The sequence below is a fragment of the Aporhodopirellula aestuarii genome, assembly GCF_023701485.1.
Lineage (GTDB): Bacteria > Planctomycetota > Planctomycetia > Pirellulales > Pirellulaceae > Rhodopirellula > Rhodopirellula aestuarii.
Window position 1 is genome coordinate 1 of record NZ_JAMQBK010000013.1, and the last position, 109,284, is coordinate 109,284.

Sequence of the window (109,284 nt, forward strand, 5' to 3'; positions counted from 1 at the left end):
CCAGATGATTCCTGCATACCTGCTTAAAACAATCAATGTCTCCAGCGAAACAAAAGCGAATCGGCAGGAGGCGGAAAGCACGCTCCGTGATGCCGACTTTGCACAGGATTCCGCGAAACTGACGCGGGGGTAAATCGTCGTTCAGCCGGAGACCAATGTGTTGTCGTTCGCCAACCAGAACCCGCAAAATGTTCTGTCGCTGGTGAGATAGTCCACCGCTGGGCCGTCGTCCGATGTCGCGTTGTTTGCCACGGTGGCGCAAACCTAGAAATTGGTATCATTGCGGTCACGCCCCGCTGCGGGGCAGCCTCCCGATTGTGCCTTTGCTGGAACCCAAAATGAGTCAACCCGAACTGACACCTACCGAATCGTCTCACGAACTTCCAACCGGATTTCGGTTCGCCGGTGCGACGGGTGGGATCAAGGCGAGTGGAAAGCCAGACGTTTCGTTGATCGTGAGTGACGATGCGTGCGTTGCGGCTGCGGTGACGACGACGAATCAAGTTTTTGCGGCGCCTGTGCAGTTGTGTCGAGATCGTTCTCCCCGATCGACGTGTCGCGCGGTAATCACCAATAGCGGCAACGCGAACGCGTGTACCGGGCAAGAAGGTTTCGACGATGCGGTGGCGATGTGCGAAAGCGTTGCCAAAATGGTCGGTTGCGACGCTGAGGATGTGTTGGTCATGAGCACGGGCGTGATCGGGCACCGGTTGCCGATGGACAAAGTCGAACGCGGAATTTCCCTCGCCGGCGAGGCATTGGGTGACAGCGAACGGCATTTTCTCGCCGCGGCGGATGCGATTTGCACGACGGATCAGTATCGCAAGACCGCGTCGGCGAGTTTCGAGGTCAGCGGCAAGACTTACCGAATTGCTGCGATGTGCAAAGGCGCCGGAATGATCGCTCCCAACATGGCGACGATGCTCGGTGTGATCGTCACCGATTTTCCGCTCACCGAAGCTTCCGCTCAAACGTCGTTACGACGAATTGTCGAGCGAACATTCAACCGCGTCAGTGTCGACGGGCACATGAGCACCAACGACACGGTGATCTTGCTTAGTAGCGGCGCAGCCGGCGACGGATCGGATGCCGAGAATGCGACCTTTATCGAAGCGGCCACGGATGTCAGTTTGAAGCTGGCCAAGTTGTTGGTCGCCGATGGCGAGGGTGCGGTGCGGTTCTTCGAAGTCGCAGTCGAAGGCGCCGGAAGTGACAAAGACGCACTGGATATCGCCAAATGTGTTGCCGCGAGCCCGTTGGTCAAAACCGCGATTCAGGGTGGTGATCCCAATTGGGGACGCATCGTGTCCGCCGCCGGTTATGCGGGGCCAAAGATTGAAGTCGGAAAAACGGCGCTCTCAATCGAAGGACGCGACGTTTTTCGAGATGGTCGGCCATTGAAATTTGATGCTGCCGAACTCAGTGGGCTGATGAAACAGGCTTCGGAAGTCAAATTGCAGCTCGTCGTCGGTTCTGGATCCGGTTCAGCCAAATATTGGTCGAGCGATTTGACTGAGGACTATGTCCGGTTCAATTCGTTGTACACGACCTAGTTGGAGATCGTTGCTTCTCACGTAGTTCGGTCTCTCCGGGCGTCGATTTAAGTACTGCAGGATTTCGAAAGTAGCGGAACGGCGCGAGCCGTCCGGTGACTCGGGACCGAACGGCTTGCGCCGTTCCGTTATAAAAAGCACTAAAACAAACAACGTCCCTCGCAAACGAAGCTTACGGGAACGCTCGTTCGCGGAGCGAACGGCCACACTAATTCTTCACTGCCTTTCAGAGACCGAGAATTGCGGGCGTGAACCGCTTTCGGAGCCGTGAAGCGACTCATCCATGTGCGAGGCGAAAACTCTAATCCGTCTCCCTGAAAGTGCCGCCGGCCAGCTAGCCAGTCGTGAACAAACTCGACTTAAGGAGGGGCTGGAACCGGAGGATTCGCGGTTTGCCGGTCGAAAAAACTTAGCGGAACGGCGCGAGCCGTCCGGTGTCGTTCCACGTTTGGGTACGCGAAAACGCTCGTGTTCTTTCGTCGCGTTGGGAATCGCGGATGCTTGTCGCTTTGTGCGCATAAAAAAACGCGGCGAGGTTGCTCGCCGCGTTTCTTGTTTTCGCAGAGGTCAGACAATTATTCTTTGTCTTTCTCTTTTTCCATTTCGGTTTCAGCGCCCTTCGGTGTGTTGTCGTCGTACTTGGCTTCCGGGATCGACTCGAGATCGCGGGTTGGCACCACGTCGTGGTAGACGGCGAACTCTTCGTCGGCTCCTTCGGCTTCCTTGGTCACAGCTTCTTCGGTGACTTGTGCGGCACCGGAGATCATTTCGATAACCTTGCGTTCGACGATCTGGTTGCGAAGTGCATCCATTTGTCCCGACTTCTCATAGCGGGCACGGATCTTACGCGGCGACGAATCGCTTTGCTCGGCGATCAATTGGATCTCTGCTTCGTACTCTTCCGGGGTCGCGTCGATGTTTTCGTTCTCGGCGATTTGTTCCAGGATGAAGTGTTCACGCAGTGACGCTTCGGTGCCGGCTTGCATGTTTTGACGGTTCGCGTTGACGAATCGACGAATCATGTCTTCGTCGAAACCGCTGCGACGGAACTCGAGGACCTTGCGGTCGAGTTCTCGCTTCATTTGGCGACGAACCAAGCTCGGTGGCAATTCGAAATCGGACGATTCAAGCAATTGCGAGATGATCGCTGACCGCATCGCTTGTTCGGTGCGGAACGTTGCTTGTCGTTCGAGCGATGCACGAACGAAATCACGGAGTTCGCTTTCGGACTCAAACTCACCGAGTTCATCGAGGAACTCAGCGGTCAGTTGTGGGAGTTCAAGTTTGAGAACTTCGACGACCGTGAATACAGCATCGATTTCTTTGCCTTGCAGCGATTCGTCGGAGTGGCCGTCGCTCAATTTGACTTTGCCCGTGATGACATCGCCTTCTTTCGCTCCGGTCATCAACTCGCCGAACGAATCGCAGATCGCGTCCGAGAGGCTTAGGCGGTTAGCGACGGTGACTCGTTCTTCGTCCATTTCGGACAATTTCTTGTCGCCATCTTTGAAGACGGCGGTGAGCAAGAGTTTGTCGCCGAGTTCGGCCGGTTCGGCACTGGCTTCGAGCGATGCGTAGCGAGCCAAGACACGTTTGAGGGCTTGGTCGACGTCTTCGTCGGTGACTTCTTCGACAGGTTTGGTAAGGGAAAGACCCTTCCATTCTGGGGTTTCGAATTCAGGACGGACTTCGATCTTGAATTGGAACTTGAACGGACCTTCTTCGGGTAGAACGATCGACTCGTATTCGAAGTCGGGTTCACCGATGGCGGAAAACTCGGCTTGCTCGGTCACTTGGCTGAGGCTGTCCATCAGCAACGAGCCTTTGACGCGTTCTTCGATTTTTTCCCGGAATTGCTTTTCGACCAGCTTTCGCGGGGCACGGCCGGCGCGGAACCCGGGAACTTGGGCTTCGGGAACGAGTTCGTCGTAGGCCTCTTTGAGGTAACGCTCGACTTCGCCACGTGGGATGGAAACGACCACTTCACGCAAGCAAGCGTGGGGTTTTTCCACGGTGACTTCCAGTTGCAATGGAGCCTTGTCGGGCGACTCGTCGGTCGCGGTGGTGTCAGTGTCGACGGACGTGGACATCCTGAATTCTTACTTATGCCAGAGGAGGGCGTCCCAAAATCGGAGGGGCCGCCGCGGGACGGGGAATCTTTTTGGGGCGTTCGGGCGACGCCAGGTGTGACGTTGGCACCGAAACAATCCGGCAAGTGTAATGCCCGGTCAGCGAAGAAGGCAAGCCGACAGCCGAAAACTTCCTTCGCCAAAGCGGTCGAAAAACTGCACGGACGAAAAATTTCGGCCGATGAAAAAAAACATGGCTAGACGGTCTTGTCACCTCGAGAAGCGAACTTATACTCTAGCCCACACACGACGGGAGCGAGTCACCGAGGTGACCGGCACCCTCGTCTGTTCGATGCGGCTGTAGCTCAGTTGGCAGAGCATCACGTTGCCAACGTGATTGTCGTCGGTTCGAATCCGATCAGCCGCTCTTCGATTCTCTCTGAATCGAATGAAAAAAAGCCACCAATCAATTTTGATCGGTGGCTTTTTTTATGCGCCGGCGGGAATGCCGTTTAGGGATGGCCTAGTGGGGCTGGTCCAGCGGCGCCGGGGTGGCCCAACGCCGATCCGGCCGATTGACCTCCACCCGGTGGATCCGATCCGGTCCCGCTGTGTCTGGTTAGGACCAGTTCAGAAATCGCGTTATCAGCTCGATTCCCGGTTCGGTTAAAAAACTCTCCGGATGAAACTGCCATCCTTCCATCAAAAATTCGCGGTGGCGGACGCCCATGATTTGCCGCTGGCCCCCCGTGTCCGTCCAAGCGCTGACGACGAGTTCGTCGGGTAGCGTGGGCGGATCGATCACGAGCGAGTGATAGCGAGTCGCTGTGAAGGGATTCGTGAGTCCCGCAAACAGGCCCTGGTTGTCGTGTTGAATGCCATCGGTTTTCCCGTGCATCAGTTGAGGGGCACGAACAATCGTCCCTCCGTAAGCCTGCCCGATCGATTGGTGGCCGAGGCAAACGCCGAGGATCGGAATTTTTCCGGCGAAATGTTTGACGCACTCGACACTCACGCCGGCTTCGTTGGGCGTGCACGGGCCGGGGGAGATGAGCAGTCGTTCGGGATTGAGCTCTTCGATCTGGGCGATCGAAAGATCGTCGTTTCGGATGACTCGCACGTCAGCGTCATGATTGATCTCGCCGATGCGTTGCACCAGGTTGTAAGTGAATGAATCGTAGTTATCGATGACCAACAACATGGCGGGGTTCCGGCAAGCGGTTTTTTCAAATGTCAATATGAAATCGGGAAAGATTAGCGGAAAGGATATTCTTCCCGAGTCAATACGTAAACGCTCTTTAGACTTTAGTTGCAGTCAGCCTATAATTGGGGCAACCAGCGTGATTGATTCATTTGCTGTAAAACAATTGGCTTGTTCTCTCGGTATATATTAACTCACACGTACGTTTCGTCGCGGTGGGGTGGTGCGATTGTGCCATTCCGTTTATTCACCAGAAACGTTTTCCTCTGCACCATGGACTCTCCGACGTGATTTCGGTTCGCCCAAAAGTCGCTGAACTCGCCTTCCATTTGTTCAGTCGACCGATCCATCCTGAGTTAATCGTCGTGCACCAGTCGCGTCGGATTCAACGAGGGCGTTACGATGCCAAAGTTGACATCACCAATTGTGGCCACGTGGTTACGTTCAATGGTGGCAAGTCAACGCTTTGTGAAGTCGCCACCAGTGCCGGGCAACCGTTGCCGACGAGGCGATGTTTGATCCAACAATCACTCAAGGGCAGTCGCACGGAAGAAGCGACATGTCAAAGTGGATTGGAATACCGAACGCACTTCCAGCTCGAAACGGTGGGCGCGGAGATGTTTTGGATGGTGGGGCAGCAGCTCGGCAAAGGCCCGACGGAAGGTCTGCTGTACCGTTTCGATTCGAGCGGGCGGATGGCTCTCGGGGCGATCAGTTACGTCAATATCGAGACCAGACAGCACTCGATGTTGATCCAAGCGATTCACACTTTTCCCGATGACTATGCAATCGTGAAAGTGGAATCTCTCTTCAGCTTGCCCGAGTGAGCAGGGTTGAGCGAACGTCCCGATGTGGCGACGTTTCCAAGCCAATGGAAACCGCACGCCGCAAATCTGATCGGCGTCGTTGATCTCAAGGCGGGCGTTGCCGTTCACGCAATCGCGGGAAATCGCGAGCATTATCGAGCGGTCAGCCCGCTGTGGCGAAACGCGTTACCCGCCAACGGGAATCCGCTTGCTCTGGTCGACTGGTATCGGCGGTATTCGATTCGCCGTTTCTATCTAGCTGATATCGACGCGCTCACCGGCGGTGAGATTCAACGCGAAGTGATTGCCGCGTTGCTCGCCAATTGCCTTCCGGGCGAACGCTGGATGATCGATGTCGGGTTGAACGCGAATGGGATCGATAAGACGCTGCGTTGGATGAGTTCGTGTGCGACCTCCCCGCGAGCAGTCGATTGGATCATCGCCAGCGAATCGGCCGAGTCGACACGTATGATTGAACGTGTTTCTGAAACGCTCGATCCGGAAACGTTGATCTTGGGAGTCGACTTTCGCGACGGAAGATTTATCGGGCCGAATTCCGATCTTGATCAGTGGTTGCGGATCGCATCTCAATCCGGGCTTCGCCGCGCTGTCGTACTCGATGTCGCGACGGTGGGTACGGATCGCGGTCCGGCAGCGGCGGGTTTGTGTCGTACGTTGTCACAGCGTTACAGAGGCTGGCAATGGATCTCCGGGGGCGGATGTCGCTCACCGCAAGATGTCGCCGCGTTTTTGAATGCGGGATGCGATGGTTGTTTGATGGCGTCGGCTCTCTTGCCATCGGCTGCATCGGGCTGAATTCGACCGGCGATCACGCGGCGTCGCACTCTTGGGGAATCACTAGCAGTTTTTTCAGAAAATTGCCGCCTGCTGAACATTTCTGACCTAGGTTTCAGTACGCGAGGAGAACATTCGGACTCCAGCGGTTAAAGCTGCCTGTCCCCTTGCGCCAATGAGAGGGGACGCGGGCTGTTCGATGATTTGCTCTCTTGTGCCCCAAACCTTTGACTTAAAGATCTCACTATGAAACGTAACAAGAAGAACGGTTTTTCGCTTTTAGAAGTTATCGCCGCTGTGGTGATTCTTGCCGTTGTTGCAGCCGCCACCGTTGCCACGGTCGCTCCGATGCGTCAGAAGAGCGAAGATAAACTCGCTATCCAAGACGTTGCGTCACTCAACGCAATGTCTCAAACGTACTACTTGGAGAAGGGTTACTTCCCACCAAGCATCGCTTACCTGGTTCGCGAAAAATACATCAACAATACGACTCCTGAAGAAAAGACCCGTTACAAGAAGCTCGCCAAATACACCTACGACAAAGCGACCGGTACCTTCTCGGTTCCGACTCCGTAGTTGAACAACGTCACATTGACGTAGCTACGCCCACTAGAGCGTGAAGAACTCAAAGAGCTTCACCTTCTAAGTCTAAGAGAGGTAGCTACGTTTGAACGGCGATTCATGATGCTGCTTGTGCAGCAATGAGTCGTTTGGCTCGTCTCCGAGTTCAGGCTCGAAAATGGATCATAACCCGAGGCGTCAGCGAGGAGTCACGTACTGTTGCTCGCTGACGCGTCGGGTTGCTAAGTTTTTGATCCCTCTAACGCGTCGGGTTTCCAAGTTTCGATCCCTCGCTAACGCGTCGGGTTTCCAAGTTTTGATCCGTCGCTAACGCGACGGGTTGCCAAGTTTCGATCGCTCGCTGACGCATTGGGTTTGGAAATTGGTTTGTCGGGGTTTCACTGTCTCCGGCCCGCCCCTTTTGACGGGAGGCGAACATACGGATGCGTGAACGACTGTTTTGATAGGATCCTTTTTCCGTCTCTGGTTTGTTTTTGTCGCTGTGTTGCGACGCATCTTATCTCATCCATGCAGAACATCATCATGAAACGAAACGGTGTGACCCTGCTGGAAGTGTTGATGGTGATCGTGATCTCCACCGGGACACTTTCGATCGCAACCTTGTCTTGGACTTCGATCCATCGGACGTTCCTGTCGCGAACTGGCGTGATGGATGATGCAGACGAGGTGCTGCGTTGTTTGCGGATGGCGCGCGAGACCGCGGTGATGAGCCAGAGCGAAGTCAGTGTTCGGTATGTGAATTTGAAGCACCCGAGCACGAAGCTGCGGCGGACCGCGATCGAAATGACGATGAAGCCGAGTCCTTATCGTCCAGCAGTTGACGCCAATCAAGTCGGTCACTTCGGCGCCGCTACCAAATCGGGATCGAATTGGATGGTTGATCCCATTTGGTTGAGCGAACAGGCTGTCATGAGAAGTAACGCGTCCAAGCTCACCTTCCAACCCGACGGTACCGCGGACCGTGACGCGAAGTGGCAGATCACGCTCGGTGATGCGACCGCGACCGCTGTGGTTTACTCGCTCTCGGGTGACATTCATTTGGTGGTGTCGCCATGAACCGTTCCCCGGTCTGTCGCTGCGATGCGAATACGTTCAACACGAATTGCGAGCTCCGCATACGGCGCCGTTTGGGGGCGTCGCTGATCGATGTCGCGGTCGGCGCAGCCGTCTTGTCGCTGCTATTGATACCCGCCATGAAGATGATGGGAGCATCGGCCACGAGAATCGCGGATATCGGTCTGCATGATTCATTGCTGTTCGAAGCCGAGCGTGCCATCGAGATGACCAAGATCGATCTCTGTGATGTGAGCGTGTTCGACAGCGCGAAGTCGTTAGTCGACGCGAAAGTTGCTGACAACCACACGACGAACGTGCGGACCCAAGTGGAGCTGGCCAGCGATCCAGATGTTCCCGCTTTGTTGACGATTGTTGCCACCGCATACCAAGACATCAACGGAAATCGCCGACCGGACGCGGGTGAGCCACAAGAATCGTTGCGGACGCAGTGGAGTCGCCCATGAGATACGAGCTATCGAACAGACGCTCGCCAGTGAAAACTCGTCGTGGCGTGACTCTGGTAGAGACTGTTGCCTGCGTCATGATCGTGGTCGCGATGGCCAGTTCGATCATCGGTGTCATGCAAGGGTCGATACGGATTGCATCGGCATCACGCGGTGTGATCGGTGCGCCCGCGGAGTCACGCCAGGCACTGCGATTCCTGGCCGAGCGATTTCGCTCCTGGCATGAAAACGAAGGCATTCTAAAACTGAACAAGTCTTCGATTCAGTGCACGAACTTCAGGTATCAATTTAAAGAACGCAAAGCTTCGACGGGCGTCGGCGATGACCTGTTTTTGGTCGACGATTCCGGGAACGAGACGCTTTGTGTTAGCGGATCGTTGCGGTCGTTTGAGTTTGAGCCGATTCGTTCGGGAGCCGATTTGATTGGTGTCGAGTTGCGTCTGTCATTGAAGAAAACTGGTGAGGAATCCGAGACGCTGCGGCCGATCGACCGTGAAGCCACGATGACGACACAGGTTTGCTTTGCACCGCAGTTGAGGGTGAGTCCATGAACGTGACGAAGTCCAATCGGGCATCACGCCGCGGTTCGGCGATCTTGTTGTGCTATCTCGCGATGGCAGTCGTGTCGGTCGCGTCGATCGCAATCGCACGCTCTCATCGACGGCTCAACATGCGTCGTTCAGTGACGCTTAGCAGCGTGCAAGGTCGATTGGTTGCCGATGGTTTGGTTCACCGCCAGATCGCTTATCAGCGGATCAATCCGTCACTGGTGCTAGCACCTATCGACAAGACGCTGGCGGACATCACCGGATTTGAAGACGCGACGGCAAATATCGTCGCGGTCGATACGACGGCCGAGACGTTCGAAATGGAGATCGCACTCTACAAGGACGCTCCCGTGATCCGTCGCCTCGATGTCAGTTATGCGTCCGGTGGTACAGTGGGCACGCCGGTCGGCCCGCTGAAAGGTGCGCCCGTGACCGCCACGCCGACTGTCCTGATCGCGGTTCCGGCTATCTGACCGGCTGTGTTTTTCTGAGTTGGGTTGGGGCGGCGGCCGCGCCTTGCGTAGCCGCGAGAGCCTGATTGGCGTGTTGAGTTCAGCCGGTAGACAGAATTCTGTTAGCAATTTGCGCATTCATCGTCGCGATGGCTCCGGAAGTCAGTTCGGGGACGAGGTCACCGTTAGGGCCGGAACATCTTGCGGAGGGTTTCGTCGGCCGCGGCGCGGGGATCCGATGGTCCTTGTGGGCGAGCGTGATCCGGCAAACCGATCGGGGACCGTTTTGCTCGCGGGTCGATTGGCGGAAGTTTGCTTTTACTTGGAGCCGACGTTTTTGGTTGAGAGGCGGCGTCGAGGGTTTGGCGTGGTGGCACGCGGATGGCTGACTGTGTGTCGGTGAACTCGTCGGCTGAGATCTCCAACGCTTCGGCGATTGCGTCGAGTTCGTTGAGGACTCGCGTGGGGGTCGGAGCCACGTTCGTATTCGATTCGACAGGCGCCGAGTGGACGCTTTTGCCGGACAACGCGTCTTTGACGAGGAAGCGAAACTTCCAGCGGCCGATTGTCAGTTTGTCACCGTGACGCAGTTCGACGGCCGTCTTTGTCTCAACCAATTTGCGATTGATCCTCGTCCCGTTGCGGCTGCCGAGGTCGTAGACGTACATTCGCGATCCCGACCGGACAAGGACGCAGTGTTGTCGACTGACGTCGGGCGTGTCGAGCTGGATGTGGCAGTGGCTGCTCCTGCCCAAGAGGTTTTTGCCTTGCTCGATATGAATCGCTTCGCCCCGCATGTCTCCGTTGCGATACACCAGTTGGTAGTCGAATACATTGAGAAAACTCATGCGGAACCGCCCTCGTTGGGATGAGTGATTGACGCGGCCAATCTTACAAATGGAATGTATTTTTTTGGGCCTGTAACGGTTCAGGATGCGTTAGAGTTAGGTTAAGTAACCTAGTAGCCACTGGAGGGGTGCTGTCGAATCCGGGCGCAAAATTCAGCGAATTAGGTGATGCGGGAAAATGATTTCATCCGATAGAATCCCGCTCGCTGGAGAACCGCGATGGCGACTCTCCTTGGGCTGGACGTCTCGACGTGGCTGGTCCCGTCGGGGCGACTTGGTTTGCGGACGGACTGTTTTTTATCCAAATTTCTCTCAACCTCTACAACATCGTGCCCGAACTCACGGGCCAGGAATCTCGCCGTGATAGAGAAGGAATTGCCGATCAAGGTCAGCTTTGGCGGTAGCAAGAAACCCAAGCGGTACAATCAGCACATCAAGCGTGTCCGTGTCTACGGCCACGCGGACGATTTTCCCGAGCAGCTCGAACTCGACGCAGCGGATATTTTCAACGGCGGCGTGCTGACGATCGACGACCTGCCCTTGCCCGAAGACTTCGAGGTCGTTGATCGTCGGGATAGCGATCCGATCATCACCGTCGAAAAGCAAAAGAAAGACAAACGCGGCTCCCGCGACAGCTACGACGATTGATCGCGGCGCCGGTGGCGCTGTCACGTTCGTAGCGAAGGTCGAACCTTTGCGATCGCAATCTTCGTCGTGCTCAAACGCAACGAGCCACACGTCGTTTGCATCGCGATCGTGCAGTCGTAGGATCGCGGACGGTGGCGATACGTTTTGACGTTAGATGAGCCGATTCAACATCGCCGTGGCGAGTCCAAGGACGAGAAAGAAACCGCACATGTCCGTAACCGTGGTCAGCAACGGACCGCTGGCGACGGCCGGGTCGAAGCCAAATCGTTTGAGCAGCAGAGGCACGGTGCCGCCGATCGAGACTGCGACGAGTGTGTTGGCGTACAGGGCCACGCCCACGACCAATCCCAAGTACGGGTTACCGTCCCAAACGATCGCAACGATCGCCACCAACAGGCCGAGGGCGGCACCGTTGATCAAGCCCACGGACGCTTCTTTGAGCCAAACCCGTAGCATTTCGGTGGGGCGCACCAAACCGAGCGACAGCTCGCGCATGCTCACCGCGACGGCTTGGTTTCCGCTGCATCCGCTCATGTCGCTGATGATGGGGAGAAAAACAGCCAACGCGATTACTTTCTCAAGCGTGTCTTGATAGATGGCGATGACCGCAGCGGCACCGATATTAAGCACAATATTGATGCTCAACCAACTCAGTCGGCGACTTGCCCGCTGAAACAGCGGCATGGTTCGTAACTCTTCGCCGATAATCCCTTGGCTTTTGAGAAAATCGCTTTCGGCGGCACGGGTCGCTTCGTAATCGACAGCGTTGCGGTGAACCACGCCCAGCAGTCTGCCGTCCGCATCGACAACGGGCACGCCGAGGAAGTGGTGGGTGTCGAAGAAGTCAATCAGGTCATCGAGCGGAGTCGTGTCGAGCAGCGACAGGGGATCCGCGATCATGATGTCGGCCACGGGATCGTTGCGGCGTGCGAAGAGCAGGTTCCGCATCGGAAGGACGCCGACGAGCCGGTTGTGCTCATCGGTCAGGTAGGCGTACTGAACGTCGTAGTCTCGGAATTCGTCCGCGTTTTCCGACAGTGTGCTGATCACATCGGCGACTTTGGTCGAACGATCGAAACGCAAAATCTCGCGAACGAGCAAACCGCCGGCGACGTCATCGTTGTACGCCGCCAACTCACGCATCGCGTCGGCTTCGGAATCGGGCAAGACCTGCAGAATCGCGCTGGCCTGATCTTCGTCCAAGTCGCCGAGGAGGTCAGCCTGTTCGTCGCTCGGCATCTCTTGGAAAATGGCCGCCGCGTCCTCGGGGGTCAGCGAATCGATGATCTCCGCCGCCTGGCTTTCGCTGAGGTGGCGGAGCAATTCGGCGGCGTCTCCGATTGGCAGCGTCTTCAGCACGAGCTGATGGTGAGCCTCATCGGTGCGGCTCAGCGCGAGGGCTTGGTCGCCCGCTGACAGACTGTCCAAAAACGCGGCGAGCGGTTCCGGGTCGCCCGCTTCGGCGAGTTCCTCCAATCGCTCCCAGGGGCGATCGAGCGTCTCGACCAAGAGTTCGCCTTCGGGAAGAGATTCGGTGACGTTTGATGAGTCAGACATGCGATCTCGAGATAGCAAAAGGTTGGGCGTGAATCGGAATCGGCACCACGTGACTCGCTCGCAACCGTTTTGCAATCACGTCGTACTCCCCGGGTCGCGTAGAATATCGGGGAGAGACGCTTGAGCACTACAGCCGATTGTCTAACTTTTGAATATCGGAAAAAAAGAGTGCCGTGAAAACGGTCAAGGTCGAATGGAGAAGGCGATGGCGATTCAGAGAAAGGTATTCCGTTATCGAGGTGACGTGCAGGGGGTAGGGTTTCGCGTAAACGCGATTCAGCAAGCTCGTGGGCTGACGATCGCTGGATTCGTACGCAACGAACCCGATGGGGACGTGACGATGGACGTCCAAGGTGACGCTGCCGATTTGAGAGAATTGGCCAAGCGGGTGGAGTCGTCGATGAAATACAAGATCAACGAAACTCTCGTCGATACCCGTGATCCCCTGCCGGATCGCACCGGCTTTAAGATCAAATATTAGAGCATTCGTATTCTTGCTATAGCCACCGCCGCCAGACGGTGGACCTGCGGGATTTCAAAAGTAGCGGAACGGCGCGAGCCGTCCGGTAACGCAGGACCGGACGGCTTGCGGGCTGTTGATTTAGTGAGCCGTCGGCGCTTGCCGCGGGCCTTACGGCTACGATGCGCGCATTGGACGCCCGCAGCTAGCGCTGTCGGCTCACTCATGTTTGCGAAACGAGTAACTCAACAGCCTGCTTGCGCCGTTCCGCTAAAAAAGGCACTAAAACAATCAACGTCCCAAGAGACCGAGCTACGTGAGTAGTAATGCTAACCAGCTAGAAGGCCGTAAGCGAAAATCACGGTTGCAAAAGTGCTCGCTCTGCCCTTTCGAGTTCCCCCGAACGCCCTCCGCCGGGCACGCAGTTGCGGTGGCCGTGCGGATGAAACAGCGGTGGAACGCGAGACGTGCTGTTACGGATTGATCACCGAAATCGTGAAGTTCAGTTGGTGAGGCTTGTCTCCAGGCAATGTGTACTCTGGATGCGTGCGGGCACCCCAACTGTTGTCGCCACCAACGCCGTGGACTTTCCAATCGACAAAAACGGTCTTGGCGTCTCGTCGGGAAAGTTCGTGGGGATGCTTGGCCGCTTCCACGTCGCCGAGGGTGTAAGGCCACACACTCATGCTGAGCGGCTCGCCATCGGCGGAAATGCGTAAGCCGCGGCCCGAGTTGTCCGTCACCGTCATCCAACGAACGTCGCATCGGTTGCCGGTGTCCTGCGTTCGCGGGTACGGGTAGAACATTTCTTCGACGGTCGATTCATAGATTCCGATTTCGCCACCCGTTTTACGATCCCAATACGTTTCGTGTGGTCCACGTCCGTACCAGGAGACTTGTTCGAGATCTTTGGGGACGGAGAACTGGACTCCGAAACGCGGCATCAATGGAATGTTGCCCTTGCCGGGTTGGTAATCAGCTCGCACCGCGACCTGGCCACCCGCCGAGACGGTGTATCGCAATTCGCAGCGAGATCCGTTGACTGGAAGTTTTCCTTGGACGATCACTTCCACACCATTCGGAGTTTGAGCGACATTGAAGTCCGTGACTTGCATCTTAGCGGCCGCTTCACGCCAAACGCCGAGACGTTTGAGATAGCCGTTACCCCGTTGATTGTCGTTAGGGGTTTTCCAAAAGTTGAGCAGCAGTGGTTCTGCGAGCATTTCGGTGCCACCGACGGCGACCGAATTCAACGAGCCGTTCTGTGAGTCAAACGTCACGCGAAGATCACCGGTGGTGACGACTCGGAGTTGGCCATCCTCCGTGAGTGTCACCGGGTCGGATGAGGGAGTCATTGCTGCCGGCGGTGCGGAAGAGATCGCAAATTGATCCCACGCGACAAGGTGCCCGGCGGGAGCCCACGCGGTTTCGGTTGCGGTTTCGAACGAAAGGGTCAGCAGATATTCACCGTTCGAGCCGGTGTCCATCATCATCGGGATCACGATCCCTTTTTCTTCGCCCGGTTCGATGTCGAACGGTTTAAGCGTTGCCCGAGATTCGATTTTACCGTCGCGTCTCAGCGTCAGCTTGGGGATGAATGCGTTTGTGTTGGTGAACGCAAACTTGTTTTGGACCCGAAACCGTCCAGCCGCGAGATCGTCGGCGTACACCTTGATGTTTTGGTGTACCTTTTTGACTTCCCACAAGTGTGGATTCGGCTTGCGGTCCGGGGCAACCAACCCGTTCATGCAGAAATTGGCGTCGTTGGGTTGATCACCAAAATCGCCGCCATACGCGAAGAAAGTTTTCGGCTCGGTTGTTTGAGCCGTTTCTTCCTTTGCGGTGCGGAGATCGAGGTCCAGGACGAGGCCGCGTGTTTCGCGTTTGGCAACGTCTGCGACTTCGGCGTCCGAGAGGGCACGGTTGTAAATCCGGGCGGATTCGATCGGCAGCGGCGCCGTGCGTTTGGTCTCTTCCGAATTGCGGCCGATATTGACCGGGTAGACGCTGGTCGAGAGTTCGCCGGCGAGCAGGGTTTGTTTCACCTTCTTGCCGTTAACGTAAACTCGCATCTGCGAACCGTCGTAGGTCGCGGTGATCCGGTTGGCGCCGTCGACGAGACCGGCTTCGTCGTATTTGACGCGAAGGCTCTTCCAGTTGCCGGGGAATAGCGTGAAGTTCACTCCGACCCCATCGAGACGCAGCAGGTACTGGTGATCACCTTTGGTGATCAAAGGGCAGTAGCTATCGACGCGGTTGCCGTGAACGACCGCTTCAAGAGTCAGGTTGCCGGTGAGTTGCAACGACTCGGAATCGGGAACCACGACAGCCCCGGTGACGCCTTTCTTCTCATCGACGCTGCCAAGAACCTTGGCAACCGATTTCGGGTTTTGGCGATCGGTGACCGTCAATACCGAGGGAACCGGTTTGCGGAGTCCCTGGTCGACCCAGTCCCAGATGAAGCCACCCTGCAACGCTTTGTGAGACTCGATTGCGTCCCAATAATCTTGGAAGTTACCCACGCTGTTGCCCATCGCATGCGCGTACTCGCATTCCACCAAGGGGCGGTCCGGGTTGTTTTCAGCGTACTTGACGATGCGGTCGATTGTGGCGTACATCGGGCAGCGGATGTCGGTATTCCGATCGCTAAAGCCCGCTTGCTCGTACTGAACCGGACGCGACGGGTCACGGGATTTGACCCAGTCGTAGTTGGCAAAGAAGTTGACACCGTTGCCCGCTTCGTTGCCGAGCGACCAGATGATGATCGAAGGGTGGTTCTTGTCTCGTTCGACCATCCGTTGCAATCGATCCATGTGAGCCTTGCCCCATTTCGGATCCTTGGCGAGCGATTCTTTACCGTAGCCCATGCCGTGGGATTCGATGTTGGTTTCGTCGATAACGTACAAACCGTATTCATCGCAGAGGGCATACCACATCGGCACGTTGGGATAGTGGCATGTCCGAACCGCGTTGATGTTGAATTGCTTCATCAGTTTGATGTCGGCAATCATCGACTCGCGGGAAACGTTGTGCCCGGTATCGGGGTGATGTTCGTGGCGGTTCACTCCCTTGAAATAGATCGGTTTTCCGTTGACGTGAACCTTGAGATCTTTGATCTCGACTTCACGGAACCCGACGCGGGTCGTCGTGACTTCGACCGTCTTGCCGCTGGCGTCTTTCAACGTCAGCAGAAGGCGATAAAGGTTGGGCGTTTCGGCAGACCAGAGTTTGGGGGCAGAGACGTCTTGTTTGAGTCTTACCGAGGCGGAATCGCCCGCAGCGACCTTCGCGGTTTGTTCGTTGCCGCCGATGACCTTGCCAGCATCGTCGAGTAGTTCCGTCGTGAGGGTGAAGTCAGAACCGGCGTCGGTTTCGTTGGCGACGGTGACGTCGACGGAGAGGACCGCGTCTCGGTATTCGTCGTCGAGATCGGTGTGGACGAAGAAGTCATTGATTTGCAATTGATCGGCCGACCACAGATAGACATCACGAAAGATTCCGCTCAGACGCCAGAAATCTTGATCTTCGAGATAGCTGCCGTCGCTGTATCGATAAACTTCGGCGGCGATCGTGTTTGATCCCGGTTTGACGTGTTCGGTCAAGTCAAACATGGCGGGCGTGCGACTGCCTTGGCTGTATCCGATCTTCGTACCGTTGACCCACAGGTAGAACGCGGAGTCGACGCCATCGAATTGGACAAAAATCTTGCGACCGTCCCAGGATTCGGGGATCGAAAATTCGCGACGATACGAACCGACCGGGTTTCGCTGGGAGAAATTGGTGTAGTGAGCGGGCGGTTCACCCATCACTCGAGGCGGATCGATATGAAACGGATATTTCATGTTGGTGTAGACCGGCACGCCGTAGCCCTGTAGCTGCCAATTGCTGGGGACGGGGATGTCGTCCCAGCCGGTGACATCGAATTCGTTGCGATAAAAATCGACGGGGCGTTCGCTCGGATCTTTCGACCAATGAAACTTCCAGGGGCCGTTGAGACTTTGGTAATACGGCGTTGCTTCTGGCGTCGCTTTCAAGGCCGCGTCGCGATCGGGAAAGGGCAGTGCGGTCGCTCGCGGCGGCAGCTTATTGATTCCGATGACCTGTTCATTTTCCCAGTCGGGAGTTTGACTTTGGCCGACCTGAGCAGTGCCCAGGGCAAGAAACAAAGCGGCCAATACGGTGCGGGTTTCTAACCAGCGTGACGCGCCGGGAAGCGTTGCAGCAAGCGATTTCATGGTCGATGGGGAGATGCGAGGCGGGAGGGGTAAGGTCCCCTGACGCGGTCCCAGTTGATCCTGTGGCCGTCGCCGATTGAGGCCAGTCGCCGTCGGAGGTGGGACGGGTGGCATGGAGGCGGGACCGGGCTGGAGGGGCCGGCGGGGATACAGGGCAATGTACCGCTCTCGCAGATCGCCAACTACCGCCCTTCTATGGATTCGCCAGGACAGATTGTCACCGCGCGATAGCATCAATCCGCGACCGTTAGATTGATTGCCGCAATCAGGTTTCTAGCGGTCGACCGAGATCGCTTCGGCGTAGGCGAGTTCGCCGGTCCGTCCGTCAAAATATTGAAAGATGACCTGCGGATGGGGGTACGCAACGAGCCGTTTGCCACCGAGTTGTTTCGGCATGTTGAAGACGTTGTTGACCTGGACGACGCAGTAGTGAGGGTACAACCGTTCGAGTCGCGGCAGATCGGGTAACACATAGCTGGACCACCGGATGTCCATTTCGCGGGGCCCAAACTTCCATTTGCCCGTCGCGGGTCGGTCGCTCTCGTCGTTCTTGGGAACATGGTTGACGCTGTTGTGCGGGCCGCAGCAGAACTCCCAAACGTGGTCGGTGATCTTGATCGCAAAGCTGTTGTGAAGATCGCCCGTCATGACGAACACTTTCTTGCCCATTTCGTCCCACGCCTTGATAAGCGTTTCGCGTTCGTCAAAGAACCCGGTCCATGCCTCCTCTTTGTTTTCGGCGTCTGCTTCAAAGCCGCCTGCGCCGCTGTGTGGGATCATGAATGGCACCGAGGAGATCACGAAGAAGAAATCCGCGTCGCTGCCGCTCATCGATGCTAACAGCCAATCGAGTTGAGCTTTGCCGAGCATTGAAACGCCCGGTTTGTCGCGTTGCGAAACGTCGTGCATGTCTCGGTCGCCCCGCGTGTCGAGGATGTAGAACTCACAATTGGCGACTCGCATCATTCCGTAGCTGCGACGACCGATCGAATAACTGACCGCGTCGTCGTCCACTTTGGCGGGCATGTGCAACCGCAAATGGTGAGCGTCAACAACTTCCACTATGTCATAGACGTAAGAATTCTGATTGCCTTCGTCGTTGTCAAACCGCATGTCATTGACACCCGCCTCCGCGGTGCCCCAGTGAACGTGCAAGTTCAACATGTTTTCAATCGGCAGTTCGGTGAAGTCGGCGTCAGGATCGAACAACAGGTCGCTGCCCGCGGTCAACCTTGCTTTGCCGAAATGGATCGGATCGGAATGTTGCATCGGGTTCGCCCAGCCGAGATAGTCGTACCAGGCTTGCGTTCCGATATCACGAAAGACGGTGCGTCGATGTCGCTTACCCGACTCGCCCGAACCCCAGATGTCATTGACGAGTTCGTGGTCGTCGAACGTGAACATGCTCGGAACGTTTCGATGCCACTGTGCCAACGCGACGCCGCGTTCCAAGTAGAGCTTGTAGTTTTCCCATACGCCCACAATCGTCGGTGCAACGTCGACGACCAGAGGCAGCGTTTCGACGCCTTGGATCAATCGCCACGCTTCAACCGGATAGGTTCGTAGTTCCTCGTACAGCCAGTCTCCGTTCATAATGTGAAAGTGAACTTTGTCGGCCCAATCTTCGTTGAGGTGTTCGTACGTTGTGGATCGATGCCCGGCGCCGTGCAGCGGATCTTGGTTCGCACAAGATCCAATCTGAAACCGAAAATTGAACAGGCCTTCGGGATTGTGTTCGTCGTTGCGAGATTCCTGTGCGCTCGGCAGCGTTCGAAAACTGCCGGGCAGACCGTGGGGGCGACCGTTGACGTGAATCTGGTAGTGGTAACGCGTGTCGGCGGCGAGATTATCGAGCGTCAAGACACCGGTGTTGTCGTGCTCGATTTGCGTGTGACCCACGTTGCTGGTCATGGTCAAGGATGCCGCATCGACCCCGTATTGAACCGTAAATTCACCGGGATCAGATGTCCGTGCCCAGACACGTACCGAACTGGCGGTCGGCATGCCGAGCATCGGACCGTGGGTTAAACGAATCGGGTCACGTACGGCAATTTGCCCGTTCGTCGGGGGACAAAACACAGCGAGCGTTAGTGCAGCGAGAAGGCTAGCGAGAAGGATGCGATGCATGAGAATCGAGGGCGTGGGGAATGAACTCGGCAAACAAGACTCCGCGTAATGAGCGGTGCTACGTTCGCTGGTTAGGCGATCAGTAAATTCTCACTCGGGGCGAATACGCTTGGGTGCGAGTGCGCCGGATGCGATGAATTGCCTGACGCGTTCCATTCTACGCGGAACGAATCTTCGATTGGTGATCGAGCGGCACGGAATCAAGCGTACGCGACGCAGATGAGAGCGAACGCGTTCAGTTGCGGCTTTGGTTGAACAGTTCTCGTATCTCGAAGTCCGAAAACGTGCGGCTGAACATCGCGAACTCGTCGATGCGGCCGTTGAGGTTACGGACCGGCGAATTGTCGTAGGCGCGTTCGGGACGCCAGTTTCCGAGTTCGGTTTTTCCAAACCGGATTGTGGGAATGGGAGCGCCCGGAGGTTTCGGTTCGCTGCCGATGCGGAGGTCGAAGGTCGCCACGCGGCCACCGTCGAGGTAGTGGGTCAACGTTTGTGCAGTGATGTCGACGACCACCGCCAAATGGATCCAGCGTCCGAGGTCCTCGTATCCAAGCATGGGGGAGGTAACGTAAATCCGTCGCAAGGAATCTGCCGGTTTGATGCCGGCATCGATTTCGCCGGATGATTTCACTTGCCAGTGCAAATGCCCGTCTTCGTATCGGTCGGTGAGGAAGATCGAATTGAAGAGGCGATCAAACCCGTCCAGTCGCAACCATGCGGTCATGGTGACGTCTCCAAATTCACCAGGAATGTTGAGGCGAACGCGATCGCTCGGTTTTTTGAACTCGAGTGATGTTTTTGCCTCCCAGCGACCTGGGCTCAGTTCGCATCCGATGATGGATCCATCGATCGCGTTCTTGCTGAGGTCTTTTAAGACTTGCGGGTTGTCGGTTTGTGAGTCGAAGTCGTAATAGACGACGAGGCTCGGATCGGCTTTGATTTTCTCACGATACTCACGCCAAGCTTGGTAGCTTTTTTGGCCCTGGGTCGTCTTGCGACGGCTCAAGTCAACGGTGTTGGTGAACTGGTTAGGATCCGAAGTAATTTTTTCCCATTTTTGGTCGCTCTTCTGTTGCAGGCCTTCACCCGACAGGACGGTTTGCGGGGACTGGTTTCCAACCAACGAATCGACGCGGACCTCGCCATCGAAGACGTGCAACTCCTGTTTGCCGTCGGGTTTGATTTCGACGCCGAACTCGGTTCCCAGATCCAGATATTTTGTGTCGAGCGTTTCAACTGTGAAACCGACTGCTGCCGGTGGAACGTAACAACGAACTTTGCCGCGATGAAGAATCGCCTTGTCGACGGAGACAAGGTCGAGTTTGGCAGGCCCTTCGACGACCATCATTGCACCGGAAAGAAACACGATCTCAAGGATCCCGGACTCAAAGTGAACCGAGTGGCTTGGGACAACTTCGCCCACCCGTAGAGGTGTCGACGATGGGCCCCAGTTCACATCGACCGCACTCTTGATCAGCGCGATCGACCGGTTGCTGACTAGTCTCGTCGGTGGCAGCAGTGAATCCATGTGCCGGACGGCTTGGGTGCTGTTTTCGGCAACCTGCGCGGGCACGCTTGTGTCAGGCCCTGCGGCAGTCTTGTTCGCCTCATCGGAGTGGTAATGGACGAACAAGAATGAGATCACCAAGGAAGCGGCGCAGGCCACGGCCACGGCCAACCAAGTTGACCTATGACTGGACGAGGGCGTCCTTTGATCGGCAGGAAAGACGCCGGCGGTCGGCGAATCCTGCTGCATAACATTGGACAGCGAGACGCCGCTGAGGTCGCACGCCGTCTGGTCGATCTCGTACATGTCCGCGATCTCATTCAGCGCGGCATGGGTCGACATCGTTTCTCGGAACTGGCGTCGGCGTTCGCCACTGGATCGAAGTATCGATTCCAGTTTGTCAAACGACTCACGATCCAGCAGACCGGCGCAGTAGCGATCGACGAGGTCGTTAAATTCAGTGAGGGAAGCGGCGTCAGGTGGCATGGGCATTGTTTTGGCAGAACTGTTTCAACTGGGCATCAATTTCGTTTCGACGCATTCTTTAAGCTTGCGACGCAATCGGCCCAAAAGTTTGTAGAGCCGATTGACGGGCACGCTGTGTTTTTCGGCAACCCGGTTGATCGGTGTCCCGCTCGCATAAGCGGCGAGCAGCAGTTGCCGGTCATTGCCTTCGAGTCGCGTCAAACAGTCACTCAGGTATCGAATCCGCTCTTCAATGTCGAGGGCCTGTTCGTCCGCGGTGTATTCCTCTGCGAGTGTGGCGATCAAGTCTTCGTCGAGCACAATTCGATCCCGAGCCTGACGACGGCGATAGGCCAGCACCTCAAAGCGGGCGATCACATACGCCCATTTCAAAAATCCGGACTGATCGTCGAGTTCGTGATATTTTTTCCAGAGAACGGTACTCACGTTCTGCATGACTTCGTCGACCGAATCTCGATCACCGAGCAAGGTGAACAAGAACGCGCGGATGCGACGCTCGTTGGTGGTGTAAAGTTGGACAAAACTTGCGACTTCGGCATCACTGCCGGATCGGTCTGCTTGTTCATTCATTGCCGATCCTAAAAAAATCGCACTATAGAGTTACTGCCGGACATCTGAGATTCGGCCCAGAAATTTGAAATTTTATTCAGCTTTGTTTCGGAGCACGTCTGCGACTGGCGGTCTTGCGTCTAGCCCGGATATTGCACGCGATTGGTAGGCCGAATCACATAAACCATTGCCAAGCCGGAACTACGGTCGCAAATCGATTGATTTTGAAAATAGCAGAATGTATTTCGAGCAAATCAGGTTTATGCGGATACGGCAGGGTTTTTCGAGACCTCGGTCCGGCCTACGCAATATCCGGGCTAGGGGCCACAAGGTTAAGCCTCAGAGTACAACGCCGCTTTTGAGCAACAAGACCGTAACAAGTCTGGATTTGAGACGTGGCTCGTTTGGCACTGGATTGCGAGTTCGTTAGACGATAACGCGTTTCCTGACGCGACGCGATTCACACAACGTGACGCTGGAAAGCTAGTACCTCGTTTAACCTGACCTTGGGTTTGCCGGCACCGGAGGGTTCGCGCCTCACCGCGAAAAGACTCAGCGGGAAGACGCAATCCGTCCGGTTTCTCACCGAGTTTGAATGCTGACAAAGCACCAACCCGAAACCGCTGTATCCCTTCACCGAATGATCGCGTCTCCAGCACGATCACACCGCGATCGCAAAAATAAGATCGAAAAGTGGGAAAAAGGGAGGGGCAAAGCCCGGCAATGGCGCAGTAATCAATTGCGGCAGATAGACGCCCCATGCTGAAGCGTTGGGGCTTTCACTTGCCTGTTCCGACTCTTTTAGGCGTTTTGCCGTCCGATCTTTCGAACTACTTTACAAATCTGGAGACTCTCAATGCGAAGGTCATCGTCTCGTGGTTTCACCTTGGTGGAGCTGCTCGTCGTCATCGCGATTATTGGTGTACTCGTCGGGCTACTGTTGCCTGCCGTTCAGGCGGCCCGTGAAGCTGCACGGCGAATGAGTTGCAGTAACAACTTCAAGCAGCTTGGGCTCGCGGTGCACAACTACCACTCGGCATTCAAGCAGATGCCAATACACGGTGTTGGGCCTTATGGAGATGTCGCCAAGAACTGTAACAACACAGGCAACGAGGGTGCTGAAACGCGGCGGTCAACCAAAAGCCAAGGTAGCGCGTTGATTGGGATGTTGCCATTCTGCGAATTAACGAGCTTGTGGGAGTCAATGTCGAATCGGCAAACGAGCGACGATGGAGCGATTGACTACTACCCGTTTGGTCCAAATCACACGTACGGCGGTTCGGACGTGACACGCTACAATCCTGCTGTCACCGAAGTGCCGACATTTCGTTGCCCGAGTGATCCGGGACGGGGGTTCCCGGCGCTAGCCAGAACGAACTATGCCATGTGTCTTGGGGATACCGTTTGGAATATTCACCGAGGTATCTACCATCGAAACAACAACAGTGTTGTGTCTGGCAAGTCGAATGTTGCGAATTGTCGTGGCGCATTTGTTGCGCATGCGAGCATGCAATTTGGTGACATTTTGGACGGATTGAGCAACACGATCATCATGGGTGAGATTGCGACCGACCTTGGCGACAACTTTGCCGCGACCACATTCGGGACGAACAATGCAGACAACAACTTAATCCTCTCCAATCCGTCGGCGTGTGACGCTGCCTTGGATCCAGCTCGGCCCACCTTTTACGATACCACCAGTTCGAACTACAAGGCGCAGTCGGGAGCCCCGAACATCATGCGTGGTTACCGTTGGACGGCAGCCGGGGCGTGTTTCACGGGGATGACGACAACTCGTCCTCCCAATAAACCATTGTGCGGTCGCTACTCGTCAACTACCAATGCGATCGAGCATGTCGGTTCATTTCCCGCCAGTAGTCGTCACCAAGGCGGTTGTCATGTGCTAATGGCTGATGGCGCCGTTAAATTCGTGACTGATTCGATCGAGGCTGGAGACCAGACGACTGGGCCTGTGGATCCAGGTCGTTCCGGCTGCAAGGACGCCGGTCTCAAGAGCCCCTACGGGCTGTGGGGGGCTCTCGGTACGAGAGCTTCGAAAGAGACTGACGGTATCGGCGATCTATAGTCGCCGCCAACTGCTTGGATGGACGTTTGACAATCTCTCGAAATAGAAAGCTAGAAGTATGGATCTGCGTTTACTGGTCTCGTGTGCTCTGGTCACGTTATCGATTTGTTTCGCTGGTTGCGGTTCTGATGAGCCTCAGAAAATTGAATACTCTCCAAGCCAATTGCAGCAAATGGATGCGGCAATGGGGATCGCTGCCGATGGCGAACCTGTTGGCGGTGCCGCCAAGTTTGAAGACTAGTGTCTCCTCCGATCGTCAGTGTTCACTCGCACCGAATTCCAGCCAAGTGTGATCGTGACTGCAGAGTGGATTAGGGCGGGATTCGTTCGCGGAATGATTGGTAGCTACGTAGAGTCTTTAAGTTCTTAGAGAGCGGCGATGCCTCTCAGGTCGTCGCATTGCCGCTCTCGAGGGCGAATCATCTATCAGGTGTGATGGTTTCCGTTCTTGCGCGAGCGTGTATCGGTGGCATCGCTGTTGGACTCGTCGTCACGTTCGGCGTCGCACGTCGCCAAGGCATGGATTGGTTGCCGGTGTTTGGAGCAAGCTGTCCCCGAGGTACTTGCGTTGTGAAGGCCAGTGTTTGCGTGGCTGTTCTTTCCGCTCGGATTTACCATTGCGATTGATTTCCCGTGATCTGGTGCAAGTCCGAGGCTTTCACGCGACGATGCTGCATCTACTTGGGATCGATTCGGATCGGATGAGCTATTCCTTCCGAGGGCTCAATCAAAAACTGACAGGCGTTAAACCCGCACGCGTGATCCATGACGTGATCGCTTAACGCGGTGCGGCAATTTCTTGTCTCCGCGTGAGGCCGGTATTACTTCAATCGCGTTGTGATGCGGTTTTGTCGCTCTCAGGAAATCAATCGGGGAACCCACGACCGGATTCGCTGGTTTCCCAGTTGGCGTTTTCGCAATTGTGCAGACGCGATCGGGCGACAGGTGCGTGTCTTTTAGCGACCGTCGTCGAACGTCACTACGCCGGTATGCATGTCGTAGATCGCACCGACGATTTTGACTCCGTTCTGTTCGATGGCTCGTTCGAGGTCTGCGACCTCTTTGAGCCGCGATACGCTGAGTTCCACGTTCTTGTGAACGGCTCGGTGGATGGTTTCGCCACGATCTTCACCGTCCACGAACGAAACGGCGGGTTGGATGCGACGGACCAGCGAAGTGATCTCGGCCGGTTCATGGGCTTCATGACGCTCACTATCGACCGCTGCGGATACCGCACCGCAGTGCGTGTGTCCCATCACCACGACGAGTTTCGTGTCGAGGTAATCGACGGCGTATTCGATACTCGCGACCACGTCGGTGTCGACGATGTTCCCCGCCACGCGAACGATAAACAAGTCGCCGAACCCTTGATCAAAGATCAGTTCCGGCGGCACACGTGAGTCGCTGCAACTGAGCAAGACTGCCCATGGATGTTGTTCGTTTTCCAATTGCGATCGCCACGAGTAGTTTTCGTGAGGATGGTTTGATTCCCCGGCAATAAACCGGCTGTTACCTTCGCTGAGCCGCTTGATCGCGGTCTCAGCATCGGTGATACCCGGCGATCGTTCACCGGCAACTGGAAACGCGGAATAGCCTAAGACGATGAGGGTTCCGCATAACGCGAGAGTTTTGACCGGAGTGATGGCATTCATGGTATTCGAATAAACGAGTTGGTACCGATATGGCTCGGCTGTCATTTAGCTCGGACTATACGTCGATAAATGAAAATCGGCGAGCGACGATTTGATTGCATCTCCGTCATGTGGACGTTGAATGGGCAGTCAACGCAGCCCGGGGCTGTTCTGCAAATGAACGTAAAAGCCTGCAAAATGTTGCAGATAATTGTGTTTTGAGTTCGCGTCGTTAACGTGTGAGCGGATCACCCATCAATTCATGACGCGTCGATTTGCCACAATAAATTTGCCTTCGGACACACCTCAGCTCGACACCTTGGATGACGCCGGAGTCGGCTTGAAGGGGGGAAATCATTCCTGTTGAGCGTCTCGTCCGGCGTCCGTTTTCGGCCTATTCATTTGCGGTGTTTACGGGGCGATGGAATAACGCTCGTAATGTTTCCACGCGATGTGTGTTAGCGTTTCTTTATCGCCCCGTGTGATGATTAGCGTCGTTGAGGAGTTGGCATCATTGATCAAGATCGTGTGCATCGCAAACGGTCTACCTGCGGAGTCATCACTGACGACAACAGATCGCCCGGTGGAGCGAGATCGCGCTGCCTGTTCACCGCCCCCTTTCGTACCCGAAGCAGATTGGATGTTGGGGTTGTCAGCCACCTCAGAGGGGATGTTTGGGGTGAGTTTCCCACGATAGAAAGCCAGCACATCTTCTACCGATGCATCGGTCGTGAACGAGGAGCTGCCCACAACCGACGGAACCGTTCGTGTGCCGGAGCCGTCAACGGTCGCGCCATCAGAAATCTGCGCCCCGTGCATTTCGGCGCCGGGGTATCGAAATGGACTCAGCAGTTGCATCAACGATCGCGGTTCGGCCGAAGCCGGCAACGACGGCAGGATGCAGGTAAAAATCGTGACGACGAAAAGGAGCAGGCGGTGCATGGCGACGATCGGGATGGTGGCGCGAAACGAATGGGGGTGTAACGATGGTTGGCTACGGATCAGGTTGATCGTGCGAGATATTGGGACACCAACAGTGTGGTTCGTGATCAGCCTATTGCGTTGCCGAATCTGGGATTGAATACGAGTGTCCGGACAAGCTCGGCAGCGTGGTTTGGCGCGAAGCGTTTTGAGCGATTGGGCGGAGGCTTTGACTTTGACTTTGACTTTGACTTTGGCTTGGGCTTGGGCTTGGGCTTGGGCTTGGGCTTGGGCTTGGGCGGAGAGTTTGGCTGGGATTCGAAACCGACCGACGTCGCCTACGTCAGCAAAACGATCGTGCATTGTCGTTTCATAACACGTCGTGGTGAGTGAGCGAGGCGCCTGTCGCCGTTTCGTTGGAAGTATCGGGAAATAATGTTGAAGACCAAGCAGTTGGTCCATCGCGGTTTCAATCAGCAATCGATGCGCACTGGCAAAACGAGCCGGTGGTCAAGTGTTTAATAGTGGGCGTAGGTTAAGTGGTGCGCAATGTGCTCCCGTGCATAATGAAGCCTTGTGACGCTCTTGTTGGCGTATTAGGGTAGGATGCAGACCGTACGGGGCGTCAGCAAGGAATGCTCGAGGTTGTGAGGTTGCCGCCTAATCATGCGGCAGAGGTGCCAACTCGTCCGTGAATCGGGAACGACGGAGGGCACCGCGAGGATAGCAACGCCGAATCGTTTCTGTCAGGATTCTTGCGGGGTATTGCTGTGAAAAATGAATCACCAAGAAACGACTCCGGCACGCCACAAGTCCCATCGGAGTTCCCGAAACGACAGGCACCGCTCGCCTTCGTCGAAAAGATTGGTTGTTTGGGGATCGGTTGCTGCTGTTTGGATCTAAGCACTTTCGAGATCCGCGAGCTGAACTCGGCTTTTGCTGATCTTGTGGGTAGCAGTGAGAACGAGCTTGTTGGCACCCCGCTGATCAGGTTGTTGTCCGACGACGACCAATCTGGACTCGTCCAAGACCTCAGCTCGTTGGTAAAGGGGGGGCACTGCGAGGTGTCACGCACCTTGTTCGTGCAGGTTGAAGGGAAACCACAGCGATGGATCAAAGCGACGTTTGCCTTGTGGGATCAGGACAACGAAAACATCCCGGAAGAGTGTATTGTCACGACAGCAATCGATATTACGGGAAGCATCAAGGCGGAACGGGAACGCGATCAACTGGCCCAGCGGATGGAGTTGTCGGAGGAGCAATCACAGGCCGGCTGCTGGGAATTGGTTCGCGGCGAAGAGATCGGTTGGTGGTCCAAGCAACTCTATCGCCTCTATGATCTCGATCCGAACGGACCGCCACCGTCGATCGACCAGTTCATCGATTTGATTCATCCCGATGACCGGGAGCAAGTCTTGACGGCTCATGGGAATGACCTGCAAATCAATAAGTCAATCGACGTCGAGTTTCGTCGCAATCCGGAGATTGGAGAACTGCGATGGCTACATTCGAGAGTGACGGCGATCGAGCGAGGCGGCGAGACGATTTGGTTTGGAACTACGCGAGATGTTACTGAGCAACACAAGATGAAGGCTGAGTTGATCAGGAGCGAAAAGTTGTATCGAGAGATTGTCGAGTCTGCGAGCGAAGGTATCTGCATGGTCGACGCTAACGGCTGCATCGCGAAGATCAATGATGTGGCCGCTGAGATGTTCGGCTACACACCCGACGAACTGATCGGAAAAAGCATCTTTGAGTTGGTGGGGGAAGGGCTCGAGGATGATCTACGGGAAAACTTCAAGTTGCGGTCCGAAGGCGTGGGGGACACGGTTGAGTACCGGATCAAACATAGCGCGGGTCGCGAGGTTTGGTTGCTCGTCTCGTCGCAGCCGTGTTACGACGAGCATGGTGAATTTAGCGGGACGAGGAACGTTGTTCTGAATATCACCAATCGCAAACTTGCTGAGCAATTGGCTCGAAAAGCGGCCATCGCCCGAACCAAACTCGAAATGCTGTCGACACGGGAGCGGGATGTCTTCAAGCATGTTGTTTCGGGGCAAATGAACAAAGTCATCGCGAAGCGATTAGAGATCAGCGAAAAAACGGTCGAGCGTCACCGGTCCAATGTTATGAAGAAGTTGGGGGTCAAGAGCGTCGCAGAATTGGTTCGGATCGCGATGGATGCCGAATCGATCGAACACTGAAGGGTGGTTCGTGCTTGCCCCGCCATGGCTCTTCGCACGGGGGGCATGGACGGGAACGGGTGTGAACGAACGTTTACAGTGAGCAGGTGCTTCCGAATGAGGCGGGCTGAAATCCTTTTTCGAGGAAGAGAATTGCCACTCCCCCTTCCCCTCGCTCGACCCTGCCGGGGGGAGGGTGAATCCATTCTTAAAGCACGTTATTGGGAGGGATGTAGGGGTTGTGAGACTGCTCAAATTTGATTCTGTCGTACAGTATGCGGGATACCCCGCAATTGCGCATTAACGTCGGACGTGTTTTGATTTCCGTCCGATAGTTCCAATGTGACCTTGAAGTATGGCTCAGCCGGCTCTAGGTGATCTTCGCTTGGGGCAAAGAGTAGATCATCACAAACCGGCTGAGCCTACTTCGGTTTTTCTGAGAGCATTCACGTTTTTGCTGTCGCCACCGTCGCTATACGGTGGACCACGTTCTGGGGAACGTAGCTGCCAAACAAGAGTCTTCGGCTCTTTCAACGATGCTGCAGCGAAAGCGAATGATTTTGTCCGAGTCCGTATGCGGACCGGTTCGTCATCGGAGAAGTCGGAGCTTTCGTTACAAGCGGCATTGTTGAACACGCGATTCAATGAAACGTGTTGCGAAATTCTTCGTTCGTCACGCAGCGACGTGCCGCATGATCGCCGAGCGACAAGGCGTAAAAAAATCACGGGAGCTGATTGCTGAACCCGTGATTGTTTGGTTGGTCGTGCTGCGATCGAAGCCCTTCGATCTCGCTAACCGTTACTGAATATCATCATCGCTGATTCCGAGCGTCTTCGCCAAGTTGCGACGCTGTGTTTCAACGGTATCGAAGAGTCGCTCGTGGAGTGTACGAAGACTATCGACCAGTTCGACTGCTTCGTCTAATGACGTGTCTTTTGTTAAGGGCTTTGCGGTGAACTCATCGCTCAAAAGTTTTGGCTCAACTTGGAGGCCTCCATCGTCCACGGCTGCCTGGAGATACGTTTGGCTGACGAAGATGTGGCGACGGAGTTGCTCGGTGACATAGATGTACTTAGCTTCATTGGCTTGATAACGAGCTTCCGCAATTTCTTTTTCTGCTTCTCTGACGGCAGCAGTGTTCGTATTTTTGCTCTTCGGGGTGGCGTCACGAACTGGGGAAGATTGTTCAACATCTTCGGCGCGAATCAAATGCGATTTAGCGATGCCGAGAAGGCACAGTGTCATGAGCTGCTGGATCTCCGCCGGTTCGACATTCACTTTGCCGCTACGAATTCGATCTGCGACGTAAACGCATTCAGATGCGATGGGCACCACTCCCGCTTCGCCACGCGTCATCGCGGCGGATGCGGCTAGGTTCAACCAAGCAGCGCACTTGTCGAGTTCATCGGCCAACTGCTCCTTGTCTTCGGATCCGATTAACGCGCGGACGGTTTCGGTTTGCTCGAGTGCTTCGTAGCACAACGGCCAAAATGTGGTTTTGTCGATGGTGACCCAACCCGTGGCTTCCTGGGGCCGCGCGTCGTAGAACTTCGGCCGCTGAGGTTTGATGGTGTTGGGACTATCTTCGGCTGCGAGTGGGAGGCTAGCAGCCAGCACAGCGGTCACAAGGATTCCGAACCGAGCGCTTCCGACCAAGAAATTGGGCATTGAGTGACTTCCTTTTTTTGAAAACCGAACGTGGACAGGTGTTTAATGGCTATATAATCCCACAACTGAGCGCCGGGTTTTGTAAAAACTGACACGATTTTCGAGTTTTTTCCAAAGTGGCGGGTTGGCAGCCGATTGTCGGGTGATCGTGATAGCCGATACCCCGGAGCTGCGTGAGCGTTTTCGTTTCCGTTGTAGCCAGCGTGGCCCCGGGTGGATCACGTTCTGGCGAACGTGATTACCTATTGCGAGCGTGCGTCCTTGCTAGCGATGGACTCAATGCTCATTAATCACTGCGTACTTGCCGGGGGCAATGGATCGGAAGCAACAACGCATCGCTTTGAGTTTGATGAGTTGTTGCCCGGCGTGCTGCCTCACGCTAATTGAGTTGGCAAACAAAAAAAGCCGCCGGTTTGCACCGGCGGCCTGATGGTTGTTGCTCAAGTGAATCGGCGATTAGCCGTTGGCAGCGTATCGGTGTTGGAGCGATTCCACTTCCATTTCGTTCTCGCGGACCGCCTTCATCGCCCGCACGGCTGCTTCCGCGGCTGCGAGGGTGGTGATGCATGGCACGCCGTGTTGCACGCCGGCAGCCCGGATTTTGCCTTCGTCCGTGCGGGCTCCCTTGCCACTCGGCGTGTTGAGAATCAATTGCACGTCGTCGTTCTTGAGATAGTCAATCAGGTTGGGATGCCCTTCGGCAATCTTTTTGATCGGCGTAACGGCGATGCCCGCGTCGGTGAGCCGTTGGGCGGTGCCTTCGGTGGCGAGTAGTTCGAAGCCCAGGTCCATCAGCGACCGGCCGAGGTCGACGACATCGTCTTTGTGTCGCGCCGACAGCGAGAGGAAGATCTTGCCGGAATCGGGCAGCACCGTGCCGGCGGCGAGTTGGCTCTTGGCGAACGCCATCGAGAACATCTCGCTGATCCCCATGACTTCGCCGGTGCTTCGCATCTCGGGGCCGAGCACAATGTCGACGCCCGCAAACTTGCGGAAAGGGAACACGCTTTCTTTGATGGAAACGTGTCGCGGGATCGGTTCTTGAAGGGCGCCCAATTCGGCCAGCGTTTTGCCCGCCATGACTTTGGTCGCGATCCCGGCAACCGGGACGCCGGTCGCTTTGGCGACAAACGGAACCGTGCGGCTGGCCCGCGGGTTGACCTCGAGGATGTAAACCTGTGGCCCTTCGGATTCAAGCTTGACCGCAAATTGGATGTTCATCAGCCCGACGACGTTGAGCCGGGCGGCGAGTTTCCTTGTGGCGTCGCGGATTTCAGCGAGCACCGGTTGGGTCAAGCTAAACGATGGGATGCAACACGCCGAGTCACCGGAGTGAACACCGGCTTCTTCGATGTGTTCCATGATGCCCATGATGACGCAGTCATTGCCATCGGAGATCGCGTCGACGTCGACTTCGGTGGCGTCTTCGAGGAAGCGATCGATCAGGACGGGTTGTCCGTCAGCAACGATAAACGCTTCGGCGACGTAACGCTCGAACTGGGCGCGATCGTAGCAAATTTCCATCGCTCGTCCGCCGAGCACGAAGCTGGGCCGGACCAAGGCGGGATAGCCGATCCGTTTTCCTTCGACGCGGGCTTCTTCCATGTTCCGTGCGATACCCGACGGCGGTTGTCGCAGTCCGAGTTCGTTGATCAGGCTTTGGAACAGCTCGCGGTCTTCGGCGGTGTCGATCGTGTCGACGCTCGTGCCGATGATTGGCACGCCGGCTTGTTCGAGTCCACGCGCGAGGTTGAGGGGTGTTTGTCCGCCGAACTGAACGATCACGCCATCGGGCTTGATCTCGTCGCAGATGTTTAGCACGTCCTCGATCGTCAATGGTTCGAAGAACAGCATGTCCGAGGTGTCGTAGTCGGTCGAAACGGTTTCGGGGTTACTGTTGACCATGACCGATTCGATGCCGAGTTCCTGCAAGGCGAACGAAGCGTGGCAGCAACAGTAATCGAACTCGATTCCTTGGCCGATGCGGTTGGGGCCGCCGCCGAGGATCATGACGCGTTTGCGGTCGCCTTTGGGGGGGACTTCGGATTCCGATTCGTAGGTGCTGTAGAAGTACGGCGTCAACGCCTCAAATTCCGCCGCACAGGTGTCGACACTCTTGAAGACGGGACGGATGTCTTGGGCGAGACGGTGAGCGCGAACCTTGAGTTCGGTCGATCCGGTCATCGCAGCGATGTGTCGGTCGGAGAAACCACGACGTTTGATGTCGAGCATCCTTTCGGCATCGATTTTGTCGAGCGAACCGATCGCAGTGACCTCGTTCTCGATTTCGATCAGATGCATGAGGTGTTCGAGGAACCATTCGTCGATATGCGTCAACGCATGGATTTCGGCAACGGTCATGCCGGACTTCATCGCGTACCGGATGTAGAAGACGCGTTCGCTGCCCGGGGTGCTGAGTTTGGCGCGGATTTCGTCGCGGTCCGGTTGTTCGTCGGTGCCCCATTTATCTTTCGGGTCACTGCCGAAACCGAACGCACCGACTTCGAGGCCACGGAGTGCTTTTTGGAACGACTCTTGGAACGTGCGTCCGATCGCCATCGTTTCGCCAACGCTCTTCATTTGCGTCGTCAGTGTCGCGTCGGCTTCGGGGAATTTCTCGAACGCGAAACGCGGCATCTTGGTGACGACGTAATCGATCGTCGGTTCGAAGCAGGCCTTCGTTTTTTGGGTGATGTCGTTGGGCAACTCCCAGAGGCGATAACCGACGGCGAGTTTGGCGGCGATTTTGGCGATCGGGAAACCGGTCGCTTTACTCGCCAACGCACTACTGCGGCTGACCCGTGGGTTCATTTCGATCACGATCATGCGTCCCGTATCGGGCTCGATCGCGAACTGGATGTTACTGCCTCCGGTCTCGACACCGATTTCGCGGATAACGGCCATCGAGGCGTCACGCATCCGCTGATATTCTTTGTCGGTGAGCGTTTGCGCCGGCGCGACGGTAATCGAGTCGCCGGTGTGCACGCCCATCGCGTCGAAGTTTTCGATGCTGCAGATGATCACGACGTTATCGTCGCGGTCCCGCATGACTTCCATTTCGTATTCTTTCCATCCGATGATGGATTCCTCGATCAGGACTTCGGTGACCGGTGACTGGTCGAGTCCGTTCTGCACGAGCGCGTCGAAATCGTCTTTGTTGTAGGCGATCGCCGATCCGGATCCGCCCATCGTGAAGCTGGGGCGGACGACGGCGGGCAGGCCGACTTCGGCGAGTGCCTCGCGTGCTTCGGCGAGCGTGCCGATCGTGAAGCCTTTGCAGACGTCGAGACCGATTTTTTCCATCGCCTCTTTGAATTGGTCGCGTTCTTCGGCCTTGGCGATGACTTTGGCGTTTGCTGCGATCATTTCAACGCCGTATTTCTCAAGCACACCGTTGGCGTCGAGGTCCATCGCGACGTTGAGCGCCGTTTGTCCACCGAGAGTGGGCAGCAAAGCGTCAGGGCGTTCTTTGGCGATGACCTTCTCGACCACCTGCCACGTCAACGGCTCAATGTAAGTCGCGTCGGCCGTGGCCGGGTCGGTCATGATGGTCGCGGGATTGCTGTTGACCAGCACGACCTCATAGCCTTCCTCGCGGAGAGCTTTGCAGGCTTGCGTGCCTGAATAGTCGAATTCACAAGCTTGGCCGATAACGATGGGGCCACTGCCAATGAGCAGAATTTTTTTGATGTCTTCGCGGCGAGGCACGATCTTGGATTCCAGTTAGCGGGGAGGCGAGAGGCGTCAAATTTTGGGAAGGATACCAAGTTTTCTGTTGGGCGCAGAGGACGGAGACCGGACGAAAGGTTGCTAGCAATTGCGGGATGTCTGCCACTAAGAGCTTTTTGGGGAAGATGACGCCGGGGGGGCCTTTAGAACATTGGATTCTTGGCCAGAAGTTCCTCGACTCAGTCCCGTGGGGTGGGTAAATTGAGGTTAGGAAATGAGAGGTTTGTGAGAAGTTGGTGATTTGAATTGGCAAAGAATTGCATCAAATTTCCATCTGTTTCTTCCAAACCACCGCAAATACAAGGCTGCCCATACTCAGGCGGAGTATTTCTTGTACTTGCTTCAATGCCACAAGACGGGGCTATAGGAAAACATCATGAGAATATTCGGATTCCGAGTGATCCTGTCGGGGCTCTCACAAGCCAGTGAAGGCTTGGCCCACGCACTCTACGAGGCCGGTTGCAGCGATACATCGGTTCGCTCTTGCAAGGGAGTGGTTTCGGTGAAATTCCAGCGGGAATCAGATTCGTTGGATACGGCACTGTTGGATGCGCGAGATCAAGTTGAGACGGCAGGATATCGGGTCGAAAGAATTGAACTGGACGGCGACAGTCTCGATGCGCTGGCCTCCGACTGCGGAGCCACCCTAACCGGGCAACATTGGCGATAGTTGATTGTTCGCTTTCCGCGATCCGCCTCCGCCGAGTGGTGGGGGTGCTCACAGGTGTGTCTAGACATTCGTTAGTCCGTCAGGAGTTCGCGGACGCGTTTTGAAGTGGCGCGTTTTGCCGATGTGATCGGGTTCTGAGGCCTGCAGAGTAAGTTCTGCGGAAAGCCCTCCCCGGCCGCTTTCGCGTCCGACCCTCCCGCAAGCGGGAGGGTGAAGGTTGAGAACGCAGGTGCAGAACTGGTGTGTTGGTTTGGTTAACGGTTCGCGTACGCGTTACTAAGTTGCGAGTTTTGCCGAAGTGATCGGGTTCTGAGGCTCGCAGAGTGAGTTCTGCGGCGAGCCCTCCCCGGCCGCTGCCGCGTCCGACCCTCCCGCAAGCGGGAGGGTGAAGTCAGAGAATGCAGGTTCAGGACTGGTGTTTTGGTTTGAACAGCATTTTGCGAACCGTTCGGGTTGTGACGATTCGTCGCGGGAGCTGACTTTCTCAGCATGGGGCGGTTTTCAGGAATGGACGCGTAGAGACAATACATTGTCTGTTTCGTCCCCACGCTCGCTCCTATCTTCTTATGACTCTTTCGCTGATGCTTGGTTCTCGCCGACGTTTTCTGCTTAGGAAGCGGTCTGTTCAGACGATTTCGTGTTGTCGCGTGCCGTTTGCGGTGCAGATGTTTTGCGTTTGGACCGTTGGCTTGTCTTGCCTGGTGTTGTTGGCTGGGTGTCGCGAGTCAGCACCGGAATTCGATGTGAACCGAGTGCGTGCAATGTCGCTGGAGATTTCCCGCGATGTTCCGACTGAGGCCGCGCTGCAAGACGTGTCTCCGCTAATCGAAACCCTGTTCGGGACACCTCAATCGCCGCGTTGGCCGGTCGAGTGGATGGCGACAGACGAGCAGCGGAGTTTGGTTTCGCTGGATCGATTGAAGATCGCAGCCGGTGGGGTGACGAGCGACCAGGAAAACGCCCACACCGGTCTGTATCAAGAACACTGTGTGATTTGTCACGGGATTTCGGGCAGCGGCGCGGGCCCGGCGTCTCGATATCAAGTCCCCTACCCGCGTGACTTTCGAGCCGGAGTGTTCAAATGGAAATCAACCTCGAGGTCCGAGAAGCCGACTCGCGATGATCTGATGCAATTGTTGGTGAAAGGCATTCCGGGAACACCGATGCCGAGTTTCTCGATTCTGCCGCCGTCGGAGCGGGAGGCGATCGTTGACTACGTGATCTATCTTTCGGTGCGTGGTGAAGTTGAGCGTGAGCTGTTGGCATTCGCGATCGACATGCTGGACTACGACACCACGCCGCCGGAAGAAGACCTACGTTTGCGTTTGGTGTCGACCGCGGATTCGGCGGAAGTACCGAGTGAAATGACCGAGGGCCAAGAGGCAATCGCGGAAGTGATCGACGATGTGGTGGGACGCTGGACGAGTGCCGAGCCGACGCCGGTGCCGCCGTATCCAGAATTGGAAGGTGACGAATTGGCGGCATCGATTGAACGTGGGAAAGAGATTTTTCACGGCCAGATCGCAAACTGCGCCGGCTGTCATGGGCAGGGTGGTGCGGGCGGTCTACCATCGCTTGATTACGACGACTGGACGAAAGATTTTACGACACGCATCGGTATCTCTCCGGACGACAAGGATGCGGTGAAGCCGTTTCGAAAAGCGGGCGCGTTGCCACCCCGGCAGATCGATCCGCGTGTGCTCGCTGGTGGAATCATGCACGGCGGCGGTGATCCCGAGACATTGTATCGCCGAATTCAGAACGGAATCGCTGGCACCCCGATGCCGAGTGTTGAAATCAGCGAAGATTCGGCAGGCAAAACAGGTTTGTCACCCGATCAAGCCTGGGATTTAGTGAATTATCTGAGCGAGATGATTGCAAACCCGTGACACGGACGCTCGTCGCCTGTCTCTCCCTTTCCCCACCTCATGTTTCCTGTTCCCACATCAAAATGCGTGATACCTTTCGATCCGTCGGTGCTCTCACGGGGCTGTGTGTTGGCCTTTCCTTGATGTGGTTGATGGGCATGGGGGGATTGGTGCCTGCGGCGATTTTCGGTGCTGGTGGTGCGGTCATCGGCGGCATGACAGGAGAACGGATTCACGATCGGGGAGGACGTTAACAGTGGCGTCAACAACGAATCATGCATCCGCGTATTCCACGCCCGAATCTGATTTGGGTCAGGCCGCGGTGCCACAATCACGCTGGCCGCGACGATTGGCGGTGGCGTTGGTTGTCCTGGTATGGCCGCTGATTTGGGTGGGCGGTCTCGTCACGACCTACGATGCGGGGATGTCGGTGCCCGATTGGCCGGGGACGTACGGTTACAATCTATTTCTCTATCCGCTGTCGACGTGGCTGCTCGGCCCGTTCGATCTGTTCATCGAGCACGGTCACCGATTGCTCGGCGCGTTGGTCGGGTTTGTCGCGATCGGTTTCCTAATCGCCTCGTGGCGGGGTGATTCCAGGCGTTGGGTCACGGTGCTCGCCGGTGCGGTTCTGTTGGCGGTGATCGGGCAAGGAGTGTTGGGCGGAATGCGGGTGACGATGAGTGCCCGCGTGTTGGCGATGATTCATGGTTGTACCGGTCCCGCGTTTTTTGCGTTGTGCGTCGTAGCCGCGTGCGTGACGGGGAATCATTGGCGGCGCAAGTCGGTTTTGGAGGCCGCCGGTGTGGGCGTATCGGAAGCGGGGCCGAGTCAGTCGCCGCGGATGTTTCTGCCGATTTTGATGGTGGCGATCGCTTATTTGCAAATTGTTTTGGGGGCCCAGTTGCGGCACGCTCTGCCGACGGCGAGCCCCGGAATGTTTGCTCACACGGCGATGACCCACGCCGCAACGGCGATCCTGTTCGCGTTTCTGGCGGGAGTGGCCTGGTGGCGAATGCGGGGGTGCGGCGATTTGACGCTCTCGCGTCCTGCGGCAGGATTGGTATGCTTTGTGGGCGTGCAGATTCTGCTCGGGGTGGGGACGTGGATTGTCAATTATGGGTATCCACCGATATTGGAGTCGTTGCCCGGCAGTGCGTCGTATCGGTTGGAATCGAAGAACCTGCTTGATGCCTGGATTGTGACGGGGCATGTTGCCACCGGATCATTGATTCTGGCTGTTTCAACTCTACTGGCGGTGCGTCTCAAACGTCGCCGGGCCGTTTTGGCGGAATGGCGATCCAGTCGTGAGTTGTAGCGATCGCCGGCGTCAGCACGCTGCGTCGCTTATCAAACACCGAATCAATCTCTTTTCTCATCACTTACACTCACGGGGCCGCTCATGGCGACCGACTGCCGCGAATCGTCGACTGCACTCTTGGATGAACCGCCCGTGATGGAAGAGGACAATCGCGAATCGTTGGATAACGTGATTCAACAACATGACGATCCGATCGCCGACGAATCGCAGCCGAAACGAATCGGCAAACGTCGCCGCGAACCCACCGTGACTCGCGACATCGTCGAACTGACCAAGCCACGAATCGTGATGATGATCTTGGTCACGACGGTCGCGTCGGCTTGGATCGCGATGGCGGGCGTTACCGGCGTGAGTCTTTCGTTTGGGGCCTGGATCGTGTTGTTGTTGGGAACCGGGTTGGTCGCCGGCAGTGCGGGAGCGGCGAACCAGGTTTACGAGCGGGTGATCGATACCCTGATGCCGCGAACGGCGTCACGGCCGTTGGCGTCTGGACGCATGTCGCTCGCCGCGGGGGTCGCGCTGACCGGTGCGGCCGGTTTGGTCGGCACGGGACTACTCGCCTGGGAATTTGGAGCGTTGCCGGCCGTGGTCGGTGCCGCAACTTGGGCGTTGTATGTTTTGGTCTACACCCCGATGAAAACTCGCACGGCTTGGAACACGACGGTTGGCGCGATCGCTGGTGCGTTGCCCGTCTTCATGGGGTACACCGCCGCCGGTGGCCAATTGACCGATTTGTCGGGTTGGATGTTGTTCGGCGTGCTAGCGTGTTGGCAGTACCCACATTTTATGGCGATCGCGTGGCTGTACCGACGGCAGTACGCCGAGGCCGGTTTCCAGATGACCACGACGGTTGAACCGACCGGACGCAGTGCCGCGTGGCAGAGCATTGCTGGCACGATCGCGTTAGCGACCTGCGGTGTCGTGGCGTGTTTGGCTCCGGCGGGCGAGTGGATTCTTTCGCCCGCGAGCATCGTAACTGCAGCGTGCGTCCTTGCCGCGTGTTGGCCGCTGCTCAAAGCATCGTTGCGGTTCCGGCAATCTCCCGAAGACATACGGGCCCGCAAAATGTTGCGTTGGTCATTGGTCGTCTTGCCAGCCGTTTTGTTGGTGATGACGTTGCGTATGATTGGCCTGTAAAGATCGACGCGAGAGCGAAGTTCAAAGGGCTAGCAAAGTTCGGCGAGACAGTGAAGTTCGACGCGAAAGCGAATACCGGCGGGAAGGCATTGTCGACGAGATGATGACACAAAATACCTTGACTCAAAGCGAATCGACGACCGGACATGCGGGCGTGGCAGATGTCATCGAAGTCACGGGGTTGAGCCATCAATATGGCGAAAAGCTTGCGGTTGATAACCTCGATTTGAACGTCAGCGGTGGCGAGATCGTGGCCGTGCTCGGCAAGAACGGCAGTGGCAAGACGACGTTGTTCCGTGTCTTGAGCACGTTGCTGCCGGTGCAGTCCGGACGGGTCACGATTGCGGGCGCGGATGTCTCGTCCCACACGATGGCGGCTCGCGGTCGTCTGGGGATCATTTTCCAATCACCGAGTTTGGACATCAAACTCACCGTGCTCGAAAACATGCGGTGTCAGGGCGCGTTGTACGGATTAACGGGCGATCGGCTTCGGAATCGGTGCGACGAATTGCTGAATCAGTTTTCTCTCGAGGATCGTCGCCACGATTTTTGCCAAACATTGTCGGGCGGTCTGAAACGTCGCGTTGAGTTGGCGAAAGGGTTGTTGCACCGTCCGCCCGTGATGCTGCTCGACGAACCGAGCACGGGCTTAGATCCCTCGGCGCGGCTGGCATTGTGGGACGCACTGGAGAGTCTCGCGTCCGAAGGCGTCGCGGTGATGTTGACGACGCACCTGATGGATGAAGCGGCGAAAGCGTCGCGGGTGGTGCTGATCGACGCGGGTAAAAAAATTGCCGACGCGTCGCCCTCTCAGTTGCAACGTGAAGTCGGTGACCGCGTGTTGACAATCGCTACCGATGATGTGGCATCGGCGGAGCTAGTGTTGCGAAACGAGATGAATCTCAATCCACTTCGCGTGGGCGGCACGCTGCGTTTGACGAGCGAACAATCTGGTGCGAGTGATCTGGCCACGTTGGTGAATCCGATCGCCGATCGTTTGGGTGACTCGGTGCAATCAATCGCGTTTGGCCGCGCCAGTCTCGAAGATGTCTTTGTGGCGAAGACCGGCACCGCGTTCTTGGATTAATCAGCGGGCCGGTTGAGTGAACGCTCGTGCATGATTCGATCGCATTGGCAAAGCCGGTCAAACGAGTCGAATGGGATCCGAGAAGAGAACTATTAAGGGGGCTGAGAGGGCGCGTTTTGATCAAAAGCCCGGTATTTTCGTAACCGGTGAATCGGGTTCGAACCGGCGATCCGCCCTGCCCGTAATGGTTTATTAACGGCGATCCGCATCGCCTAAGCTGAATGTCCAAAAAAATTCACCTTGACGCGCTTGCTGGGGGTGATTAATTCTGAATTTCAGGTTTTTTGAGTCGCTCGGTTTCTCTGGTGTTTTCCAACTCCGTCGGTGATTCGACCCTTCGTCTGCGAAGGAGCATTAGTTATGCCTGACCATTCTCAACCTAAGCGATCAACACTTGATCGGTTTCTTAGCGGGTTGTCGGAGTACATCTTCCAAACCAAACTCGGTGTCGCCGATGTTCAGTTGGTCGAGTACGTGAGTGAGCTGTTATTACGGTTCACGCGAGTCGATGCGATCCAGCGGGTTCGTCGTGATGACGGCCGACCGGCGACAGAAGTCTTTCAGTTGATGTGCGAAGCCGAGCGACGTATCGGCATGGCGCGTCGCGAAGTGCACCGGCACATCGGTGACGTAACGCTTTTCCGATCGGGGATGTTCCCCGAGAGCGTGCGGGGAAGTGGAAAAGGGTCACCTGATCAGTTGCTCGATTACTTCCACCAAGGCAAACGATCGTACAAGATCGCCGCAACCATCGAGGCGGACGACACCCGTCCGCCCGGTGATTTGCTCGATCGATTAAGCGATCAGTTCGAGCTATGCGCCTACGGACTCCGCGAAATCCGCCGCGCTTGGGAAGAGTCCGATCCGTCGGACCGCCTGCTTATCGAATGATGGCTGTTCCCATTGGGTTATTCGACGATTGAGTAAAGTCCGCCGCCTTCTCGGCGGAGTTTGCCCTGCTCGGCGAGTTTTAACCAAACGGCTTTGGGATAGCTGTCGGGTGGACGGATCGCAGCGACACCGGATTTTCCGCCTGATGACATGGGGCCGTAGCCGAGTCGGGATTCATCGTCTAGTCGTGTCAGTTTGAGTCTTTTGCGGAACGCTTTCATCGCCAACCGCAACTCCTCCTTGGAAATCTCAGGCTGTGCGGGAGCGGGCTGTTCGGGAGTCGGTTCGGTTTCAGACATCCGGAATTTCCTTGGTATGTCGGGGACGTGATAAAAACAATGCAATCGAACTTAGAATCGCGTAGCGGTTGATGCGAGAATTATACTCTCAGCTTGAGAGTCTCGCGGCCGCCGCATTGGTCGCAGTTCGCGTTTTCGATCTCGAATTGTTGGTGACAACGTGGGCAATACGTGACGGACGCGTCGTCGTCCGGTTCCGGGGCCGCCAAACACGTTTCGAAGGAGATTTCTGAATCATTCAACAACGCTGTGATTGCGTCCCAGTCGGCGGCCCGGCTGTCCATCACGATCGATGACGCATTGTCGTCGTTAACGGATGTGGATGCGTCTTGATCGGCCGGCGTTTCAGGTGTGATCGGGTATTCAATGTCTCGCATCGTTCGTTCGGCCACCTCGCGAAAACGATCGGGCGAATCAACCGCAGCCGAAACCGCCAGCGGATGACGAATGCTCGTCGCTAGCAACTCGCGGCTGAGGTAGTCCACCGCACGCAGTGGCACGGCCGGGGAAAGCAGCGAACATCCGACCAGTTTCAAACGGCCCGATCGATCATCACGAAAGAGTCTGCGGTGTGCGAAGTAGACGAGGCCAGCCGTGGTCCACCAGAGTGAAAACAGGATCGCAAGGTAAGCGGCGATCATCATCCCGTCCGGGGCTATCGGGAAGAAGCCGTAATACAGCATCGCTCCAATCGGTCCCATCCAAATCAGCAGCATGTTCGCCAGCGGACGAATCCACCGAGTGCACGTCGATAGCAGTTCCAAGCGAGTGCGGATGTCAGCGACGTCGTAGGTCTTGTTGCGCAAGAGTTCAATGCGTCCTCCCCGGTCGTTTTCGTCCATGGCCGCGATCGATGCAAGTTCGCTGGCGAATCGTTTTGCGTTTGTGGTGTTGTTTAGGTGACAAACGCTTCGTTGGCCGCACCGGATTTCGCGTTCCCGGACGTGGCAGTTGGCAAGTTCTGGCCACCGGAATTGCTCGCCTGAATGCAGCGGTCGGTCGTCCGAAAGCGGCGACATTGGAACGAACGCGACGACCCCTTGGTCGGTCATCGAAACGGGCATCTCTTGGCAGAGCAACGTTTTGTCTGACGGAGATAAACCCGCCAGGACCAGTCGCCCACGATCATTCCCAGTCAAACGTGTTGCCGGTTTGCGATGGTGGAACGAGCCCCATCGCGAAACAAACGCGTTGGTACCGGGACGGACCCACACGAGGCATTCCAAGAAGTACAGCACGATCAAGACGACGAAGATCCATTCGACGTCAGAGAGACTAGGCATGGAAATGCGCCCTATCGGGCCGTTTCACTGTCACTGCCGCCGAACAGTTTTTTGATAAACGATCCGATGGCACCAAAGAACACGATCATGCCAATAATGATCGCTTTGCCCCCTTTTGCGAACAACACGCCAAGTTTGGCAAGCAAGCCAGTTTTCGAGGCTGCGACGAGGGCTCCACCGCCAACCAGTCCCGCTAATCCGTATGCCGCGACTTTGTCACCTTGTTTCCATTCGGCGTACTTGTTGCCCGAGGTGAACTGATAGCCTTCGAGCAATTGATTGACGACCGGCACGACCGACGCGTAGGTTTCCGGATCGCCGACCAAGGTCGCTTCCATCACGCCGCGACGGCCGAGCATCCGAATGTCATAGTTAATCGACGTGCCGCTGGGAAAATCGAGTTTGAGTGCCCAGGTGAGATTGTTTGTTTGTGGATTGTAGAACGGGCGTTCTTGCCAGCTCATTGATGTCATCTCTTCCATGTTCATCGCCCGGCGCTGTTGATTCCCGGCGGGAATGCCCGCGCGAAAGTCCGACATGATCGCTTCCGCATCGAGTTTATCGCGGTCGGTATCGTCGACATAACCGATGTCACTGAACTGAAACACGAGCGTCCAATCTTCGTCCTCTGCATTCGGGATCAACGCACCGAGCATCGAGGGATTGCGTGGGTTGCCGTAGAGTTCGAGCAGGTCTTGAGCGCCTTGGGCTCCCGTGAACGAATAGCCCTCGGGGATCTGCAGTTCGGCAATGTCCCCGATCTGCCCGGTTGCGGGGCCTTCTTGCCACTCGATCGCTGCATAACGCTCTAGCAACTCGAGCTGTTCGGCGGAGAATTCGAACTCTTCGTCTTGTGCCATCGCGGGATTCAGTCCGCCGATCAAAGCAAGAACGAGCCCTAACATGAGGCAGCACGGTCTGGCACAAAAACGTGGGCGTGATGACCCGCTGGCGTTTTGCGAACGAGAGAAGCGAAGCATCGAAACAGCCTTTGAATGAGCGGTGTGGAATCGGTCGGAAAAGAACGAAACCACCTTGATCATCGCCCTTGTGCACGAACGGTAGCCGAAAACCAGCACGGTGTAAAGAAATTTGAAATGCACGCTTTGACGCAGTCCAACGGCCGTTCCACGCCGTGTGCCGACGGAGTTTGGCGAGTCAGCGGATGAGGTGGCGCGGTATTTGCAATCAATCTTGCAGGTGTGATGTTTTTTTGCGGACAACGCCGCGTATGAGCACGCCGTACTTCTCCGGATTGGCCACCATGGACTTTCTCAAACAAACCTTTCGAGAGTTTTCGAAGAACAATTGCAGTACGCTCGCCGCTGCGCTCGCGTACTACACCGCGTTTGCCCTGCCGCCTCTTTTGTTCTTATTGCTGACGATTCTAACGCTCGGGTTGTCTGTTATGTATGACGGAGAGGAGGCCAGAGCCGAGGCACAGAATGTTCTGACCAGCCAAGCGGCGCAGATGCTGGGCAACGAAGAGGCGTCGGAGCAGATATCGACGATTCTCAAAAGCAGCGATCAGGCCACAGGGAAATGGTGGAAGACGCTTTTAAGTTTTGCGGGGATCGTTGCCGGAGCCACCGGCGTCGTTGCCGCGTTGCAGGCGGCGCTCAATCAGGTCTGGGAGGTGCAGCCCGATCCCGATTCGTCGGGATGGAAAGATCTCCTTACAAAACGACTGTTGTCCCTTGCGATGATTCTCGGACTCGGTTTTCTGTTGTTGGTTTCGCTAGTGGTCTCGTCGGTGCTGGCGGCGCTGGGCGGTCGGGTTGGTGAACTCCTGGGGCTTTCGGAGACATTTGCGTCAGGCATCAATTTTGGTGTGCAAGGCGTGGTGGTGTTCGTAATCTTCGCGGCGATCTTCAAGTTCATGCCGGACGCGGAAGTGAGGTGGCGCGACGTGCTTGTCGGAGCCGTGATCACAACGGCGTTATTCTTGGCCGGACGATACGCACTTGAGCTGTATTTTTCATACAGCGAACCGGGGGCTCACCTCGGTGCCGCCGCGGCATCGTTGGCCGTGCTGCTCGCGTGGGTCTACTACACCGCGATGATCGTGTTGCTAGGCGCCGAAGCCACGCAGGTCTACGCGGTGCGGTATGGTAACGGGGTTCGGCCTCAAACTGGCTCTGTCCGTGTCGTGAAAGTGATCAAGCGGGGAGACGTTTCAGACAAGTCGGGCCAGCCCGGATCGAGCCCGGACCGGTAATTACTTCCAGCGAAGCGAACGATTATGAATGCTTTTCTCATCACGCTGTGGGCAAAAATACGCGCCAGCTATTGGTTTGTTCCCTCGTTGATGGCGATCAGTGCGGTGGCGCTGTCGTTCTTGACGACGAGTCTTGACAATTACCTCGGTTCGGCATGGATGGACAACATCGAGTGGCTGTACGGGAACCAACCCGACGGTGCTCGCGCGGTATTGTCGACCGTTGCCGGTTCGATGATCACCGTCGCAGGCGTGACGTTTTCGATGACCATTCTTTCGATCTCGCACACGACGTCGCAAGTTGGTCCTCGCCTACTCAACAACTTCATGGCGGACAAAGCGAACCAGTTTACGCTCGGCGTTTTTATCTCCACGTTCATGTACTGCTTGATGGTGCTCCGCACGGTGCGAAATGCGGAGCCGGTCCCTCCCGGGATGAGCGGAGAGAATATCGCCAGCGCCGAACTCATGGCCGCATTCGTCCCACACATTGCCGTGACCGTCGGTGTGCTAATGGCGATCGCCAGCGTGGGTGTGTTGATTTTCTTTATTCATCACATCCCGGAGACGATTCACGTTTCCAACATCATCGCGGGGGTCGGCCGCCGGTTGAACCATCAGATCGGCAACCAGTTTCCTGCTCGAGTGGGTGACCCAAATGAGGACGCAGGAAATTATGAGCACGAGTCAGCACTGCCGCCGCTATTTGATGAATCCGCCGCCGCGGTGACATCCAATGGGACTGGATATCTGGAGTACATCGACGGTGACGGATTGCTCGAAGTGGCACGCCGGCATGATCTCGTGATTCACGTCCAACGGAATCCGGGCGATTTCATTACAGGTTCTAGTATCTTGTTGTTGGCGTCGCCCCGCGAGCGAATGGACGAGAAACTCGAGGCCGAGTTGAACGCGATGTTCGTCCACGGCACTCAACGAACAGCGACGCAAGATTTGCGGTTTCAAGTGAATCAATTGGTGGAAGTCGCCATGCGGGCGCTGTCGCCCGGCGTGAATGACCCATTTACCGCGATCAGTTGTATGGATTGGTTGCAGTCCGCGCTGGAGACGCTGGCCAGCCGTGATCTTCCGGCGGCGTACCGCTATGACAACGAGCAGAAGCTGCGTGTCATTGCCGAACCGGTCACCTTTCGTGCGTTCGCCGCACTCGTATTTGATCAGCTTCGTCCGTACGTTGCCACAGATCGAAACGCCTCTATCCGCATGATGGAAGTGATCGGCAACTTGGTTCTGCGAGTGAGTTCCACTCGCGATCGAAGGCTGTTGTCGCGACATGCCTGTGCCCTGCGCCGCGAATGTCGCAACGCGATTACAGACACACGGGATCTCGCGGTCGTCTCGCGTCGTTACCGGGACGTACTTCGATTGTTGACCGGCAAAGACGCTCGCATTCGAGCACGTCAAACAGGCCAATGGATAACCGCGCCGTGAGATCCTAGAGAGCTTTTGACTTATTACTGCGTCTTATTCAATCAGATTTTCGCCCTGTTCGAGTTCACCGTCGGCGGCATGGCTTTGGATCTCTTCGTCCTTATTCGCAAGTCCACCTTCGGCGGTTGACGAATTCGTCTTGTCTGACTCAATCGCCAATTTTTTCTCTGCCGCCGAATCGTTCTTTGGTGGGCCGATCGGTTTCCTGTCCTTGGATGCGTCCAACATCGCGACGGGAACGCCCTGTGGGAACACGACTTCGCGAGATTCATCTGGCATGCTGATATTGGCTTCGCTCAGTGCGGTCTTAGCCTGTCTCATCACCGCGCTCAAAACGCTGCCCGCATCGAATTTATGCGAGTCGAGCCAAAAACGAGTGACGAGGTTCACAGTCGACGCACCCAGCGAATCGACCAGGACCATCGGTGCCGGATCGTCGAGGACGGCTTCGTGGCGTGTCAAAACACCGTAGATTTGCTCTTGGGCGTTCGTGACGGAATCGTCGTAACCGATCCCGACGGTGAACTCACGTCGAATCCGCGGCGACGACGAATAGTTTTTCACGATCGCCTTGTAGACGGTGCTGTTAGGGATTTGGATGTGGTTCCCGTCGACGGTGAGCAGCAAGGTACCGCGCGTGGTCACGCGGCGAACGAATCCCTTGTTGCCCTCAAGTTCGATCAAATCGCCCACGTTGAAAGGTCGATTGAGGCTGATCAAGATGCTCGACAAATAGTTTTCGGCAATGTCTCGAAAGGCAAATCCGAGAGCCAAGCCGACCAGTCCAGTGCCGCCCAGCACGGTAACGGCGAGTCGGCTCAGGCCGGAGACTTTGAGTGCGATGTAGATGCCGATCAGCATCACGAGAACAGCGACGACACTCGCGATCACTTGCTGTAACAGTTGGCTATCCACGCGGCGGCCCGTCACACGCCGCGCGAGCGACGCGGATAGTTTTGCCAGCAGATAGGACACCAAGATGACGAACGCTCCGATGATCAATAATGGGATCAGTTGTACGAAGTCACGTCCTAGCGTTCGCAATTGAGCAATGGCGGGACCGACGTCCCAGACTGAATGCTGGGCAACCTCAATTTGATTGACAACAGCCACAACATCGGAGGTTCTCTGAGCGACCCGCTCAGCCCATTGCCGGTGTTGTTCCGTATCGGCGATTCCGTTGAGGAATACGACGCCCTCGTCGGTCGACACCTCGACTTGTTCGAACCAATTCGTTGCATTGAATATATTGCTCAGTCGCACCGAGATGTCTTCGTCCACAGCGACCGGTTCCACTTCCACCTTCTCTGGTGTTTCGATCGGAGTTTCTTCGGGATCCAACAAACCGGGTTCGTCGCCAGCATCTTGCGCAGAAGAGTTGCGGATGGGTGTGACGCAATTGAGCGATACGATCAGCATCGTGATCGCTAACGAGAAGATGCGAGTTCGTCGGAGGCGGCTGGCAGGATCGCAAGTGTTTGGTCGACTGGAGTCTGTTTCATCAAGTTGGCCGTGTCGATCAAGGGGAATTCGAATGTCGGCTCGACGGAAGGGACGAATCACGGTTTTGAATTTGGATGCGCTCATGCCGAGGCTGAGCTTGCAAACCGCGTTCCAGAAAGACGACGGCGTCTTGGTAGCCGTGAATTGCCAATGCGCTTGGCCCAGACGGTCAGGTTGGTGATAGACTCAATCGATGAGAGGGTGTGTCTGGAATCGGTTAGTGAAATGGGAGGTTGTCGTGGAACGAATGTCATTCAGATCGGTTGCCCTGCTCGTGCTGGTTGTGGTTGGAGGACCGACCGTTGGTTGGACCGCCGAGATGGATTGGATTCGCGTGTCGGCCGATGGGCGGTGCTTTGAGTTAACTCGGTCCCAATGCGGCTTCGTCCCATGGGGATTCAATTACGATCACAATGGCGATGGCGACCTGTTGGAGGAATACTGGGACGAGCATTGGGAGGAGGTGGACTCGGCATTCCATGAAATGCGAGTCCTCGGGGCAAACGTCGTCCGCATTCATCTGCAGTTCGATCAATTCATGGCCAGCCCCACGGAGGTGCGTCAGGGCTCGTTCAACCAACTTAAGCGTCTGTTGCTATTGGCTGAGCAATCCGGTCTGTACATCGATCTCACGGGACTTGGTTGTTATCACAAACAAAACGTTCCCCGGTGGTATGACGAACTCAGTGAGCAGGAGCGATGGAATGCTCAGGCCGCCTTTTGGGAAGCGATCGCGAAGACGTGTGCGAGAAGCCCCGCGATTTTTTGCTACGACTTGATGAACGAACCCGTCGTAGCGGGAGGTGCATCGAAACGCGACGATTGGTTGGGGCCGGGTTTTGCAGGGAAGCACTTCGTGCAATTCATCAACTTGGAGTTAAATGGACGCGACCGAACCGACATCGCCCGCGAGTGGATTCGAACGCTGGTCACGGCAATCCGAAGACACGATCAGCGGCATCTGATCACGGTGGGCCTAGTGCCCTGGAGTCTTGATCGACCCGGGCTGACATCGGGATTTGTCCCCGAAAAGATCGCCGCCGATCTCGACTTCATTGCCATGCATCTCTATCCCGAAAAAGGCAAAGTTGATGAGGCGATTGAGACGGTCAAGGGATTTGCTGCGGTCGGAAAACCCGTTGTGATCGAAGAAACGTTTGTTTTGAAATGTGGTGCCGAGGAATTGGAAGAGTTTATCGATCGTTCTCGCGAACATGCCTGCGGTTGGATCGGATTTTATTGGGGATCGACGCCTGAGGAACTGCGTCCGGCAAAAACGGTTGGCGAAGCACTCACGTTGAGTTGGCTGGAGTTGTTTCAACGGAAAAGTTCGGAGATGGTTGAGCAAGAGGAACCGGATTCGGCAAGTCGTTAGGAGTTCCCGCGACGTCCAGATTGCCGACGGATGAGCCAGGGGAGTCGTGATGCCATCTTGACTGTATTAGTGCTCTTCTTAGCAGAACGGCGCGAGCCGTCCGGTCCCGCGTTACCGGACGGTTCGCGCCGTTCCGCTACTTTTGCAATCACGCAGTGACTAAATCGAGGTCCCTTGGCACTACTTGGGTGCGGGGAAATGGTCTTCAATTCTTACCGGTGAGGTTGGTGTCGCGTAGATGGCGTGATGAGTTCAAAGTCAGCTGCTGTTTAACGATGTACCGGTTAGTTCTGGGCGAAACGGTACTCGACTGAATGTCGTCGCTGTTCAGAGAAATAGACGCGATTGATGGGACGCGATAAACTTCTTTAATCTGGTTTAGCGAGCCGGATGCGTGGCGTCTTTCTGTGCAAGTGGCAGAGGAGGATAAGCTGGAGTAATCGAGGATTATTGTTCGTCTCAATTTACAAGGATCGGTTTGAAATGACGAAACGAGTTGGTTTCCCGTGGCCTCGGTTTGGGATCGCTGCTTTGATGGTGTTGATCTTCTATTCCGCTGGGGCCTTTGTCGGATTCGGGTTCGGATTAGTCAAAGGCGTCGATGCGAAACTGGATAAGCGAATCGCTGCGATGCGGTCCCAGGTTTACCCGTGCTCGTACCGTGTCCACGATCTCTGGACGCAGGCCAGTTCGCCGGGCATGGGTGATCTCGAATCGCAAGAAGAATTCGTTAGCGAACTCATGAATGATGTGTGCAGGGATCGTTGGGAGAAAAACGGTGGTCCGTGTTCGGTCGGAGTGATGCCTGGGGCAATCGTCATATTTGCATCGAGTATTGATCATGAAATCGTGAGGGCGTATATCGAGGGGCGCAGGAAGCAAATCGCGGTGGTCACGCGCGAAAAATGGTCGAATACCGAGACGACCGCGAGTGACAGCTGATTCGTTAGCGCGTGAGCCAAGTGAACCGGTGTCGGCAATTCGTCAGGAGTTGCAGCTTGTGCTTGATTATCCATGGATTCGCGTCCATGGTTTGCCCGTGTCGTTCCGTTGGCTCTCACGTACCCATGTGATGTGAAATAGTCGTGAGGCGAGAATGTCGATGGTGAGGTGGCCCTCGGAGTACGTTCCACTAGAGGAATTGACTGGCGAGCGGACTGAGGCGATGGTGTTGGCTCTTTGAGTGGCTTTCCCCGGACGCGATGCAGGCGATCGACAGATTCCCATGATTTTGCACATCGACATGGACGCGTTCTACGCGTCGGTTGAACAGCGAGACGATCCGTCGCTGCGTGGGAAAGCACTTGTGGTGGGTGGAAGTGCGTCCGGTCGTGGTGTCGTGGCGGCGGCCAGTTATGAGGCTCGCAGGTATGGGATTTTCAGCGCCATGCCGATGCGGACGGCGGTGCAACGGTGTGCCGAGCTCGTGATCGTTCGGGGGCGGATGGACGTGTACGCGGGGATTTCGCGGCAGATCCGTGAAATCTTCCATCGCTACACACCGCTCGTTGAGCCGCTCTCACTCGATGAAGCGTTCTTGGATGTTTCGGGTTGCCAAGCGTTGTTTGGTAGTGGGATTGAAATCGGCCGGCAAATTCAACAAGCGATCCACGATGAACTCGGTTTGGATGCGTCAGTTGGCGTGGCGCCGAACAAGTTCCTCGCGAAGGTTGCCAGCGGGCATGAGAAGCCTCGCGGGTTTACCGTCGTGGATCCTGACAACGTTCATGCTTTTTTAGATCCGTTGCCGATCAACAAGATTTGGGGCGTGGGCAAGCGGGCGGAGGAGCGACTGGGGCGGCTCGGTATTTACCGTGTTGAGCATCTGCGAAAGGTCGACCGTGAACTCTTGTCGCGGACGATCGGAAGTGGCTCCGCCAACCATTTGGCGGAACTGGCTTGGGGCCGCGATCCACGCAAGGTCGTCCCGGATCGTGAGGCAAAATCGATCTCGCACGAGACGACGTTTCACGCGGACATTTCGGACCATGAGGTCTTGAAGGCGATACTGTTACGATTGACGGAACAGGTCGGCAGACGATTGCGGCGTCATGGCCGTTACGGTAGCACGGTGACGTTGAAACTGCGATTCAGCGATTTCAACACGGTGGCCCGTTCGGTGACCTTGAAGACCCCGACGAATTCGACCACGCAGTTGTGGGAGACAACTCGCGATGCGTTGTTCAGCCGCATCGCGATCGATCAGCCGGTGCGTCTGGTTGGAATGGGGGTTGGTTCTTTGGCGAGTTCGCGTACTCGCCAGTTGGATTTGTTTGACGACAACGGGCTGCGTGACACGCAGGTTGATCGGGCGACTGATTCGATTCTAGACCGCTTCGGCAAAGGCGCGATACGTCGCGGCACGACGCTTGAGCCGTGAGGCTCAGGGCTGCATCAGGACGCAATGGGAAGCATTAGGAAAGCAACAATCCCCGCCAGCGGACGAGCCGAAGACGGGGATCGTTGGATGCGATGCTGAGACGGAAGCGGTGACAAGTGCAAAACCACCGCTTCCGTTCAGCAAGGCGATCGCAGCCTATTTGATGAAGAGCATTTCGGCATAGGTTGGCAATGGCCATAAATCGTCCGCGATGTAAGCTTCCAGTTGGTCGACGTACTTACGTACTTCGAGCATGGCTGGCAAGATCGCGTCGCAGTGATGTTTGGCTTCGTCCATCGGGTCGGACGCTTCGCCATCGGCGATTGCGAATTCTAACTTGGCAATGCTGTCTTGCAGCGATTTGACGAGGACGGTGACGGCATCGAGCGTGTCGGTATCGAAGTCATAACCGATCGCCTTGAGGTTCGCACACGTCGCAGCCAATTCACTTTGGTAGCGAATCGCGGCTGGGAAGATTTGCGTCTTGGCGATCTTCACGGCGAGCGCCGCTTCCACATCGATTGAGAGACAGTATTGCTCGACGTAGGTTTCGAAACGGCTGTGTAGTTCCCGTGGTGACAACACGCCGTAGGATTCGAAGAGCTCAATCGTTTCAGGTTTGAGCAGTTGAGGCAACGCGTCGGCCGTTGTCTTGAGGTTGAGCAAACCTCGTTCTTCGGCTTCCTTGTGCCATTCTTCGGAATATCCGTCGCCGTCGAAGATGACCGCGGAGCATTCGTTGATGATTTCGGTCAACAACGCTTGCACGGCCCCGTTCAACTTGGCGGGGTCGCCGCCGGTGGCTTTCTCAAGCGTTGTGGCACAGTAGTCGACCGACTCGGCGATGATGGTGTTCATCGCAACGAGTGGCCCGGCGATGGACTGGTTCGATCCAACGGCGCGGAATTCGAAACGGTTTCCGGTGAACGCAAACGGGCTGGTTCGGTTCCGGTCGCCTGCGTCTTTCGGGAGCGGCGGCAAAACGTCGACACCGACAGTCAGCGTGCCGGATGGTATCGACGAATTGGCGCCGCCTGTCTTGATTTGCTCGAACACGTCGGTGAGCTGATCACCTAAGAAGATCGAGATGATCGCCGGAGGAGCTTCGTTTGCACCGAGACGGTGATCGTTACCGGCGGTTGCCACAACGGCTCGCAACAGTCCTTGGTGCCGATAGACGGCGCGAATAACGGCGGCACAGAACACGAGGAACTGGGCGTTGTCGTGAGGCGTGTCTCCAGGGCTGAGCATGTTGCCTTGTGAGCTACTGCCGAGCGACCAGTTGACGTGTTTTCCGGATCCGTTGACGCCGGCGAACGGTTTCTCGTGCATCAGGCACGACATCCCGTATTTCTCGGCGGTCTTTCGCAAGATCAGCATCATCAATTGCTGGTGATCCGCGGCAACGTTCGCCGATTCGAAGACAGGAGCGACTTCGAATTGTCCAGGTGCCACTTCGTTGTGACGTGTTTTGACTGGAATGCCGAGCTTGAACAGTTCACGTTCGGCTTCCATCATGAACGCGAGCACACGTTCTGGGATGGCTCCGAAGTAGTGATCGTCGAACTCTTGGCCTTTCGGTGGTTTTGACCCGAACAGCGTGCGTCCGGCGGCGATCAAGTCGGGACGTGCGTAGTAGAAACTACGGTCGATCAAGAAGTATTCTTGTTCGGGGCCTGCGGTCGATGCGACGAACGCACCATCTTGGTGACCGAAGAGTTTGAGGATGCGTTGGGCCTGTTTGTTGAGGGCCTGCATCGAACGCAGGACAGGCGTTTTCTTGTCGAGTGCTTCGCCGGTCCACGAAACGAACGCGGTCGGAATACAGAGTGTTGCACCGTTTGGGTTTTCGAGGATGTAGGCGGGACTGGTCACGTCCCAAATCGTGTATCCGCGGGCTTGCGAAGTGACGCGGATACCGCCGGTCGGGAAACTCGATCCGTCCGGTTCGCCTTGGATCAGTTGTTTGCCGCTGAATTCCGAAAGCGTGCTGCCGTCGGTTGTTGGCGAAAGGAAACTATCGTGTTTCTCAGCCGTTGCGCCGGTGAGTGGATAGAAGATGTGAGCGTAGTGAGTCGCTCCTTTTTCCATCGCCCAATCTTTCATCGCTGAAGCGACGATGTCGGCGATTTCAGGATCGAGTTTTTCGCCCGCATCGATGGTGGCCATCAATGATTTGTAGATCGACTTGGGAAGCCGATCCTTCATGACGTTTTTGTTGAAAACGTTTGCCGAGTAGTACTCTTGCGCGGTGACGTCGACAAACTTGATTTGCGATGCCTTGGAAGCGTAATTGGTCGCTGCTGCGACGGCTGCTTGGCGAGGCGTCTTGCCGCCTGAATAGCCTGGGTTCGATGCCGAACCTGAGTTCGATTGCGATGCGGATGCGGGTGGGGACAGCGTCGTGCTCATATGAGCTCCTCAATGGAAAAAGAGAGTGGCCAAAGGCGAGGCAGTCGTCTTGCAGACCGCCAAAGTGAAACAGGGGACGTCCCCGGTGATTTGCGAACGTCGACGAAGCAACTGGCCCGTTTAACGAGTAACGAGCCGATGAAGAAATGGATCGATGCCGTCCTGGCGCAGAAAGCACGCGGATCCTTGTACGAAAGCTCGACCATCGACGCTCCGTTCGACTGATTCGACCGGATGTGATGGTTGTTTGTCCTTTCGCGTGCGTGCGAAGGATGACCAACGCAACGATTAGGCCAGTAAGTCCGACGGCGTATGGGCGTGCTGAGTAGCGGCGACGATCCCGCCCTCAGCGGGCGGCACAGGTCCGTATGTCGTCGAAGGCGGTAGGAAACTTTTGCTTTTTAGGGACAGGCCGTCGCCGCTTTCGTTTCCGTTTGTGATCACTCGCCAACGCAATAGGCATGCAAAGCTCGAAATGGTGGCGTTGTGCCTGCTCTGTGCGCAAACCAGTCGCTGGCGTTGTCAAATCGACTAGCCGACAGGGTTTACGCCGCATCTCAGAGACGCGGCAGAGCCGAGTTGACGGGTGAGCCGAGGGGTTGGTGGTTCGGGATTTCGGATGGTCGCTGAATGACCACGGTCGTCTCGGCTTGCTGCGTGGCGATTCAGTTTGGGGGGCGGCGAGCCGTTTGGCAGCAGAAAACACAGTGTTTCAAAAGGCGATGCGTGTGTTGGCATGCTGATTGCGTTCCCTCGGTTTTATCGACGAAAACAATACACACCCGGTCGGAGATCGGCGTCGATACGAGCCTCCGACTTATCAACCCAAGAGTGACTGCGATGTTTAAGCAATTCCTTTCAATCCTATTTGCCGGTGGCCTGATGGTTGCCACGACCGGATGCGACGTTGATCAGACTTCGGAGGGCCGATTGCCCGACGTGGACGTCGATGCCGAGCCAGGCGCGTTGCCGAGCTATGACGTTGAAACTCCGGACGTAGACGTTTCGATGGAAGAGAAAAAGGTGGATGTCCCTGATGTCGATGTGGACGTCGATAGCAAAGAACGCACGATGTCGTTGCCCGACGTGGACGTCTCCGTCCCAAGCGATGAGTAAATCGTCGTCGGTTGATTGTTGATTTGTCCCCGCCAGTTGCTGCACTCCCCGCAGTCTCGAGCATTCTCTTTAGTAGCCGCCGTCGCGAGACGGTGGACCACGGTTCGGCGAACGTAGCCACTGATCGATTGGTCCACGATCTGGCGAATGTGCGTTACCTAGGAAGAATTCCAAAATGCACTCGGGCTGCGGGCGTGCGAATCATTTCCAGGAAGCCTGTCATGCCCATTCGAATTCGTCCGTCCTTTACCTTGGCCCTTTTGCTTTCTGCCTCGACGAGCACCTCGGTGTTTTCCCAGCAGAACGCGGCGGAAAGTCTGCCGCGGGAAGTCGCCGCTGCTGAGGCCGCTGACATTAGCGATTGGGCGTTGGCGGGAGTCGTCTGGAGTGACGCGAACTTGACACGCAAGTTGGCGGGGGTGGCGATGAGGTACGCCGAAACCGAAGATCAGCGTGCGTCGATGCGAGCGTTGGCTGTCGAGTCGCAGCGAGCTGTGGTGGCACTCGAAGCGTTCGGATGGGGCAGAGTCGACCAAACAAACAGCGGATTGACAGGCACACGAGATCCCGCCGCGACGCGGGTCGGCGATCGGCTTGAGCAGTTTGCCGATCAAACGACCGGGACAACACAAGATTCTTCTCCTGCGGTGGACACCGCGCCTGTGGCGGGCATCAAGCGATTCGACACCGAGTCGCCCGCTGGAGCCGAGGACCCTGGGCTGGATGACGAGCGTTTGCCGCAACAGGCACGCGTCGACATCGATCAGTATCGCGTGGATGACTACGTCGACGAGACTCCGGCTGAACGGGCAAATCTCGCGGATGCTCAAGAGGACGCAATTGAAGGTGCCATCGCAGCGGCGAGCCCAGACGGTATTGCCGGGCCAGCGTCGGACAGGATCAGCAAGCGGGAAGGCTGGACGCTGTCGTCGTCGCTCCCCTACAGCACCGACTCGATCTACGATTCAGATGACTATGATCACGATGTTGATTACATGGTCGAGAATCGGCTGGGAGCGGATTCCACCAATGATGCAAGCTCTGACCAGGGTGATGCCGATGACGACATTGACCTCGATGACCCGGCGGAAGTAATCACGGGCGAAGATGAGATGGCAAACGCACTGGCACGTGAACGGTTGTCGGATAAACCCGTCTCGCGGAGCGATGGGTCGCTAGCATCCTCATCAGGCAATCGAACCATCCGTGTTGCCCGACCGTCCGACACGATTCCCCAGACGCGATTGCAACGGTATGCGAGTGTGGAAGACGCCAACGCGTTTGACGCTCGGTGGGTTCAGTTTCGGTTGGATGCAAACCAGGTTCGCTATTCGATGACCGATCCGAGCTTGGCAGCGGAAGCGGCCCAAGATGCGCTCAAGCAGATGCAAGCATCGGCAATCGTGGCAGGGCAATCGACGGACAACGAAGAGTTGAAGGCAATCCTGCGACCGATCCTCGAACTCCAGCTCGCTGACTGAGTTGTCTCGGATTAGCCCGGACATTGCACGCGATTCGTAGGCCGTATCGCATAAACCGTTACCAAGCCGGAACTACGGTCGCAAATCGATTGATTTTGGAAATAACAGAAAGTATTTCTAGCAAATCAAGTTTATGCGAATACGGCAGGGTTTTTCGCGACCTCGGTCCGGCCTACGCAATATCTGGATTAGCCGAGTCGGATCACGACCTTCGGCGTTTCGGAGGACTGTTTCCGGCTGCGTTTCTTGACACCCGTTTTGCGTTTTGCAGCCTTCTTCGTCGATTTTTTCTTTGATTTCTTTTTCGCCGGTTTTGCAGTTCGAGCGGCCGGCTTTTTGGTAGCTGGCTTTTTCTTGCCGGTAGCCGATCTCTTAACGGTTGGTTTCTTGGTCGACCGCTTTTTGGTCCCTACCTGTTTGGCGGTGGACTTTGGTTTCGCCGTTTTCGTTTTCTTCTTGGCTTGGACGCTTCGCTTTTTCGGTGCTTTCTTTTTTGTCGCTTTCTTCTTGGCGGCGGGCTTCCGAGTCTTCTTTTTGGATGCCTTCTTCTTAATGGCCTTTTTCTTAGTAGTCGTTTTCTTCTTGGATGTTTTACGCTTTGCCGTTTTGGGAGTTACCGGTGCTGGTGCCGCCTGCGTGTCGGCCAGTTCGATTCCGAACATCGCCCCCAGGTCTTCGTCGCCCAGTCCGGAATTCTCATCGAGGCCCATCGCGGACGCTGCGCCTTCAGCACTGATGGCTTGAGAAATCAGTTCGTTCTGGTCGACGCAGCGTAGCAGGAAGAGGAGTTCGGGGGAGCTATCGAGTCGGTGTCCGACGCCGTAAAGCGTCGCGGCGAGATGTTTGCATAAATAGGCTCCATCCGGGCAGGAGCATCGCAACCGGATCTCGTTGTTCGCAGGGAACATTCCCGACTTCGGTTCGGTGATGCGGCGGATGACGTCGTCACCGAGTCTGCCCCGCATGAGGTCCATGATCGAATGGATTGATGAACTGCAACTGCGACAGATCGCGGCCCATGTTGCAGCGGGCAACGGATCGATTTTGATCTCGATCTCGTACAAGTACGAGCCGCAGACCATTGAGGTGATCTTGCCTTTGGTGATCCGCAGATGGGCGATGGATCCGTTGCGAGCATAGGTGCGGCCGCGGGGGAGTCGATTGGAGAAATCGCTGTACTTTTCGAGATGGGTACACCAATTCTTTCCCCAGAATGTCGTCGCGATTCCGTTGCCGCTGATTTTGATCGGTTGTGGTTTCTCGTCTTTGCCGAGTCGCCTGATCACTTCCGCTTTGCCTTCGGCAATGCGTTGGCCGACGGGAACGTAGGGCGCGAAGCCGCCATACCAGGACATGAGATGAGCCGTTTGTTTCGGGAAATTTGTGAAAAATGGAACTGATCGATGCCGCTAGGCTTTGGCCTTCGTGAGATCGAGTGAAACGAAGTCGATGAGTTGTTCGTTCGACATCTCGGTCAACTGAATTTCGTCTTTACCGTCACCACCAAACAGTTCGCGGCTGAGTTGTTTCTTGTCGCGAATCATATCGTCGATTCGTTCTTCCAGGGTGCCGCGGCAAACAAATTTGTGCACGAGCACGTTCCGTTTCTGTCCGATTCGAAACGCCCGATCGGTGGCTTGGTCTTCCACGGCGGGATTCCACCATCGGTCGAAGTGGACGACGTGCGAAGCTTCGGTGAGGTTGAGGCCGGTGCCGCCGGCTTTGACGGAGATGACGAAGAATGGAGGCCCCGATTCGTCTTGGAATTGCTTGACCAATTGGCCGCGTTTCTTGGTGGCGGTTTTGCCGGTGAGGACGAGCCCTTCGCGACCAAACACGCCGGCGAGGAATTCAGAGATGGGGCCGCACATCGATTGGAACTGGGTGAAAACGAGCATCTTCTCCTGTTTCTCGATGATGTTTTCGGCAATGGAGCGGAGTTGCGAGTATTTGCCGGACGCGTCGACGTCGAAGTTGGACTGTTTGAGGTGAAGGGCAGGGTGATTGCAGATTTGTTTGAGCTGCATCAAAGCGCCGAGCACCAAGCCACGCCGCTGCATTCCGGATGTAATGTCGAGCGATTTTTCCAGATCATCGGTGACGGCGCGGTACAGAGCGACCTGAGTTGTCGTGAGCCCGCAATCGACCCGCATTTCAGTTTTCTGTGGCAAGTCGGGAACGATGCGAGGGTCGGTTTTCATCCGCCGCAGCACGTAGGGACTGATCAGACGCCGGACGCTCGCCAAGCGAGCGGTTCGATCGGTTTCGTCCTTAGCGTTGACGAACTTTTTAAACTGAGTTGCCGTTCCGAGAAGTCCAGGTGAGCAGAAATCGAAGAGCGACCACAAATCGCCGAGGTGGTTTTCGACGGGGGTTCCTGACAACACGATTCGCCCGCGAGCGGGGATTTGTTTGATCGCTTTGGTTTGTGCCGCACCGGAATTCTTGATCGCTTGGGCTTCGTCGAGAATGACGAGATTCCAATCGACGTCAGTAAGCCACTTTTGCCGACGCGCAAGACCGTACGTGGTTGCGACGAGGTCGTAGCCGGCGAGTTCCTTGGCGGGGTTGTCGGCGATGCGTTTGAGTTCGGACGCGTCGACGCTGCTGCGGTGAGCGATGTAAAGATTGAGGTCGGGCGCGAACCGCTCGACTTCGCGTTGCCAATTGCCTAGCAACGACGTGGGGAGGATCAGGAGGCTGGGATTCGTCGTCGTGCCTTTGGGTGGCTTTGCTTTTTTGGCGGCGACTTTCTTTTTGGATTTTGTCTCGGGGTATTTCAGTTGTAATAGCAGTGAGATGATTTGGATCGTTTTACCAAGGCCCATGTCATCGGCGAGGCAGACGCCGATACCGAGTTTGGTGGCGAAGTACAGCCACGCGACCCCGTCAGCTTGGTAGGGGCGCAGCGAAGCGTTGAGTCGATTGTTGGGATCGAGATCCAATTTTCCGCTCGGGTCACGGAGTGCGTCGAGCGTTTCGGCGAGCCACGCGCCCGGTTCGATGCGAGTCCACGGTTGCAGCGTTTCGTCAAAGTCATCGCCGGTGATCGATGCCCCCGAGAGCAGTCGCATGCCTTCGAGGAAGCCGACACCGGTGGCGTGTGCGTCGCGTAGTTGTTCCCATTGATGTATTGCCGATTTCAATTGTTCGGCATCGACCTGCACCCATTTGCCTCGCAGTAACGCCATCCCTTCGCGAGCGTTCATGAGAGCGACGAGTTCCTCTGGGCTGAGTGGTTGGCCGTCAATGCTGACGTCGACATCGAGGTCGAGGGAATCACCGCCGAGGACCGATTGCGATTTCGTGCCGACCCGCACGGTGACTTGGGGACGCGGTGGGCGTGCCGCGTTCCACCAGTCAGGGACGCGGACGATGACGCCGCTCTCTTCGAGTTGCGGAACGGACGTGAAGAACTCGTAGGCTTGGCCAATTCCCCACGCTTGGGGAGAGAATAGTGCTTTGGATTCGAGCATCTTCGCGATCGAGGGGCACGTCTCGGCCGCGCGAGCGACGGGGGTAAGCAGGGCGTCGAGTTGTTTGGTATCACCTGCCGCGATGGATGCCTTGAGGGCTTCGGACAACGGGATGTGTCGGGGTGTGCCGCCGGTCGATTCGGGTTGGGTGTAGGTGGCGAGAAACGCGAACGGTCGGTCGGGATTCTTTTTGTTTTCGGCGAGGTGGAATGTGACGCGGCCGAGCAGGTTCCATTCAGGACGGAGGGAATGCAGGTAACTGGCGAGGCCACCTTTGCGTTTGGTTGCCGCAGATGCGGTGAGTTCGTCAAGGTCCGACCAGGTTGCTCGCAGCGAATCGGGACTGGCGTATTCGAGGCCGAGCATGGGGGGCGCGGATGCGAGGATTTCGCGAAGCGTTTCATTGTCGGGCGGTTCGGGGGAATGCCAGTCTTTGCCGCCCGTCGCATTGCGTCGTCGCAGCGCGGTAAAGTAGCGGTTCGCGAATTCACGCCAAAAGTGCAGCGATGCGGGCAGTGGTCCGTCGCAGGCGGATGAGACCAGCGACGTGAGCCCCGCGGCGACCGATTTGTTGAACGCCGTGATCAGTTTAGCGGGCAATTCGGAGGCGATTCCGAACGCGACGTCTTCATCCGTGGCCGTGACGAGGTGGAGGTGGCCGGAGGGCAGAACGGCGATCTTGTGGGCTGGCATCAACGATTGCTTTCAAGGATGAAACGATCGGCGTGAATCAATTTCGATAAATTTGCTAAGAAAGCGTTCATCGATGCGTTGTCACTCGTAGGCGGATCGGTTTCGTCTCTTTTCTATTCTTTTTCCATTCCCAGTTGAACCACCATGACAGCCAAAGCGGTAACCAGGCCCGAGGGCGTGTCATCGGCGGATGCTATTGACGATCCGAGCGAATTGATTGCTCGTGCCGTCGATGAGCATCAGCGAAGTTTGCTGGCCTACGCGGCCGGTTTGCTTCGTGACCGATGTGCGGCTCAGGACGCGGTGCAGGAAACATTTCTGCAACTTTGTCGGAAAGCCCGCGATGTCGCGAGCACAGACGAACCGCCGACTCTCGCCGAGTTTGCCGCCCGTTTGGCACCCTGGTTGTTCACGGTTTGTCGAACGCGAGTGATTGACATGCAACGTAAGCGAACACCCCAAAGTTTTGCCGTGCGGGAGAAGTCAGACGGCTCCCGCGACTCTTCCGCCGAGGCAGCCGTCTTGGATCCCGGTCCGACGCCCGACGACGTGGCGGTCGCGGGCGAAGAGCACCGCCTTGTCGCAGAATCCATCAGTGGATTAACACCCAGGCAACGCGAGATCATTCAGTTGCGGATGCAGGCCGGGCTGAGTTACCGCGAGATCGCTGACGTCACCGGGCTGACGACGTCCAACGTCGGCTTTCATCTACATCAGGCCGTCGCGACTTTGAGGAAGCAACTCGTCGCGACATAAGCCAAATCACGTTGCCGCCGGAACGGGCATTGGCGACGTGCGGCAAACATCCAACACAAAACATTTTTATAGGTTCATTACCATGTCATCAGAACAGAATTTTCGACCTGACGAATCGTCGGGAGGAGCGTCCACCTGGGACGACGAACGGATCACGGCATACGTGATGGGGGAATTACCTCCCGAAGAAACAGCCGCATTTGAATCCGAGATGAGCGGCAACGAGGAACTCGCCCGTGCGGTGGAACAAGCACGCGAGGTCGCCGACAAACTGGCTGGCTTTTATGCGTCGATGCCGACCACCACGCTCGATGCGGATCGTCGTGAGAAGATCGCGGGCGCGGCGAATGTTGACACTCACCGCGCGAGTACGGACCAGACGCCAAACAAGCGGTTCGTGCTGTGGGCCGTTGCGGCCTCGATCTTGCTTATCGGATTGGCCTTGCCGGCGATGATGTCGCGGCCGGGCATGCAAACGGCGATGAAAAGCGATTTGCAGCCGGTGGCTTCGTCACAGTTAGAAAGCGAAGAGATTGCGCAACAGGGGCGTCAAGAGAATCCAGGTGTTGTCGACGAAGAGATCGGTTCTGTGCGAGCCGCGTCGGAAGCTGACTCATCCGGGATGAGGCCGTTCTCTGAACCGGGTGAGATAGCGGGTGACGACGTTTCGCAGCCGATGAACTTTGCCAACCGCGATCGATCGGTCGTCGAAAGCCGCACCTCGGGCAAGAGTGTGGCGGTAGCGTCGAACGAGAAAGGTGAACCGGTGAGTACCGGTCCGAGTATGGAGATGGGCATGGGGGCTGGGGGCATGGCGACAGAAGCCATGGAAATGCCAATGCTTGGTGATTCGGGAATGAGCATGGGAGGCAATGGTCCGGCCCAGCCTCGCTCACGACGAGGGATGGGTATGGACATGATGGATATGGATATGGACGACGCCATGGAAGGAATGGAGATGGACATGATGATGAGCGGGGCCGCTCCCGTTGCATCGTCGGCTCCAGTCAATCGCCCTCAGGATGCACGCCGAAGTGACATCGAGAGTCGGGACCAACCCGCGATGGCGTTGGCGTCACCGATGGCAGAGGCAGACGAAAAGATTGCCAATGACGAAGGCTTCTCGCGGCTTTCGAAAAATCCGATGGTCAAGCCGCAGAGCGCGGTGGCCTCATCAGAGGAACAACGCGGCGGGAAGATGCTTTCTCGCACTGAATCCAAGAAGAAGTCGGAAGCGATTGTGACCGGTGAGAGGCCACTTGGAATGGTGCCACCGTTACCCGCGCCATCGCACCCGGCGGAGAATTCATCTCTAGATATGATGATGCCAGGGCTCGGAACAGGTCCTGGGTCATCGGGGGATAAATTCAGTCCGATCGACGAAAACGAATTCCGTCGTGTTTCGGAACATCCGCTCAGCACGTTGTCGATCGACGTCGACACGGCGAGCTACTCGAAGGTCCGGAGCTATCTGCAGCGGAACCAATTGCCGCGTCCCGATTCGGTCCGGATCGAAGAAATGGTCAACTATTTTGACTACGACTACTCCGGCCCGTCGAGCATGGACGGCGAACCGAGCGACCCGTTTGCTGCCGCGATGACGGCGACGGTGTGTCCGTGGGAGCCCAAACACCGGCTCGTGCGAGTTGGATTGCAAGCCAAGACGCTGACGGAGAAGGAACGCCCCCGTTGCAATCTCGTGTTTCTGATCGACACCAGCGGTTCCATGAGTTCGGCGAACAAATTGCCGCTCGTGATTGATGGCATGAAGGTGTTGCTCAAAGAACTCAAAGGCAATGACCAAGTCGCGATCGTTGTGTATGCCGGTTCAGCGGGGTTGGTGCTCGATTCGACTCCCGTGAAGAATCGCAAGAAGATCCTCCGAGCGTTGACTCAATTGCGATCGGGCGGCAGCACCAACGGTGGTGCTGGTTTGCAGCTCGCCTACGACACCGCTCGTGATCACTTCATCAAGGACGGCGTTAACCGCGTGATCTTGTGCAGTGATGGCGACTTCAACGTCGGCATGACTGGCACGGATCAATTGGTGCGTGAAGCTCGCAAGCAGGCCAAGTCTGGGATCGACTTAACGGTTCTCGGTTTTGGCATCGGGAACCACAACGACGCGATGATGGAGAAAATCTCGAACGATGCCGAAGGAAACTACGCGTTCGTGGACACAATCGGTGAAGCTCGCAAGGTGCTTTCGGATCAATTGACGGGAACGTTGGTGACGGTTGCGAAAGACGTCAAGATCCAGATCGAGTTCAATCCGGCTGTTGTGTCGGCGTACCGATTGATCGGATACGAAAACCGCGTGCTCGCCAAAGAGGATTTTAACGACGACACCAAAGATGCCGGTGAGATCGGGGCGGGCCACCGGGTGACGGCGTTCTACGAAGTAGTCCCGGCGGGCACGTTACCTGACGCGGTCGCACCCGCAGTGGATCCCCTGAAGTATCAACCCGCGCCAAACGCGACCGCTGCCTCCGATGAGGGTGTCGTTGATGACGATGCGTCGGGCGAGGAAAGTACCTCGGAGAATACGATGGCGACTCAAGACGACGTCGTGTCCACGACCGAAATGCTGACTCTGAAACTGCGTTACAAACCGCCGCAAGGAGACACGAGCACTTTGATGACTCGGGTTCTCGATAACTCACAGTTGCCCTTCAGTCAGGCGGATGTTGATTTTCGCTTTGCCGCCGCCGTGGCCGCGTTCGGCATGCAGTTGCGAGGCAGCGAATTCGCCGGATCGTGGACCTACGACGATGTGTTGCGAGTGGCTCAGTCAGCGACTGGCGAAGACACCCACGGGCTGCGAAGTGAGTTGGTCGAACTGGTCCGAAAGGCTCGCGAGCTGACCGTTTCCGAGTGAGGTGAGGGCGCGCGTCGGCGAGACGGGCGCATGAAAAGAGGCAGAGAACTTTTCGAGGGGGAAGAGCCACGGATCTTTTGATCCGTGGACTCTCCCGTCTCGTGTTCTCTGCCTCTCAGGGTTCCGGCAACTTTTAGGCACTGAGCGAGCGGACTCGCAAGTGATTATCTGATTATCGGATCAGAGTTTCGTCGGTCGAATCACTCGCCTCAGCGATCTCGGCGGCGGGGCCGTCGATCGGTGCTGATTCGGTATCATCGGCGGCCAGGATTTCCGCGATTGTCAGCCGTTGCCACTTGTTGATGGCGGCGATCAGCGACGAGATCGACATCTTGTCTGAGTAGTCGGGAACCGAGATTTCGGCAGCCGCGAGCGATTCCGTCGCCGACTGTTCCGATTCGATTGCAACGACTTGCTCTTGGGGGGCCGCATCGGTGGCTTCGTCAGCGATCGGTGCGGGAATCACTTCGCCGTCGATTTCCATCGTGACGATTTCGGCGATGATGATTTCGCTGGTGGCGATCTCAGCCGTTGCGATTTCAGTCGTTTTGTCTTCGGCTGCTGCCACTTCTTCCACAGCGGCTTCTTCGACAACCACCTCAGCCACAGCGACTTCTTCCACGTTGGCATCGCTGGAGGCGATCACGGCCGCGGCGATTTCAATCGAACTGACTTCGGTTGCTGCCACTTCTTCGGCGGCGGCTACTTCGACAGCGACCTCTGCCACAGCGACTTCTTCTACGTTGGGATCGCTGGAGGCGATCTCGGCCGCAGCAATCTCAACCGTGTTGTCTTCGGTTGCTGCCACTTCTTCGACGGCAGCTTCTTCAACAGCGACCTCTACCACAGCGACTTCTTCCAAGTTGGCATCGCTGGAGGCGATCTCGGCCGCGGCGATTTCAATCGAGCTGTCTTCGGTTGCTGCCACTTCTTTGGCGGCAGCTTCTTCGACAGCGACCTCTGCCACAGCGACTTCTTCTACTTTGGCATCGCTGGAGGCGATCTCGGCCGCGGCAATCTCAACCGTGTTGTCTTCGGCTGCTGCCACTTCTTCAACTGCAGTTTCTTCGACAGCGACCTCTGCCACAGCGACTTCTTCCACGTTGGCATCGCTCGAGGCGATCTCGGCCGCGGCTAGTTCCATCGAGTCGTTTTGGGTCGCTGCTAATTCTTCGACCGCGGCTTCTTCCACCGTGATCTCCGCCGCTACGATTTCTTCCATTGCGACGTCGGCCGATTCGGGTGCCTCTTCTTCTGACGAAACGATTTGTTCCGCGGATGCTGCGTTGGGAGCAGCGTCGGCAACAGGGGCAGGAATCATTTCACCGTCGACATCCATCATCGGGACTTCGGTCGCCGCGACTTCGACCGACTCGACGCTGATTTCCTCCGACGTGACGACTTGATCGATCGGCATCGCGTCTGGGAGGTCGTCGGGGATCGGTGCGGGGATGGTTTCGTTATCGACCAGCATCGTCGGCATTGCCGGTTCGGCGGCCGCGGGGGTGAGATTCGCGAACCAGTCGCCGAAGGACTCGCCGAGGGTCGCAAAGGTGATGTCCGTCACGCGGACTTGTTCGGCCCAATCGGCGGCGGTGTGAGCCCATTCGTCGAGGATGCATTCTGGCGACGCGGAGATTGCCGGTTCGCTGGTCGTGGCGTCAGCAATTTCGACGGTTTCCGCTTCCGTTTCCACAGACGCGATCGTCTCAGGTGACGCTTCTACTGCGACGGAGACCTCATCTTCGAGAGCGAGTTCATCTTGCGCCGGCAACGAAACGTAGTTCTTGGGCGAGATGGGGACCACGGTCGTGAGCGGCATGTACTCAAGTTTCAGATCGCGTTCGGCCAAATCATAGGGAGCGTACGCTTCCGGAATCGTTGCGATCAACGGCGCCGAACCGACGAGCGTGCCGGCGTCGACGGTGGCGTCTTCGGCAATATCGTTGCTGACATCGACCGGTTCGACGGAAGCGATTTCGACGGTGGCCGCTTCGACAGTTGTTGCGTCGACGTCTGCCACTTCCTCGGAGTCCACTTCCTCGGCGATTTCGGCCTTGGCGAGCGGAACGGCACTATCGTCCGCCTGTGGTTCTTCGTCGAGCCACCAGCGATTCAACGCCACCGCTTCGGCGAGTTGTTGCTCAGTCGGGGACGTCTCGGCAGCGCCGGGCTCGACCGGTTGTTCGGCAGTCGGTTTGGCGGCGAGTTCGACCGCGTTCTCAGTTGTCAGTTCGGCCTGGGGTGCTGGTGTGGTATCCAGCGGTGTCGTTGCTAACGGTTTCATTGCGAGGGGGCCAACCATCGCAAAAGGCTCGAGGAACTGCTCGACCGAGATTCCGACTTTCGCCGCTGATGCCGACACTGCCGCGGCGAGGAACTCATTGAACTCATTCGAAGTTCGATGGGCGGCAATGTTCTGTGGCGGTTCACTCGCGATCACATCGGGAACACTGTCATGGGTTCCGACCGATACGATCGCGGGGGCGATCTCGTCTTTCACTTCTGGTGCGTCAGAGACGGCTTCCTCAGCAGCGGGCTCGGTCGCCGCGGCGACGATCTGATCGTTGTTGTGCCCGTCGTCAACAACGATGTCGGTTTTGAGTTCGTTCTCCTCGGTGGCATCCGAGGGGTTGAACTCATGAACGAGAATCGAAATGCCGCCCCGTTGATCTACCGGGATGCCTGCGGCCGAGAGTTGTGTGTTCGCCGACACGAGTGCCGAGCCACCGATGAGGGCGGCAAGCAACATGCGGCGGAGGCGGCTGCTACGAGTCACACGCGAGCGAGCCGAGCGGGTCGATTTCGAATAAGAACAGTTTTGAAATGATCGTTTTTTCATCTGAATAATCCTTGCAATGATGAACCTTTGCGCGTCGGCCGGTGGTGAATCTCCTTCGCCGGAAAATTCACGGGAATAAAGAGCGTTTGCTGTCAAAGGTCAGCGGACAAATGAAGGGTGTCCGCCGATGGTGGGAAAGTTGAGGTGGGAGGCGACTACGCACCGCAAACAAGGAACCCCGCCGTTCGATCCGGGCAAAAGATAAGAAACCGGATCAGTGGTCCACTCGCTTCCATGCGTCTTCGCTGCATGGCATGTTATCGACGCCCGTGACGGATAGGCGAAAAGGATCGGCGAGGGAAAGTTACCATTTTGACAAAAACAATCCGTCTGTGCCGATTAGGAAAGGCCATTGATGACGATTTGAGCCCAGCGGGCGTTTGCGAGCGTGTTGTTGGGCCGATCGGACGCCTTTCGAGATCGGTTGCGAGACGACACAATTGATCGACGGACCCGTTTTCTTAGACCGACCCGGTGGCGAACAGACCATGGCCAGTGACACCCAACTCGTAGACCCCACGATCCTCTTCCGATTCGAAGTGCGATTGTTGCGGCATGAACTGAAGTGGAGTTCGCGCGGACTGACGCTTCCCGAATCCTGTCGGTTGCCGTCATTTGGTGCTTTGTCGGGTGGCCCCATCTTTGCGGACTTGCGCGTGGCGTGGGCGCCCGAAGGCATCGGGTTCACCGTGAAGGTGGCCGGCAAACGGGCGATGCCGTGGTGCCGTGACACGAGATTGGATGAGAGCGACGGTTTGCACATTTGGATGGACACGAGGAATAGCCCCAACATTCACCGTGCGACCCAGCACTGTCATCGCTTCCTGTGGTTACCCGCCGGGGGCGGTCCGCAACGCGAACGCCCGGTCGCCCGTTTGATCCCGATCAACCGAGCACGTGGCAACCCGAAGCCGATCGGTGACAAAGTGCTTCAAATTCACGCGGCACCGAAACACGATGGTTACGAAATGTCGGGCTTGATCCCGGCCGAAGCGATGACGGGTTACGATCCGATCGATCAACCGCGAATGGGCTTCTTCTATGCCGTCGCGGATCGTGAACTGGGGTATCAAGCGTTCACATTAAGCGAAGCGTTCCCAGTGGTTGAGGACCCATCGCTGTGGGGCGAAGCAGCGTTGATCTCGCCATAGTTCGTATCTATCACGATTGATCGAAGCGACCAGCGGGCGCACGTCTCGATCGACGCGGGGGGATTGATACGCCTGCCGCCAACCATCGGATGTGCTGATGGTCAGCTTTTCAGCGTTATCGTCGAACAATTCGGCCAGCTTTCTCATTGCTCCCGTGTCCGTGGTGCCTCCGCTGGCAACATCTTTCCCCGTGGATAGAGTCTATTGACCTGCCCCGTTCTCCCCTTCGCATGAGAGGGGCGGCGGCAATATCTTCCATTTGGTGACTTCGTCGCGGCCCGTATCGTTGTTGCAGTGCTTTCGTTCGAAATGAAACCGCATCGCAAACACGCTCGGCTGCTCGACTGAAACTGAGACAACAGGGACTGCAACATGCATTGGTCGATCGCTGTATCCGTTCGATTGTTAACCGCGTTCACGCTCGCATTCGGTGTGGGCGGACTTCACCCGCAATCGTCTGCCGACTCATCCTGGTATGAGGAAACGCAGTCTCGGTTCAAAGACATCTATGAACGCGGGGTGTTCAAGCCTCGACCGTTTGAAGCTCGATGGTTGCCCGACAGTTCCGGATACATCGTCGAAGAACGCGATCCGAATTCGGCAAAGAAAATCGACGTGACCTATGACGTCGAGACAGGCGAAAAAACAGAAACAACCGCTGAAGAAAAGCGATCACTCCGCGGATCGGAATACTCACCCGACGGTAAACGAGTTATCGAATATCGCGATCGGAAACTGTTTGTACGAGATCTCGAAACCGGCGAACGGACCAAGTTGTCGCCGAACGCCGGCGAGCGAGACGTTCGATACAACGACGCCGAGTGGAGTCCCGATGGAAGTCGTATCGTGTTTGTCGAGTCGGATTCGACCGAGGTCAGGCAGCGACCGATGCTGTCGACCGACGATCCTTCTTATCCGAGCGTTCAGAATCGTCGTTTTGCGCGGGTTGGGGAGAAAATCACGGAACTCCGCGTTGGCGTGGTGAATTCCGATGGGACGAATTTGCAATGGTTGCCGATCGAATCGCCCCCAGAAGGTTTCTATTTGGGCCAAGTCGAATGGGCGGGAAACTCAGAGGAAATTCTCGTTGAGAAGATGAGCCGTTTTCGAGATGTGCACGAGTTCTTGCTGGCCAAAACAGACGGAGAGATCAAGCAAATCTATTATGAGAAAGACGACGCCTGGGCGGTCGGTAGTCAAGCGAAGAACGTCGGGCTGACATGGGTCCGTGGTGGCGAGGCCTTCATCGTGATCAGCGAAAAGGATGGATGGCGACACGCGTTTTTGGTGTCGCGGGATGGCACCGAGTTGGCTGTTTTGACTCCCGGTGAGTATGACGTTATTGATCGTGGCGCCGTCGACGAAGAGGGTGGTTGGTATTACTTCTATGCGTCACCAGAAAATGGAACGCAGAAGTATTTGTACCGGGTGCCGCTGGACGGTTCGGGCACGAAGGAGCGGATCTCGCCGGCCGATCAGCCTGGCACGCATGATTATGACTTCTCGCCCAATGCGAAGTGGGCGTTTCACACGTATTCGACAGTCAACACGCCGCCCATCGTGGAACTCGTCGAGTTGGCCGGTCACCGCGTTGTCCGAGTCGTCGAAGACAACAGTGAAGTCCGAAAGTACGCCAAGGAGCTCGGATGCAACCCGACCGAGTTTGTTCAGCTCGACATTGGCGATGGGATCGTCATGGATGCGTCCGTGACCAAGCCGAGCGACTTTGACGAGTCGAAGAACTATCCCGTCTTTATTTACGTTTACGGCGAGCCTTACCTGCAAACCGTCTTGGATAGTTGGGGAGCAGCCCAAGTCGATTTCCACCGCGTCATCGCGGACCTCGGCTATCTCGTCGTTTCGATCGACAATCGTGGCACACCCGCGCCAAAGGGTGCCGCATGGCGGCGGGCCAGTTTCGGCAGCCTGGGGCCACTTTCGACCGAGGAACAAGAGGCGGGGCTGCAGGAGTTGGGACGGATGTTCCCCTACGTCGATCTATCGCGTGTTGGAATTTGGGGATGGAGCGGTGGAGGGTCGAATACCCTCAACGCCATGTTCCGCAAACCCGATTCGTATCACGTGGGAATCGCGGTTGTGCCGAAACCCCAACCTCATTTGTACAACGCGTGGTTCCAAGAAATTTACATGCGAACCCGTGAGGTGAACCCAGACGGGTACGAACGAGCGGCAGCGATCAATTACGCCGAGGGGCTCAAGGGCAAACTACTGATCGTGACCGGATCAGGTGAGACGAACACGCACATTCAGATCATCGAAGGCTTGGTCGACCGGTTGATCGAGATGGGCAAGCCGTTTGACTACATGGTCTATCCCAACCGCGACCACGGGCTGAGAGAAGGAGTCGGCACGGTAGTGCACGTCAGAATGTTGATCGCCCGCTACCTGCTCGCGAACCTTCCACCGGGACCGATGTAGACCAGATTGTCGGCAACACGGCGGGCGAGATCGAAACGGCGATAGAGGGTCACGGCAACATGGCCCTCGCCGGATCGGATTCAATCGAGTAATCGGGCGAGCTGTTCCTTGCGATGGGCGATCGCCTCTCGTTTGGTTCGGAACGTTTTAAAGCGTTGTTTGCCTTCCTCTTGCCAGGTCGCGACCCAGCGTCCATAGACGTTCTTGCTGACACCCGTCGTGCCTGACGAGTTGTTGCAGGCCTTCGTCCGTGGTCCTTTTCGCCACCGGCGTTCGCCCAGTTCCGTGATCAGTTCATCTCGCCACTGGATCGCCTTGGCCAGCGACTTTCGAATGCCGCCGTCGGAAAACCGGAAGTGTTTGGAGTGCTCGACCCCATTCCTGACGATGCGAACGGTCCAACCGTGCTGCCCTCGGCTAATGTTGGTGTGTCTGCTCATAGGAGCAGTCTATCCGTGGACGCACCGCGTTTGCAGTTACCGCGACAATCTGTCGACATGGTGATTATGCATCGATTTCATGCGGAGGATCGTGGGGGAGGATGCCCGCGCGATAGGCTTTGGCGATGGCCGCGGGCGCGTTTTGCACGTCGAGTTTTTCGTAGATACGGCGGATGTAGGTGGCAACGGTCGTGATGCTGATGTCCAGATGAGTCGCGATTTCTTTTTTTTGTTGCCCTTCACCGAGCAAGGTGAGGATTTCAAGTTCACGCTGCGAGAGGGAGTCGTGAAGTTCCTCGGTTGGCAACCGCGTCTGCAGCGACGTGAGAATGTACTTCGCCACTCCGCTGCCCAACAATGCACCTCCTTCCGCTACGGTTCGTATTGCTTCGACGATCTGGTTCACCGTCGACGATTTGAGCAAGTATCCGGAGGCACCCGCTTGAATGGACCGCATCACGTCGGCCTCGTTATTGGATTGAGTCAACACGATAATTTTGGCGTGGGCGCAACTGGCTCGCAGCGACGGAAGTGCTTCCACCCCGGAGCGTCCAGGCAGATTCAAGTCGAGTAAGATTACGTCGGGGGTGGTGTCGAATAAGGGGTTCCGCAGGACTTGCAACGCACGCTCGGATGAGCCGACCTGGTTGATCAATTCGATATCCGGTTCGTCGCTAAGAGCAAGGTCAATGACGTCGCGATATTCGGGGTGGTCTTCCACCAACATGACTGTGATTGTTTTGTTCATCGCCTGATCGCTATTTGCGGAAGCCCCATTTTCGAGTTTTCATTTTGAGAGTGATACACGTTCCTCCTCCTTCGGGATGTTGGACGGAGACGTTTGCCCCGAGCAGTTTTGCCCGTCGTGCCAACGAGGAGGGGACTGCGTCGAACTGTGCGTCCGCGAGTCCGTGTCCGTCGTCGCAAACGACCAAACGGATTTCATGGGGGTGCGCGGTTAATTTGGAATTGAAATGCGTCGCGTTGCTATGACGGCTGATATTAACGAGGCATTCCTTGTAGAACAGAAACAAATCCGCTCGTGTGCGAGGCTTTAATCCACGTAGTACTTCGGCATCGTCTTCGAACGTGAATTCGCCTTCAAAGTCTGCCATGATTCTGTCCGTGGATCGTCGCATGTCATCCAGCAGGTCGCCATAGAGCCCCTTGGCTTCCAGCATGTTGATGCAGTATCGAACTGCGTCACCGGAACGTTCGGTCATGACCCGAATTCGTTGATGAATGGATTCGTGCTTTTCGGGCGAGCCTACTGCGGTTCGTGCGAGGTCGCTCAAAAGCCCGATCACGTGCAAGTCGGCTCCGAGTTCGTCGTGAAGATCTGCGGCAAATCGGCATCGCAATTCAGCCAATTGACGCATGCGAATGATTCGGTCAATCAAGAACGTCACTCCGATTCCAACGGCCAGGAACACGGCCAACCAAGTCACCCATGTCAGTTGATCCCGTTGTCGTGCGTAGCGACGATTCAATTCGGCGACCACGAGCGGACGCAATCGATCAAGGTCGTGCCGCTCGGCCAGTTCGCTCAACCAGGTGCGTATGGGCAGGATCTCGCCAAACAGGTTTTCGCCGTCCGTTAGCGCGGAGAAGGATCGTTCACGGACGGTAGGTTGATAGTCCGCGAAGGCACGTTTACCCAACGCAACATTCTTTCCTTCCGAATAGAGCTCGATTTCGGCAAACCCGATCCGGATATCACGTTGTGGCCTGACCAACGGTGAACCGAGTTCCGATGCTTGAGGTTCGGCCGCGATCAATCTCACGTAGCGACAGGTGGTTTCGGGGATTCGCCACATCATGATCGGACCGATGTCGTTGATGTTCGTCCGCTGATAATCGAGCAATGTGACGGGATTCAAAAAATCCTGCTGATCGGAACCCTCAATTTTGAGACGATTGGGGATGCCGAGGTCACCCGCGTACGCTTGCGGCACCGTGTCGTCTTGGTCTACGGCGTGCAAGTGAATCCGAGAGATTGTCTGTTCGGATTCCAAGTCGAGGTACAGGATCGGTTGTTCGCCAAACCGACTCACGTACGCGCGGCTTTGAGACCCTTCGGATGAATCCATCAGGTAGGGTGTATGCCCGTCGACAATGAAACGCGGAGCCCAAGCGCCGACACGATCGATGGACGACGAGGACGCCTTCACCTCTTGCCGCAACGCGACGTTTTCCATTTTGCTGAAAACGAATACTTCGGAGAGCTGGAAAACGTGTTCGCCATCGAACGCCCTCCTTGATAGCTGCGTCGCTTCGATTCGGACCCAAGACGCGATGACCCGTTTGATCGGAACGACGAGTGGACCGATCCGCGGCTGAACATGATCGTCTTGGCCGTACTCGGCGATCACGGTTCCTTCGGGATCGTTTGCGGTGCCCACGACGATCCGGAGCGATTGAGGAAACCCATCGGATTGGAACCCCTTGTCGGTGTCACGCCACAGGTTCGGAACCAGGACGATTTCATCGATCGGGTGCTCTTGGTCGAAGTCAATCTGAATCCATTCCCCTCGATCGGGGACGCCTCGCCAATCGGAGCGGTATCCGATGACGCCGATTCCGCTTCGCAGGCTAAACGTGGCGAGCCATTCGAGTCGGCGATCGATCTCGACGAGCCGGTGTTGGAGCTCGGGGAGCGAAAGTTGCTTCAGCCGCACGTGGGCATCTCGGGTGTCCGCGGCAAACGCAGATCCTGCGCAAGCAAACACCATGATCAGCGGCCAAAACGTTTTAAAGTAATGATCCATCGGGTTATTGTATCGGAAGAATCGCAACCCATGTCATCCGAACGGATGACAGACACCACACCCGCTGATGGTTAGGATGTTTGCATTGGAGGGCAGTAGTGGTGCCTATCGGTGAATTGATCCGAGGGCGACTTTGCCCTGCCCGCCATGCGTTTCGCTGGCTACTTTGGCAAGCATGTCATCTTGCAGTGTTTGTTGCGTTCGGCAGTTGAAATGGAACGCTCGGATTTTGTTGTGCGTTGGTGATACGAGTGCTTCGTTCAAGCTGAACTTGGGCGGGCCTGAACCGGAGGGCTCGCGTGCTCTCGCAAAAAGCGTAGCGGAACGGCGCAAGACGTCCCGTCTGACTCCTATTTTCAGTGCTGAGAAAGCACTGGCAAACCTATCCTTCTTGGAATTGTGTTGTGATGAAGAGCTCTCGAGTCAAACAGATGAAGCACACGATCGTTGCGTTGATTTTCGTGGTGCTCTTTGTGGGCACGAATTGCAATCCGTGTGTTGCGGCAGCACCGGTCGCCGATTTTTATGTTTCGCCCCAGGGCTCTGACGATTGGTCAGGAACATTGCCAGACCTCAACGATCAGCGAAACGATGGCCCGTTTGCGACGTTGGAACGGGCCCGGGATGCAGTCCGTGAACTCAAGAAGAGCAAACAGAGCGATATCTCCGTGCTGATTCGAGGCGGCACCTATCAGCTAACGCAACCCGTTGTCTTCGGAACGAATGATGCGCCGCAGGGTGACTCAACAATCACCTACGGCGCCTATCCCGACGAAACGCCGGTGTTTAGCTCGGGACAGGAAATCAAAGATTGGCGCAAAGTGACCGGCGACCTACCTGGGCTGCCTAGCGAGGCGATCGGAAAGGTTTGGGAAGCAGATGTTTCCGGCCAATTTCGGACGCTCTACGATTCCGAAGGGATGCTCCCGCGGGCACGATCAACCGGCTTCATTCCGCTTCAGGGAGGCAGTCGCAATAAGCTTCATTTTCCAAAGGGTCGGTTGAGAAACTGGTCAAACGTGGAGGACGTCGAAATCATCGTGCGTCCGCATCACGCTTGGATTGTGAACGTTCTGCCGCTGGTCTCGGTCGATGAGACCGCGCAGATCGCGAACACGTCGATTGATGCGACGTACGCGATGAACCGATTGCATTTTTTGAAGGACACCGAGTCGTGCTGGGTAGAGAACGTGTTAGAAGAGCTCGACACTCCCGGCGAGTGGGTGCTCAACACGAAACAAGGCAAGCTGTACCTTTGGCTGCGGGGCAAGTCGCCGGTTGTCGCTCCGCAGTTGATCGAGTTCATTCGAGTCGAGGGTGATATCGACAAGGAAGGCCCCCACGACTCGCCGGTGCGAAACCTGTGCTTTCGAGGCCTCTCGTTCATGCACGGTGACCGCTATCTGATATCGAGCGATGACGCCGGTCTGCAGCATGACTGGGACATGCATGACAAAGCCAATGCGCTCGTTCGACTACGTGGCACGGAGAACTGCACGATCGAAAAGTGTCATTTCGCTCATAGCGGAAGTGGGGCGATTCGGGTGGATCTGCATGGCCAGCAAAATCGCATCGTCGACAACGTGATCGAGCACATGGGAGGCGCAGGCGTTCTGCTGTGTGGCTACGGTCCGGGAACCAAAGACGTCAACAAGAACAATCTCGTCTCCAACAACCACATCCACCACACCGGTCAAATTTATTCCCATTCGCCGGGAATCATGGTATGGCAAAGTGGTGAGAATCGCGTCGCAAATAACTTGGTGCACCATACTCCATACACGTCCATCATCGTGTCGGGGTGCATGACAGATTTCTTTACGAAGAATGGCCGGGAACTCGGCCGGACGATCAGGCGGCATGAAATTGTGGGGTTGCCGAAGAAGCCGACGCTCGACGATGTCCGTCCATACCTGCACACCCGCAACAACGCCATCGAGTACAACGAGATCCATCATGCGATGGAAATGTTGGGCGACGGCAACGCGATATACATCCGTGGCGCTGGAGCCGGCAATGTGATCCGGGGTAACTATGTTCATCACATGGTGGCTCCGATGATTATGCAGTGTGCGATACGAACCGACGGCGGCCAGATGGACACGCTGATCGCGGACAACTTGATCTACAAGTGCACCTCGCAAGGCATCATGTTGAAGTTGAACACGCGGTGCGAAAACAATATTGTCGCGGACATCATCGCTCCGCCGCGTGGCTACTATCTGGCGGTCCGTGAAGGGCCTCTGACAGGTGCCACGATCAAACGGAATATCTTCTATTCGCCGACAACGACTTGTACCTTCATCGACGAACTGCCACCAGGGAACGGGCGAGTGAGTGAGGACCGCAGGGGCAGGGCGTTGGCGAATTCGAAGGATGCTGACTGCGATTACAACGTGTATTACTGCAAAGCCGATCCAAGCTTGGCCGACACGATGCTGAGCAAGCAGCAAGCCGATGGAGTGGACGCCCACAGCATCGCCGCAGATCCTTTGTTTGTGGATCCGGAAAATGGCGACTTTCGTTTGCAGCCAAACTCGCCCGCCATCAAACTCGGTATCGTGCCGTTGGATTTGTCAAAAGTCGGCTTGATCAAGTAACCACACCACGCAAATTGCGATTGCCCAAACCTGCGCCCTCATGTGGTGAAATTGTCGATCGCGCGGTCGAGTTATTCGCCGATCACGTGCCATCGGTCGGCCGGGAATAATTTCCACGCGACGGTGCCAGGTTGGGCTATCATCCATGTTTCCGCCACACACGAATCCCTCGATTTGGCCATCGCTCGACACGCTCCCTTGATTCCGCCGCGGGAGGCAAAGGCGACGATCTGCGAGACATTTCGCTGAACGCGGTTGCATCGAACTGCCCAGATGGGTGGCTGCGGGAAGGCATGCCGATTTTCCGTTAGGCCGAAATAACGCCAAATGATTCGTCAGAGGACGGAGAACGCGTGCGAAGGCTAGCCGGATGTGTTTGCACAGGCTATGCATTACCGACTTCATGATGGATTACGCATTGAGATAGACAATGAAAAAGCAAATGATCGCCGGTTTGGTTTTGGTACTTTGTGCCGCCGTTCAGACACACGCTCAGAACAGGGGTTATTTCAATTACAAGGAAGCAGCCGGTGTGCTGCCGCTGAACCAACCGCCATCGGAGCCGTTGTCCTTGTGGTACAACCAACCGTCCAAGGTGTGGGAAGATGCTCTGCCGGTTGGCAATGGTCGCATGGGAGCGATGGTCTACGGCGGCGTATCGAAAGAGCGGATCACGTTGAACGAGGACACCATCTGGGCTGGGCCACCTGTTCCCGTGGTGAAAGAAAACGTCAGTGATACGATCCAAGAGGTGCGGCGGTTGCTGTTTGCCGGTCAGTATGCCGAGGCTCAGAAACTGCAGCAGTCGGTGATGTCGCCGCGAATCAGCCCACGCAGCTATCAGCCGCTCGGTGAACTCGTTCTGGACTTCGGGGATGTTGCGAAGGCATCGGGGTATCGTCGTGACTTGAATCTGGATACCGCCGTCGCGACCACGGTCTATGAAGTCGATGGTGTCACTTTCACGCGGGAAGTGTTCGCCAGTCCGGTGGACGATGTGGTCGTCGTGCGTCTCGCAGCGGACAATCCGGGGGCGTTGTCATTTGCCATGCGGGTCAATCGCGAAGGCATCTTTTCGGTCACCCCCTCGGGCAACGATACGTTGATTGCAACCGGTCAAGCGTCCCACGGCGACAAGCATTTGGGAGTCAAGTTTGCCAGCCGCTATAAGGTGGTGGCTGAAAATGGCTCCACCACAACACAGAACAGCGGCGTTTCGGTAAGCGGAGCCGATTCGGCGGTGATCTACGTCACGGCGGCAACTGATTACAACCGCGACGACACGGCAAATCCTTTCACGCATGATCTCGAGGCTGTCTGTGCCAAAGTGGAGGTGGCCGCCACAGAGAAGGCGTACTCACAGCTCAAGGCCGATTCGATCGCGTCGCACCAGAAGTACTTTCGACGCGTGTCGCTCGATCTCGGAGAGCCGTCATCCGAAGACACGCTCAGCCGGTTGGAAGGTTACCGGAATCCGAGGTCGACCAAGATCGATCCGAATTTCGAGGCACTGTTTTTTCAGTACGGACGGTATCTGCTGATCACGTCATCGCGTCCCGGAACGATGCCCGCCAATTTGCAAGGCGTTTGGAACAAGGACATGCAGGCGCCGTGGAATTCGGACTACCACATCAACATCAACATGCAAATGAACTATTGGCTGGCCGAGGTGACCAACCTCTCTGAATGCCATTTACCGTTCATGGACTACATCGAGCGTTTGGTGCCATCGGGTCAAAAAACGGCGCGTGATCTGTACAGTTGTCGCGGATTTCTGGCTGGGCACGGATCCGATGCTTGGCATTCTGCGGTTCCGTTCGGGATGGCTCAGTATGGCCAGTGGGTCGTTGGCGGGGCTTGGTGCACACGGCATTTCATGCAGCACTACCGCTTCACCAAAGACCGCAAGTTCCTCGAAGAGCGGGCCTACCCGATCCTGAAAGAGTCGGCGCTCTTCTTTCTGGATTGGTTGGTCGAAGACCCCAAGACCGGAAAACTGGTTTCAGGACCAAGCACTTCGCCGGAAAATAAGTTCTTCATTCCTGGAACGAAAGAGAAGAGCAACCTGACGATGGGGCCGTCGATGGACCAGCAGATCATCTGGGATGTGTTCTCTAATACGTTGGAGGCGGCAGAAATTCTTGGGATTGATGACGCGTTCACCCAAGATGTTCAGCAAGCACTCGATAAGCTCGCGATGCCGAAAATCGGATCCGACGGGCGACTGATGGAATGGACCGAAGAGTTTGCGGAGCCAGAGCCTGGGCACCGGCATATCTCGCATTTGTATGGGCTGTATCCGGGACGGCAGTACAACCAAACCGATACGCCTGAGTACATGGCGGCGATGCGCAAGTCGATCGACACCCGGCTTGCTTCCGGTGGTGGGCATACCGGGTGGAGTCGAGCGTGGATCATCAATTTCTGGGCAAGGTTCAAGGACGCGGATAACGCGCACGAGAACCTCGTGATGCTTTTGAAAAAGTCGACCTACAATAACTTGTTCGACAAGCACGCTCCCTTCCAGATCGACGGAAACTTCGGTGGCGCCGCCGGGATGGCTGAAATGCTTCTGCAATCTCACACTGGCGAAATCGAACTCTTGCCGGTGCTGCCGGAGGCATGGGCCGATGGGGCCGTGACGGGCCTTTGCGCGCGAGGCGGCTTCGAGGTGGATATGCAGTGGAAAGACGGCGAGTTGGTTTCGGGGACTTTACGTTCGAAGACCGGCCTGCCCTGCACCGTCCGCTATCGGGACCAAGTCCTCAAGCTCGCGACCGAAAAAGGCGGCAGTTATGATCTGGGGGCGTTGGCAACCGCCGGCGATGCAGTCGCCCCGCTGTGATCCGCAATCCGGCGCTTTGATTTAGAATTCGCCGTTGGGTTCTCTTGCTGTAACCCAACACTGGGCTGGTTCTCCCAGAATCTCGTGTCGTGTGGAGATAGGCTCGCTCCACCTCACCGCACCGACGTGGTGAGCTTCCCGTTGCTGTCGTCCATTTAGACGACAGACATTCTTCTTAGGGCAAATAAAATGCCTCGTATCGCGAGTACGGGGAGCCGCGGGGGCGATGCCGTGCGATGATGTGGTGATTGCCCAGAAAGCACCTCCCTGTGTTTTCAGTCGCGGTGCGCAAGTCTTCAAACCCCTAAAAACCACATGAAAATCAAATTGGCGCTCCTCATCGGTTTGCTGGTCTCGCTGGCGGGAATCGCCGACGCGGCGCCACCGCAACCCAATATCGTATTTATATTTGCTGACGATTGGGGGTATGGCGATTTGGGAATCCACGGCAGCACATTCTGTCAGACTCCGCACTTGGATCGGATGGCAAGTGAGGGGATCGATTTCTCCAACTTCACCGTCAACAGTCCGGTGTGTTCGCCGAGCCGCGTTGCGGTGATGACAGGGCAGTTTCCGGCGCGGCAATGTGTTCACCAGCATTTCCAGAGCATTGGAGCTCATATCAACCGTGGGATGCCCGATTGGCTCGATCCTCAGGCTCCGATGCTGCCACGCATGCTACAGGAAGCCGGCTACAAAACCGGCCATTTCGGCAAATGGCACTTGGGCAGTGTCGCGGACTCCCCAACCGAAGACGCGTACGGCTACGACCGCTTTGCGACGTTCAATGGTTCAGGAAAGAACGAGATCAAGAAAAGCGGTCTCGAATCGGTAGACCATGCGGTCGAGTTCATCAAAGAGTTTCACGAGCAGCCTTTCTTTGTGAATCTGTGGCTTCACGAAGCCCACCTGGCGCACTACCCGCAAGAAAAATACCTAGAGAAATTCAAATATCTGGATGAGCAGGAACGAGTTTACGCCTCCGTCATTGCCGAGGGCGACGAAGGTGTTGGTCGCATCCTGACGTTGCTCAAAGAGTTGGGCATCGACCAGAACACGCTCGTCGTGTTCTCCACCGACAACGGCCCGGAAGTGACCCGAGGAGAAGAACACAAATTCCATGACAAGACGAAAGTGGGACTTGGTGGCTACTACTCGGTCGGCGAGACCGGCGGACTCAAAGGACGGAAACGCTCATTGTTCTCAGGTGGAATCCGTGTCCCCTTTATCGTCCGTTGGCCAGGCGTCGTGCCCGCCGGTAAGACCGACACGACCTCGGTTTTGACGGCGGTTGATCTGTTGCCGACCTTCCTGGATGTCACCGGGACCCCATTGCCGGATGATTATCAGCCAGATGGCGAAAGCGTGCTGGCTGCGTTCAAAGGGGAGTCGTTTGTCCGAACCAAGCCCATCTATTGGGAGTGGAAAGGCGGCGACCGACAGGAATTCACTTGGCCCACATTGGGAATTCAGGACGGACGTTGGAAACTGCTTGTCAGTCCTGACCAACAGAAACTGGAGCTTTATGACTTGGTGAACGATTGGGCGGAAACCAAAGACGTTTCCGACTCGCATCCCGAGATCGTGCAGCAGTTGTCTGAAAAACTCAACGCTTGGAAGAGCGGACTACCGCAAGCTCCCAGCAAAAACGCCCTTTCAAAGAACCGGAAAAAGAAATGATGAAGACTTTGGCTGTATTTCTCTCAGTCGCCGTGTTGACGGGGAGCCTTCACGCGGAAGAAATGGATGCGATGTGGGGAGCGACCACGGTCAAGCTCCGGGCTGAAGACGCCCAGCGTGGAGAGCTGTTTGATGAAGGCAATTACGCGATGTTCATCCATTGGGGCCTCTATTCCCAGTTGGGAAATCAGGTCAATGGAAAGACGTATTACGGGATCGGCGAATGGATCATGGATCCGAAAATGGCCGGTATTCCTGTGGAAGAGTACAAGCAGCTCGCGGCGACGTTCAATCCGACCGAGTTTGATGCCAAGGCGATCGTTAAGTTGGCGAAAGACGCGGGCATGAAGTACATCGTCATCACGGCCAAGCATCACGATGGCTTCGCGATGTACGATTCGGCAGCGTGTGACTTCAATATCGTTGATTCGACACCTTGGAAGATCGATCCGATGAAAGAGTTGTCTTCCGCGTGCCGTGAGGCGGGCCTCGGGTTTGGTTTCTATTACTCGCACAGTCAAGATTGGACGTTCCCCGGTGGTCGAAAAGGTCCCGAGGTGGATGCCGAGGGCAAGCCTGCGACGTTTGAAGATTACTTCACCAAGAAGTGTGTGCCGCAGGTCGAAGAACTGACGACGCAGTACGGCCCGATCGAGCTGATCTGGTTCGACACGCCGGGCGGCATGCCGAAAGAATGCGTGCAGCAGCTCGTCGACATTGTCCGCAAAAACCAACCAAGGGCCCTGGTTTCCGGACGCGCCGGTCACGATCTTGGTGATTACCAAACGCTCGGCGACATGGAGGTTCCACATCACAACGTCGAAGGGATGTGGGAAAGCGTTGATACGACCAACGATTCGTGGGCCTATGCTTGGTACGACGAACGATGGAAAACCCCGCGCGAGATTTTGCGACGGTTGATCACCTGCGTTGGCCGTGGCGGAACCTACATGCTCAACATCGGCCCAAGCGGCACGGGGGCTGTTCCGCAGCGAGCCGCGTATGCATTGAGTGAAGCCGGCAAGTGGATCCATCGCTATCCGCAGGTCGTCTACGGTACCGACGCATCGCCGTGGGAGCATGCACTGCCTTGGGGTGACGTCACGATCAAAGGAAATCGGTTGTTCCTGTCCGTTTTCGATTGGCCTGAATCTGGGAAACTGTACCTTCCCGGCCTGAAGACACGCATCGAGTCCGCAAGCCTGCTCGAAGGAGACGCTGCCCGCCCCGTGGTTCATACGACTCAAGATGGATGGTCGGTTTTTGAATTGCCAGCCACCGCTCCCGAGAAACTTGTTTCGGTAATCGAAGTCAAACTCGAAGGTGAACCGGAAGTCGATCCGACGTTTGGCCTCAACCCGAATACCGCGACTGAGATTCTCGCCGAGTTCTCAACCGCGACGGGAGCCAAGATCGTCAAGCATCGTTGGATGGAAAAGTTCGGCGAATGGGTTTGCGAATATCCCGCCCGAGGCTGGCGGCCAGACGCAAAAGTTGTATGGGAAGTCGATGTCCTGACACCCGGTGATTACGACGTGGGACTTACTTATGCGGGTGAAGGCCGATTGGTTTGGGCCGTCGATGTCGTTGGCGGCGAGCACATTCAGAACCAACAGAACTCGTCGCATAACTATCAAGAATTCTCGATCGGCTGGATCCATTTTCCCCAGCCCGGCAGATACCAAGTCGCCGTGACGTGTTTAGAAGGCAATCTGGAATCGGCCAGTCTGAAGTCGATCCGGTTCGAACGGGTGCACTGAGGTCGATCTCTCCGATTACCATTACGATGACGCAATTCGCTACTGCCATGGCGTGATTTGTTCTCGACTCCGAGAAATCGTTGAAGATAATCGTTAATATTCGATGGTCAACCCCAGCTGAATAATCCCTCTGATTCCCCACGAGACGATATGTTTTTTGCCAGGCGTGCCTGTGTTTTCACCCTCCTGATATTTGCTCAGTCATTCGTCGGTGTTAAAGCGAATGCGGAATCAAAACAGTCGGAACCGGACACGCCGCCGCCTCCCAACGTCGTCTTCATCTTTGCTGACGACCTGGGGTATGGCGACTTAGGTTGTTACGGCGCGACTAAGGTGCAAACGCCGAACATCGATCGTCTTGCTACCCAGGGGAGGATGTTTTCGGATGCTCACTCAGCGTCCGCGGTTTGCACGCCCTCTCGCTACGCGTTGCTGACTGGTGAATATCCGATCCGAGCACTCAACGGCAAAGGAGTCTGGGGGCCGCTTTCGCCGTTCTCAGGGCTGATCATTGATACGGACACGCCGACAATCGGCAAGGTGTTTAAGAACCAGGGTTATTCGACGGCGTGTCTGGGAAAATGGCACCTCGGTTTTGGCGAAGGCAAAAACGACTGGAGCGTTCCGTTGACTCCGGGCCCGAACGAAGTGGGCTTTGACTACTACTTTGGAGTTCCGTTGGTGAATAGCGGAAGTCCGTTTGTGTATGTCGAGAACGACACGATTGTCGGATACGATCCGGCGGATCCCTTAAAGGCGGGCGTGCCGCCATCACCAACACCGAGGTTCCCCGAAGAAGCATCGGTGAAGGGGCCAAACAAGTTTACGGGGGCCCTAGCCGCTCACAAAATTTACGATGATGAAAAAACGGGGACGCTGCTAACCGAAAAGGCGGTGTCTTGGATTTCGCAGAATAAGGACAACCCGTTTTTCCTCTACTTCGCCACAACCAACATTCACCATCCTTTCACTCCCGCACCGCGTTTCAAGGGCACGAGCCAGTGCGGACTTTATGGAGACTACATCCACGAGTTGGATTGGATGGTCGGTGAAATCTTAGCCAGTCTCGAGCACAACGGGCTTAGTGATAACACGCTCGTGATCTTTACCAGCGACAACGGAGGCATGCTGAACTACGGCGGACGGATCGCGATGGAGGCGGGGCACCGAATCAATGGTGACTTACTGGGTTTCAAGTTCGGTGCGTGGGAGGGCGGCCATCGCGTTCCCATGATCGCGAAGTGGCCCGGAAAGATCGAGGCAGGCAGCAAATCGGACCAATTGATTTGCAACGTCGACATGCTCGCGACGTTCATGGCATTGACCGATCAAGACGCCAGTAAGTTGCAGGACAAAGACAGCATCAACATGCTGCCGGCGTTTGTCGGGAATCCTACCGAGCCACTTCGATCGGAACTGCTTCTAGCTCCCCACAAGAGCACCAACTTGTCGATTCGCAAAGGCAAGTGGATGTATATCAGTGGGCGAGGCAGCGGCGGTTTTAACGGATCGAAGCCCAACCAACACGCCTGGGGTGGACCGCCGGCGGCCGCCTTTGCTGGTAGCGTGAACAGCGACATCGAGAACGGCAAAATCAAGCCCAACGCTCCCCCAGCACAACTTTATGACTTAGAGAATGATCTCTATCAGACCAAAAATCTCTATCGTGAATATCCTGAAATCGTGCAAGAGATGGAAATGCTCTTGAAGACGTATTCCGGAAAAATCGACCCAGGCAGACCACGCAATCGTAAGGCGAAAACACGATGAGAATGTTGTTCGTTATTCTGCTGGCCTGCGTGCTGGCCCATGTCCAAAACGCTCGCGTTAGCCACGGCCAAACTCACTCACGCCCCAACGTGATCTTCTTCTTGACGGATGACCTCGGCTTTTCCGACATCAGTTGCTACGGGGCGACGAAGGTCAAGACGCCGAACATTGATGCGTTGGCCAACAAGGGGATCAAATTTACGGATTTCCATACTGGTGCCTCGATCTGCTCGCCGTCACGGGCGGCGTTCTTGACGGGAGCGTATCCCCAGCGATGCGGTCTCTACATGGGCATCAACGAGAACCGGGAGGAACACTGGTTTCTCGGCCTTCATCCGGATGAAATCACGTTGGCGGAGCAGTTCAAGAACCAGGACTACCAGACCTTCATGATTGGCAAGTGGCATCTCGGGAACGAACCGGAATTTCATCCCTTGCTGCAGGGTTTTGATCACTACTACGGAATGCCCAGTAACGTGGGGCATTCCGCGGAGTTTTTTGATGGCGAAGAACTGATTTACACGAGCACGCCGCTGGCTAAGTTAACTACGTTGTACACCGAGCGGGCGACCAAAATCATCAAAGAACACGGTGGTCAGCCCTTCTTCCTCTACTTTGCACACAACTATCCGCACACGCCCTATCAAGCCGGAAAGGACTTCGTCGGCTCGTCCATGGACGGTGTGCGGGGCGACGTGATCCAGGAACTCGACTGGGGTGTCGGCGAAATGATGAAGGCACTCGAGGATGCGGGCATTGCTGATAACACGATCGTTATCTTCACGTCAGATAACGGTCCGTTGAAGCAACAATACGCACAGCCGTATCGTGGGACCAAGTATGTCTCACTCGAAGGCGGGCATCGCGTGCCGTTCATCTTTCACTGGCCCGCCGCGATTGACCAAGGTGTCGAATCTGAAACGCCAGTCGTTGCGATGGATTTGTTTCCAACCTTGTCCGAGATCATCGGCGAGCCGCTTCCAGCCGATCGCGAGTTTGACGGGGTGAGTCTCATGCCGCTGCTCGATGGCAAAGCATTGACCCGACCGGAAACCCAGCCGTTTTTCTATTACAACTGCGAGAACCTGCAAGCGGTTCGGTACGGCGACTGGAAATTGCATCTGCCGCGCACGGGTCAGCAAATTCCTTGGTGGGACAAGAACAAAGCGCTTGTCAACGTAAAGTCACCAGTGCTCTACAACCTTCGGAATGACCTGCACGAGTCAAAAGACGTTGCATCCGAAAACCCCGAGATTGTGCAACAGATGGTTCGCATGGCTGACAATACCCGTAAAGAACTCGGGGAATACATGCAGCGGGGCAGTGGTCAGCGGCCAACGGGTTCCGCCGTTTCTGGTGCACCGATCATCAGCAACGGAAAAGACTGGCAAACGGTCGATGCGGAAACACGAGCGACCATCAAAGAAGAGCACTTAAAGCGGCACCCTGAATCGAAAAAACCGTCGCAGGGAGCAAACAGAAAAAGGAAACGTAGCCAATGAAGTATCTCATTATCGCGATAGCGTTGTTCGCCGGAACGCTGCGTTCGTTTGCGAATGGAAGTGACAGCCTCGCGGAGGGAGTTCGTGCCGACAGGCCAAACTTCATCATCATCTTCACCGACGATCAGGGCTACCAGGATCTAGGCTGTTTTGGCTCACCCGATATCAAGACGCCTCGCATCGATCGGATGGCGGAGGAGGGGATGCGGTTTACCAGCTTCTACGCCCAAACCGTGTGTGGGCCGTCGCGGGCTGCTTTGTTGACGGGATGCTACCCGCTGCGGCATGCTCGACATGCCGATCCCGATTCGATTCATCCCGAATTGCATCTCAACGAAGTGACCATTGCGGAAGTGTTGAAAGAGCAAGGCTACCAAACCGCCGCATTCGGAAAATGGGATCTCGCTGGGCACAGCCAAACAGACTACAAGCCCGAGCTGCTGCCGAAGTTTCAGGGATTTGACGAGTACTTTGGTACGCCGACTAGCAATGACCGCTTAGTCAACCTGATGCACAACACGGAGATGGTCGAGAAAAATGCGGACATGTCGACACTCACCCGTCGCTACACCGACAACGCGATCGCGTTCATCGAAAAAACCAAGGAGTCGCCGTTTTTTGTATATCTCGCGCACACCATGCCTCACGTTAAGTTGGCGGTCTCGAAGCAGTTTGCGGGGAAGTCGGCGGGCGGTCTTTACGGCGACGTGATCGAGGAAATCGATTTCAACGTCGGCCGTGTGCTCGACAAGGTCAAAGAACTCGGGCTGGACGAGAATACGTACATCATCTTCACCAGTGACAACGGTCCGTGGTGGATCAAGAAGAAAAACGGCGGGCATGCATCACCACTACGTGGAGCCAAAACCACGTGTTGGGAAGGCGGGCTGCGTGTGCCTTGCGTGATGCGGGCGCCGGGCCGGATCCCAGCGGGAAGTGAGTGCGACGCCGTGACCGCGACCATCGACATGATGCCAACAATTACCAAGCTCACGGGCGGCGAACTACCGAGTGATCGCGTGATTGACGGTGTGGATATCTCAGCCTTGATGCACGGCGAGTTGGAATCCCTGGATCGTAACTACTTCTACTACCAGCACGATTGTCTCCGCGGAGTTCGATCGGGTCGGTGGAAGCTAATGCTCCCGCACACCGAACCGACCAGCAACAGTATCGCGGTCAAATGGAAGCCGCATGCGTTGCCTGCCGACACAAGCCGTATCAAGCATGCGTTGCTGTTTGATTTGGAGGCTGACATTGGGGAAACCACCAATGTGTTCGCCGAGAATCCCGAGCGAGCGGCCGAGCTGATGAAGATCGCTGAGCATGCGAAGAATGATATCGGTGACCACGATCGATTCGGCGCCAACGCCCGATCGTTCGGTGCGACGCGCCGAACGCTTTCAACCGAGATTGAGAACGTTCCGTCTAGCGGGCAGCAAAAACGCCCGGCGAAGACGAAACGGTAAGAAAATAGGATTGATCTCGCGCCGAGGTCGCGGACGCGATCACATGGGAGTCGGTGTGCGCTCATCAACGCAGATCGATCAGCACAACTCATTTAGAAAACACAGCAATTGGACGTAAAACTATGAAAAGCCTAGTTCTCCTGTTTGCAGCCTTTGGGATTGCACTGGCTTCGACGACGCAGGCGGCGGACCGTCCTAACATTCTATTTGTCATTGTTGATGATCAATCGCCGTTCGATTTGAAGGTCTACAATCCGGATTCCACGCTCGAGACACCGGTCATCGATCGACTCGCGGCCGAAGGCATGGTGTTCGATGGAGCTCACCAGATGGGAGCTTGGGCGGGCGGCGTTTGCACTCCGTCGCGTCACATGATCATGTCGGGACGGACGTTGTGGCACATTCCCGATAAGACGACTCCTGGACGAAGCGTCTTGTCGGCTGATCCGAAATATGTCCCGACTGACTTGCCCAGCCACACGATGGCGGCGGTCTTCAACGTTGCCGGTTACGACACGATGCGGACCTGCAAGAGAGGAAACAGCTACGCGGCCGCCAATGCGCTTTTTACCGTTGTTCGTGACGCGGTGAAGCGGGGTGGGACTGACGAAACCGAGAGTGCTTGGCACGCCGAACAGGTGCTCAGTTACCTCGATGACCGCAAGGCATCGTCCGACGAAGATCCGTTTCTCATCTATTTCGGTTTCTCGCATCCGCATGATACTCGTGACGGCAAGCCCGAATTACTCGCCAAATACGGCGCGGTGAATCACAGAGATAAAAAGAAATTACCTGCATCGCATCCGAGCCAACCGGCCCTACCTCCAAACTATCTTCCCGCTCATCCGTTCGACAACACGGACATGAACGTACGTGATGAAGTGAATGTTAGTGGCGTGTGGCGCAACCGCGACGAGCGAACGATCCGCAACGAACTCGGCCGCGAGTTTGCCTGCAGCGAAAACATCGATATCCAGATCGGCCGCGTGTTGGAGCAACTCGAGGCGATGGGCGAACTGGACAACACGTACATCTTTTACACGTCCGATCACGGCATGGCGATTGGCCGGCATGGGTTGCAGGGCAAGCAGAACCTTTACGAGCATACTTGGCGAGTGCCGTTCATCGCGAAGGGCCCCGGCATCGAGCCGGGAACGCGTTCGACGGGAAACATTTACTTGCTCGACGTCCTGGCAACGCTTTGCGATCTCGCTGGGTTCGAGCCACCGAAAACAAGTGAGGGAATCAGTTTCAAACCCGTTCTCGAAGGCAAACAAGACGCTGTACGTGATGTGCTCTACGGGGCGTATTGTGGCGGCGCCAAACCCGGGATTCGCTGTGTCAAAAAAGGCAATTGGAAGTTGCTCAAGTATGAATCGAGCGAAAGCGGCGTGAGCGAAACCCAGTTGTTCAATTTGGCAGAGAATCCGCATGAACTACTGGTCGAGCACCATGCTCCCGAGGTCATCGCATTGACCGGTGTGACGCCAGCCACGACTCAGGTCGATCTCGCGGGCGATCCAAAACACGCCGACAAACTCAAGGAAATGGAGCAACTGCTACTTGAGGAGATGCGTCGTTACGACGATCCATTCCGCTTCACCGGCCAACCCGACGACGCTCCCGTTCCTCAAGTTAACTTTTGAAGGACGCGGGAAATGGAGGGCTCGCGTCGTGCGGCGAGAACACTTAGCGGAACGGCGCGAGCCGTCCGGTTTTACGTGATGTATTAGTACGCGCATTTGTGCTTTGCCACACTCAAACTTGAGGGTTGCTGGAACCGGAGGGCTCGCGCCCTGCCGCTAAAAAATCCTATCGGAACGGCGCGAGCGGTCCGGTCCCATCTGCGGCTAGAACACTTAGCGGAACGGCGCGAGCCGTCCGGTTTTACGTGATGTATTAGTGCGAGCATTTGTACTTCGCCACACTCAAACTTGAGGGTTGCTGGAACCGGAGGGCTCGCGCCCTGCCGCTAAGAAAAACCTTGCGACGTGCGGTTAGAAATCTTAGCGGAACGGCGCGAGCCGTCCGGTTTTACGTGACGTATTAGTGCGCGCATTTGTGCTTTGCCACACTCAAACTTGAGGGTTGCCGGAACCGGAGGGCTCGCGCCCTACCGCTAAGAAAGACCTTGCGGAACGGCGCGAGCCGTCCCCGTAGGGTCGCCGAGTCATCTAAATAGACGACAGACGGGCTGTGTTGGTTAGAATAGCCTGATACGCTTCCTTGCGCGGCGTTGCGGCTGGTTAAAGCCGCCTTGCGGGTCCGATCACTCCACTTGAAAAGTTACCAATATGCTCCAAGAGAACGCGTTGAAGTTAAAGCGATTGCATTTCGCACTGCTGGCGTTGGCTGTGTTTGTTTGTCGACCGGCGGTTGTGGAGGCGGATGAGCCGGTTGAGAAGCCGTCGAAACCCAACTTCGTGATCTTTGTCGCCGACGACATGGGGTGGGGAGATTCTGCGACGTATGGCAATGAATTGATCCAAACGCCGAACATGGACCGATTGGCGGCCGAAGGCGTCAAGTTCACGCAGTGTTATTCGGCATGTGGCGTGTGCTCGCCATCACGTTCAGCGATCCTGACCGGCCGTACGCCTTATCGTAACGGCGTCTGGCGACACTTGTCGGGGAGACACGAAGCTCACCTGCGAGCTAGCGAAATCACGTACCCCGAGTTGTTGAAAGAAATCGGTTACGAAACGTGTCACGTTGGTAAGTGGCACCTCAATTCGCAACAGCACTTCAACAATCCGGATTTTCCACAGCCCGGCGATCATGGCTACGACTATTGGATGTACACACACAACAATGCGAGCCCGAGTCACAAGAACCCTGACAACTTTGTCCGCAACGGTGAACCGGTTGGCGAAATTGAGGGCTATTCGGCGCAAATCGTGGCGTCGGAAGCCCAGCATTGGTTGAAAGATATTCATGATCCGAGCAAGCCGTTTGCGATGACGGTGTGGGTTCACGAACCGCATTCGCCGATCGCCACCGATTCGCGTTTTCAGGCACTCTACGATGGGCATGAGAATGCAAAGTACATGGGGAATATCACCCAAATGGACAATGCGTTGGGAATGGTCATGGATGCATTGGATGCCCAGGGAGTTGCCGACAACACGCTTTTATTCTTCACGTCCGATAATGGACCCGTGGCGGCGTTTGGAGGCACAACGGGTGGTCTGCGAGGCGGTAAACGCAGCGAGCACGAAGGCGGTATCCGAGTTCCCGGACTGGCTCGTTGGCCAGGGCATATCCCAGCGGGCACGACCAGTGATGTGCCCGTGATCGGTTCGGACATCTTTGCGACCGTCCTGGACATTGTCGGCATCCCTGTTCCGACTGACCGAACGATTGATGGTGTCAGCATGATGCCCGCGTTCTCAGGGCAACCGGTCGAACGAAGTGTTCCGCTGTTTTGGCGGACTCACGTTTCGTCGGGCGCGGATCGCGTCGCGCTGCGAATTGGTGATTGGAAGATCATCGGCAATGACACGCTGACCAAGTTCCAGCTTTACGACATCGAGAAAGATTGGAAAGAAGAAAATGACTTGGCCACCAAGATGCCGGAAAAAACGGAAGAGATGAAACGGATTCTTTTGCAAGTTTGGCATGACATCGAGGAAGAAGGACCAAACGAGTGGTGGGAGAACGAGCGTCAGGCACCCTCAAGAGGTGCGACGTTGAATTACTAATTTGTCTCCAAGGCTGATTCAGGCCGTTCGCAAAATTTCAAATCACTCCCCACAAGAAGTTCGAAGATGAAACTCGCTATCTACACGTTGTCGTTGATTGTTGTTGCCGGGATCGGTATTCCCGCGGCGGAAGGGATGGACGGCAGTCGCCCGAACATCGTTCTGGTGATGACCGATGACCAAGGCATGGGGGATCTCTCTTGCATGGGAAATGAGGTCGTTCGGACGCCGAAGATTGATCGCTTCTACGCGCAATCAACGCGGTTTACCGACTTCCAAGTGAGCCCGACCTGCGCTCCCACCCGTGCGGCGATCATGAGTGGTCGGGCTCCGTTTAAGAACGGGGTGACGCACACGATCATGCAGCGAGAGCGGATGGCGTTGAGCACGTTCACATTGCCGCAGGCTCTTCAAACCGCGGGATACAAAACGGGCATCTTTGGTAAATGGCACCTTGGTGACGAGGAGGCGTATCTGCCAGGAAACCGGGGATTCGATGAGGTCTTGATCCACGGCTCCGGCGGGATCGGTCAGGTGCCTCTCGGTGATTTTCCGCCCAACAAAGAGAATGTGTATTTCGACAACGTTCTGCTCCACAACGACACGATTGTCAAAACGGAAGGGTACTGTACCGACGTGTTTTTCCAATCGGGTTTGGCGTGGATCAATTCGCAAATTGAAGGCGGCAATCCGTACTTCGCCTACATCGCACTCAACGCCCCGCATGCCCCGCTCGTTGCTCCAGAGAAGTACACTCGACGTTTCATTGAGCTCGGCTATGACAAGGGAACGGCGGGCCGATACGGAATGATTGAGAACATCGACGACAATTTTGGTCGGTTGATGGACAAACTCACAGAGTGGAAAGCCCTCGACAACACGTTGGTCATCTTCATGACGGACAACGGCGCGACGCATTTGAGCGGAACGTTGAACGGCAAAAAGGTGCGGCACTTCAATGCCAACTTAAGAGGCGGTAAAAATTCGCCCAACGAAGGAGGCACGCACGTTCCGGCGTTCTGGCATTGGAAAGGCGTGCTGGACGAGGGTGTCGATGTTGATGCGTTGACAGCCCACGTTGATCTTTATCCAACGTTCTGCGAACTCGTTGGTGCGGAATTGCCAGCCGATGTTCAGGAATTCGACGGACGATCACTGTTGCCGCTATTGAACGATCCGAATGCGAAGTGGCCGGATCGTGAGTTGTTCGTCCATTGCGGCCGCTGGCCGGCAGGAGAACGCGATCGCTTCAAGTTCACCAAGTGTGGTGTGCGTACCCAAAGCTGGCGATTGGTCAATAATTCGGAGTTGTACGACATCGCCGCTGACCCGAGCGAGACAACGGATGTTTCGGGAGATCATCCCGAAGTCATGGATCGGCTGCGTAAAGCCTACGATCAATGGTGGGAGTCGGTGATTCCAATGATGGTCAACGAAGACTTGCCAAAAGTCCGGCCCGAAGATCAACCGTTAGCGATTCGCTATCACAAACAGAATGAAGAGCAGGGCATCCCGCTATGGGCCCCCGAGTCGATTGATAACGCCAATTGACAGTCGAGTTTTCCAAATTGCGGCCTCGTCCGGTGGCGGTGCACGCGTGTTCATCATGTGAAGGGGCGATGATGCGGGGCGTTTACCAAGAGTATGATGTTTTCCGGTAGGTCTTTCTTAGGGGAGGCATACCGCCAGAGTGGTATGCGTGATCGAAGTCACGAAGAGCCGCTCTGGCTGTTTCATCGTTTCATAGCAATTCGGTTGGGTCGTTTCATGACTAAGCTTCTCGGGCTCGCACTGGTTCTGTTTTCCTTCAGTTGGGCGGTCGCGGACGAACGGCCGGCGCAGCCGAACGTTGTCTTGCTGCTGACGGATGATCTCGGCTGGCAGGACCTGAAGTGTTACGACATTGACGAACCTTCGCCCATGGAAACGCCCAACCTGGATGCGTTCTCGAAAAAGGGTGTTCAGTTTTGGCAAGCCTATTCGCCGGCTCCCACCTGTGCGCCGAGTCGTTGTGCGATCATGAGTGGCAATCATCCGGCGCGTGCCCAAAAGACGCACGTGGTCGGCGGTGCGCCACCGTTCGCTCGCAACAAGAATACTCGTATGATGGATCCGTGGTACAGCGGACGGATGCCGGAAGACGAAATGACGCTAGCCAAGGCGTTGGGGCAAAACGGATACATGACGGGGCATGTCGGTAAGTGGCATATCGCGATCAATCATAACGCGTTTCCGCAGCCGATGGATGTCGGATTCGATTTCACGAGATCGGATCGCGGGGCGCGTTCGAGTATGAAGGACCGGTTGAGCGGTTTTGCGACTGACACACCCGATGATCCGTATCGTCTCGATAAGAACGGCTTTCCCTATCATCAGAATAACGAAGATGCGCTGGCGTTTCTCCGCGAGCACAAAGACAAGCCGTTCTTTCTTTACTACGCCACGTGGCTGGTCCATGCGCCGATCCATACCCGATCGAAAGCGTTGCTGGACAAGTACGTGGAGAAATTGGGCGTCGATCCGCGTCACACAAACACGAAGGACATCCCGGGGCAACTGAATCCGTTTTACTGCGCGATGGTGGAGGAGCTCGACTACTACGTTGGCCAGGTTTTCGACTATCTCGAACAGACCGATGATCCTCGATGGCCGGGACACAAGCTGAACGAAAATACTTACGTCATCTTCACTTCTGACAACGGCGGGATGGAAGGCGGGCCAAGTGAACGCTACACCGACAACAACCCGTTGGATCGAGGTAAAATCTCCGCGAAGGAAGGCGGCGTCCGCGTCCCGTTGTTCATTGCGGGGCCGGGAATTGCCCAAGGGGTGCAGTCAGACGTGATGATCAACGGACTGGATTTCTATCCGACCATTCTGTCGCTCACCGGCTCGACATTCCCCGACGGCAAGCCTCTCGATGGATGCGATCTATCGCAACTGTTGATCCAAGACCCGACCGACCCGACGCTCGTCAAGAACGCCGACGGGAACGTCCGTGACACGATGATGTGGCATTTCCCCCACGGCGTCGCACTCGAAAGCACGATTCGAATCGGGGACTACAAGTTGATTCGCAATTACGACTACGTGAACACGGAGACTCCAGAGTTGGAGCTATTTCGCCTCTATGATTCGAGTGGTAGCGGCCAAAAACGGGTCGATATCGAAGAGGCAAATAATCTCGCCGAGTCGATGCCCGAAAAAGTCGACGCGATGAATCAAAAGTTGACCGAGATGTTGACTGAAATGAAGGCGAGTTATCCCAGTTACAACCCTGACTACGTGGACGAACTTCCCGGAAAAGAACTTGTCTGCACCGTTACATCGCATAGCAGGGCAGGGGACACGGTCCGATTCAAGTACAGCGAAAAGGGTGCAAAGGTTGTGCGTGCCGACCTGATCTATTCCACCAACGGTGGCGATAGGTACGAGGAGTGGTTTCGTGCACCCGCAGCATTGGTCGATGGCATGGAAGTGACCGCGGAGCTTCCCCAGGGCACGACCCATTACATCATCAACCTCATCGACGAGAACGACTTTCTAGTCAGTTATCCCGCGATCCGCCAGGGTAAAGGTGGGTTTGCGTCTCAGGCGTTCTCGGTGCAAGGCGGCGCACCCGAGGTATCCGGAGCGATGCGGTCCCGTACCAATGAACCCGCCAAGTCAAAATCGGCTGCAGGCGATCCGTCAGAATCATTCGTCCAGAAAGATGCTGATAAGGATGGCCGCATCACGCAGGATGAATATGTCAATCATTTCATCGGTGGCTTCGACCGGAAGGACAAGAACGCCGACGGTGTTTTGACTTCGGACGAACACGCCCACCCGTCGTTCGCGACGGCGGATCAGGACAAGAATGGCGAGTTGACTCGCGAAGAGTTCACGTCGATTTTTACGCGGCAGTTTGGCAATCTTGACCGCGATGGCAGCGGGTTCCTCACGGTGGAGGAGTTGAAATAATGCCTGTTCATCGTGCAAGTCTATTGGCAATGTCGCTTTTGCTCGTATGCATGGCCCCTTTTTCATGGGCTGTAGAACCGACCGATCATTCGAGATCAAAAGCTGAACTCTTTCCCGGTTTCAATTGGGATCGCGTGCCGTTGAATCTTCATTTCGGGAAGCGTACCTCGGACATGACCGATCGTGAGATCGACTTCGCTGCATCGCACAGCGCTTTCATTTGTCTTGAAAAGAGCCACGGTGTCCGTCCGCACGGCAGTACCGAGGCGGGAATTGCGGACTCGGCACGTCGAATCGTGTCTCGCAATCCCGATGCGAAAGTGTTGTTTTACTTCAACGCGTTCATTAACTGGCCCGGCTACGACTCGTTTGATACCTATCGTGACGAGTGGACGTTGAGGAAACCAAACGGCGAGATTGTCACGCATCAGTCCGGTACGCCGCGTCCGGATCCCAGCAATGCGGAATTTCGTCAATGGTGGTCTGATGTGGTTGTCACGGCCAATCAATCCGCACCACTGGGAGGCGTGTTCGTCGATGCACTTCCGCAGGCGTTATCACCGAGTCTGGCGATTGCAGTGGGCAACGAAAAGGCCCGCGAGATTGTCAACGGACTGCGAGAGATGATCGCCATGACGAAACGCAAGCTCGGGCCGGATCGGATCGTCTTGGTCAATGGATTGCGTTCCACGTCCTACCGTGAAATCTTGGATTGGGAAGGCGTGGATGGGGTCATGATTGAACACTTCGACGCATTCCATTCCACTGCGCCGGAGGATTTGAAGGCGGACCTTGATTCCATTGCGATTGCTGCGGCTAAGGGGAAATTCGTGGTCCTCAAAGCGTGGCCGGGCTTCAATTGGCTTGATAAAGACATGATGCGGCGTCCTCACGCGGAGTTGGTACAGCTCGCACGAGAACGGATCACGTTTCCGTTGGCGTGTTTTCTTGTGGGGGCTCAATCGGGATCGCACTTCTGCTATTCGTGGGGATATACCAATACCGACGGGATGTTGGACGCTTATCCCGAGCTTGATCGAGAGTTGGGACCACCCCAAGGTCCGGCAATGTGGAGAGGTCTCACCGCGATTCGCAAGTTCGAGCACGCGTCGGTGTGGGTGGATCTTTCGAACAAGAAAGCTCGGATTGACTGGCGGTAGAGCGGAGCAGGGCGGTCTACTTCGAATCTCGGTAAACGCGTCCAGCTACAAGATCCGCGTTTGCTGAGCGACGTCGTTTCGGACTCGATTCTTTGGCCCATGTCGAACGCGTGGGACGCTGTCTCGCGTTCTTGGTGTTGGTCCTGTTTGGCGTTCCGTCAGGCTACGAAGGCGACGGCAAAAACGACAACGCTCGGTGAATCGCGATCCACTGATCCGGCGGCGCTCCCCGCGTCGAGATTGTCGCAAATCGGTATTCTTTCGTCGCGAAATGGGGTTGTCTCGTCACCGTAAGGGATCAGTATGGGCCGAGAAACTGCCGGCAACCGGTACGTTTGTGTTAGAATTCCGGCAGCCGCCAAACGCGGTTTTGAGCCGGCGAGTTCCTCGTGGCTATACGTACGATTTCACTCCCAAGGTGCTACCCCCATGCGACCGTTGTACTTTCTCTCGTTTCTGTTGTTAGCCGGCTTCACATCGGCTGAAAACACCAAACCGAATATCATTTTCATCTTGGCAGACGATCTCGGCTACGGTGATGTGCAATGCTTGAATCCCGAACGAGGTTTGATCGAGACGCCGGCGATTGATTCGTTGGCGGGGCAGGGGATGATTTTCACCGACGCCCATACCGCTTCGTCGGTGTGCACGCCGACTCGATATTCGATTCTGACCGGCCGTTACAACTGGCGTACGAAACTGCAGAAAAGCGTGTTGTACGGCTTCGACGAGCCGTTGATCGATCAGGATCGTTTGACGGTTGCGGGCTTCTTGCGAGACAACGGCTACACCACCGCAGCGATCGGCAAATGGCACTTGGGACTGGATCTGCCCAAGACCGACGATCAGCCGTTTCAAGGTCACAACGCACAGAATGTGGATTGGAATGGTGTGATCAAGAACGGTCCAGTGGAACGCGGATTTGATTACTTCTACGGGATATCCGCATCACTGGACATGCCACCATACATTTACATTGAGAACGATCGCTTTGTTGGCGAAGGTACCGCGACGAAAGCGTTCAATCGCAAGGGGCCTGCGGAGCCTAGCTTCGAAGCGATCGATGTGCTGCCCATGATCGGCAAGAAAACGGTTGAGTTTATCAAGAAGCAAGACAGCTCAAAGCCGTTCTTTGCCTACGTCGCTTTCACTTCGCCACACACGCCGATTCTACCGTCGAAGGAATGGCAGGGACGTAGCGATCTCGGCAAGTACGGTGATTTCGTGATGCAAACCGATGCCGTTGTTGGTGACATCGTGAACGCGATTGATGCCGCTGGTTTTGGTGAAAACACGTTGATCATCTTCACGAGCGACAATGGATGTTCGAAAGCCGCCGGTATTAAGGAGTTGCAGGAGAAGGGGCACTTCCCGAGTGCTCATTTGCGTGGTTCGAAAGCAGATCTTTGGGACGGCGGTCACCGCGTGCCGTTCATTCTGCGTTGGCCGAAGGTGGTCGAGGCGGGATCGAAGACGGATCAATTGGTGTGTCAGACCGACTTCATGGCAACCTGTGCCGATGTCATTGGAGCAAGTGTTCCGAACGGGGCAGGGGAGGACAGTGTTAGTTTCAAGCCGGCGCTCGTTGGAGAACCGATTGAGTCATCCCGTGCCGGTGTGATCCACCATTCGATCGGTGGCTTCTTTTCCTATCGTCAGGGCAAGTGGAAATTGTTGTTGTGTAAAGGCTCGGGCGGTTGGAGTGCACCGAACGAAAACCAAGCTCGCAACGCGAAGCTTCCGGCGCAGCTCTATGACCTCGAGGCGGATCCTGGCGAGCAAAACAATCTCTATGAGTCCAACCCCGAAGTCGTCGACGCGTTGTTCAAGCAGCTTACGTCGGATGTCGAGCGAGGACGCAGTACGGCGGGAGCCCCCGCGGAGAACGATGTCGACGACATCGTGATTTGGAAGGGGCGAGACCAGCAGAAATAACGGCCTTGGAAGCATTCAGTGCGGCGATGTCGTTAGCGCGATGTCGCCGTTTTTTTTTGGCGTGGCGTTATTGTTTAAGCGTCGCGAGCGTGCGGCAGACGAGGTGCGGGTGGAGGTGAACGTCGAAGTCACGTGACGTTGATCTTTCCAAGGTGGCGGCGACGCATTCGGCATCGCCTCCGGTAACGACGACACGTTTGGGGGTCCCGTAGAGTCGCACGAGACGCTCGATCCCGCCGACGACGCCCGAGAGGATGCCCAGCCGGATTGCGGCGATGGTGTTTTTTCCCGTGGTGCCGTTCGTTTCAGAACACGCGGACTGCCAGTCGATGCGGGGCAGGGCATCGGTCCCTGCGGCGAGGGCGGACGTTTGCATTTCGAGACCGGGGATGATCGCGCCGCCGCAGTACGTGCCTCCATCGTCGACGAGGTCCACGGTGACGGTGGTGCCGGCGTCAACAACCACCAGCGGCAGTGAGTAACCCGCCGCGGCGCCGACGGCTCCGACAAGGCGGTCGATGCCGACACGATCGGGATGGTCGGTCGCGACTTCGATGGGGAGATCGACGCGGGTGATTCTGCGGAACTGAGCCTTGTCGCCGGCGAGTTGCTGGGCGGCCTCGATCAGTTCGCCGGCGGCGGTGCGGTTGACACTGGCGACTCGCACGTCGAGGTGTCCATGCCGCTGCGCGTACTCGGCGAGCACTTTGGAGACGTTGGCGATCGTGTCAGGATTGGCGACCCGGAGAACTCGTACTGTTTCTTCCGAGTCGATCGCCATCTTGATCGCCGTGTTACCGACATCGATACCAACAATCACGAATGCTCGTCCGATTTGGTGTCGTCCTTCGGCGTTTCAGAAGGCGGAGTCGGCGCGAGCGTTCTGCCCGTGGGGGATTGTTTTCCCCAGATCGACGGAATATCTCGAGCTTGATGGTCGTTGGATAACGCCGCGGTAGAACCCGCTTTGTGGGGCGGCGTTCGGCGAGATTTGGTTGCCTCAGTCGGCATATCGACTTCGCGGATCGGGTTCAGATCCTCCCCCGCGTCGAGCATTTCGAGCCGACGTTTGGTAACCCGCTGCATGATTTCTTCGACGAGATCTCGCAGCCCGATTTCGGAGGCCGCACTGATCGAGAGCAAGTCCCGTTTGTGTTTGACCGGGTTTTCGGCGAAGTGCTGTTGAAGCCGTTCGAGAACTTCGCCGTCAGGATCGAGTTCGCACTTCGTCAGCACGACGAGCTCATCTCGCTCGCCGAGGGTTGCATCGTACTGGCAGAGTTCATCTCGGATCGTCGTGTAATTTTCGACCGGGTCGGAACCATCGACGGGAGTCGGTTCAACGAGGTGGACCAGTAGTCCGGCCCGCTCGACGTGTCGCAGGAACTCGTGTCCGAGTCCGAGTCCCTCGCTGGCTCCTTCGATCAATCCTGGAATATCCGCGGTGACAAATGATCGTTCGATGTCGACGTCGACGATGCCGAGATTGGGGAACTTAGTCGTGAACGGGTAGTCGGCGATTTCGGGTCGGGCGCTCGAGATTCGCGACAACAGCGTGCTTTTGCCGGCGTTTGGTTTGCCGATCAAACCGACATCCGCGATCGATTTTAGTTCCAAGATGACGTGCCGGGTTTCGCCCGGATTTCCCAGGGTTCGCTCACGGGGCGTTTGGTTGACCGACGTTTTGAAGCGGGCGTTTCCATGGCCTCCGCGTCCGCCGCGGCAGATCACAAACTCTTCACCGGGGTGGGTGAGGTCTTTGATGACGTAGCCATCGGCGGCGTCGATGACGCTGGTACCGCAGGGCACGAAAAGCCGCATCTCTTGACCTTTGCGACCGTGTCGCATGCTGCCTTCACCGTGTTTGCCTTTTTCGGCGCGAAAAAATCGTCGCGTGGCGAACAAGGCGAGCGAGTTCACACCCACGCGTGCTTCGAGGACAATGCTGCCCCCGGTGCCACCGTCGCCGCCGTCAGGACCGCCGCGGGGGACAAACTTCTCACGGCGGAAGCTCATGCAGCCATCGCCGCCTTTGCCAGCGGTGAATTCGACTTCGACGCGATCAATGAACATGAGAGTGGAGAACAGACAGGTAGGAGAGACAGTGGGGGGGTGAGCGGCATGCGAATGCGTTTGCCGAACACCAAGTCGTGTTTTGAGAGAACACTCGTAGCGTAACATAACAAAAGCGGCCCGGCGAAATGCCGAGCCGCTTTCGTCAATTCTAGATGAGCAAAAGGGACTGCGGGAGGGCGTTGCTCCTCCCAATCAGGTTCCTGTCAGCAATTAGCTGGAGATCTTGGCGACCAAGTCGAGGACTTTGCAGGAGTAGCCCCATTCGTTGTCGTACCACGACACAACCTTGACGAAGGTGTCGTCGAGTTGGATGCCAGCGCCGGCGTCGAAGACCGACGTGCGTGACTCGTCGCGGAAGTCGGTCGAAACCACGCTGTCTTCGGTGTAACCCAAGACGCCCTTCATGGCACCTTCGGATTCAGCCTTCATGGCGGCACAAATTTCTTTGTAGCTGGCTGGTTTCTCGAGTTCGACGGTCAAGTCGACGACCGAAACGTCTGAAGTTGGAACGCGGAAAGCCATGCCGGTCAACTTGCCGTTGAGGGCAGGAATGACTTTGCCGACAGCTTTCGCAGCACCGGTGCTCGAAGGGATGATGTTTTCGAGGATACCGCGTCCACCACGCCAATCTTTTGCCGAGGGACCGTCGACGGTTTTTTGAGTCGCGGTCGCTGCGTGAACGGTGGTCATCAAACCACGCTTGATGCCGAACTTGTCGTTGAGCACCTTGGCGATGGGAGCCAAGCAGTTGGTGGTGCACGATGCGTTGGAGACGAAGACTTCGCCGTTGTAAGCGTCGTCATTAACGCCCATGACGAACATCGGGGTGTCATCCTTCGAAGGTGCCGACATGACAACCTTCTTGGCACCGGCGTCGATGTGACCTTGAGCTTTTTCGGCGGTCAAGAAGATACCGGTGGATTCGACAACCACTTCGGCACCGACGTCGCCCCAAGCAAGCTTGGTAGGATCGGTTTCGGCGGAGATGCGAACCGATTTGCCGTTGACGATCAAGTTGCCGTCTTTGACCGAAACTTCACCTTGGAAGGGGCCGTGAACGGAGTCGTACTTAAGCATGTATGCTAGGTAATCGACGTCCAACAAGTCATTGATTGCCACGACGTCGATGTCGTCGCGACCGACCGATGCGCGAAACACCATCCGTCCGATACGGCCAAATCCGTTAATACCTACTTTGATAGCCACTTTGCTCAGATTCCCTGTTAATTGAAGTTCAGTTAGGACTGTGGCGCGGATTATAGAAACGTTCTCCTAAATTGAAACAGCCCCCAAGTCCCCCCTGCGACAACAAGCCATTTCTACCTGATGCCAGAATCCCCTCCTGATGCGACTGAATCCACACCTCCGGAGTCCGGGCATCGGATCGATCGAGCCAAAAAGGCGACTTGGAGGCGACCGATCGGAGTTTCGAAGGGAACATGGCGGTATGTTCATGAAGGGACGATCGCAACCCGCTATGACGAATTTGTGGCGACTACGCCACTTTGTCGAGTCGATCTCTCGATGTTGGCGGACGTTTTTCCCGACGTGCGAGCGCCAGAAGCTCCCCCGGCCGGCGCGGAACAGACCGCTGATTCGTCGGGGCAGGGCAGGGGGGCGGAGGCTCAAATCACGCCGCAAAAAAAATGGGTTTTCGATCTCGGATGTGGGACCGGTCGGGCGTCTGAGGTGCTCGCGTCGCACGGATACGACGTCGCGGCGATCGATTTATCGGTGCCGATGTTGCGCCAAGTGACTCAACGCGAGCTCAATTCCGTCGCAACCATTCAGGCGAATTTGGTGGAACTCGACGGGATCGCAAGCGGCGTCGGGTACGGCGCGGTTTGTTTGTTCAGTACCTTGGGGATGATCCAGGGACGTCAGAATCGCCGCCGGTTCTTGTCACATGTTCGCCGGATCGTCTCGCCTGGTGGGCGTTTCTTTCTGCACGTTCATCATCGCTATGCCGCGTTGTCGAACGCACCTGGAATCAAACAACTTGCCACGACCGCATTGAACTCATGGACGCGGTCTCATTGGGATTTCGGCGATGCGGTTTATGCGTACCGTGGTTTGCCGGATATGTTCCTGCATCAGTTCTCGCGTCGAGAACTGATCGCGGATTTCTCTGCCACGGGATGGCGCGTCGATCAGTGGGTGAATCTATCGCTCGACGGTTCGGCTGTTAATGAGAACCGTTGGAAATTGGCAGGCGGCTTTCTGATCGTTGTCATCTAGGCGGAGCCGTTCGCAATTCTTGACGTCCGTTTTGTAGGTTGGTTAACCGGGCCCACGAACGAGATAGATGACACCTTTGACGAGTAGGAAGATCGGGAACACGATCATCGATTCACCACCGATCGCGTACCCACGGCAACTCGGGTTGATGTTTCGGGGCTGATCGCGAGTGCGAGCCACCCGTCACGTAGTTCGAGCTGACTGATCGCGAGTCCAGACACGGCGGGATTCTCGATCAGTTTGGGGGTCGTTATCGGAATGCTTCGGCTCTCCGTTAAAATCTTGTTGAACACCGCCCGGATGGGAATCCGCTGTCGCATCGACATTCCCGGGCCGCTGATGCTGAGGTGCCCATCTCGCACCAAACGTGCGTCGAGTCCATCGATTTCGGGACGGTAAGCGGCACGCACGATGAAGCGACGCAGCGACGGGCCCTCTCCCTGTGAAAGGCTGACCACCCGGAGCGTGAGCCACAATTTGCCGTTGTCGATTTCAATCGTCACCGGGCGCGTCGGGGCAAATTCGATCATCGCCTCGGTAGGCACGTCGCTGGGCAACGGCGGTGCTTCGCGGCCGAACAGTTCCATCGTTTGGGTGTAGAACTGTTCGATGGTTTTGGATTGGCCCGTGGGCATCAATCGTTCCATCGTATTATTGAGCGCCGATTGATGAATCTGCAGACTCATCCAACTGTCGCTCCAGGCGCGTGGCCGTGGCGTGTTGGAAGCGAGTTGCCAATCACCGGCCAAACGGTATCGTGCGACGAGTCGAGTGGGCGTCGTTTGCAAATCGATCACTTTGGGATCGAGATTGAGACGGGCCAGCGGGCCGAACACGAATTCGTCGAGCTTCGTTTCCGCGACACGACTTTTTTCCGTCAGCTCGGTTTGCAGTTCCGTGCTGACTTGTTGGCGGATTTGCGATTCGCTGACACGTTCGGCGATCGGGAGTGCTTCTTGAAAACGGCTCTCCGCGATTCCTCGCACGAGTGAACCGAGCAGGGGCCAGCCGTCGTAGCGACTGCGGATCCCGCTCAAACGCTGCGAGCCGCTGACGTCGACGTGTGTTTCGCCGATCTGATACCCGCCGGGGCGAATGATTAAGGGCGTGGTTGCGCGGAAAACGTTGTGTCCGTTGCTGAGCACGGTGACGCCGGAGCGACCGCTTTGGCTGCGAGTGTCAACGTTGCCGTCGGCGGCGACAGCGAGACTCCACGAGCCCCGCGCGGGTCGCAGTTGCAAGCTCAGTTGGGAGTTCACCGTGCTCGTGCCTCGGACTTGGTTGCCCAGCAACGTCGTGTGAATCGGTTCGGTCCGCGGTTCCACGGGGGGCAGCAGGCGATCGATCAGATCGACCGAGATGGCCGTTCGCACATTGGCGTTGCGGTATGTCACGTCGATCGCTTTGGCGACGCGAGCGGCGTCGAGCTCTTTCGAAAATCGCAGTGACTGGAACGCTTCACTGACCTTAATCGCAGCGAGGTCGATCGAGTCGGTTTCACCTCGTTCGATATCGGTGAGCAGGCGAGCGTAGTCGATCGGTTGAGCGGTCCAGGTTTGCATCAGTGACGCCAGAGCGTGAATCGAATCACGTTGCAGCCACTCGCGGTGCTCGCCGTCTAGCGAGTGATGGTCTAAACGGGACAGGAATCGTTGTGCCAACAAGGAGCGGGCGTCGGCATCGTCGCTGTCCGCAGCGACCTCAATTTCGTCGAGCAGCAAGAACGTGTTCCAGCCGGCGACATCCCCCGTTTCACTGAGCTCTCGGCGCAGTCGTGTGACGGCGGAGTTGATGTGGTCACCAATCTCGGGTGCTTCATTGTGAAAGTGAACGAGCGAGTATCCGTTGGCATTGGTGAAGAGGCGTTCGCCGGGGACCGACGTGACGACTGGGTTTTGGGCCACTGGGTTTTGGGCGACAGAATTTTGGGCTACTGGGGGTTGCTCGGACGTGTTTGCGTCTGTTGATTGGCGTGCCAATTGCCAGATCGGTCCCCAAACCGCGGCGCGGCGCGAGAGGGCGTGGGAGGCTCTCAACCATCGCACTTGCTGGTCGCGTGCCGGCACTCGTTCGGCTAACTGCAATCCAGCTTCGGACAACGACGCGAGTTTGCGAATCAATTTTCCGCTGCGGGTGTCGCCGATTCGCGGCAGGGATCGCAACTCGTCGAGTGTGCTCTCGACTTGGTTCGCCCAACGGCCCATGACCACGGCGGTCGCTTGACGTTGCAGCGCCGTGGTCGTTTCGTCGGCGTCGAATTGGCGATTCCCGTCGGCTACCAATTCACGAACCGTCTCGCTGCTCGGCTTGTCGAACGACGTCAACGTCGCGATCCCGTTGTGTCGATTGAGCATGCGGAGCATGTCGGCATCCGACGCGATCAACGCGAGGTCTTGGCACAGCTGTTTGGGCTGGGGCCAGGTGACCGGGTTTCCGGCGAGCGTGGCGGGACGTAGGTTCGCCGATGCCGAACGGGTGTCGCTCGCCGTTCGCGTTTGAACGCAATGCGGCTCACGGCTCGGTTTAGCGAGAAACTCGACGTTTCTCGGGATCAACGTTTGCGACCGCTCGTCAGCACTTTCGCCCGGGGTGTCGTTTGCACTGGACTTCCAACCTGCGACCGAATTGATGCCGGCCGAGAACGTACTCCGGGTGGCGGCATAGGGATCTTCCACTCCAGGGCTGAGAATGGATGGGACGGTCGAACCGGCCGTGGGGTCGGCCTTCGATGGCATGGGCGTTGCCAATCCCGAGTATCCCGCGAGCTCCGCCACCGGGTCGAGTACCGGTGCCAACAACGTTCGAGCGATCACCTGGTTGCTCGCTTCCAGGTCCGCTGGCACTGACGAGTTTCCCTGCTCGCCATTCAAATTCCTCGCCTGGGTGGCCATTGTGTCGCCTGCCAGGTTTCCTGCCAAACGTTGCGGCATCGCAAGCCCACGCTTGCCCCGATCGGGCCGGTGGGCTGGGGCAACGTCTTGCAACGATCTCGCCATCTTGTCGCCGCCGAACTGGTCGGACAGCAGATTCTCGTGGTGCCGAGAGGTGCTGTCCGATTGCTCGCTCGGGCTCAACAGTTGATGGGCGATGCGTACCACACGTGCCAAAGTTGACGAATCGATCGTGATGGAATGCGATCGAGAAGAATGCGGTTGAGCTTCCCAGCATAGGGGCAATGTTGTGGCGGCAACGATTGCTGTTGAGCAAATCGCTGGCCACAAAATCAGTGCTCGTTTGACGTCCTTGTTCATCGTACCAATGCCCGTGGGAGCATCCATTGCAACAGGGGGAGGAGGAGGAGCGGGGCCGTTACGTCTTGCTTCGTCGGTGCAATCATTGCTCGAAGCAAAACACAACTTCATCGAGACTTGAGAAGCCGGCGTTGGACTTGCCGTAGCTTCACTGATCCCGAAAGACGACGTGCTCCTTCAACTTTGACTCGTCGTCATGGCAGGTATCGTCGGTGCACGGCCGGGCAAATCAGATTGGATTGCCGCGCCCGCTCATCGCGAACGAACGACGGATCGGGAACGACGCGAAGAACAGTTGCAAACGGTGAAGGCGGACGCACGTGAAGAACGCGCACATGCGGATCAGGTAGAACCCCTCTGGGCGTGTGCACGTGAAACATTGTGAAACCGAGAGTTGGGAGATGAGATGCGAGTTGGGAGTTGGGAGTTGGGAGAACTGAGAACTGAGAACTGAGAACTGAGAACTGAGAACTGAGAACTGAGAACTGAGAACTGAAAACTGAAAACTGAAAACTGAAAACTGAAAACTGCGGACTGCGGGCTGAAGTTGGGGCAGGGCGGTGGGCATGCTGAGCTTGTCGTTCGTCGTGCCGGGGGAAGCGCATTGAGTAGCCGTCGGCGTGAGATGCTGGTTGCGGACGCGTGATAAAAATCTGGGGCCCGGTAGAAGCAGCATCACGGGGGGGGCGAACGCGGTCGCGGCTTGCAATCGGTCCTGTGGCGTGCGCCGGTTGCGGCCGCCCACACCCGAGAATTTGGGATGCTGGCTGATGCCGTTTGTGGCCAAAGAAGGGCAGGGGAATTTCGCGTCCTGCTTGGTCTCGACCCTCGCGGCCTGCGGTGCAGGTCGGAGGGGAGAAAGATTGTTGGCCCGCGTCCGGTAGAAAGACGTGACGCGGACGTTTGGCCGAGCTTAGCCGGCGACCCGCAATTGAGGACGCGTGGCCGAGCCGAGGAGTTCACGCAGACGCTCGAACTCTTCGGCGTCGTTGAAGTGGATCGTGATCTTGCCGCGACTACGTGCCGACGCTTTGATCTCCACCTTCGTTCCGAAGACCATCCGCATCTCTTGTTGCATCGCTTCGATATGCGGCGGTACGGGTTTGCGTTTTTGACGAGACTTGTTCGTCACTTTGAGTCCGGTCTCGGAATCTTCTTCGGCACGTAACAAATCACCGACTGCGTTCTCGGTCATGCGAACACTCCAGTTCTCGGATACGATCTTGGTGGCCATTTGCATTTGAACTTCTTCTTCGCCGATCGGTAGCAACGCCCGAGCGTGGCCGGCGCTGAGTTCGCCAGCGGTCAGCATGTCTAGAATTGACTGAGGCAATTCGAGCAATCGCATCAGGTTCGCGATCGTGCTTCGGTCGATGCTCAGGCGACGAGCGAGGTCGTCTTGTTTGCATTGGTGCTCGTCGATGTAGCGTTTGAACGACATCGCTTTTTCGATCGGGTTGAGGTCCTTGCGTTGCAAGTTCTCGATGATGGCCAGTTCGGCGACCAAGCGATCGTCGGCTTCGCGGACTTCGGCGCGGATGGTTTTAAGACCCGCGTGGATGGTCGCTCGCAATCGACGCTCACCACTGATGAGCTGGTATTTGCCGTCAACGATCCGGACGAGTACCGGTTGCAATTGTTGATGGTTCTTGATGCTCTCGGCGAGCGAAGCGATTTCGTCTGGATTGAATTCGCGACGCGGTTGGAACGGGTTGGCGCCGATCTGATCGATCGGAAGCTCGAGCGTTTGCACCGAAGACTGGTTCCCGTTTTCGGTCGCGTTGCCTTCGCTTTTGGCTTGGGACGTTCCTCGCTTACCTTCCGGAGCAAAGGTGCTGCCCTCATCGATTGGCATGCCGTCCTCATCCATCGGCGTGCCGAGCAGCGCGGCGAGTCCTTTCCCGAGGCGTCGATCTTTTCCGCTGCCGGCGCGTGGTGCACCCCCGCCGCGTTGAGATGAGCCGGACGAATTCCCTTGAGTCGTTGCACTAGTCACGCTGCAGCACCTCCATGCACAGTTGAGTGTAAGCGAACGCACCGCGACTGCGCGGGGCGTATTGAAAAACAGTCTGGCCGTGACTCGGGGCTTCGCACAGGGCGACATCTCGAGGCACGACATTTTCAAAAACAATGTCACCGAAGAAGTCACGGACGTCTTCGTCGATTTCCCGAGTCAGTTCGAGTGACTCGTCATACATGGTTAACAGGATTCCGCCGAACGTGAGCCGTCCGTCGGTCGCCCCGATCACCTTCTTGATGGTTCCGATTAACTGCGCCACGCCGACCATTGCGAAGTACTCGCACTGAATCGGGATCAGCACCTCGGTGCTCGCCGTCAGTGCCGTTTCGGTCATCGCACCCGCGCTAGGCGGGCAATCGATGAGGACGTAGTCATAGTCGTCCATGACGCTGTCGAGATGGCCACGGAGTTTAGTCGTGGCGTGTTCGTCTGAGTTTGCCATCACGTCCGCATCCTGAAACCGGCGGCTGCCTGGCAGCAGGCTGAGGTTCGATGTCTCGGTGGTGATGACGGATTCGCTAAGCGGTGCGTCGCCAAGCAAAGCGTGCTTGGCCGCGGGTTCACTGCCGACCGCTCCGGTTGCATTGCATTGCGGATCGATGTCGATCAACAGCGTCCGGTTTCCAGCCAGGGCGAGAGCGGCAGAAAGGTTGACTGACGTCGTGGTCTTGCCGACGCCTCCTTTCTGGTTCACTACGCTGAAGATCCTAGCCACGATTGATGTTCCTGATCGTGTCCTTTCGGTTCGCGGGATCGCGAACATTCTCTTTCGGGCACGACCGGGAAACTAAGTGAAACAAGTGGTGGGAAACAAGATCGGTTTCATAAGAAACAGGGGTTGACACGATCGCGTGTTTCTGGAGGCCGGTTCCCCGTGGAACGCGACGGGTTTTCGGCCCGCTGGAATTCCCTGTCGGACCATGAGGGGGCTGTACGAACTCTCTTTTGCGTTTCGCTGGATCCAGTATTTCGCGAATGGTTAGTCACGGCAGTGACGAGATCCAAAAGCCACGGACGTGAGTCCGCGGTTTGGGAAAACAAAACAGGCGTAGGCCGGACCAAGGAGCCTAAGCGACGCAGTTCCGGCACGATTGAGCAAGTGGATTCCGGAACTCGCAAAGCCTCGGTCCGGCCTACAGTTCGCGGCAGTTGCGCCAGATGATTCCTGCATACCTGCGTCGCTCTCCACCGGTTGGCGGACAGTGCTCCCTTAAAA

The 109,284-nt window shown here is 56.4% G+C and carries 75 protein-coding genes, 1 tRNA gene and 2 pseudogenes; 49 read left to right on the forward strand and 29 right to left on the reverse strand.

Annotated elements, in window-relative coordinates; translation table 11 throughout:
* Positions 1-211, forward strand: a pseudogene (locus NB063_RS03760) (flagellin); the annotation flags it as partial.
* A gap of 127 nt (positions 212-338) precedes the next feature.
* Positions 339-1,553 (forward strand): bifunctional glutamate N-acetyltransferase/amino-acid acetyltransferase ArgJ, encoded by a 1,215-nt coding sequence (gene argJ, locus NB063_RS03765; protein WP_250927408.1) that lies wholly within the window; start codon positions 339-341, stop codon positions 1,551-1,553.
* A 575-nt stretch (positions 1,554-2,128) separates the two neighbouring features.
* Here argJ and tig read toward each other — a convergent pair.
* Positions 2,129-3,643: a trigger factor gene (gene tig / locus NB063_RS03770; protein ID WP_250927409.1), complete on the reverse strand. Its 1,515-nt coding sequence runs from the start codon at positions 3,641-3,643 to the stop codon at positions 2,129-2,131.
* Positions 3,644-3,976: 333 nt separating this feature from the next.
* On the opposite strand from tig, the gene NB063_RS03775 reads away from it, so the two are divergent.
* Positions 3,977-4,049, forward strand: a tRNA-Gly gene (locus NB063_RS03775).
* A 192-nt stretch (positions 4,050-4,241) separates the two neighbouring features.
* Here NB063_RS03775 and NB063_RS03780 read toward each other — a convergent pair.
* The gene (locus NB063_RS03780) at positions 4,242-4,823 is read right to left on the reverse strand and encodes an anthranilate synthase component II (protein ID WP_250927410.1); all 582 of its coding nucleotides are present in this window, start codon (positions 4,821-4,823) and stop codon (positions 4,242-4,244) included.
* Positions 4,824-5,110: 287 nt separating this feature from the next.
* On the opposite strand from NB063_RS03780, the gene NB063_RS03785 reads away from it, so the two are divergent.
* The 7 genes from NB063_RS03785 (at position 5,111) to NB063_RS03815 (ending at position 9,547) form a co-directional block, all read left to right on the forward strand.
* The gene (locus NB063_RS03785) at positions 5,111-5,650 is read left to right on the forward strand and encodes a DUF2617 family protein (protein ID WP_250927411.1); all 540 of its coding nucleotides are present in this window, start codon (positions 5,111-5,113) and stop codon (positions 5,648-5,650) included.
* 6 nt (positions 5,651-5,656) lie between these two features.
* A complete protein-coding gene (locus NB063_RS03790; protein WP_250927412.1) occupies positions 5,657-6,445 on the forward strand; it encodes a HisA/HisF-related TIM barrel protein in 789 nt (262 codons plus the stop codon).
* Between the two features lie 225 nt (positions 6,446-6,670).
* Positions 6,671-7,000 (forward strand): prepilin-type N-terminal cleavage/methylation domain-containing protein, encoded by a 330-nt coding sequence (locus NB063_RS03795; protein ID WP_250927413.1) that lies wholly within the window; start codon positions 6,671-6,673, stop codon positions 6,998-7,000.
* Between the two features lie 528 nt (positions 7,001-7,528).
* Positions 7,529-8,062: a pilus assembly FimT family protein gene (locus tag NB063_RS03800; RefSeq protein ID WP_250927414.1), complete on the forward strand. Its 534-nt coding sequence runs from the start codon at positions 7,529-7,531 to the stop codon at positions 8,060-8,062.
* Positions 8,059-8,526 (forward strand): hypothetical protein, encoded by a 468-nt coding sequence (locus NB063_RS03805; protein WP_250927415.1) that lies wholly within the window; start codon positions 8,059-8,061, stop codon positions 8,524-8,526. The genes NB063_RS03800 and NB063_RS03805 overlap by 4 nt, the downstream gene beginning before the upstream one ends.
* A gap of 29 nt (positions 8,527-8,555) precedes the next feature.
* Positions 8,556-9,077, forward strand: a complete 522-nt coding sequence (locus NB063_RS03810; RefSeq protein ID WP_250927416.1) for a type II secretion system protein — start codon at positions 8,556-8,558, stop codon at positions 9,075-9,077.
* Positions 9,074-9,547, forward strand: a complete 474-nt coding sequence (locus NB063_RS03815) for a hypothetical protein (protein WP_250927417.1) — start codon at positions 9,074-9,076, stop codon at positions 9,545-9,547. Before NB063_RS03810 ends, NB063_RS03815 begins: the two co-directional genes overlap by 4 nt.
* Positions 9,548-9,711: 164 nt before the next feature.
* Here the strand turns inward: NB063_RS03815 and NB063_RS03820 are convergent, their stop codons facing one another.
* The gene (locus tag NB063_RS03820) at positions 9,712-10,374 is read right to left on the reverse strand and encodes an FHA domain-containing protein (protein WP_250927418.1); all 663 of its coding nucleotides are present in this window, start codon (positions 10,372-10,374) and stop codon (positions 9,712-9,714) included.
* Positions 10,375-10,734: 360 nt separating this feature from the next.
* On the opposite strand from NB063_RS03820, the gene NB063_RS03825 reads away from it, so the two are divergent.
* A complete protein-coding gene (locus tag NB063_RS03825; protein ID WP_250927419.1) occupies positions 10,735-11,022 on the forward strand; it encodes a hypothetical protein in 288 nt (95 codons plus the stop codon).
* Positions 11,023-11,172: 150 nt separating this feature from the next.
* Here NB063_RS03825 and mgtE read toward each other — a convergent pair whose 3' ends face one another.
* Complete coding sequence (gene mgtE / locus NB063_RS03830) at positions 11,173-12,579, reverse strand: magnesium transporter (RefSeq protein ID WP_250927420.1); 1,407 nt, start codon at positions 12,577-12,579, stop codon at positions 11,173-11,175.
* Between the two features lie 205 nt (positions 12,580-12,784).
* On the opposite strand from mgtE, the gene NB063_RS03835 reads away from it, so the two are divergent.
* Positions 12,785-13,060: an acylphosphatase gene (locus NB063_RS03835; protein ID WP_250927421.1), complete on the forward strand. Its 276-nt coding sequence runs from the start codon at positions 12,785-12,787 to the stop codon at positions 13,058-13,060.
* A gap of 452 nt (positions 13,061-13,512) precedes the next feature.
* Here the strand turns inward: NB063_RS03835 and NB063_RS03840 are convergent, their stop codons facing one another.
* The 4 genes from NB063_RS03840 to NB063_RS03855 all read right to left on the reverse strand — a co-directional run bounded on the left by NB063_RS03840 (position 13,513) and on the right by NB063_RS03855 (position 21,964).
* A complete protein-coding gene (locus NB063_RS03840) occupies positions 13,513-17,274 on the reverse strand; it encodes a glycoside hydrolase family 2 TIM barrel-domain containing protein (protein WP_250927422.1) in 3,762 nt (1,253 codons plus the stop codon).
* A gap of 273 nt (positions 17,275-17,547) precedes the next feature.
* Positions 17,548-19,401, reverse strand: a complete 1,854-nt coding sequence (locus NB063_RS03845) for an alkaline phosphatase D family protein (RefSeq protein ID WP_250927423.1) — start codon at positions 19,399-19,401, stop codon at positions 17,548-17,550.
* A 235-nt stretch (positions 19,402-19,636) separates the two neighbouring features.
* Positions 19,637-21,400: a LamG domain-containing protein gene (locus tag NB063_RS03850; protein WP_250927424.1), complete on the reverse strand. Its 1,764-nt coding sequence runs from the start codon at positions 21,398-21,400 to the stop codon at positions 19,637-19,639.
* An 18-nt stretch (positions 21,401-21,418) separates the two neighbouring features.
* A complete protein-coding gene (locus NB063_RS03855) occupies positions 21,419-21,964 on the reverse strand; it encodes a sigma-70 family RNA polymerase sigma factor (RefSeq protein WP_250927425.1) in 546 nt (181 codons plus the stop codon).
* A gap of 835 nt (positions 21,965-22,799) precedes the next feature.
* On the opposite strand from NB063_RS03855, the gene NB063_RS03860 reads away from it, so the two are divergent.
* The 3 genes and pseudogenes from NB063_RS03860 to NB063_RS03870 all read left to right on the forward strand — a co-directional run.
* Complete coding sequence (locus NB063_RS03860; protein ID WP_250927426.1) at positions 22,800-24,029, forward strand: DUF1559 domain-containing protein; 1,230 nt, start codon at positions 22,800-22,802, stop codon at positions 24,027-24,029.
* Between the two features lie 58 nt (positions 24,030-24,087).
* Positions 24,088-24,270: a hypothetical protein gene (locus NB063_RS03865; protein ID WP_250927427.1), complete on the forward strand. Its 183-nt coding sequence runs from the start codon at positions 24,088-24,090 to the stop codon at positions 24,268-24,270.
* 400 nt (positions 24,271-24,670) lie between these two features.
* Positions 24,671-24,811 (forward strand): annotated as a pseudogene (locus tag NB063_RS03870) (DUF1501 domain-containing protein); the annotation flags it as partial.
* Positions 24,812-24,985: 174 nt separating this feature from the next.
* Here the strand turns inward: NB063_RS03870 and NB063_RS03875 are convergent.
* Positions 24,986-25,681, reverse strand: coding sequence for a carbonic anhydrase (locus NB063_RS03875; protein ID WP_250927428.1), 696 nt, complete (start codon positions 25,679-25,681; stop codon positions 24,986-24,988).
* A gap of 390 nt (positions 25,682-26,071) precedes the next feature.
* On the reverse strand, positions 26,072-26,944 hold the full coding sequence (locus NB063_RS03880; protein WP_250927429.1) for a hypothetical protein: 873 nt from the start codon (positions 26,942-26,944) through the stop codon (positions 26,072-26,074).
* Positions 26,945-27,351: 407 nt separating this feature from the next.
* On the opposite strand from NB063_RS03880, the gene NB063_RS03885 reads away from it, so the two are divergent.
* Positions 27,352-28,785, forward strand: a complete 1,434-nt coding sequence (locus NB063_RS03885; protein ID WP_322975056.1) for a PAS domain S-box protein — start codon at positions 27,352-27,354, stop codon at positions 28,783-28,785.
* A 778-nt stretch (positions 28,786-29,563) separates the two neighbouring features.
* Here the strand turns inward: NB063_RS03885 and NB063_RS03895 are convergent.
* Both NB063_RS03895 and carB read right to left on the reverse strand, forming a co-directional pair.
* Positions 29,564-30,433, reverse strand: a complete 870-nt coding sequence (locus NB063_RS03895; RefSeq protein WP_250927430.1) for a hypothetical protein — start codon at positions 30,431-30,433, stop codon at positions 29,564-29,566.
* 456 nt (positions 30,434-30,889) lie between these two features.
* The gene (gene carB, locus NB063_RS03900) at positions 30,890-34,141 is read right to left on the reverse strand and encodes a carbamoyl-phosphate synthase large subunit (RefSeq protein WP_250927431.1); all 3,252 of its coding nucleotides are present in this window, start codon (positions 34,139-34,141) and stop codon (positions 30,890-30,892) included.
* Positions 34,142-34,538: 397 nt separating this feature from the next.
* Between carB and NB063_RS03905 the strand changes: the two genes are divergently transcribed.
* The 7 genes from NB063_RS03905 (at position 34,539) to NB063_RS03935 (ending at position 41,136) form a co-directional block, all read left to right on the forward strand.
* Positions 34,539-34,832 (forward strand): hypothetical protein, encoded by a 294-nt coding sequence (locus NB063_RS03905; protein ID WP_250927432.1) that lies wholly within the window; start codon positions 34,539-34,541, stop codon positions 34,830-34,832.
* 761 nt (positions 34,833-35,593) lie between these two features.
* The gene (locus NB063_RS03910) at positions 35,594-36,721 is read left to right on the forward strand and encodes a cytochrome c (RefSeq protein WP_250927433.1); all 1,128 of its coding nucleotides are present in this window, start codon (positions 35,594-35,596) and stop codon (positions 36,719-36,721) included.
* A gap of 62 nt (positions 36,722-36,783) precedes the next feature.
* Entirely contained in the window at positions 36,784-36,954 is a 171-nt protein-coding gene (locus NB063_RS03915; RefSeq protein ID WP_250927434.1) for a hypothetical protein, read from the forward strand.
* 2 nt (positions 36,955-36,956) lie between these two features.
* A complete protein-coding gene (locus NB063_RS03920) occupies positions 36,957-38,018 on the forward strand; it encodes a COX15/CtaA family protein (protein WP_250927435.1) in 1,062 nt (353 codons plus the stop codon).
* Positions 38,019-38,102: 84 nt separating this feature from the next.
* On the forward strand, positions 38,103-39,158 hold the full coding sequence (locus tag NB063_RS03925) for a protoheme IX farnesyltransferase (protein ID WP_250927436.1): 1,056 nt from the start codon (positions 38,103-38,105) through the stop codon (positions 39,156-39,158).
* Positions 39,159-39,258: 100 nt separating this feature from the next.
* Complete coding sequence (locus NB063_RS03930) at positions 39,259-40,245, forward strand: ABC transporter ATP-binding protein (RefSeq protein WP_250927437.1); 987 nt, start codon at positions 39,259-39,261, stop codon at positions 40,243-40,245.
* Between the two features lie 360 nt (positions 40,246-40,605).
* Entirely contained in the window at positions 40,606-41,136 is a 531-nt protein-coding gene (locus NB063_RS03935) for a hypothetical protein (RefSeq protein WP_250927438.1), read from the forward strand.
* 17 nt (positions 41,137-41,153) lie between these two features.
* On the opposite strand, the gene NB063_RS03940 is transcribed toward NB063_RS03935, so the two are convergent.
* The 3 genes from NB063_RS03940 to NB063_RS03950 form a co-directional block, all read right to left on the reverse strand.
* Positions 41,154-41,435, reverse strand: coding sequence for a hypothetical protein (locus NB063_RS03940; protein WP_250927439.1), 282 nt, complete (start codon positions 41,433-41,435; stop codon positions 41,154-41,156).
* Between the two features lie 80 nt (positions 41,436-41,515).
* On the reverse strand, positions 41,516-42,718 hold the full coding sequence (locus tag NB063_RS03945) for a hypothetical protein (protein ID WP_250927440.1): 1,203 nt from the start codon (positions 42,716-42,718) through the stop codon (positions 41,516-41,518).
* A gap of 11 nt (positions 42,719-42,729) precedes the next feature.
* The gene (locus NB063_RS03950) at positions 42,730-43,623 is read right to left on the reverse strand and encodes a DUF2167 domain-containing protein (protein WP_250927441.1); all 894 of its coding nucleotides are present in this window, start codon (positions 43,621-43,623) and stop codon (positions 42,730-42,732) included.
* A 359-nt stretch (positions 43,624-43,982) separates the two neighbouring features.
* Here NB063_RS03950 and NB063_RS03955 point away from each other — a divergent pair, with 359 nt between their 5' ends.
* Together NB063_RS03955 and NB063_RS03960 are read left to right on the forward strand one after the other, a co-directional pair.
* Positions 43,983-44,936, forward strand: a complete 954-nt coding sequence (locus tag NB063_RS03955; RefSeq protein WP_250927442.1) for a YihY/virulence factor BrkB family protein — start codon at positions 43,983-43,985, stop codon at positions 44,934-44,936.
* A gap of 24 nt (positions 44,937-44,960) precedes the next feature.
* Entirely contained in the window at positions 44,961-46,388 is a 1,428-nt protein-coding gene (locus NB063_RS03960; protein ID WP_250927443.1) for a DUF2254 domain-containing protein, read from the forward strand.
* A 33-nt stretch (positions 46,389-46,421) separates the two neighbouring features.
* On the opposite strand, the gene NB063_RS03965 is transcribed toward NB063_RS03960, so the two are convergent.
* A complete protein-coding gene (locus NB063_RS03965) occupies positions 46,422-47,975 on the reverse strand; it encodes a mechanosensitive ion channel domain-containing protein (RefSeq protein ID WP_250927444.1) in 1,554 nt (517 codons plus the stop codon).
* A gap of 163 nt (positions 47,976-48,138) precedes the next feature.
* Between NB063_RS03965 and NB063_RS03970 the strand changes: the two genes are divergently transcribed.
* From NB063_RS03970 to dinB, 3 genes are all read left to right on the forward strand, one after another.
* Positions 48,139-49,266, forward strand: coding sequence for a cellulase family glycosylhydrolase (locus NB063_RS03970; protein WP_250927445.1), 1,128 nt, complete (start codon positions 48,139-48,141; stop codon positions 49,264-49,266).
* 483 nt (positions 49,267-49,749) lie between these two features.
* Entirely contained in the window at positions 49,750-50,208 is a 459-nt protein-coding gene (locus tag NB063_RS03975; RefSeq protein ID WP_250927446.1) for a hypothetical protein, read from the forward strand.
* A gap of 283 nt (positions 50,209-50,491) precedes the next feature.
* Positions 50,492-51,646, forward strand: coding sequence for a DNA polymerase IV (gene dinB, locus NB063_RS03980; RefSeq protein WP_250927447.1), 1,155 nt, complete (start codon positions 50,492-50,494; stop codon positions 51,644-51,646).
* Between the two features lie 156 nt (positions 51,647-51,802).
* Here dinB and NB063_RS03985 read toward each other — a convergent pair whose 3' ends face one another.
* Positions 51,803-54,058: a glutamine synthetase III family protein gene (locus tag NB063_RS03985; protein ID WP_250927448.1), complete on the reverse strand. Its 2,256-nt coding sequence runs from the start codon at positions 54,056-54,058 to the stop codon at positions 51,803-51,805.
* 12 nt (positions 54,059-54,070) lie between these two features.
* On the opposite strand from NB063_RS03985, the gene NB063_RS03990 reads away from it, so the two are divergent.
* The 3 genes from NB063_RS03990 (at position 54,071) to NB063_RS04000 (ending at position 56,655) form a co-directional block, all read left to right on the forward strand.
* Positions 54,071-54,283: a hypothetical protein gene (locus NB063_RS03990; protein WP_250927449.1), complete on the forward strand. Its 213-nt coding sequence runs from the start codon at positions 54,071-54,073 to the stop codon at positions 54,281-54,283.
* Positions 54,284-54,898: 615 nt separating this feature from the next.
* Positions 54,899-55,174 carry a hypothetical protein gene (locus NB063_RS03995; RefSeq protein ID WP_250927450.1) on the forward strand — a complete coding sequence of 92 codons (276 nt, stop codon included), beginning with the start codon at positions 54,899-54,901 and terminating at the stop codon, positions 55,172-55,174.
* Between the two features lie 221 nt (positions 55,175-55,395).
* Entirely contained in the window at positions 55,396-56,655 is a 1,260-nt protein-coding gene (locus tag NB063_RS04000; protein WP_250927451.1) for a hypothetical protein, read from the forward strand.
* Between the two features lie 188 nt (positions 56,656-56,843).
* On the opposite strand, the gene NB063_RS04005 is transcribed toward NB063_RS04000, so the two are convergent.
* Both NB063_RS04005 and NB063_RS04010 read right to left on the reverse strand, forming a co-directional pair.
* Complete coding sequence (locus NB063_RS04005; protein WP_250927452.1) at positions 56,844-58,010, reverse strand: SWIM zinc finger family protein; 1,167 nt, start codon at positions 58,008-58,010, stop codon at positions 56,844-56,846.
* A gap of 54 nt (positions 58,011-58,064) precedes the next feature.
* Positions 58,065-60,824 carry a DEAD/DEAH box helicase gene (locus NB063_RS04010; RefSeq protein WP_250927453.1) on the reverse strand — a complete coding sequence of 920 codons (2,760 nt, stop codon included), beginning with the start codon at positions 60,822-60,824 and terminating at the stop codon, positions 58,065-58,067.
* 144 nt (positions 60,825-60,968) lie between these two features.
* Between NB063_RS04010 and NB063_RS04015 the strand changes: the two genes are divergently transcribed.
* Positions 60,969-61,580: an RNA polymerase sigma factor gene (locus NB063_RS04015; protein ID WP_250927454.1), complete on the forward strand. Its 612-nt coding sequence runs from the start codon at positions 60,969-60,971 to the stop codon at positions 61,578-61,580.
* A gap of 82 nt (positions 61,581-61,662) precedes the next feature.
* The gene (locus NB063_RS04020) at positions 61,663-64,458 is read left to right on the forward strand and encodes a YfbK domain-containing protein (RefSeq protein ID WP_250927455.1); all 2,796 of its coding nucleotides are present in this window, start codon (positions 61,663-61,665) and stop codon (positions 64,456-64,458) included.
* A 172-nt stretch (positions 64,459-64,630) separates the two neighbouring features.
* Here NB063_RS04020 and NB063_RS04025 read toward each other — a convergent pair whose 3' ends face one another.
* Positions 64,631-67,300 (reverse strand): hypothetical protein, encoded by a 2,670-nt coding sequence (locus tag NB063_RS04025; RefSeq protein WP_250927456.1) that lies wholly within the window; start codon positions 67,298-67,300, stop codon positions 64,631-64,633.
* Between the two features lie 605 nt (positions 67,301-67,905).
* On the opposite strand from NB063_RS04025, the gene NB063_RS04030 reads away from it, so the two are divergent.
* A complete protein-coding gene (locus NB063_RS04030; protein WP_322975058.1) occupies positions 67,906-68,451 on the forward strand; it encodes a DOMON domain-containing protein in 546 nt (181 codons plus the stop codon).
* Positions 68,452-68,823: 372 nt separating this feature from the next.
* On the forward strand, positions 68,824-70,890 hold the full coding sequence (locus NB063_RS04035; RefSeq protein ID WP_250927458.1) for a S9 family peptidase: 2,067 nt from the start codon (positions 68,824-68,826) through the stop codon (positions 70,888-70,890).
* An 80-nt stretch (positions 70,891-70,970) separates the two neighbouring features.
* On the opposite strand, the gene NB063_RS04040 is transcribed toward NB063_RS04035, so the two are convergent.
* From NB063_RS04040 to NB063_RS04050, 3 genes are all read right to left on the reverse strand, one after another.
* On the reverse strand, positions 70,971-71,330 hold the full coding sequence (locus NB063_RS04040; RefSeq protein ID WP_250927459.1) for a hypothetical protein: 360 nt from the start codon (positions 71,328-71,330) through the stop codon (positions 70,971-70,973).
* A 64-nt stretch (positions 71,331-71,394) separates the two neighbouring features.
* The gene (locus NB063_RS04045; RefSeq protein WP_250927460.1) at positions 71,395-72,078 is read right to left on the reverse strand and encodes a response regulator; all 684 of its coding nucleotides are present in this window, start codon (positions 72,076-72,078) and stop codon (positions 71,395-71,397) included.
* A gap of 10 nt (positions 72,079-72,088) precedes the next feature.
* Positions 72,089-74,098, reverse strand: coding sequence for a histidine kinase (locus NB063_RS04050; RefSeq protein ID WP_250927461.1), 2,010 nt, complete (start codon positions 74,096-74,098; stop codon positions 72,089-72,091).
* 407 nt (positions 74,099-74,505) lie between these two features.
* Between NB063_RS04050 and NB063_RS04055 the strand changes: the two genes are divergently transcribed.
* The 13 genes from NB063_RS04055 (at position 74,506) to NB063_RS04115 (ending at position 98,483) form a co-directional block, all read left to right on the forward strand.
* Complete coding sequence (locus NB063_RS04055) at positions 74,506-76,698, forward strand: right-handed parallel beta-helix repeat-containing protein (protein ID WP_250927462.1); 2,193 nt, start codon at positions 74,506-74,508, stop codon at positions 76,696-76,698.
* Positions 76,699-77,128: 430 nt separating this feature from the next.
* Complete coding sequence (locus NB063_RS04060) at positions 77,129-79,543, forward strand: glycoside hydrolase family 95 protein (RefSeq protein ID WP_250927463.1); 2,415 nt, start codon at positions 77,129-77,131, stop codon at positions 79,541-79,543.
* A gap of 315 nt (positions 79,544-79,858) precedes the next feature.
* The gene (locus tag NB063_RS04065; RefSeq protein ID WP_250927464.1) at positions 79,859-81,223 is read left to right on the forward strand and encodes a sulfatase family protein; all 1,365 of its coding nucleotides are present in this window, start codon (positions 79,859-79,861) and stop codon (positions 81,221-81,223) included.
* Positions 81,220-82,983, forward strand: a complete 1,764-nt coding sequence (locus tag NB063_RS04070) for an alpha-L-fucosidase (RefSeq protein ID WP_250927465.1) — start codon at positions 81,220-81,222, stop codon at positions 82,981-82,983. The genes NB063_RS04065 and NB063_RS04070 overlap by 4 nt, the downstream gene beginning before the upstream one ends.
* 150 nt (positions 82,984-83,133) lie before the next feature.
* Positions 83,134-84,753 (forward strand): sulfatase family protein, encoded by a 1,620-nt coding sequence (locus tag NB063_RS04075; RefSeq protein WP_250927466.1) that lies wholly within the window; start codon positions 83,134-83,136, stop codon positions 84,751-84,753.
* Complete coding sequence (locus NB063_RS04080) at positions 84,750-86,255, forward strand: sulfatase family protein (RefSeq protein ID WP_250927467.1); 1,506 nt, start codon at positions 84,750-84,752, stop codon at positions 86,253-86,255. Before NB063_RS04075 ends, NB063_RS04080 begins: the two co-directional genes overlap by 4 nt.
* Positions 86,252-87,724, forward strand: a complete 1,473-nt coding sequence (locus tag NB063_RS04085) for a sulfatase family protein (RefSeq protein ID WP_250927468.1) — start codon at positions 86,252-86,254, stop codon at positions 87,722-87,724. Before NB063_RS04080 ends, NB063_RS04085 begins: the two co-directional genes overlap by 4 nt.
* Positions 87,725-87,846: 122 nt before the next feature.
* Positions 87,847-89,370 (forward strand): sulfatase-like hydrolase/transferase, encoded by a 1,524-nt coding sequence (locus tag NB063_RS04090; protein WP_250927469.1) that lies wholly within the window; start codon positions 87,847-87,849, stop codon positions 89,368-89,370.
* 648 nt (positions 89,371-90,018) lie between these two features.
* On the forward strand, positions 90,019-91,425 hold the full coding sequence (locus tag NB063_RS04095; protein ID WP_250927470.1) for a sulfatase-like hydrolase/transferase: 1,407 nt from the start codon (positions 90,019-90,021) through the stop codon (positions 91,423-91,425).
* A 66-nt stretch (positions 91,426-91,491) separates the two neighbouring features.
* Positions 91,492-92,976 carry an arylsulfatase gene (locus NB063_RS04100; RefSeq protein ID WP_250927471.1) on the forward strand — a complete coding sequence of 495 codons (1,485 nt, stop codon included), beginning with the start codon at positions 91,492-91,494 and terminating at the stop codon, positions 92,974-92,976.
* A gap of 216 nt (positions 92,977-93,192) precedes the next feature.
* Positions 93,193-95,388, forward strand: a complete 2,196-nt coding sequence (locus NB063_RS04105) for a sulfatase-like hydrolase/transferase (RefSeq protein ID WP_250927472.1) — start codon at positions 93,193-93,195, stop codon at positions 95,386-95,388.
* 173 nt (positions 95,389-95,561) lie between these two features.
* The gene (locus NB063_RS04110; protein WP_250927473.1) at positions 95,562-96,548 is read left to right on the forward strand and encodes a putative glycoside hydrolase; all 987 of its coding nucleotides are present in this window, start codon (positions 95,562-95,564) and stop codon (positions 96,546-96,548) included.
* Positions 96,549-96,977: 429 nt separating this feature from the next.
* Positions 96,978-98,483 (forward strand): sulfatase family protein, encoded by a 1,506-nt coding sequence (locus NB063_RS04115; RefSeq protein ID WP_250927474.1) that lies wholly within the window; start codon positions 96,978-96,980, stop codon positions 98,481-98,483.
* Positions 98,484-98,550: 67 nt separating this feature from the next.
* Here NB063_RS04115 and NB063_RS04120 read toward each other — a convergent pair whose 3' ends face one another.
* The 3 genes from NB063_RS04120 to gap form a co-directional block, all read right to left on the reverse strand.
* Positions 98,551-99,303, reverse strand: coding sequence for a type III pantothenate kinase (locus NB063_RS04120; RefSeq protein WP_250927475.1), 753 nt, complete (start codon positions 99,301-99,303; stop codon positions 98,551-98,553).
* The gene (gene obgE, locus NB063_RS04125) at positions 99,300-100,556 is read right to left on the reverse strand and encodes a GTPase ObgE (RefSeq protein ID WP_250927476.1); all 1,257 of its coding nucleotides are present in this window, start codon (positions 100,554-100,556) and stop codon (positions 99,300-99,302) included. The genes NB063_RS04120 and obgE overlap by 4 nt, the downstream gene beginning before the upstream one ends.
* A gap of 213 nt (positions 100,557-100,769) precedes the next feature.
* Positions 100,770-101,765, reverse strand: a complete 996-nt coding sequence (gap, locus tag NB063_RS04130) for a type I glyceraldehyde-3-phosphate dehydrogenase (RefSeq protein ID WP_250927477.1) — start codon at positions 101,763-101,765, stop codon at positions 100,770-100,772.
* Positions 101,766-101,885: 120 nt separating this feature from the next.
* Here gap and NB063_RS04135 point away from each other — a divergent pair, with 120 nt between their 5' ends.
* Positions 101,886-102,797, forward strand: coding sequence for a class I SAM-dependent methyltransferase (locus NB063_RS04135; RefSeq protein ID WP_250927478.1), 912 nt, complete (start codon positions 101,886-101,888; stop codon positions 102,795-102,797).
* Between the two features lie 104 nt (positions 102,798-102,901).
* Here the strand turns inward: NB063_RS04135 and NB063_RS04140 are convergent, their stop codons facing one another.
* From NB063_RS04140 to NB063_RS04150, 3 genes are all read right to left on the reverse strand, one after another.
* Positions 102,902-106,075, reverse strand: coding sequence for a hypothetical protein (locus tag NB063_RS04140; RefSeq protein WP_250927479.1), 3,174 nt, complete (start codon positions 106,073-106,075; stop codon positions 102,902-102,904).
* Positions 106,076-106,961: 886 nt separating this feature from the next.
* Positions 106,962-108,044: a ParB/RepB/Spo0J family partition protein gene (locus tag NB063_RS04145; RefSeq protein WP_250927480.1), complete on the reverse strand. Its 1,083-nt coding sequence runs from the start codon at positions 108,042-108,044 to the stop codon at positions 106,962-106,964.
* Positions 108,037-108,783: a ParA family protein gene (locus NB063_RS04150; RefSeq protein ID WP_250927481.1), complete on the reverse strand. Its 747-nt coding sequence runs from the start codon at positions 108,781-108,783 to the stop codon at positions 108,037-108,039. The genes NB063_RS04145 and NB063_RS04150 overlap by 8 nt, the downstream gene beginning before the upstream one ends.
* Between the last annotated feature and the right edge of the window lie 501 nt (positions 108,784-109,284).

Excerpts from the sequence above, each read along its gene's own strand:
- NB063_RS03940 (WP_250927439.1), bottom strand. The coding sequence starts at position 41,435 with ATGTCTGAAACCGAACCGACTCCCGAACAGCCCGCTCCCGCACAGCCT.
- NB063_RS04000 (WP_250927451.1), top strand. The coding sequence starts at position 55,396 with ATGCCCATTCGAATTCGTCCGTCCTTTACCTTGGCCCTTTTGCTTTCT.
- NB063_RS04035 (WP_250927458.1), top strand. The coding sequence starts at position 68,824 with ATGCATTGGTCGATCGCTGTATCCGTTCGATTGTTAACCGCGTTCACG.
- NB063_RS03805 (WP_250927415.1), top strand. The coding sequence starts at position 8,059 with ATGAACCGTTCCCCGGTCTGTCGCTGCGATGCGAATACGTTCAACACG.
- argJ (WP_250927408.1), top strand. The coding sequence starts at position 339 with ATGAGTCAACCCGAACTGACACCTACCGAATCGTCTCACGAACTTCCA.
- NB063_RS04065 (WP_250927464.1), top strand. The coding sequence starts at position 79,859 with ATGAAAATCAAATTGGCGCTCCTCATCGGTTTGCTGGTCTCGCTGGCG.
- NB063_RS03945 (WP_250927440.1), bottom strand. The coding sequence starts at position 42,718 with ATGCCTAGTCTCTCTGACGTCGAATGGATCTTCGTCGTCTTGATCGTG.
- NB063_RS03955 (WP_250927442.1), top strand. The coding sequence starts at position 43,983 with ATGGACTTTCTCAAACAAACCTTTCGAGAGTTTTCGAAGAACAATTGC.
- NB063_RS04070 (WP_250927465.1), top strand. The coding sequence starts at position 81,220 with ATGATGAAGACTTTGGCTGTATTTCTCTCAGTCGCCGTGTTGACGGGG.
- NB063_RS03895 (WP_250927430.1), bottom strand. The coding sequence starts at position 30,433 with ATGCCCAATTTCTTGGTCGGAAGCGCTCGGTTCGGAATCCTTGTGACC.
- NB063_RS04025 (WP_250927456.1), bottom strand. The coding sequence starts at position 67,300 with ATGAAAAAACGATCATTTCAAAACTGTTCTTATTCGAAATCGACCCGC.
- NB063_RS04060 (WP_250927463.1), top strand. The coding sequence starts at position 77,129 with ATGAAAAAGCAAATGATCGCCGGTTTGGTTTTGGTACTTTGTGCCGCC.
- NB063_RS03915 (WP_250927434.1), top strand. The coding sequence starts at position 36,784 with ATGCGTGATACCTTTCGATCCGTCGGTGCTCTCACGGGGCTGTGTGTT.
- NB063_RS04050 (WP_250927461.1), bottom strand. The coding sequence starts at position 74,098 with ATGGATCATTACTTTAAAACGTTTTGGCCGCTGATCATGGTGTTTGCT.
- NB063_RS03855 (WP_250927425.1), bottom strand. The coding sequence starts at position 21,964 with ATGAATGAACAAGCAGACCGATCCGGCAGTGATGCCGAAGTCGCAAGT.
- obgE (WP_250927476.1), bottom strand. The coding sequence starts at position 100,556 with ATGTTCATTGATCGCGTCGAAGTCGAATTCACCGCTGGCAAAGGCGGC.
- mgtE (WP_250927420.1), bottom strand. The coding sequence starts at position 12,579 with ATGTCTGACTCATCAAACGTCACCGAATCTCTTCCCGAAGGCGAACTC.
- NB063_RS03905 (WP_250927432.1), top strand. The coding sequence starts at position 34,539 with ATGAGAATATTCGGATTCCGAGTGATCCTGTCGGGGCTCTCACAAGCC.
- NB063_RS04080 (WP_250927467.1), top strand. The coding sequence starts at position 84,750 with ATGAGAATGTTGTTCGTTATTCTGCTGGCCTGCGTGCTGGCCCATGTC.
- NB063_RS04110 (WP_250927473.1), top strand. The coding sequence starts at position 95,562 with ATGACCGATCGTGAGATCGACTTCGCTGCATCGCACAGCGCTTTCATT.
- NB063_RS04075 (WP_250927466.1), top strand. The coding sequence starts at position 83,134 with ATGTTTTTTGCCAGGCGTGCCTGTGTTTTCACCCTCCTGATATTTGCT.
- NB063_RS04090 (WP_250927469.1), top strand. The coding sequence starts at position 87,847 with ATGAAAAGCCTAGTTCTCCTGTTTGCAGCCTTTGGGATTGCACTGGCT.
- NB063_RS03780 (WP_250927410.1), bottom strand. The coding sequence starts at position 4,823 with ATGTTGTTGGTCATCGATAACTACGATTCATTCACTTACAACCTGGTG.
- NB063_RS04005 (WP_250927452.1), bottom strand. The coding sequence starts at position 58,010 with ATGTCCTGGTATGGCGGCTTCGCGCCCTACGTTCCCGTCGGCCAACGC.
- NB063_RS03990 (WP_250927449.1), top strand. The coding sequence starts at position 54,071 with ATGGAAAAAGAGAGTGGCCAAAGGCGAGGCAGTCGTCTTGCAGACCGC.
- NB063_RS03880 (WP_250927429.1), bottom strand. The coding sequence starts at position 26,944 with ATGCACGATCGTTTTGCTGACGTAGGCGACGTCGGTCGGTTTCGAATC.
- NB063_RS03910 (WP_250927433.1), top strand. The coding sequence starts at position 35,594 with ATGTCGCTGGAGATTTCCCGCGATGTTCCGACTGAGGCCGCGCTGCAA.
- NB063_RS04055 (WP_250927462.1), top strand. The coding sequence starts at position 74,506 with ATGAAGAGCTCTCGAGTCAAACAGATGAAGCACACGATCGTTGCGTTG.
- NB063_RS04045 (WP_250927460.1), bottom strand. The coding sequence starts at position 72,078 with ATGAACAAAACAATCACAGTCATGTTGGTGGAAGACCACCCCGAATAT.
- dinB (WP_250927447.1), top strand. The coding sequence starts at position 50,492 with ATGATTTTGCACATCGACATGGACGCGTTCTACGCGTCGGTTGAACAG.
- NB063_RS04105 (WP_250927472.1), top strand. The coding sequence starts at position 93,193 with ATGACTAAGCTTCTCGGGCTCGCACTGGTTCTGTTTTCCTTCAGTTGG.
- NB063_RS03815 (WP_250927417.1), top strand. The coding sequence starts at position 9,074 with ATGAACGTGACGAAGTCCAATCGGGCATCACGCCGCGGTTCGGCGATC.
- NB063_RS03985 (WP_250927448.1), bottom strand. The coding sequence starts at position 54,058 with ATGAGCACGACGCTGTCCCCACCCGCATCCGCATCGCAATCGAACTCA.
- NB063_RS03860 (WP_250927426.1), top strand. The coding sequence starts at position 22,800 with ATGCGAAGGTCATCGTCTCGTGGTTTCACCTTGGTGGAGCTGCTCGTC.
- NB063_RS03930 (WP_250927437.1), top strand. The coding sequence starts at position 39,259 with ATGATGACACAAAATACCTTGACTCAAAGCGAATCGACGACCGGACAT.
- NB063_RS04015 (WP_250927454.1), top strand. The coding sequence starts at position 60,969 with ATGACAGCCAAAGCGGTAACCAGGCCCGAGGGCGTGTCATCGGCGGAT.
- NB063_RS04135 (WP_250927478.1), top strand. The coding sequence starts at position 101,886 with ATGCCAGAATCCCCTCCTGATGCGACTGAATCCACACCTCCGGAGTCC.
- NB063_RS03795 (WP_250927413.1), top strand. The coding sequence starts at position 6,671 with ATGAAACGTAACAAGAAGAACGGTTTTTCGCTTTTAGAAGTTATCGCC.
- NB063_RS03925 (WP_250927436.1), top strand. The coding sequence starts at position 38,103 with ATGGCGACCGACTGCCGCGAATCGTCGACTGCACTCTTGGATGAACCG.
- NB063_RS04100 (WP_250927471.1), top strand. The coding sequence starts at position 91,492 with ATGAAACTCGCTATCTACACGTTGTCGTTGATTGTTGTTGCCGGGATC.
- NB063_RS03950 (WP_250927441.1), bottom strand. The coding sequence starts at position 43,623 with ATGTTAGGGCTCGTTCTTGCTTTGATCGGCGGACTGAATCCCGCGATG.
- NB063_RS03935 (WP_250927438.1), top strand. The coding sequence starts at position 40,606 with ATGCCTGACCATTCTCAACCTAAGCGATCAACACTTGATCGGTTTCTT.
- NB063_RS03995 (WP_250927450.1), top strand. The coding sequence starts at position 54,899 with ATGTTTAAGCAATTCCTTTCAATCCTATTTGCCGGTGGCCTGATGGTT.
- NB063_RS03975 (WP_250927446.1), top strand. The coding sequence starts at position 49,750 with ATGACGAAACGAGTTGGTTTCCCGTGGCCTCGGTTTGGGATCGCTGCT.
- NB063_RS03960 (WP_250927443.1), top strand. The coding sequence starts at position 44,961 with ATGAATGCTTTTCTCATCACGCTGTGGGCAAAAATACGCGCCAGCTAT.
- NB063_RS04085 (WP_250927468.1), top strand. The coding sequence starts at position 86,252 with ATGAAGTATCTCATTATCGCGATAGCGTTGTTCGCCGGAACGCTGCGT.
- NB063_RS03840 (WP_250927422.1), bottom strand. The coding sequence starts at position 17,274 with ATGAAATCGCTTGCTGCAACGCTTCCCGGCGCGTCACGCTGGTTAGAA.
- NB063_RS03835 (WP_250927421.1), top strand. The coding sequence starts at position 12,785 with ATGGCGATTCAGAGAAAGGTATTCCGTTATCGAGGTGACGTGCAGGGG.
- NB063_RS04020 (WP_250927455.1), top strand. The coding sequence starts at position 61,663 with ATGTCATCAGAACAGAATTTTCGACCTGACGAATCGTCGGGAGGAGCG.
- NB063_RS04115 (WP_250927474.1), top strand. The coding sequence starts at position 96,978 with ATGCGACCGTTGTACTTTCTCTCGTTTCTGTTGTTAGCCGGCTTCACA.
- NB063_RS03850 (WP_250927424.1), bottom strand. The coding sequence starts at position 21,400 with ATGCCCATGCCACCTGACGCCGCTTCCCTCACTGAATTTAACGACCTC.
- NB063_RS04140 (WP_250927479.1), bottom strand. The coding sequence starts at position 106,075 with ATGGATGCTCCCACGGGCATTGGTACGATGAACAAGGACGTCAAACGA.
- NB063_RS03820 (WP_250927418.1), bottom strand. The coding sequence starts at position 10,374 with ATGAGTTTTCTCAATGTATTCGACTACCAACTGGTGTATCGCAACGGA.
- NB063_RS03965 (WP_250927444.1), bottom strand. The coding sequence starts at position 47,975 with ATGAGCGCATCCAAATTCAAAACCGTGATTCGTCCCTTCCGTCGAGCC.
- NB063_RS03970 (WP_250927445.1), top strand. The coding sequence starts at position 48,139 with ATGTCATTCAGATCGGTTGCCCTGCTCGTGCTGGTTGTGGTTGGAGGA.
- NB063_RS03800 (WP_250927414.1), top strand. The coding sequence starts at position 7,529 with ATGAAACGAAACGGTGTGACCCTGCTGGAAGTGTTGATGGTGATCGTG.
- NB063_RS04010 (WP_250927453.1), bottom strand. The coding sequence starts at position 60,824 with ATGCCAGCCCACAAGATCGCCGTTCTGCCCTCCGGCCACCTCCACCTC.
- tig (WP_250927409.1), bottom strand. The coding sequence starts at position 3,643 with ATGTCCACGTCCGTCGACACTGACACCACCGCGACCGACGAGTCGCCC.
- NB063_RS03865 (WP_250927427.1), top strand. The coding sequence starts at position 24,088 with ATGGATCTGCGTTTACTGGTCTCGTGTGCTCTGGTCACGTTATCGATT.
- NB063_RS04040 (WP_250927459.1), bottom strand. The coding sequence starts at position 71,330 with ATGAGCAGACACACCAACATTAGCCGAGGGCAGCACGGTTGGACCGTT.
- NB063_RS03845 (WP_250927423.1), bottom strand. The coding sequence starts at position 19,401 with ATGCATCGCATCCTTCTCGCTAGCCTTCTCGCTGCACTAACGCTCGCT.
- NB063_RS04095 (WP_250927470.1), top strand. The coding sequence starts at position 90,019 with ATGCTCCAAGAGAACGCGTTGAAGTTAAAGCGATTGCATTTCGCACTG.
- NB063_RS03875 (WP_250927428.1), bottom strand. The coding sequence starts at position 25,681 with ATGAATGCCATCACTCCGGTCAAAACTCTCGCGTTATGCGGAACCCTC.